This is a genomic window from Rothia mucilaginosa (assembly GCF_001548235.1).
Lineage (GTDB): Bacteria > Actinomycetota > Actinomycetes > Actinomycetales > Micrococcaceae > Rothia > Rothia mucilaginosa_B.
Genome location: NZ_AP014938.1, coordinates 634,387 through 749,729 on the forward strand (window position 1 = coordinate 634,387; position 115,343 = coordinate 749,729).

Genomic DNA, 115,343 nt, shown 5'->3' on the forward strand with positions numbered 1-115,343 from the left:
AATCTCGATATTTCAAAATTCGCTAAAAAATGCGCCATTTCCATTTGAATATGAATTTTTAAATCTATTGACATTCTTCATCCTTTCGATAATTTTTATAATATACATACTAATTCTCCGAAATAATTCAAAATCAAAATCTAAAAAACTCATAAAATACCTATTTGAAGATCTAAAATATCTCATTTTCCCAGTGGGATTTATTTTTGCTTTATTATCAATACTGAATCTAAAATGGTTTAATGATTTTGTCGGATTTATCTCCGCACTTCTCGGAATCTTTGGACTCATACAGAAACCGTCAAGCAACCACATCTCCGTTGTCCAGAACATCTCTTCTGACCCCCAATCTCAGCGCCATGAACGAACCAGGCTTCTTGTGGATAATTTAAGAAGCGAAAATCGTTATTCAAAAATTAACGCCATTCAAGGCCTTGCATCTATTGCGGACGAGTGGCTCAGGGACCCCGACCCCCCAGAAGACCAGGCTCGCAAAAATGGGCAAAATATTATAAATATTTTATGCGAGTATATTCGTTCACCTTTCCCTTTGGCTCGAAAAGCAATAATTCTTAGCGGTGATACACCTCCTGCTGACTACGCAGGAGACTTCTTCGCAGACCAGGCAACCTTTCGCGAAGAACAAGAAGTGCGCCGAAGCATTTTTAATGAGATAAGTGTCCGCCTTCACCCCCTTGACGAGAAAGAAAAACGAGATTACACAACATGGCATGTGTTTGAATTTGACTTTAGTAAATCAACCATATTCTATCCTCTTAATAGACTAAGGTTTTTCAGTCCAAATTTTCGTAATTCAAAATTCTTTGGGCTAGCAGATTTTAGTTTTTCAGACTTCCAAGGAATTCCAATATTTGCTGATACTCATTATTTCGGAGACGTTTCCTTCTCATGCGCATGCTTCCAGGGGACAGCTCTTTTCAGTAATTCGTGTTTTGAAAAAGAATTAAATTTTCAGGCAACAACACTTAAGGCAGGCGCAATATTCGATAGTTCAATTTTCAAAGGACCCACTATAATCACACCAGCTCTACAAGATGGTCAGGTTTCCTTTGATGGTTCTATTTTCAGTTGTTCCTCCGTGCATAAATTCCTTGACCTCAATCATCTTGATATACCCACAATAAATATCAAATCTGTAACTCTCGTGGGTAAAAGAAGATGTAAACGGTATGAGGCGAAGATTCCTGTTAATTCCCATCTCTACGATCCTGATTCGTGGGATGAGAAGCAACAGAAATATACCCGAGTCAGCAAACCTGCAGAGTAACACCGAACATTTCGCCCTCTAGGAGGTAAGTTCTCTAAAAGCCCCGTCTGCACCTCTCATGCAGGCGGGGCTTCTTCTTTAACCAGTGCGAGCGCGAAAGATCGGGGCTCTCCCCTATGCTGGATATAAGCCAGCACCGGAGCAAGAAGGGCACACCACCATGAACCTAAACAAACTCTTCACCGCGCTGTGGCAACGCAAAAACACCCCGGCACACAACCAACAGGCTGAACGGCGCGAACGCTACACGCACGCCCTCGAACAATTCCTCGACGGGCAGCCCGCCGCACGCTTGAGCGGAGCGTACACGCTCGCGAACCTCATAGACGAATGGCTCACCGACGCATCCCTCCCCGAGCAGGTGCGCCGTGAAGAAGCCCAGACCATCATCGACGCGCTGACCGGGTGCATCCGCACGCCCTACTCCCTCGCGCAGAACCGGCAGGTCCTAGAATCAGACGAGGCACCCGAAGGGTACGAAGGCGACTTTACACGCGATCAGGAGGCACTCCGCGAAGAGCAGCTAGTGCGCCGCACGGTCTTCATGGAGTTCAGTCGCCGCCTCGCCGCCGTCGCTGAGAGCAACAAAGAAGGCAACGGAGAAAGCCAGCACGCGGTGCCACCGTCATCACCAATGTGGGCTGGCCTGCGCTTCGACTTTGGTGGCGCGCCCATCTTCTACCCGCTACAGCAGCTGTACTTTCAGAACGCCGATTTCGCCTCCGCAACTTTCTACGGCACGGCGGATTTCTTCGGCGCAACCTTCCACGGTGACGCCAGCTTCTCCGCGGCGCAGTTCACGGCTGACGCATCCTTCCACAGCGCAAATTTCAACGACTGGGTGGGCTTCAGCGCCGCACACTTCGCGGGCGCGGCAGGGTTCAGCGGGGCGCGCTTTGCAGACGCGGCAAGCTTCGCGACCGTAACCTTCACCGGCGAGGCCGACTTCTCAGACGCGGTCTTCTCAGCTGCGGCTGACTTCGCGGTATCCACCTTCAAATCCGATGCCGACTTCTCACGCTTAAACACCGCGGGCATAGCCAGCTTCGCGGCAATCACCTTCGACGGAAAGGCAGTATTCACCGCCTCCACGTTCCACGATGAGGCACACTTCGCCGCGTCGGTCTTCAACCGTCCGGCGGTGTTCTCCAAGTCGCTGTTCGGCGGGGTCGCGCGCTTTGCCGGAATAGCCACCAAGCAGTCCGCAATGTTCAGCAACGTACGCTTTGCGAGCGCGGCGGACTTTAGCGGGGCGTCCTTCACACAGTACGAGGATTTTGGTGGGGCGCGGTTCGACGGCGACGCCACGTTCAGCCGGGCGTCTTTTATTGCGCTTCCGAGGACGCGCTATGAGATGGACTTCCCGCAGAGAGCGAACTTCGGTAACGCGACCTTCGCGCAGGATGCCGACTTTAGTAAGGCGACGTTCACGGCGCATGTCGGCTTCTACAAGGCGACGTTCGCGCGGGAGGTGAGCTTCAACGGGGCGAGCTTTGAGGGCGCCTACTTCGCGGATGCGACGTTCAGTCAGAAGGCTGATTTCAGGCAGACTAGCTTCGCGTACGTTGAGCCGTCCTTTGAGGCTTTGGAGAGGCGGCTGCAGAGGGCACGGTTCTCGGCGCAGGCGGATCCGCAGGATTACCTGTTCGAGGCACGCCCGGAGAGCCCGCACGGTTTCAGCTGTGGCGCAGCGGAGCTTCTTAATAGAACGTTCATTCTCCCTGTCGGTGCGGTGCTGTACGACCCGGATTCCTGGGATGAAGAGCAACAGGAGTACACCCGCGTTAGTGAGCCCGCACAGTAACACATAGCTCTCCCCTACCATCGGGGAAGCTCCCACAGACCCCGCCCGCACATCCAGCGCTGGCGGGGTCTGTGCTAGTGACCAGTGACAGCCCAAGCCCAGCCGCTTTTACACTATGCTGAATATGACCCGTTCCTTTCAACGATGACAGGAGAACCACATGCATCTGGCACCCAGCACCGCGTGGGCTTGGCTGATAGCTTGCGCAGTCGTCATTCTGCTTTTCCCGCTCGCCGCGCAGTTCGGCAACCTCAAGGGGAAGCTGTCTAGCTTCCGCACCTGGGTTTGGGCTATCGCTCTCTTGGGCATTGTCGCGGCGGGTTTTATGCCTTTCATCTTTGATCCTGGCATCACCCATTTTGAGGTTCAGCCGTTCATTTTCTTCATCACCGGTACCCTGCTGGGCGTTCTCTTTCTTGGGGAGTTCCACCGCATGAACGCCCAGAAAAAGCTGAAACACCCCCAGCGGGTGCACACCGAGCGCCGTACCCGTTACAGCAAGGCAGTTGAGCAGCTGGCGTATCCGAACCCGGCAGTCCGTGCGAGTGCCGTCAGCACGCTTGCAGGTCTGGTGGATGAGTGGCTCGCTGACGAGCAGCTCAGCGTTGAGGCGCGGCAGAAGGAGGGGCAGGTCGTCGTCAATGCCCTCTGTGCTTATGTTCGTTCGCCGTTCGCGCGGGCGTTCAAGGCAGAAGCTTTTGAATCCGATACGCCGCCCGCTGACTATGCGGGTGATTTCGCTACGGATCTGGCGGCTTTCCGTGGTGAGCAGGATGTTCGCCGCAGCGTCTTCGTTGAGATGAGCAAGCGCAGCAGCACCCTTGCTGAAAAAGAGAAGGGTGAGGTGGCTGTTGTCCCCGGCGCGTGGAGCGGCTTTGAGTTCGATTTCAGCCGGGCGGTCATCTTCTACCCTCTCGACGGTCTGACTCTTGAGAACGCCGATTTCTCTGCGGCGAGGTTCTGCAACGGTTCAGATTTCAGCGGGGTAGCTTTTGTGGGAGCCGTGGATTTCAGCCGCGCAACTTTTGAATCTATCGCGGGGTTCGGTGACGCAACCTTCGCTGGCGACGCGAATTTCAGTCACGCAACCTTCACTCATAGTGCAGACTTTGGCGGAGCGTCCTTCATACAGAGCGCGCATTTCGACGGGGTAAAGTTCATGCAGAACGCCCATTTTAGCGGAGTGGAATTCGCTCAGGAGGCGAACTTCACCGGGGCAGCTTTCATCCAGAACGCTAGTTTTGGCGGGGTAAATTTTGCTCAGAACGCAGACTTCAGCTGGGCTGTGTTCGCTCAAAACGCACACTTCATCGGGGCAGCTTTCGGTCAGATTGCAGACTTCAATGGGGCAACTTTTACCCAAGATGCCCGCTTCAGTGAGACGGCTTTCGCGCAGGTCGCACGCTTCAAATGGGCGACTTTCACGCAAACCGCTGACTTTAGTGAGGCGGCTTTTACTCAAGGCGCAGATTTCAGTGAGTCTACCTTTGAGGCTGACGCTGAGTTCTACGGAGCGTCTTTTATGGGTGCTGCAGATTTCTGCGATGTGTCTTTCGTGAAGAGCCCGCTGCTCTTCGCAGCTGAGGATGCTGACTCGGGCGAGATGTGCCGGGCGCGATTCGCTACGCCGTCTACCGGTCACGAGGCGCATAACTTCGCGGTGTACGAGGACAGCCAGCCTATTCCGCTGGGCACAGCCGAGCTGAACGGAGCGGGCTACCGTATCCCGGTCGGGGCGGTGCTCTTCGATCCGGCGTCTTGGGATGAACGGCAGAAGGAGTACACGCGCCTGAGTGAGCCCGCGCAGTAATAGCTAGAGGCCCCGCCACGTGAATGTGTGGTGGGGCCTTCGCTTATGGCCAGGTCAGGAGAGTTTGCATTATCCTGAATGATGACCATTCCTCTCAGAGAAGATAGGAGAAAACATTGCCTAGCAACGAACCTTCATCAAAGCAACAGGGCAAAACCCCCAGCTTGTTTCAAAAATGTCTCAGAGAAAAGTTTCCACATGTGTATGGATTTCTCTTCTCCGAAACGCCATTTTATATTCGTCATTTCTTTGGCCTCCTTGTGGGCCTTGGACTTCTTGGAGGGTTCCTCGCCCTCTCAGTCCCTCAGTGGAAATCATGGGACAAGATTCCCTTCATTGGATCATTAGGCTCTTTTATCCCCCCTTCCGACAAAGACAAGTACCCTGAGGGCAAAGTAATTGCAGATCTTCGCCTGCACATTCTCTATATAACTGGCGGCGTCATCGCTATTTTGACTCTTCTACAGACCAATTGGAAGAATTATAACGACAAAATAAAAAATGCACACGACATCGATATTGACATGAAAAAAATGGAAATAGAAGAAACGTTGAGATGGAAAGATACGTCTGAGGATTGGCGAAGAAAGTTTTCCGATTTTAAAGAAAATATCAAAATTTTAAAGAAAGATGACATCAACACCTATATTGACTTTGCAAATACCTGGATAACCAAAACACCAGAAAAGTACAAAGGGGACGCAGTATACGAATCTCAGCGAATTATAGATGCACTCTGCAGCACACTTAAAGAACAAGGAAATAATTCTACAGAAAACATCGTCCATACGCTACAAAAAATTAGCTCATTCTACAATTCTAATTCAGAAAAAGATACCCCATGGAAAGAAATTACTTACGACTTTTCAGATTTATGGATTGGAAAGCCACTGCACGGTTTAAATCTTCACAATGTAATTTTTTCAGAGGCTCGGTTTGCACCGGGCACTGGGTTTACGTCGTGCAATTTTTCGGGAAATTGCAGCTTCTGGGGCGCTAGATCCGCAGGAAGATTCCATATTAAATCATCAAATATTGCAGGAAAAACTTCGTTTATTGACTTTCATGCCGAAGGAGAGTTTATATTCTCTGCAATCAATATGCTCGAAGTCGACCTCCTTGAATTTATGAGTGCACGATTTTTTGACAATGCATCATTTAATAATATGGAATTCCCAGAGGGGGATTCAATAGGACTAAATCACGCCTTCCCAAGGACCTATTTTTCAAATAGGCACGATTACAATTTTAACTCTAATAACGTTAAAACAAATCTAGCCCTCCGGAAGCTCAAAGGAAAAAAGGTTAAAATCCCTATTGAGTCATTATTATTCGACCCAAACACATACGAATATGAATTTCAAAATCTTGAAATTACAGCAGACCACTATGTAATATAATAAATTTTTCCCTTAGAGGCTCCATCTATTCAATTCCAGTAGATGGAGCCTCCGTGGCTTGGCTACCCGAGGCCGACAAAAACAGTTTCACGCTATGATAAAAATTATCTGTTCCTCTCAAAGTAGATAGGAGAACTAGACACATGTATTTAGATTCAACGGGGTCCTACTGGCTACTTAGCATATGCGCAGCATTGGTTGTCGCTTTCTTACTCACTGCACATTTCACCATGCTAAAGAAGAAAGTACCCCTGTTCTACTGCTGGCTTGGTGCAATCGCGGTCTTGGGCGGAGCCGCAGCTTTCTTCCTGCCTATCGCAGTTAACTCAGGTTTTGGGAAAGAGGATGATGGCTCAGCTCTTCGCCAGGCTCTTCTCTACACCACCGGTGGTCTTCTCGGTGTCATTACTCTTGGTGAAACCCACCGAAAGAATAACCAAGAGAAAAAGAAAAACGAGAACGACCATACCCGCCAGGTGTATGCGGAACACCGAAGCCGTTACACCACGGCTGTAGAGCAGCTGGCTAACGAAAAAGCAGCCGTCCGTCTGGGCGGTATCTATACCCTTGTAGGTTTGGTCGATGAATGGCTTGCAGACGATAGCCTCGCCGAAGATAAACAGCAGGAAGAAGGGCAGGTTATTATCAATAACCTCTGTTCTTACATTCGTTCGCCCTTCCCCCTGGCGGCAAAATTTGAAGAATACGAAGCCCGCAAAGAACTAGAAAAGCTCCAGAAATCAGAATCCGAGAAGCTCAGTGAAGAAGAGTCTTCACTGCTTCAGGTTCTACTTAAGCGTTTCGAAGATTCTGATGAATATGAAAAACCTAAAGACATCACCACAGACTATGTAAAGTTCTACGAAGAACAGGACGTACGCCGAGCCATTTTCGAGGAAATGAGCAAACGTAGCAGCACTGTCAGTGTGGATGAGAACAAGAAGGTAACTGTTAAATCCGGCGCGTGGAGCGGCTTCAAGTTCGACTTCAGCCGAGCACCCATTTTCTATCCCCTGAACAACCTCACCATTGAACAAGGTCAATTCAGCTCTGCCTAATTCTACGGAAACACGAACTTCATATTCGCAAAGTTCACCGGAAACGCAGACTTCACGGGCGCAATCTTTACAGGAAACACAGATTTTAGATATACGATCTTCAACGAACGTGCATACTTCGTAGACGTAGCCTTCAGCAGAACGGCAGATTTCTCAAACGCGGTCTTCAACAGATTCGCAGACTTCTTGGACGCGGATTTCAGCGGAGACGCGAACTTCTGGACGGCAACCTTCACCGGAGAGGCACGTTTCCGGAACGCAACCTTCGACAGAAATGCATATTTTACGCGCGCGACCTTCAACAGAGACTCATACGTATACTTTGCGCGCGCGACCTTCACCGGAGATGCATACTTTATAGGCACGACCTTCAATGGAGGTACACGCTTCGAGGGGACAACTTTCAGCAAATACATATACTTCCAGGATGCAACCTTCAGCGGAGAAATGACCCTCCGGGGCTCCTACTTCGAAAAGTATGCACCCACATTTGCAGAGGGTTCTGACTCTGCCCGATTCTCTGACCAAGTCAATTGGATAGAGAGCAACTTCTCTGTTCGTTCCGGAAGCCAGCCTATTGAACTTGGTAGTGCAACGCTCGGGGATAAAACCGTCAGCATCCCCTTCGGGACCGTAGTTTTTGACCCAGGTTCATGGGATGAAAAAACCCAGGAGTACACCCATATGAGTGTCACATGCTGCAGAATTTACCGCTCTCCCCTTCACCAGGAGTAGCCCACCAGCACAGCCCCGCCCGTATTCTCTGATCCAGCGGGGCTGTGCCATGCCCTTTACCCCACCGATACACTAGAACCATGTACCGAATCATGACTGTCTGCACCGGCAACATCTGCCGCTCCCCCGTCGGCGAATACCTCATCCGCCAGCACGCCCAAGAAGCCGGCGTGCCCGTCACCGTCACCTCCAGCGGCATCAGCAACGAAGAGGAAGGCAACCGCATCGACCCGCGCGCCGCCGCGCAGCTCGCCACCCGCGGTATCGACCCGTCCGCGCACCGTGCCAGCGTCTTCACCGTCGAGGACTTCGACCGCAACGACCTCATCCTCGCCATGGACGCACCCCACTACCTGCGCCTCAAAGCCCTCGCCCGCAACGACGAGGACAAAGCCAAAATCCGCATGATGCGCAGCTTCGACCCGAAGGTCACCACCACCCACCTGGACCAGCTCGGCATCTACGACCCCTGGTACGGTAGCGAACGCGACTTCGTGTACACCACCGGCCTCATTGACGCCGCCGCACGCGGCCTCATCAACCACCTCAAGCAGGAAGGCGACGCACAGTGAGTCAGCGTATCCCCCTGAACCAGAACCGCCGCGTCACCGGCACCACCGAAATCCTGGAGCTCTGCAAAGACATGCTGCGTCTGGAGCACGGCATCGGCAACGACTTTGACATGGACACCGCCGAATTCACCGAATTCCGTGCGCAGTTCCTTGCCGACTTCGCGCAGATCCCGCTGATTATCGGCATTGACGGCCGTAGCGGCACCGGCAAAACCAGCCTCGCCGCGCAGCTTGAGCAGGAGCTCACCGCCGCCGGCCACAGCGTGCACGTGCTGCACCTGGACGACTTCTACCCCGGCTGGGACGGCCTCTTCGACGGCGTGGAGGCGTGGGACGCGCTATCCGTGCAGCTGACCGAGGGCATCGCCGGAACCTACACCCCGTGGGATTGGGAGGCGGGCGCCCCCGGTGAGGTGCGCACCGTCGACCCGGCGGCTACGCAGGTCATCATCTGTGAGGGTGTCGGCGCGATTGCGGGCGCCTGCGAGGTGCGTATTCTCGCCACCGCCCCGGACGAGGTGCGTTACGAACGCGCCATGGCTCGTGACGGTGACACGTTCCGCCCGCACTGGGAGCGTTGGGCGGCGCAGGAGGAGGCGCTGCTCGCCGAAATCCCGGAGGACTACGCGACCGTGGACTTTATCTACGACAGCGCGGCGCAGTAGCAGCCACCTACAAGACAGTAGGGCCCAATGCTTGGTGTATCTCGAAGCATTGGGCCCTACGCTATTTAGAGGCTGTTTTACTTAGGCATGGGAGCCGGGCTGGCGGATTCCATGCGGTCTTTATCCCAGTAGGTTGAGGTATTGCTCGGCGCGTGTGTGGAGGCTGTGCCGTCTTTTTCGTTACCCGGGTTGTTGTTAGAAAGCACCGCAAGGATTATGAGCAAGACGCAAGCTATAAGCAGCAGGATGCATAGCAAATATTTGTAATAGTGATTGCGCATCTGAGGTGCTCCCTCCGGTTGTATCGCGTGGTATGACCAACGTAAGTTATGCGGTCGCCCCGAGCAATCCTTCTCAAGAATATTTCTCAAATATTTCTTCAACGGGGCGTGGCTAACACCATCCTTTTACCCCAGCATGCGTTGGGTGCAGCCACGTTTTCCGGAAGCGCCCTCAGGGTGTCGCACAGACGCTCTCCGCAGCGGAGCAAGGAGAGGCGGAGCGTCTGTGCGACGGGTGCCCCTGCGTAGGCGCGGAGGAAATATGTGGCGCACCCTCCCCCCCCCCTACCCCTGTAGGAACGAGGGCGAGCGCCGCCTTCTATGCCAACTAGTAAGCCAACCAAGCACAAAGGAACTAAACGGAGCGTCCCTCCCGAATCGAAAAAATGTCAAACATTTAACTTACGAAGCCACACCCAATTCTGCTACCGTGAAAAGGTTGTGCTTCTAGCCTGCGCAAGCTCATCCCCCGGAGCGGTACCACCGCATCCACGTTGTGTAGAGCCGCAGGCGCCGTTGCACGCGCATCACGCAGAAAGAAAAACTAAGACTAATGTCTTCGAAGTCGATTAAGACCTCTTTTGGGCTATCGCCCCTTTTCGTTGTTGTTTTGGCGCTGCTGACTGCTATCGCACCGCTGGCTACGGACATGTACCTGGCGGCGCTGCCTGCAGTCGCTGAGAACCTGAACACTACCAGCACGAACGCGTCACTGACGTTGAGCGCATTCATGGTTGGTATGGCACTCGGCCAGCTGGTCGTGGGTCCGCTGTCGGATAAGACGGGCCGCCGCAAGCCGCTGCTGTTCGGTGTGGTCATCTGCTTTATTGCGACGGTGGCGTGTGGTTTCGCGCCGAATATTGAGCTGCTGATTTTTGCGCGTTTCATGATGGGTTTCGCCGGTTCGATTGGTGCGGTGCTGGCGCGTTCCATCGTGGCTGATACGACTCAGGGCCTGGCGACGGCTAAGCTCATGGGCGTCATGATGATGATTAACGGCTTCGCGCCGGTGCTTGCGCCACTGTTTGGTGGCTGGGTGCTGTCGTGGGGTAATTGGCGCGATATTTTCCATGTGCTCAGCGTGATTACCGCGGTTATGATGCTCGGCGTGATCTTCGTGATCAAGGAGACCCTGCCGGTGGAGGAACGCTACCAGGGCACTGCCTTGAGCGTGTACTCTGAGCTGCCGAAGGTCTTCAAGATTCGCCGCTACCTGGGTTTCATGCTGACGATGTGCTTCGCGTTTGGTGCGCTGTTCTCGTACATTTCCGGTTCGACGTTTGTGTTGCAGAAGATTCTGGGCTTGTCCGAAACCCAGTTCACGATCGTGTTCGGTGTGAACTCGATCGGCATTGTGCTGTTCAGTGCGATTGCGACGAAGCTGGTGGGTCGTGTGGCGCAGCGCCGCATCGTGAACGTCGGTGTGATTAGTCTGCTCGTGGTTTCTGCGCTGCTGACGGTCAGCTTCCTGGTCGGTATTTCGCTGGTACCGACCCTGATTCTGCTGTTCCTGCTGACCAGCTCGTGCGGTCTGATTTTTGGTAATGCTTCGGCGTTGGCGTTGAACGAGGCGCGCCACATGGCAGGTAGTGCGTCGGCGGTGATGGGCACGGTTCAGGCTCTGCTGGGTGCGTTGGCGGCGCCGCTGGTGTCGATTGCTGGTGAGCATGAGTACCTGCCGATGGGCTTCTCCATCCTGGGTTTCGCGGTCCTGACGGCGCTGGTGCTGTGGACTACGCCGCGTAAGGATTCGGACTACTCGGCGGACGGTCTGAGCCACAAAGCTCCGGCGGCGGGCCACTAGCCGTTCACAAGTACATATCTGTGCGCATGCCCAGGAGGGGCGGTGTTATCCGTAAGCGACATCAGGGTGTCCGAAGCGAAGCGAGGACGGGTGCCCCTGTAGGAGCGTGGATAACACCGTCCTTTTGCGTGCCTCGCGTATCTGCCTCTGCAGGAACAAGGGTGAGTACCGTCTTCCCTCGCCGGTTAGGGATGCGAACGTACAATAAAACTATGTCTAGTACCGTAATTCTTCTGAACGAGCAGAACCCGCAGGGCATCTTCGTTGACCCGTCCGTGCCCCTCATCAGCGTTGATGATCAGGGCTTCACCCGCGGCGACGGCGTCTTCGAGACCATGCTGTCCGTCAACCGTCGCGTGCGTAAGCTCGGCATGCACCTGTCCCGCCTCGAATCCTCGGCGCGCATGCTGGATTTGCCCGACCCGGAACCTGAGATTCTGCGTTCGGCGGTGGAGCGCCTCATGCGTGAGGCGACCGCCGGTGCCGAGACTGCGCTGGGTGAAGAGCACATCGTGAAGATTATTATTTCGCGCGGCCCCACCCAGGCGGTGACTTCCATGCAGCCGGGCCCGTACACGCTGATTATGGCGTCGCCGGTGCCCGCGTCCATTGTGAAGCGCCGTACCGAGGGTGTGAAGGCGATGCTGCTGCCGCGTGGCCACGAGCCGATGGATAACAGCGCCTACCCGTGGCTGCTGGCGGGCGCGAAGACCCTCTCTTACGCGGTGAACATGGCGGTTCTGCGGTATGTGCAGGAGCGCGGTGCGGACGACGCTATCTTCATCACTGATGAGCGTCGCGTGCTTGAGGGCGCCACTTCTTCGGTGCTGGTTGCCAAGATTGAGGACGGCAAGAAGGTGCTGTACACGCCTGAGCCGAGCCACGGCATCCTTCCCGGCACTACGCAGGGCGCGGTGTTCGAGGCGGCACGCCAGGCTGGTTGGGAGCTGGGTTTCGGCCCGCTCTACCCGCAGGATTTGTTCGAGTCGGACGGCGTGTGGCTGGCGTCGTCGGTGCGTCTGATTGCGCCGGTGACTCACCTGAACGGTACGGCGCTGGCGCATGACCCGGAGCTGACCGCTACGCTGCTGAACTACCTGGCGCAGCAGAGCTAAACGCATACGAGAAGGGACGGTATTATCCGAGCGAGGATAATACCGTCCCTTCGTGCTGTCTGAGGTCAAGGACAGGAGGTGCCTGTACCTTCCTGAAGCGACATCAGGGTGCCCGAAGCGAAGCGAGGGCGGGTGCCCCTGTAGGAGCGAAGGAAGAGTACGGGCACCTCCCTACCCACGTCCTAAGTAGAGCTAGGTGCGGAGGAAATATGCGGCACCCCGCCTCCCTGTAGGAGCGAAGGAAGAGTACAAGCGCCTCCCTACTCATGTCCCGAGCGAACTAGCCCCAGAGGAACTGGATTGTACCCGCCGCAATAGATGCACCGTACGCAACAGCAATAATGACGGCGGCGGCAATGCTCACGTGCACGTCACGCGGCGAATAGGACGGCACACGAGCCCAGGTGCGTTCGCCTGCGCCGAAGCCGCGCGCCTCCATGGTGATGGCGAGGCGGGAACCGCGGCGGATAGCCTGCACGAGCAGGGCGAAGCTTTGCCCGCCGAAGGTTTGGGCGCGTCCGGCGAGGGATTGGCCTGCACCGAGTCCGCGGGCGCGTCGTGCCTGGCCGAGGGCGTTCCATTCGGCGAAGAGGATGCCGACGAGGCGCAGGGCGGCGACGGTGGCGAGCACGAACCGGGAGGGTAGTTTGAAGGTTTGTGCGAGGGAGTCGCCGAGGTCGGTCGGGTCGGTGGTGAGCACGAACGCGAGGGTGGGTAGGACCATGGCGAGGGAGCGGATCATCATGGCTGCGCCGACGGCGGCGGAGTCGGTGGTGACGCTGTTGAAGCCGAGGTCGAGGATGGTGGTGCCGGTTTTGGCGCTGAGCATGGCGACGGACCAGCCGGTGGTGATGACGGCGATGAGGATGGGCCAGAAGCGGGCGAGGACGTTGACGGGTCGGAATCCGACGAGGATGAATCCGAGCAGTTCGAGGGCGAAGAGGATTCCGGAGGTGAGGGGGTCGCGCACGATGAGTGCGGCGATGATGAGGGCGAAGGAGACGACGAGCTTGACGCCGGCGTTGAGGTTGCTGAAGTAGCTGGTTCGGTCGATGGTGCCGAAGAAGTCGGTGTTCATGCGTTCTCCTTTCCGGGGGTTGCGATGGCTTCGGAGGGTTCTAGGGCTTCGAGCGTGATGGATTTGCCGCCGAGTGCGGCGGTGTAGTCTTCGTCGTGGGTGATGGAGATGACGGCGGTGCCGCCTGCGAGGAGTTCGCGGATGAGGTCGACGAGTTCTGCCCAGGTTCGTGCGTCTTGGCCGAAGGTGGGTTCGTCGAGAATGAGGATTCGCGGTGCGGTGGCGAGTGCGGAGGCGACGGAGAGCCTGCGTTTTTCGCCGCCGGAGAGGGTGAAGGGGTTGGCGTCGAGCAGGTGGGTGAGGCGCAGGCGGGCCGCCAGCTCGTCGGTGCGTGTGGTGAGCTCGTCTTCGTTGAGGGGTTCGCGGTTGAGTGCGGCGAGTCGGCGGGGGCCGAGTTCGAGTTCTTCGCGTACGGTTCCGCGGATGAATTGGTATTCGGGTTCTTGGAAGACGTAGCCGATGCGGCTGAGCATTTGGGCGGGGGTCCAGGTAGGCACGTCCCAGTGCGCAGTCTGACCGCCGTGATTGCGCAGCGCGTCGGTGGCGGTGAGGGTGCCGTTGGGCGCGGTGAGGAGCCCTGCGAGGGTGAGGGCTAGGGTCGATTTGCCGGCACCGTTGGGGCCGAGCACGCTGAGGTGTTCGCCGGCGTGCAGGGTGAGGTTGATGCCGCCGCGCAGTACGGGCAGGTCGACGGGTGCGGGTGCGGGGGTGTCGCCGAGGCGTTTGATGGTGCGTCGGCGTGCACGTCGCTGCTTGGGGGTGGGTTGTGCGCGGGTGATGCTGAGGTTTTCGGCGCGGAGTAGCGCCTCGCCGTGCTCGCTTTCGCCGCCCACAACATCGCCGGTCTGCGGTGCGCGCGGCACGTAGTTGGGTACCCATACGCCCGCGTCGATGAGTTCTTGGCGTGCTTCGGTGAGTACGGTGTCGGGTGCGCCGTCGTGGGTGATGGTGCCGCCTTCGCCGAGCACGATAATGCGGTCCATGTGCGGCGCCCAGATGCTCACGCGGTGTTCTACGACGAGCAGGGTCGCGCCGGTCGCCTCCGCAGCAGTGAGGATGCTGTCACGCACCTCCTGCACGCCGGAGGGGTCGAGGTTGGCGGTGGGTTCGTCGAGAATCATGGCGCCGGGGTGCATCGAGAGGATGCCCGCCAGGCCGAGGCGCTGTTTCTGTCCGCCGGACAGTGCGCTGCTGGGGTGGTCGAGGGGCAGGTGGTTAAGCCCTACGGCGGTGAGGGCTTCGGTGACGCGGCCCCAGATTTCTTCGCGGGGTACGCGCAGGTTTTCGGGGCCGAACGCTACGTCATTGCCGACGGTTGCCATGACGATGGAGGATTCGGGGTCCTGCTGCATCATGCCTGCGGTACCGCGTGCTTCGGCGGGTGCTTGCCCGTTGATGGTGATGGTGCCGCCGGCGGATTCGCCGTCGTCATCGTGGAGCACACCGGCGATGGCGTGCAGGAGCGTCGATTTGCCGGCGCCGGAGGTGCCCAGTAGCAGGACTTTTTCACCGGGGTTGATGGTGAGGTTGAGTCCGCTGATGACGGGTTCTGGGCGTCCGGGGTGGTGCCAGCTGAAGTTGTTGAGCTCGATGCGCGCCCCGCGCGGTGTTGCTTCCATGATGGTTCCTTAGCCTTTTGTGTGGCTGCTGTTGTGTGCCGAGTGGTGACTCGTGGTGAGTGACTAGCCGGTGGATAGTTGCTGGTGGTTAGCGGCGGGTCTTGCCGGATGCCAGCGAGGAGAGCACACCGGTCTTGGCGAGGTTCTGCACGAGAATCCATGCGAGGAAGCCTGCGATCACTGCGCCGGAGATGACGGCGCACGCTACGTAGATGATTGCCTTGACCGGTTCCATGTCGGGGTAGTAGATGAAGATTTCGTTAACACCCATGAACAGGCCGCTGAGCGCACCGGCGAAGACTGCTACGAATGCGTCCCAGCGACGGTAGCGGAAGATTGCGAAGGCGATTTCAGCGCCAACGCCCTGGAAGAAGCCGGCAATCAGGATTTCACCACTCCACGCGCCGCCGGTGAAGAGCACGGAGATGAATGCTGCGACGATTTCACCGAAGAGTGCCGCACCGGGCTTGCGGATGAGCAGGCCGCTGAGGGTGCCGCCAAGCAGCCATGCGCCGGCGACGATGGGGCGGAATTCGGGTGCTGCTACGAGTGCAGTTTTGGCGGCGGGGCCGACTGCGATGTCCCAGATCCAGAAGATGACGGCGCAGGCTACTGCGATAACTGCGGCGATAACGATTTCGTTGACTCGCCAGCGCAGGTTCGGCTTCTTCGATTCTGCCTGGCTAGATGCCTGGGAGGCGGGGGTTGCGTTCTGTGACATTGGTGATCCTTCCGTCGTTGGAAGGGGAATGTCCTCGCCCTCTGATTGGACGAGGGCATTGAGAAGAAATTCGACTCCCTACGCCGGTACTAACCGGATCAGGTTCGAGGGTCTGCTTAGCACTCTCAGCGCCTCGGTGGCGCTCCCCTGTCGTTTGGGGTTCCTTGTCCGTACCGTTGTGGTGCGGGTGGGAACCCAGGTTCGATTGTAGGCGTGTCTGGCTGTTCGTGCCAATTTGCCGCTTTTTGTTTCGTTCTTCTGCCCACATTACAGAATTGCACGGTGTACAATTTTGGGACGGAGAGGCTCCAAGGCGGCACGAACGCCTTAAACCCTATACGCTAGGGAGTGGCGCTCTTTTCTCACCCAACCCCGAAGGGGTTCCGGGGCGAGACGCCGCATCGTATACAGCTAAGGAGATACACATGAACCCCGTCGCTAAGCTTGCTATTGCGGGTATCAACATGGGCGCAGCAGCCCTGGTCGGTAAGGGTCTGGGCGCAGCCTGGACCAAGGCTACCGGTAACCAGCCTCCCGCCATTTCCCACGACTCTGAAGACACTCTGCGTCAGGTCATCCTCTGGACCGTTCTGACCTCCGTCGTGGGTGCTGTGGTGAGCTTCGGTATTGCTCGCCTGCAGCGTCGTTTCTTCAACTAAGGCTTTGCGCCTTCCGCGCGAAAGTTCATGAACTAGGCGGTACGTATCTCCACTCGGTACGTACCGCCTGGTGTTCCCTCTTCAGCACGCCCGCTCTACTTCAGCAGGTTTCACGCCGCCGCTACGCTGAAGCGCCACCTCGGCATCCGAAAGCACAACTATGACTATTTCTTCTCCCCGCCGTAAGACGAAGGCTCCGCGTAGGGTCGTTGACCACGCGAACAGCCGCCGTTCAGTCGCGTCCTGGGTCATGTGGGATGTTGGTTCGTCGAGCTTCGACTCGATTATGATGACCTTCATCTTCACCGTGTACCTGACCAGTAGCTATTTCGGCACTCCCGAAGAGACCTCCTCGGCGCTGTCTCTGGGTCTGACCATTGCAGGGTTCCTCATTGCGATTCTGGCGCCGGTCACCGGTCAGCGTAACGATAAGTCCGGCAAGGGCATCTTCTGGCTCGGCGTGAACACGCTACTGCTGGTCGCTTCGATGGCGGCGTGCTTCTTCGTGGCTCCCACCCCGCAGTACCTGTGGCTGGGTGTGACCCTGATTTCTGCGGCGAGCGTGTTCAGCGAGTTCGCGTACGTGAACTATAACGCCGTGCTGCCGCGCATCTCTAACCCGGACAATATCGGTAAGATTTCGGGCGCTGGATGGGCTGCCGGCTACATTGGCGGCATCCTGGCGCTGGCTGTGGTGCTGTGGGGTTTTGTGCTTACCCCCGAAGTGCTCGGCCTGACCACCGATAACGCCCTGAACATCCGCGCGGTCGCACTGTTCGCCGCCGCCTGGTGCCTCATCTTCTGCGTGCCTCTGCTGGTGCGTATGCGCACCCGCGAGCGCTTCCTGCCGGAGGTGCTGCCCACCCGCGAATTGCGTTTCCTGGAGCTGGGTCTGGAGCGTTTCTCCCCTGCTCGTCAGGGCGGTCTGCTCGCCTCCTACAAGGCGCTGTGGCGCACCATTAAGCGGCTGAAGATGACGTCCCCGCAGACCCTGTGGTTCCTGATTGCTTCGGCGGTGTTCCGTGATGGTCTGTCCGGTATTTTTACGTTCGGCGGTATTCTTGCGGCGGGCACGTTCGGTTTCAGCACTTCCGAGGTAATCCTGTTCGGTATTGCCGGTAGCGCTGTCGCGGCGGCTGGCGCGATCCTGGGCGGCTACCTGGATGACTACCTGGGACCGAAGGCGATTATTGTTATCTCGCTGGTCGGCATTATCTTGGCGGCTACCCCGCTGATGTTCTTCCCCGAACCGGGCGTGTTCTGGGTATGCGCCCTGCTGTTGTGCCTGTTCGTGGGCCCGGCACAGTCGGCGTCCCGCACCTTCCTGGCGCGTCTGGCGGACCCCGGCACTGAGGGTGAGCTGTTCGGCCTGTACTCGACCACCGGTCGTGCCACCAGCTTCCTGGCGCCGATGCTGTTCGGTCTGTGCGTGAGCATCATGGGCGCGCAGATTTGGGGTGTGCTCGGTATTCTGATCGTTGTGGTGGCGGGTCTGCTCCTGCTGCTGCCGGTGAAGGCGCCCGGTCCGCTGCGTGTGCGTGCGGCTCGCCGCGAGCAGAAGCGTGAGCAGAAGCGCCGCGACAAGGCAGCCCAGTAAGGCGTCGCGGGGCTAAGCGTCCTATAAACCCCCGCAAACGCAACCCTGTAAACGCAAAGGGAGGGGCGGGTAGAAGAATCATCTTCTACCCGCCCCTCCCTTGTGCTTAAGCAGTGCCTATCGAGCAGATCTCAGTAAGCCGCGGTGGCTAGTCCTCCACCACGTCATCCTCATCATCAGAGACAGCGTCCTCAGAAGAATCCAGCGCAATCTGCTGCTCCTCCTCATCCAGAACCTCATCGCCGGTCATCTGAGCCCAGGTCGCGTCATCAATCAGCGGATCATCAATCACACGAACCCACAGCATCGAACCAGCCGCCAGAGCGCTCAGGTTCTCGTCATACGCCTCCGCAGGCAGACCCTCAAAGATCTCAGCCAGACGCGCAAACAGGTCATCGTACGAAATATCGCCCTCAGCCTGCAGCCAGCACTCCGCCGCAAAATCAGACAGCTCATTCAGCTCAGTGTCACACAGCAGCAAGAACGGGCCGTCCTCACCCACACGCACACCCGAAGTACCCGGCATACGAGACACCGCAATCGTACCGTTCAAGAACACACCCGGCAGGTGATCCTCAGCCGTGTACTTCTCCAGCTTCTCAACCTCATCAGCATTCGGCAGCTCACCACCATTCAGCAGATCCTGAACCAGCGGCAGAGTATCCTCAATCTCCGAGTACACCAGGCGCCACACACCACCGCAACGCTCCACCAGCTTAGCCAGCGACACAACACCCTCAGGGTGACGCGCCAAACCCGAGCTCTGCTCACTCAAGAACACCAGAGCCTCATGCAGCGGAACACGCTCAAAATACGGCTCAGAAGCCGACTCATCACGAGAAATGAACACAATACGCGACAGCTCATAGCTGAGGTCATCACGATCAACCACGTTCAAACCCAAATCCACCGGGTTCTGCTGATCCTTCGGCGCATTCGGGTCAACAATCACAGACAGCGGCTTCGGATACGGCGACACAACACCCTCATCCGAAATAATCGCAGTCTCATCCGTCAGGTACGCAAACTTCGAACCCAAGAAACGCGACGCAGTCGTCTTACCGCTACCAGAAACACCCACCAGCGCCACAGCACGCTTCGACTCAGGGTCACCAATAACAGCCGCATGCAGCATCACACCGCGACCAACCAGCTGCTCAATCATCGCCAACGTAATACGGCTCGTCAGATCCTGCATACCCGAATCATCATCAGCCACACGCAGCGTCGAAACCTTATCAAACGAACCCATCAACGGATTCGCCAAATCCATCACCGACTCATCAGTCGGCGCATGAACCAGCATCACCTGATCAAAACGAGACAACGAAGCATACGCCTCATCAGGAGTATCAAAAAACTCCGGAGCAAGAGGCTCCCACGCCTTCTTAAAACGCTCCACAAAAGAGTCCGACATATCAATCAGATACAAAGAAACTTCCGCGCCAGCAACACGCAGAACAACAGGCTTCAGATTCATCAAAAATCCTTAGAGAGTGAGAGATAAAAACCCGCACGCGAGTGAACGCACGAGCACAACAGACGGAAAAACCGCCCAACGCGGGCGCACAAACACACAGCCTGCACACCCGCACCCCAAAAGCGGGAAAGACTAAGACTCCACAGAACCATCCGTCGGAATCATCGTCTGATGAAAATTCAAATAACTACGCGAAGCAGTCGGGCCACGCTGACCCTGGTAACGGTTACCATACGCACCAGAACCATACGGATGCTCAGTCGGGCTACTCAAACGGAAGAAACACAACTGACCAACCTTAGAACCCGGCCACAACATAATCGGCAAAGTCGCCACATTCGACAACTCAAGCGTCACATGCCCAGAAAAACCAGGATCAATAAAACCAGCCGTAGAGTGAGTCAACAAACCCAAACGACCCAACGACGACTTACCCTCCAGACGGGCAGCCACATCATCAGGCAGAGTCACCTTCTCATACGTAGAACCCAACACAAACTCACCCGGATGCAAAATAAACGGCTCATCAGGAGCCACCTCCACCAGGCGCGTCAAATCCTCCTGCGGCTGAGCAGGATCAATATGCGGGTACTTGTGGTTATCGAACAGACGGAAGAAACGATCAATCCTCACGTCCACACTTGCAGGCTGAATCATCGACTCATCGAACGGTTCAAGAACGATGCGCCCATCAGCAATCTCTTGACGAATATCGCGATCTGAAATAAGCACGCTTAAAGGATACCTGGCAAACACCACCCACGTGCAGGCATCCACCAGCCCCAGCACACAGTCCTACATCACATTTCACCTCCGACGCCGGCACACAAACAGCCGCAACACATTTCACCCCCGGCAAGCAAGCGCGATACACTGAAAAAGATGCGGCTGTAGCTCAATGGTAGAGCGCACGCTTCCCAAGCCTGATACGCGGGTTCGATTCCCGTCAGCCGCTCTTCCAGAACCTCTCACTGAATGGTGAGGGGTTTTTATTTTGGGTTGGATGTGGTGGTTAGGCTTGGTTGGACGGGTCGAGGCGGTATGTTCCTTGCTCCTACAGGGAACCCGTCCTCGCTCCGCGTCGGACACCCTGATGTCGCGACGGAACATACCGGCCTCTCCCCTACTAACTCTCTCCCCTTCTCCGGGCAGGTGGAGTAGTGGGTGCGGCTACGCGGTATGGGGGCTAACCGCAGGCGACTCGGCTTGGGAAGAGTGTGCGGGAACGGGGAGGGGGAATACTGGGGTTAGGTACCGCAGACAGCTTGCCGGGGAACAAGATAGGTATTTGGGTGCGGTGGTGAGTCCGTATGGTAGGTCAGGGCCCCTTCCCGAGGGCTCATCGAGACAGGGCTTGTTGTAGCCCCATACGAGCGCGCAGCACAGCTATACCTTCCTGAAGCGACATCAGGGTGCCCGAGCTCTGCGAGGGCGGGTGCCCCTGTAGGAGCGAAGGAAGTGTATAGCGTGCCAAGCGCACACATCAAAAGCGAGCCATCGAACCCGACAGGCTCCCCTACATGAGCGAGGAACGCACCCCGCAAGACATCTCAAAAGTTTGAAGAATGTTCAACTCACTACACAGCTGTGCTAACCTAACCACAGAAATTCAATGAGAGATTTTCTCAAAACATCTACTCGACGACGAATCGTAGACCCGCATGACCCGCGAAACGCACCCCTACACCACCCCCGCACGCCCCCTCGACCTGAACCTCTACCTCGTCACAGGCGACAACCCCCTCGAAACCGTTCGGGCAGCCAAACACGCCACCTGCATCCAAGTCAGGTCCAAGCCCATCAGCGCGCGCGAGCTCTACCAGCTCACCGAAGCTATCGCCGGCATCATCCAGCCGCACCAGACGCTCCTCGTCGACGACCGTGTTGATGTCGCTCTCGCATTGCGTGCCTGCGGCGTGCGCGTTGACGGCGTGCACATCGGTCAAGACGACCTGCCCGTAGCCGACGCCCGCGCCCTCCTCGGCGCCGAGGCAATCATCGGTCTGACCACCGGCACCCGGCAGCTCGTCGAAGAGTCCAACAAGATCGCGCACCTGATCGACTACATCGGCACCGGGCCGTTCCGCCCCAGCCCCACCAAGCAGTCCAACCGCCCGCCCCTCGGCATTGATGGGCTCCGCGAACTTGCCGAACTGTCCGCCGTACCCACCGTAGCTATCGGCGACATCACCCCCGAAGACTGCCCCGCCATCCGCACCACCGGAGTTGCCGGAATCGCCATGGTCCGCGCCTTCGTCGACAATCCCTCGCTGAAGGCATAGCCATGACCATCACCATCATTGGCGGCGGAATCATTGGCCTCACCACCGCGTTTGAGCTCACCGAACGCGGCGAAAGTGTGCACCTCATCGACGCCGAAACCAGCGACTACGGCACCGCCGACGACGGCACGGCGCTCTACCCCGCAGCCAGCCACTACGCCGGCGGTATGCTCGCGCCCATCGCAGAAGTGCAATTCCAGCAGGACGCGCTCTTCCCGCTCATGACCGCCAGCGCCGACGCCTACCCCTCCCTCATGGAGCGGCTGCGCCGCGCCACCGACCTGCCCACCGGCTACGACACCACCGGCACGCTCATTGTCGCAGCCGACCGCGCCGACGCCGAGCACCTGCAACGCACTCGCGCCTACTACCGGGACATGAACCGCCCCGCAGATGCCGTCACCCCCACGCAGGCGCGCGCCCTCGAACCGCTCCTGGCGCCGCGTATTGCCGGTGCCGTGAGCATCCCTAGCGACCATCAGCTGCACCCGCGGCTCATGAGGCGCTCCCTCAAAGACGCCCTCACCCGCCGCGGCGTCACCTTCAGCACCGAACGGGTCACCGACCCGGATGCGGGCGACATTATCTGCACCGGACTAGGGGCAACACTGCACGGGGATTACCCACTACGCCCCGTCTACGGGGACATTCTGCGCCTGCGCGCCCCGCGCCCCATCCTCAAGCACGTGGTGCGCGGCTACGTGAACTCCCGCCCCGTCTACCTCATCCCCCGACCCGACGGGGAGCTGTGCATCGGCGCAACCAGCCGCGAAGACCACCGCACGCTACCCGCCATCGACGGCGTACACCAGCTGCTACGTGACGCGATCCGCCTGGTGCCCGCCGTTGAAGAGTGCGAGCTTCTGGAGGCGAACGTCGGCGCCCGCCCCGGCACCCCGGACGACCTGCCCATCTTCGGGCACCGCACCCGTGCCGACGGCACCCGCCAGCTCGTGTCCACGGGCTATTTCCGCCACGGCATTCTGCTTGCCGCGCTCGCCAGCAAGGTCGGTGCGGAGGTTGCCTGCGGGGCTGAGATTCCGCCCATCATGCAGGCGTGCGACCCGGCACGATTCACCCACTAAACACATTCCCCGCCGGGTGCACCCGGCGCCCTCCCGAAAGGATTCCGCATGATCATCACCTACAACGGCGAGCCGCTCACCACCAACGCCCCCACCGTATTTGACCTTGTCATGGACCAGTTTGGTACCGAAAATGGCGTGGCTGTGGCACTCAACCGCAGTATTGTGCCGCGTTCCACGTGGCTGGATGTGCCGCTGCACGAGGGCGACAGGGTGGATGCCCTCACTGCTGTTCAGGGTGGCTAATACCCCTCCAGAAAAAGAATATACGTTCTACATATTGGGTGGGTGTGTACGCCATACACACCCACCGCATCGTTCCCACAGAGGAGAACTCATGAGCCTCACACCGCTCACCATCGGTGACCGCACCTTCACCTCCCGCCTCATCATGGGTTCCGGAGGCGCAACCAGCATGGACCTGCTCGAGCAGGCACTCATCGCCTCCGGCACCGAAATGACGACCGTTGCCATGCGCCGTCATGCCGCAGGCACCCCCATTTTTCCGCTTCTGCAGAAGCTCAATATTGCGCCGCTGCCCAATACCGCCGGGTGCCGCACCGCAGCTGATGCAGTCATGACCGCGATGCTTGCCCGCGAGGCGCTGGGCACGTCCTGGGTGAAGGTCGAGATTATCCACGACGAAGACACCCTGCTGCCGGACACCGTGGAGCTGTTGAGCGCTTGCGAGCAGCTGGTCGCGGAGGATTTCACGGTGCTCGCGTACACTTCTGACGACCCGGTGGCTGCCGCTCGCCTGGAGGATGCGGGCGTTGCCGCGGTTATGCCGTTGGGTGCGCCGATTGGTACTGGTTTGGGCATTTTGAACCCGCACAATATTGAGCTGATTGCTTCCCGCGCGCAGGTTCCGGTGGTTCTGGATGCCGGCGTGGGTACCGCTTCGGATGCCGCCTTGGCGATGGAGCTGGGTTGTGATGCGGTGTTGTTGGCGTCGGCGGTGAATCGTGCTGAGGATCCGGTGGCGATGGCTCAGGCGATGAAGTTTGCGGTGCAGGCGGGCGCGTTGGCGCGTGAGGCTGGCCGTATTCCGGTGCGTGAGCACGCGAAGGCGTCGTCGCCGTCGGAGGGTTTTGTCTCGTGGATGTAAACCTTGCCCCTACCCCGGTGAATCCGGAGCATGCGCGTCTGGATCGCGAGCGCACGGATCGTCAGCGTCGTCTGCCGGGCTTTGATCAGGATGCGGTGGCGGCTGCACGCGTGTTGGTGATTGGTGCTGGTGGTTTGGGTTGTCCGGTGGTGCAGGCGTTGGCGGCGGCTGGTGTGGGGTATCTGCATATTGTGGATTCTGATTCGGTGGAGTTGTCGAATATTCAGCGTCAGCCGCTTTTTGGTGTGTCTGATGTGGGTGAGTCGAAGGCGGAGGTTGCGGCGCGCCGTGCTTTGGAGTTGTGCCCGTCGTTGACGGTTGAGACGTCGGTGCGGCATGTGGATGCGTCCTGGATTTTGGATCTTTTCGCCGCGTCGGCGCCGGATTGTGTGGTGGATTGTACGGACACCTTTGCGTCGAAGTATCTGATTGCGGATGCGGCGCAGGTTGCGGGTCTGCCGCTGGTGTGGGGCACGGTTTTGCGTTTTGGCGGTTCGGTGAGTCTTTTTGAGCCGGATGGCGCGCATTTGCGTGATATTTTTCCGACGATTCCGCAGACGGTGGAGTCGTGTGCGCTTGCCGGGGTGTTGGGTGCGACGACGGCTGTGGTTGGTTCGCTGATGGCGACGGAGGTGCTCAAGTTTATGAGTGGTTTGCCGACGGCGGCGGGCACTCTGCTGACGTATGATGCCTTGTCGGGTACGTGTACGTCGTTTGGGGCGGTGCCGGATCCGGCGCGTGTGGTGCCGGTGGATTTGTCGGCGCATGAGGTCCCGCAGGTTCTGCTGGATGTGCGTGAGGCGCCCGAGCGTGAGGAGTCGGTGAAGCATGAGGGTTCGCTGCATGTGCCGCTATCGCGGCTGAGCGACGCTGAGGGATCCCTGCTGCCGGCATCCGACGTGCCCGCGGAGCTGCTGAGCCTGTTCGAGTCGGTGCGTGATCAGCGGGTCGGCGTTTTCTGCGCCTCGGGTGCGCGAGCGCAGCGTTTTGTGCAGGCGTATGCGGAGCTGGCGGGCGAGTACGGGGTGCGCCTGACGGCTATCTAGCGCACCCAGGCGCTAAGAGCCTCGATATGAGGAAGGCGGTATCGCCCGTAGTGACATCAGGGTGCCCGAGCTCTGCGAGGGCGGGTTCCCTGTAGGAACGAGGGCGCATACCACGCCCGGTCGCTAAGAGCCCCGATACGAGGAACGAGCGCCTCGACATCTCGACATAAGGAAAGCGGTATCGTCCGTAGTGACATCAGGGTGCCCGAAGCGAAGCGAGGGCGGGTCCCCTGCAGGAACGAGGGCGCATACCGCATTCCGTTTAACTTGTAGAGCATAGCTCGTAGAGACGATTCCCCATGTGCAGGGCGTAAAATCGTGTATAACACGGCGGCACGTCGCGCGGTTTGTTCTGCCTAAAAACTGCCGGTGCCGCCTCCTGTTTTCGCACACTCACTCTAGGAGTTTTATGCTCACCGTCTCTACTGTGCCGCTTGTTTTGTGTACGGCACTTGTTGCGTTGACTTTGTTGATTAGCGGTATTGCTAAGGCGAAGGACCCGCAGAGTACCGTGACCGGTATTCAGAATCTTGGTTTGGAGAAGATTGCGCCGACTCGTGCGGTGTCGCTGGTCCTGCCGTGGTTTGAGATTGTTGTGGCGGCGGTGCTGTTGTTGTCGCCGGTGCGTTTGCCTGTTGTGATTGCTTCGGGTTTGGCGTTGATTCTGATGCTGTTCTACACGGTGGTGATTGCGCGCGCGTTGGCGACGGGTCGTACTGGAAGTTGTAATTGTTTCGGTTCTGAGTCGAATGCGCCGGTGAGCCGTTATACGCTGGTCCGTAATATTGCGTTGCTGTTGGCGGCGGCTGGCGCGCATGCGAGCGCGTTGAGGGGCGGCACGGGTGTTGTGTCGACTCTGCTGGGTCTGGGTAATAGCGGCTGGACTTGGGTTATTGGTGCGGCGCTGATTGCTGTAACGCTGGAGGCTGTTCGCCGCGGTGACGCCCTGGCGCAGCCGGAGCCGCAGGCTCAGGTGATTTTGCCGGAGCCGGTGTACGACGAGAACGGCGAGGAGCAGTATGTTCGTATGCCGATTCCGCATGCCGCGCTGTATTTGGAGAATGGTCGTCACACGAATCTGCGTGCATTGGCTAAGAATCAGGCGCGTGTGCTGGTGTTTGTGTCGGCGACGTGTGTTGGTTGCGTGAAGTTTTTGAAGACGATGGCTTCGTGGCAGGAGCGTCTACCGCAGGTGGCGTTGCATCCGGTGTATTCGAGTCTTGAGTCGTTGCAGACTTCGCGTAATGCGGGTACGTTGCCGGAGGGTTTGACTCCGCTGATTGACCGTGAGGCGGGTGCGCGCGCGAATTTCGGTAACGGTGTGCCGTTGGCTGTGGTGTTGGGTGCTGATGGTCTGCTTGCTGGCGGCCCGGTGGCTGGTAATGAGCAGGTTGAGGCGTTGCTGACCGATATTGAGGAGCAGTTCGCTGAGGCTGCTCGTCTGGCTGAGGAGGAGCGTCAGGAGCAGATGCGTAAGGCGTTTGCTGAGGAGACGTCGAATACTAGCGGCGATCACCTCTAACCGCTCCCCTGTAGCTTCTCTGTGGCGCCCCAGCCTTTCGCGCTGCCCCGGTAGCCCCGTCCTGCTCTTAGTCTGTCCTTACCGGCAGACGCCGGGTGGGGCTATGCTAGAACGTAGCGCACACACCGCTTATATGCCGCAGTCACCGTGCCTGGTGGCTGTTGGCGCATCCTCAACCCTGTCTAAGGAGTTTTTATGGCAATGATGAGTTTCAGCGCTCCTGCTGAGCGTGATAAGTCCCTGTGGCTGATCAAGAAGGAGAGCAACCCGAATCATTCTCAGTGGTACATTGACCGTTTTAAGGCGATGGAGGCTGAGGGTAACGACATTGCGGGTGAGTCTCGTCTGTTGGATGCTATGGCTTCTCGTGGCGCGAAGATCCTTGATGCGGGTTCCGGTCCCGGTCGTGTGGGTAAGCAGCTGCACGCGCTGGGTCACCGTGTGACGGGTGTGGATATTGATCCTGAGCTGATTGAGGAGGCGCGCCGCGTCTGCCCGGATGCTACCTGGATTACCGCCGATTTGGTAGATTTGCCGGAGGTGCTGGGCATTGAGGGCGATGCTACGGCGGAGAACGGTTTTGAGCTGCTGGTGTGTGCGGGTAATGTGATGGGCTTCTTGGCTCGTTCGACTCGTAAGCCGGTGGTTGAGAATTTCCGTCGCGTGTTGGCGCCGGGTGGCCGTGCGGTGGTTGGTTATGGTTCGGGTCCGGGCCGTGATTATGCGTTTGAGCAGTTCCTCGCTGATGCCCGCGAGGTTGGTTTGAACGTGGATAACACGTACTCTTCGTGGCAGCTGCACCCGTTTGTGGAGGGCTCTTCGGAGTATTTGGTGGCGGTCCTGTCGCGCCCGGTGAGCTAGGCTCGCATCTACATCTAGCGCGTAGCGCGTCAACTAGCGCGTAGCACGTCTTGAGTTAGGCATGCAAAAGGCCCGGCGCCTGCCCCGTGTGGGGTAGGTGCCGGGCCTTTGCGCGTTCGGAAGATACGCGTCCGAAAAGAAGCACCGGTGATGATTGGGTGTTCTAGTGGATGAGGTAGATGGTGCGGGCGAGTTCTTCGGGCATGAAGGATGCCGCAAAGAGAATCACCACGACGATGACGGCGAGTGCGGTCATGAGGCTGGAGCGCCAGCCGGGGTGTAGTTCGTTGAAGGTGATGAGTCCCTTGTGTTCTTTGTCCATGTTGACCACGTTGATCTGTTTGTAGATGGTGGTCTGGGCGGAGAGTTTGGAGGAGACTTCTCGCATGGTTTTGCCGTCCCAGACGCGGCCGTCGATGCGCATGAGCTGTTTGCCGTCTTTGTCGACGGCCCACATGGCGGGGAAGCTGCGGTAGCGTAGGCGGCCGGCGACGGTTTTGAGTTTCTGGCCGTAGGCTTTTTTGGGGTAGAGCTTTTCGACGAAGATGGTGTGGTCGATGTTTTCCAGCGGTACGGCGAACCAGCCGAAGGTGCGTGCGCGGAGCACGTGGGTTTTGGTGATGACGATGATGGTAGGTTTGAGGACTGAGTAGAGGTTGACGCCTGCGATGGTGCCGATGAGCAGTACGAGGATGGTGTACGGCAGGGCGGGTCGCTTGTAGAAGATGAAGGCGAGCGCGGCGAGTAGCACGATGGTGCCGGGGAGTGCCGCTTCGATGCGCCTGCCGTAGGAGCGCATGCGGGGGTGGAATAGTTCTTTGACTTCGCCGTATTTGGCGGGGACTTCGTGAGCGCGTTCTGCCATATACACAACTTTAGTGTGTGCGGTGCGTGAAACCTAGCGGACTACCTGCGTTACTCTGGTTCTATGCGTAATTTTTCTCCCGTGGAGCGGGTCCTGGCAATGTGGATGGTCGGTGTTGTGGTGGCGGTTTCTGTGGCTGCTGCGGCGCTGGTTATGACGAATAAGCTGGTGTATGGTCCGACGGGTCAGGTGCGGGAGTATTTTCATGCGTTGCGTACGGGTAATGGTTCGTATGCGCGTGGTTTGTTGGGTGCGCAGATTCCTGAGGGTGACGCGTCGCTGCTGGATGGGGATGCTTTGAGGCGTTCGGTGTCTTCGTTGGGTGAGGTGTCGTATGAGGTGGTGGAGACCAGCGAGGATGGTGAGCATGCGACGGTGCGTGCGTCCTATACGTTGGAGGGTTCGCAGCAGCATACGGATTTTCGTTTGCACCGTTCGGGTACGCATTGGGGATTTTTTGATAAGTGGGCTATTGATGAGGCGTCTTTGCCGTCGGTGAAGGTGAATATTCAGGGTGTGGAGGCTGCGACGATTAATAACCGTAAGGTTGCGGTGGATCGTGGTTCTGCGTCGTTCCCGGTGTTTTACCCTGGCGTGTATGCGGTGTCGTATGATTCGACGGTTTATACGGCGCAGAAGGTGAATGAGGTGGTGACTGCGCAGGATGCGAATCATTCGGTGCGTATGGAGTTAAAGCCGAGTGATAATGCGTTGGCGTCGGTGAAGGAGCAGGTGCAGGATCATTTGAAGAAGTGCACGCAGCAGAGCACTCTTTATCCTGGTGGGTGCCCTTTTGAGTATGCGTTTACGGGCCGTGTGGATTCTGAGGTGAAGTGGTCTGTGGAGAAGGTGGCGGATCCGCAGGTGAGTGTGAGTTCGGCGGGTGTGTGGTCGTTGAAGCCGATGTCGGGTACGGCGAAGGTGTCGTTTACTCAGTTGGATTTGTATACGGGTGCGCGTTCGCAGGTGCAGAAGGAGATTCCGTTTACGTTGAAGGCGTCGGTGGAGGCGGATGCGAAGGCGGTCCGAGTCTCTTTCTAAGGACTAACAACGAGAGCCAGTATGCTCTGAAGGCGACATCAGGGCGCCCGAGCGAAGCGAGGACGGGTGCCCCTGTAGGAGCGAGGATGACCCGGTCCTTTCGCGTCCCACAATCCTCAAAGAGCAAAGGGAACCGGTACTATCCGCAGCGGTATCAGGGCGGCACAACAGAAATAGGGTCAGTATTATCCGTAGCGACATCAGGGTGTCCGAGCGAAGCGAGGACGGGTGCCCCTGTAGGAGCGAGGATAATACTGACCCTTGATTCTTTTATAGATCCCTAGTTGATACCGCGCAGGTCCAGGACGAGTTCGCTTTCGTCTGCCTCATCACCGGTCACAACGACGGGAATACCCCAGTCCTGCTGGTAGAGGTGGCAAGCCGCGTGCTCGGGGATGTCACCGCCGGGGGTGCCGTCGCAGGCGGCGGCACGAGCAGTAATGTGCAGGACTGCCTCGGTCACATCGGGGTTGAGCACGAGGGTTCGGGTCAGTCCGGTGGAGGTGCCGGCGCCTTCCAGGATGAAGTTCTCGGGGGTGGATGAAATCTTCAGCTGGGTGGGGTCGCCCCAGCGGGTGTCGAGCTTCTGGCCGGTGGGCACGGTGAATCGTGAGGTGAATTCGAGGATGCCGCCGGTGAGCTTGGTGGAGGGGCGTGCGGTGGTGATGGCGCCTTCGTCGACGTGCTGTGCCTTGGCGGGGATGGAGGCGCGTACGAGCTGGTGGGCGTTGGTTTCGACGATGATGAGGCGCGGTTCTTCGCCGGGTACTTCTTCGACGAGCAGGTCGGAGGGTTCGTCGAGGCCGCGTTCGAGGGTGCCGAGGGTGCCGGTTGCGGGGTCCCAGCGGCGGATGGCGCCGTTGTAGGTGTCGGCTACGGCGATGGATCCGTCGGGCAGTTCGGTCAGGCCGAGGGGGTGCTGCATGCGGGCGGTGTCGGAGTCGCCGTCGACGAAGCCGAAGTCGAACAGGCCCTTGCCGACGGCGGAGGTGACCTGTACTCCGTCTTCGGTGAAGGTGACGTGGCGCAGGCCGCTGGTTTCGGAGCAGGCGACCCAGAGGCTGCCGTCGCGTACTTCGATGATGCCGGAGGGCTGGGCGAACCATGCGTCGGCGGCGGGGCCGTCGGCGAGGCCTTCCACGCCGGAGCCTGCGAAGATGCTGACGGTGCCGTTGATGGGTTCGTAGCCGAAGAGCTGGTGGGTGCCTGCCATGGCGATGATGAACTGGCCGGCTTCACGGGAGTAGACGGCGTCCCAGGGTGAGGAGAGCGCGATTTCGGTGGCGGGTACGCCAGCGGGGATGTGGTTGGGGTCGCCGGTGATGGCGTTGTCGCCGTCGATGACGCGCTGCACGCCGTTGCCTGCGAGGGTGCGTACTTCGCCGGTGCTCAGGTTGAGGGAGCGCAGGCGGTGGTTGACGGTGTCGGCGACCAGCACGTCGTAGCCGAGCTGTTCGCGCAGGTTTTCGGGTACGAGGGCGAGGCCGGCGGGTTCGTTGAAGCGTGCTTCGGTGCCGGTGCCGTCGACGTGGCCCTTGACGGGGTGGTTGATGGGGTCGTCGCCGCCGCCGTAGGTGTTGATGATGGTGTTGAGGTCGGCTGCTACCTGCAGGATGCGGTGGCGTGCGCTGTCTGCGACGAGGTAGGTGCGTTCGCGGTTGCCGAAGAGGTTTGCGGGGCCGAATTCGGCGGGCAGTTCGATGGCTTTGCCGGGGAAGGCGTAGGTGCCGGCTGCCTTGGGGCGGGGCACGTAGGGGCCGTCGCCGCGGTGCAGGGTGCCTTTCGCTTCGTGTTCTGCGACGAGTTCGCGTACGAGGGAGGTGAGGCCCTGTACATGGCCTTCGCCGGAGAGGTGGGCAACGATGTAGCCTTCGGGGTCGACGACGACGAGGGTGGGCCATGCGCGGGCAGTGTATGCCTGCCAGGTGGTCAGTTCGGGGTCGTCGAGTACGGGGTGGGTGATGTGGTAGCGGTCGACGGCTGCGGCGAGCGCTACGGGGTCTGCTTCGTGTTCGAATTTGGGGCTGTGTACGCCGACGGTGACGAGTACGTCGGAGAATTCTTCTTCGAGGGGGCGTAGTTCGTCGAGGACGTGCAGGCAGTTGATGCAGCAGAGGGTCCAGAAGTCGAGAATAACGATTTTGCCGCGAAGATCCTGCAGGGTGAGGTTTTTGTCGCCGGTGTTGAGCCAGGCTCGGCCTTCGAGTTCGCTGGCGCGCACGCGTACGCTGCGGGTGGTGTTCTCGCTCATGGTTTTCTCTCCTGTTGGGTGCGCCGTGTGTGGGCGCGTTGGTTTGCTGTCCCCATTATGCCAGCGTGGGGTGGGTGGTTCGCTGGGAGTTGAGCATTGTGAACGCGGGAGGTAACGGCTCGTCATATTACGTCATATTTGCGTGAGTTGAGGAGTGCGAAAGTGGTATGCACGGGTTTGGAAATCATTGCATCTCATTCATTCGCCATGCCCTCCGGTACCGATACGCCGGGGCACCCCCGAAATATTTAACTTAATAAGTTAAGCCTTACCTAACTATTGATTAACTCAATCCTTAATTTTTAGACTGGGAGGGTGCGATTTTTCGCACACCCTTCTGCGGGACTCGCCGATGACCCCGCCCCCACCCAAGGCCCGCCCTGCAGGCGGCGCCCCCCCAAGAGAAAGGCCTCCCATGGTGCAACGTCAGCTCCCCAAGCCCAGCGAACTACTTGAATTTATGCAATTCAAGAAGCCCAGCCTCGACTTTGCAGGCAACCGCCTACAGAGCGCACTGACCATCTACGATTTGCGCCGCATCGCAAAGCGCCGCACACCAGCCGCCGCTTTCGACTACACGGACGGCGCCGCGGAAGGTGAACTGTCAATGACCCGCGCCCGCCAGGCCTTCGAGGATATCGAGTTCCACCCGGGCATCCTGACGGATGTTTCCACCGTAGACACCACCACGAAGGTACTGGGTGGCACCTCCGCTCTACCCTTCGGTATCGCTCCCACGGGCTTTACACGCCTCATGCAGACCGAAGGCGAGATTGCCGGATCCGGCGCGGCGGGGGCAGCGGGCATCCCCTTCACCCTCTCAACCCTGGGTACAACCAGCATTGAGGATGTGCGCCGAGTCAACCCAAATGGCCGCCTGTGGTTCCAGCTGTACGTGATGCGTCAGCGTGAGATTTCCTACGGCTTGGTCGAGCGCGCCGCAAAGGCTGGCTACGATACGCTCTTCTTCACTGTAGATACACCCATTGCGGGGGCGCGCCTGCGCGATAAGCGCAACGGCTTCTCCATTCCGCCCCAGCTTTCGCTGAAGACAGTGGCGAACGCGATTCCGCGCCCGTGGTGGTGGTATGACTTCCTCACCACACCCAAATTGGAGTTCGCTTCACTCTCCTCGACAGGCGGCACGGTGGGCGAATTGCTGGACGCCGCCATGGATCCGTCCATCAATTACGAGGATCTTAAGGAAATCCGCGAGTTGTGGCCCGGCAAGATTGTCATTAAGGGCGTGCAAAACGTGGAGGATTCCAAGAAGCTGGCTGATTTAGGCGTGGACGGTATCCTATTGTCGAACCACGGCGGCCGCCAGCTGGACCGCGCTCCGGTTCCCTTCCACCTGCTCCCGGAAGTGGTTCGCGAAGTCGGCAAGGACACCGAAGTTATGGTGGATACCGGCATTATGAACGGCGCGGATGTGGTGGCCTCGCTGGCCTTGGGCGCCAAGTTCACGCTGATTGGCCGCGCCTACCTATACGGACTCATGGCGGGTGGCCGCCGCGGTGTGGATCGCACGATTGAGATCCTCTCGGAAGAGGTGCGCCGCACAATGCGCCTGCTACAGGTCAGTTGCGTTGAGGAACTCGAACCCAAGCATGTGACGCAATTGCGCCGCCTGCAACCCATTCCGAAGATCTAAGCCTCTCCACCCCGGGCAAGAAATAGTTGAAGGCGCCCCGCACGCATCACGAATAGATGCGCACGGGGCGCTGGTGTCCCTGTTCTGGCGGCCTGTTCGGCCCGGGGGCAGGAGCTAGTTTTTACTTGGCGCCTGCAACCTCGGAGAGGTCACCAATCTTGGTGGGCTTGACCGGGGTCTTAGCGGTGCCGCTGAAGCCGTCGATGCGGCCGGGGGCCTTCGGGGTCTCGATGCTGGAGACGTCGGTCGCCTTCTCGAAGGTCTTGGTGTTCAGCACGGATGCGGTGCCGTCTGCCTTGACGACGGTGTAGAGGTTGTCCTTGGGGTTGGTCTTGATCCAGGAGCCGTCCTCGCTCACGACGATGGTCGTACCGTTGGAGTCGATGCTGGTCCATACACCGTTATTCTGGATGCTGACGATAGCACCGTCCTTGGATTCGAATGCAGCGAATTTATCGGTGTAGTAGACGGTGCCGTCGCTGGTCTGAACCTTCTTCACGCCGGACTCGTCCTTGAGCTGCTCCAGGGCTTTCTTGCTGGCAGTGTAGCCTGCGGAGGTTGCCTGCTCGGCGGATTCCTGGCCCTTCTTGAGTGCTTCGGTTGCTTCGCTGGGCAGACCGCTGGGGGCGCTGATGGTGCCCTGGGTGGTCTTGGTTTCTGCCTTGGTGGTTTCAGCTGCTGCGGAGGTGGTGCTCTTGCTGGTTGCTGCTGCGGAGGTGCTTGCGGGTGCCGAGGCAGTTGCGGAAGCGGTTGCAGAAGCAGACGCGCTTGCCGATGCGGAGGAGCCGGAATTGGTGCCGGAGTTGCCGCCGCAGGCTGCGAGGCCAAGGGCACCGGCAATGGTCAGGGACAGAACAGCAATAGACTTCTTCACTGTAGTTTCTCTTTTCTGTATGCGCCGCTCTGCAACGGCGCAGTGCGTAGTGTGGTTGACCTGTACTCCGGTATGCCCGGTGTACGCCTTCATGCTAGCACCGCGACCTGGAAGCTCCCTGAGTTGTTACGGTGTCCCCTCCCCCGCTACTTTCGCTGGTCTTCTCAGCTCTACTGGTCTTCTCAGTGCAGCTTGAAGACGCAAAAGCGCCCCGCACGCATCACGTTCGGATGCGCACGGGGCGTCTTCATACGTCACGGACTGTTACGCTCTGGGAGCGTCACTGGCCGTTGTTAGCTCTTGACAGCTTACTTGGGCTGTGCAGGCTTGACGGGGTTGACCTTAGCCTGTGCGGGCTTTGCGGGAACCTTCGGAGCCTTCAGGTCAGCCTTCTCGCCACCAACGAGGGAGGTTAGTTCACCGGATGCGTCCACGGTTGCCTGCAGACCGCTGTTAGTCTGGATGCTCCAGGAGCCGTCAGCCTTGACTGCAACCTGGCCGTTTGCGTCCTGACGGCTCCAGGAGCCGTCAGCCTGTACAGCTACCTGGCCCTCGTCGCCCTGAATGGACCAGCCGCCCTCTTCAGAGACAAGAACGTCGCCCTCAACGGTGGAGGAGGAGTTACCCTCGGAGTCCTTGGACTCAACCTTGGTGCCCTTTTCGTCGGACTCTACCTTGGAGGAGTTACCCTCGGAGTCCTTAGCGTTAACGGAAGCCTTGCCGTCTGCGCCGACCTTCACGTCTGCGGAGTTGCCTTCGCCGTCGTTAGCCTTGACGGTGACGTTGCCGTCCTTGTCAACCTTCACGTCTGCAGTAGCGGAAGCGGAAGCTGCAGAGGTGGTTGCTGCAGAAGATGCCTTAGCCGATGCGGTTGCGGACGCAGTTGCCGAAGCAGAAGCGGATGCGGATGCAGTGGCGGTGGTGGAAGAGGACTGGGAGCCACATGCGCTCAGGCCCAGTGCGCCTGCGAAAGCGATGGACAGAACCGCGGTGGTCTTCTTCATTGCGGGGGCGATTGCCATTGTTTCTCCTTGTGGTTGTTAGTATGGTGCGGCTAGTTGACGACGTATTCGCGTCGTGCGCAGAATCCTTGTGGGATTCCATAACGATTATCGGTGTAACCAACCGCGTTAATTCTATCGAGTTTGGTGTGATTATCCGGGCGTGTGGGCGTTTATCCGCATTCTAGCGAGTGGGATAGCCTACGTTTTCACCCAGCTTGTCAGCCAGCTTCTTAGCGGCGGGGAGTGACGGGCTTGACGGGGTCAGCGCCAGCACCGGCGGGCTTGACGGGTACGACAGGTACCTGGAAGTCACCATGACCGGTCCGCTCCCAGGAGCCATCAGCCTTCACTTCGACAACACCGGAGGTTCCGACGAGCTCCCAGGAGCCGTCTGCGTTCACCTCTACATTGCCGCTGGGACCGACGCGTTCCCAAGAGCCGTCAGCTTCCACATCAACGATGTCACCGTTGGGGGTGTGGTAGGACCAGCCGCCGTCAGCGTCGAGCTGAATCACGGTGTAGCCGTTGGCGGCGCTGACGGTGACGCTACCGGAGGTGCCGTTCGAGTTGTTCTTGGAGCCGGCGCTCTCCCCTGCCTTCTCGTCGACCTGTGCGGAGGAGCCGGAGTTGTTGGATGCCGAGCCGTTAGCTGCGGTGCCGCCATTGACGGTTGCGTTGCCGCTAGCGTCTGCGGTGACGCCGGTACCGTTTGCACCGTTGACGGTCACGCCGTCTTCGGTGACGGTGACGGTGCCCGGGGAGCTGCTTGCGGTGGCGCTCGGGGAGGCTGCATCGCTTGCCTTGACGGTGACCTTGCCGTTGCCTGCGTTGACTGCTGCGTCGGCAGTGGAGGATGCCTTAGCGGTTGCGGTGGCAGTGGGTGCCGGGCTGGAGGTGTTCTGGGTGCCGCAGGCGCTCAGGCCGAGTGCTGCGATTGCTGCGATGGACAGTGCTGCCGCGCCGGTGCGGAGGCGGTGGTTGGTGGGCGGTGCGGAAGTACGCTGAGCGGGGCGTGCCATGAGGGCTTCTCCTAGTGAGTCCCGGAGGGTCGGTCGTCCGGGGTTTGTATGGTTGATTTGCCGGGTGGGACGGGGCCGTTGTGTATGGTGTGTGGCTTTTCCTTCGCCGGTGATTCCAGCTTAGGGTGTGAGTCTAAGATTGAGCTTTAGTTTGCTGTGTTTAAGCTGTGTCTGGACGGCGATGTATAAGTATTTTTCCCAGCAGGGTTTCATACTCGCGATTTTTCGCTCATCTCATGCATAGCTTTCTATTCAAATGTATAAATTTTCTTTATTTTTTCTGTAGTACATCAGAGTTTCTCCTATGAAACCGGGCTACTTTCTGTGTTTTATAGCTCGAGTTGAAGGTTAGGGTCCTGAAGACCCACCTTGCACGCGTTCACCGCCGCGTGCACCTCCCCAGCCCCCGCCCCGCTATCTTCCCGCCACGTACATCCTTAGACCCACGTACAGCCTTAGACCAAGGGATAAGCATTCGAACATAATAAAAGACCCCCACCGTAAAGGTGAGGGTCTTTTATCAGATTCAAAGTCTCAAGAATTACTTCTTAGCGACTGCTGCCTTCAGCTTGGAGCCTGCGGTCAGCTTCACGCCGTGACCGGCGGGAATCTGGATAGTTTCGCCGGTCTGCGGGTTACGGCCGGTACGAGCTGCACGGTCAGTACGCTCGATTGCCATCCAACCGGGGATGGTGATCTTCTCGCCCTTGGAGACGGAAGACTCGAAAACCTGGAACACTGCGTCGAGGACTGCATTCACGGTTGCCTGGCTCTTGCCAGACTTCTCTGCAACCTCTGCAACGAGTTCGGTACGGTTCTTAGCCATTAGGGTGCCCCTTCCAGAGACTTAAGGTTTGAGTCTAAAGCGAGTGACCGTCGGTGACGACGGAAAACCGTTTAGGAACTAAAATACCAGATTTACCAGCTGGACTTGGTGATACCGGGCAGCTCGCCACGGTGTGCCATCTCGCGGAAGCGCACGCGGGAGATACCGAACTTCTGGAAGGTACCGCGGGGACGGCCGTCGATCTGGTCGCGGTTACGCACGCGAACGGGGGAAGCGTTGCGGGGCAGCTTCTGCAGTGCCACGCGTGCTGCTTCGCGCTCCTCGGGGGTAGCGTTCTCGTCGATCAGGGTCTTCTTCAGCGCGATACGCTTCTCGTTGTAGCGAGCGACGATGACCTTGCGCTGCTCGTTGCGAGCGATCTTGGACTTCTTAGCCATTCTTAGCGCTCCTCTCGGAAGTCAACGTGCTTGCGGACGACGGGGTCGTACTTCTTCAGCACCATGCGGTCGGGGTTGTTGCGGCGGTTCTTACGGGTCACGTAGGTGTAACCGGTGCCAGCAGTGGACTTGAGCTTGATGATAGGACGGAGGTCCTTAGCCTTGGATGCCATTTACTAGATCTTCTCCCCGCGTGCGATGATTTCTGCAACAACGGCATCGATGCCACGAGCATCGATAACCTTGATGCCCTTAGCGGACACGTTCAGGGTTACCTTACGACGCAGCGAAGGAACCCAGTAGGTCTTCTTCTGAACGTTCGGGTCGAATCGACGCTTGTTGCGGCGATGCGAGTGCGAAATGCTGTGTCCAAAGCCGGGAACAGCTCCGGTCACCTGGCAGACTGCTGCCATGTTTCACTCCTTTATTGATTGACTTTTATGACGGTACGCAGTCGATGTTACTCGTGAGCGTCCCGCCACCAATGTAGAAGCACCGGGTTATTCGCCGGGCTAGAGTGTTTGAGATCGTCACGTGGGTGAGAGGCCACGCATCGATCCCCGCCGCGGGAAAAACGGTGAAGCTTATTAGTGTCGAGAGGCGTTTCCACCACTACGAACAGCGTTAAATTCTAGGTAAATACGGGGGTTCGTGCAAGCCTGCACGCCGGATTTTGCCTTAAAAATCCGCGGAATCTCGGTGTTCTGAGCCGATTGCGCCTCGTTTAAGCGAAGTGCTCGATTCGCGGATGCACGCCTGCCTTCGAACGGCAAACATACCTATCCATTCTACCAAAAATGGGTGTTTTTGCAAGTCCAGGTGTTTTTAAGGAATTCTTTAACGCCCCTAGTCAGGCGTTAATGCGCCATTTTAAGAACGACTGTTCTCTATGTGACCGGGGATAAATTACACCGGTGAAATTCATGTTGTGAGATTAACAGCTTAAGCCGGATTTAAGCCGTAAACAGCCCCGTGCCACCGACTTTTGCGGTGTGCGCAGGGCTGTTAAACAGGCTTAAACACGTGTTTAAAGAGCATTTAACTCTCGTTTTAACGCTTCCGCCCCGGTTTTAAAGGGCAGTTTATGGGTTCGCAACGGTACGAGTAACGGCGGATTTGCCGTTCCCGTTACGGCGTAGAGGCGGGCACAAATACGGTACAGATACAACACAAATACAGCACAGGGTACTCCCCCGGCATACAGTTCTACGCCGTACCGTGAGCCTCCGTGACCCTAGTTCTTAAGGCTTGCCGCGGGGACCCACTGCGGGTACTTGGGGCTCACACCATCGCCGGAGCTCGTACCCTTCAAGCGGCGACCGATCCACGGCAGGGCAAACTCGCGAACCCAGCGCGCCTCCTGCTCAACCTTCTCACGAACGGTCAGCTGCACCTCCGGGGGCAGTACCGGTTCGGTGACCACACCGGGCAGGCCGAGCTGTGCCAGCACGCGGGATGCAAAGCGTTCGTGGCCGAGGTCGTTCATGTGCAGGCGATCGTCAGCCCACAGGCGCCAGTCGAGGAAGTCATTCCAGCGCCAGTAGTCGATGATGTGCACGCCGTGGTCTTCGGCGATGCCACGCAGTAGTTCGTTGTAGGTGGCGGTGCGGCCGCGGGTGCGGGCGAAGGGGCCCTGGCCCTGCACGTCCAGGCCGGTTATGGTAAGCACTTCGATTCCTTCGCCGCGCAGGGTGGCGAAGGCTTCGTCTACGTGGGTCATGAGCTGGTCGATATCCACGTTGGGTCGCATGATGTCGTTGCCGCCGCCGTAGAAGGTGACGAGGTTGGGCTTCAGGTCCAGGGCGTGGGGCAGCTGCTCTTCGAGGATGGGAATGAGCAGGCGGCCGCGGATGGCGAGGTTTGCGTACTGTGCCTGCGGGTCTACTGCACCGAGGCCTTCGGCAACGCGGTCAGCCCAGCCGCGCAGGCTGTTGGGGCGGCGGCGGTCAACATCGCCCACACCTTCAGTGAAGGAGTCACCAATTGCCACGTAGCGTACTGATTCACCGTTGAGCTTGCCGTTGGAGTCTAGGAGCGGGGTCGTCATTGTGTTCTTCTTTCCGGGCCTCTGTAGAGAATGCCCCTTCTATGGAAAAAGCCGGTACACCCGCGCGGTGTACCGGCTTCTTCGCTTAGCTTTCGGTGCGTCCTGCTCTCCAGTATCCCACTGTTATGGGCTCTTTATCAGATATGAGCAGGGGTTTCTTAGGATGCAATAGCTGAACCGGCAGCTGCGGGCGCGCTACGCGGGTGCGGTACCACCACCACGCTACCGTCGTTAAACGGATCGGCGACCTCTGCTTTCAGGTTGAAGATGGTGTGCAGGTTCTCGCGGGTGAGCACATCGTGTGCTTCGCCTTGGGCAACGATGGAGCCGTCCTTCATCGCGACGAGATAATCGGCGACTCGGGCGGCGAGGTTCAGTTCGTGCAGCACCATGATCATGGTGGTGCCGCGCTGTTCGTTGAGTTCCGAGAGCAGGTCGAGTAGCTCCACCTGATGTGCCAGGTCGAGGTAGGTGGTCGGTTCGTCCAGCAGTAGGATATCGGTTTCCTGGGCGAGCGCCATGGCGATCCAGACGCGCTGGCGTTGGCCGCCGGAGAGTTCGGTGACCTGGCGTTCTGCAAGGGACATGGTATCGGTGGCTTCGAGAGCCCAAGCAACCGCCTCGTCATCTTCGGCGCTATTGCGTTTGAAGAGGCCTTGGTAGGGGTAGCGTCCTCGGGAGACCAGGTCGGCTACGGTAATGCCTTCGGGAGCGATGGGGTGCTGGGGCATGAGCCCGACCATGCGGGCGAAGCCCTTCATGGAGTATTCGTGGGTTGACTTACCGTCGAGGGTGAAGTCACCGTTGAGGGGCTTGAGCAGTCGGGAGACACCGCGTAGCAGGGTGGACTTGCCGCAGCCGTTAGGGCCGATAATGGCGGTGATTTTGCCCTTGGGGAATTCGAGGGAGAGGTCTTTGACGATGGTGGTTTCGCCGTAGCCGAGGCTGACGTTCTCGACTTTAAGGGTGCGTTCGGTGATTTCTTTCATGGCGTCCTTTCTTCTCCTACGGCTTCTCCCGGAGCCTCATAACTTAGCCTATCCTAATTTTGGGTAAGAAAATAGCGGATCCCCCGCTCTGTTCACATTTCTGGAGAACAGCGCGGGGGATTCACTATATTGGCGAACTTTAGAAGTTCACTTTTCCGCTGACGAGCCAGCCGCCTTCCGCTGCACGCTGGAAGACTTCCTGCGCCATGGTGCGCCCGTAGGTCTTGGAGACATGGTTGTCGTCGAAGTAGACGTAGATATTTCCAACCACGGGGCTGCACATGCCGTTGGGGCAGTACAGGTCCTTCAGGTCCACCATGACGGCGCCCTGGTCGCGGTACTTGTCGAAGATTTCCTTCGCTGGGTTTTCTGCGGCGTACTTGTCACTTGCGGGTCGCGCACAGGAGCTCTTGTCGGTACCGGCCTTCTGAGCACATTCGTAGATGTTGTACTCGAAACGCGGGTTATCGCGCAGGCCGATGACCTGGATTCCTGCCTCGGTGAGGCGGCGGACCGTCTCGTCGAGGCTCGGGTCGGCTCGTTCGTCATTCGAACGTGCCTGGGCAATGGTCGCGATGAAGACCACGGTCTGCGGCTTACGCTTGATAATTTCCTCGGTCATCTTGGTGTTGAATTCCGAGCATTCGTTACCGGCGTTGACGGAGCGGACCGGGTACTGGCAGCCACCGAGCAGGTAGGTCTGCAGGTTGGTCTTGGTCTGCTCTGCAATGGGCTTGAAGATGCTCAGCGCCTGCTCGGCGTGGGAGTTACCGATGACCATGGTCAGCGGTGCGTCCTCGGGGCCGTACTTCTGCACGTTACAGTACTTGGCGAGTGCCGGGTCGGAGGGAGCGAAGACGCCAGTGCAGGGGTCACTCAGTCCCTCGTACTGGGCCTTGACATCACCACCAGAGGGGATGGGGTTGTCAATGAGTCCCTGCTGGGCACCGCCAATAGCCCGGGCGCCGGGGTAGTTTTCGCTGGCGGTCTGTACCTGCAGTTCGGCGTTCTGCTCGGACTGGGTGTTGCGGTAGCCAATCCAGGTCTGTGCGGCGGCCAGGGGCACGCCGGCGACCAGGAAGATTGCAAGGATGAAGGCGAGCTGGTCTGCCCAGGTCTTGACGGAGAAGATGGTCTTGAAGCGCATCTTCATCATGAGCCAGGGTACAAAGGGGTCCTTGCGGTAGCGTAGCGGCTTTTCGACGAAGCGGATGAGTAGCCATGCCAGACCGATGGAGACAAGGATGATGATGGTGCCTTCGATGACGTTCACACGAGAGGTTCCGACGGCGCTGCTGTAGAGAATGAGGATGGGCCAGTGCACCAGGTACAGGGCGTAGGAGATGTTGCCGAGGTTCTGCAGGGGTGCAGAGACCAGCAGTCGGTCGATGCCCCAGCGGCTGTTGGTGCGGCCTGCCATGATGACGAGCGCACCGGAGATGACGGGCCAGAGTGCCAGGTAGCCGGGGAATGCTCGTTCAACGGGCAGGATGGCGCCACAGGTGACCAGGCCAATAATGCCGACCCAACCCATGATGACTCGCGCCTTTTCGGGTGCTTTCCACTTGAGGGTGAGCATTGCCAGCAGGGTGCCGATGGCGAATTCCCAGAGGCGAGTGCGGGTGTCGAAGTAGGCAAATCCCTGGTTGGTGTCGGTTTCGACGATGGAGAAGGTCAGGGATGCGACGAACACCGTGTTGAATATGAATACCGCGGTGGTGAAGAGGTTCCCGCGGAATCGGTGTACGACGTAGGCTACTGCAGCGAAGAGCAGGGGCCAGATGATGAAGATCTGTCCCTGGATGGAGAGCGACCAGAAGTGCTGGAAGGGCGACTTCACGGAGGCATTTTGGGCGTAGTAGTCTACGGAGCTGAACGCGAGGTTCCAGTTCTGGAAGTAGAACAGGGAGCTCTTTGCGTCGGTTACGGTTTGCGCCCAGCGGCTGGGCGCGAGCACGAAGAAGGACGCAATGGTGGTAGCCGCGATAACCACTGTGGCTACGGGTAGCAGTCGCTGGAAGACGTGCAGCCAGTAGTTGAAGAGGTTGAGGGGTTTGCCCTCGTTGATCTTGCGCATGAAGGAGAGCGAGAGCAGGAAGGCAGAGATGAAGAGGAAGACATCCACACCGCCGGAGACTTTGCCGAACCAGACGTGGTAGAGCACCACGAGGAGCACGGCGAAGGCGCGCAGGCCCTGAATTTCAGGGCGGAACCCTCGCGATTCAATGAACTCTTCGAGGGGGTAGTCGCTGGCTTCGCGTGCTTTGATGCTGCGCGGTGCAGTGGTGTAGGTTCCCTGCGAGGCGCGGGCCTGCGGGGTTCCGGGGGTTTCAGACATTCTCGGTTCCTCAGGATGGATCGTCGATGTGCTAGTGCGGGTCCTGTAGACGCTACAGGGCACCCGTACAATAAAATCCTGATCCGCACCTCTGCTATGAGGCTGGTGCGAACCAGGATTTTTCTGAGCCCCCTACCGGATTCGAACCGGTGACCCTCTGTTTACAAGACAGATGCTCTGGCCAACTGAGCTAAGGAGGCAACCTGTCCAGTGTACCTTATTCTCTTGGTTGAGTCTGCTTAGCGTTCCTTTTGCGGTTTGCCCTGAGAATGCTTCTAGATTATGCCTGTTTGATACCTTCGTTTCCTTCGTTTACCCATTAGGAGCGCCACTTCTGCTTGCTGCTAACCCGCCCCTCGTACTCATCACCGCGTATAGAAAAACCGTATAGAAAAACCCGGTAGCCTCGCGTGGAGGTTACCGGGTTTTTCTATCGAAGCGGTTACTTCTTCTTTGCTTCGATCTTCTGCTTCAGGAAGGCGCTGAAGTCGTTGCTGGTGTACTGGTCGCCATCTACGAAGACGGTGGGGGTACCCTGAATGCCGTTCTTTGCGGATTCAGCGTTGACCACGTCCACGAAGGGGCGCCACCTGCCATCGTTCATATCGGAGCCGATGGAGGCGTGGTACTTCGAGGCAATATCGGCGATCTGCTGATTGTTCATGTCGCCGCGGCCCTGGTGAGTAAAGATCTCACGCTGGTAGTTCAGGAAGTCGCTGGTGCTGACCTGGTTTGCCACGGAGTATGCAGCTGCCGCGTTACGTGCGGAGTAAGCGGTGGGCGAGGAGCGGTCCAGGAAGGTCAGGTTGCGGATTTCCAGGGTGATGGTGCCGTCTTCGACGAGCTTCTGGATTTCGTCGCCGTACTTCTTCTCGAACTCTGCACAGTGCACGCAGTTGTAGTCCTGGAAGATGGTCACGCGAACGGGCTGGCCGTTCTTGGATGCCTCTTCAGCGGTCTGCACGCCCGGGGGCAGGGTGTTGACTGCGGCTACGGTTCCGTTGACCATGGGGGTCACGGAGGAGGTCGAGGTTGCGAGCTGCTTGAAGTCGCGGGTCTCCTGGGTGGAGGAGTTCTGGACGATGCCGTCCTTGGTCAGCACAATACCGCCGTATTCGTTGGCGCTGGAGGGCACCGGGCCGCTTTCTGCTACCTTGGTGTTCTTGTTGCCGTTGATTACGACGAAGCCGATGATACCTACGATGACGAGGACCACGGCGAGTACGCCGAGCTGGAGCCAGCGGCGGCTTGCCTGGCTGGGGCTCTTCTTGGCCTGCTGGGCCGCAATCTGGCGGGCTTTTTCGCGGGCGTCGGTCGACATGCCTGCTCCTTTGGTTGGGAATATGGGTGGCGGTTCGTCCACTTCTTCTAGCCTACTCCGGTTAGAGTGAGCGTCTATCCGAGCAAAGCCTCAGATGACCTGACTCTTCCGGCACGGGGTTGTTCTTATCCCCGGCAGGGTGTTCTAGAGCTCTAGCTTCCTGCTGTACATAGCAGCTGAAAGCTATGTCGATCAGTTCCTATCACGCGGATAGGTTCTGCCTTATCTCTCGTGTGGACGTACCGCGCTACCCGTCTAGCCTACCGAATGGGTGCCGTATCGGCTAGTTAATACTCTGAGTGAGATGCTGTGATGTGTATTCTCACGCTCTCAGCTTATTTTCCTTGTAAACTTTTGTGGCATTGAGAGGTTCCCTCCCCCGCCACAAGCTACGCCGAGGCACCCACCCGGTTCAGCTCACCGGCCGTTAGGGAATGTTGTAGACTTCCACTCCACCAATGAAGGGGCGGGTGTTGTAGTTACCCTTCCACTCCACGCTCAGGCCGTGCTTCTCCAGCACGGGAATAACCGTCTCTCGCAGCAACTGCACGGAGAGCTTCTCGTGAAGGGCCCTAATTTCTTCCTTCTGAGCGTCGCTCAGGGCATTCCACTTGTCTTCATCCCTGGGGTAGGCGAGGAAGGAACCGAAACCAACGTAGGTACCGCCGCTCTCAGCGAGGCTTTCGGTGTCCTGCTGGTGGAAGTAGATGTATCCCTTCCATTCACGGCTGTCGTCGATTTCGTCCCAGATCTCTGCGGAGGCGCAGGTACCGCAGCAGGTGAAGTTCTGTCGTGCGATGACGCCTTCTTCTTCCAGGGCAGCGAAGGCACGGTTGAGGTTGGAGTTCTTCTGCATTTCGGGGGTAATGCCCAGTTCTGTTGCAAATGCACGACGACGCTTGATGAGCTCTTCTACGTAGTCCTCTACGCGCTTTTCCCAGAGCTTGCTGTCTTCGTTTTCGCCGTCGTATTCCAGCCCGAGTACGTCCATCACATAATCGGTGATGGTTTCTACGTACTGTTCGGTATCAGATTCACCCATGAACAGCAGGGGCCAGATGGGCCAGAGCAGTTCGGCTTCGTCTTCTTCGTCCAGTCCCCATTCTTTGGGGAAGGGCGGGTCGAGGCGCTCTTCGCTCCAGCGTTCGTAGATGCTCTTCTCATCAGCCATGATGATGCTCCTTTGTTTGCTCTCTACTCGTTGAGGTAGAGATGTGGACTGCTCTTGTTGTTAAGGTATCAAGAGTTTCTCTACCGCGCCCTCTATTTCGTCATTCAGACGGATCTGTGAGCTCCCCCTCTCGTGCCTCTGCCTCCGGCTGTCACGCTGTCTAGCTAGGCTGCATCCCCTGTTCCTCTATCTCTCTGCTGAGTATATGATTCTCTGCGCCTCTGACGAGTTAGGTGTCTTTCGTTCTAAGAGTTTTTGGGTACGCAAAAAGAGGGGAAGACCTATAAGGTCTTCCCCTCTTGAATAAAAAACCCGCGGTGACCTACTCTCCCACACCCACAAAAGTGCAGTACCATCGGCGCAAAGAGTCTTAGCTTCTGGGTTCGGAATGGAACCAGGCGTTTCCCTCTTGCTATAACCACGGAAAATCTTCCGAATAAAAAGCCTCAGCCTCCCGAAGGAAGCCCAGGGTTATTATCCAAAAACCATACAGTGAACGCAAACAACAAAACACTTCTTGAAAAGTAAGCCTTCGGCCTATTAGTACCAGTCAACTCCACGAGTCTTCAGTCCCCGCTTCCATACCCGGCCTATCAACCTCATCATCTATAAGGAGCCTCACACACCAAAAAGTGCCAGGAAATCTCATCTCGAAACAGGCTTCCCGCTTAGATGCTTTCAGCGGTTATCCCTCCCGAACGTAGCCAATCAGCCATGCACCTGGCGGTACAACTGACATACCAGAGGTTCGTCCGTCCCGGTCCTCTCGTACTAAGGACAGCCTTTCTCAAATTTCCAACGCGCGCAGCGGATAGGGACCGAACTGTCTCACGACGTTCTGAACCCAGCTCGCGTACCGCTTTAATGGGCGAACAGCCCAACCCTTGGGACCGACTCCAGCCCCAGGATGCGACGAGCCGACATCGAGGTGCCAAACCATGCCGTCGATATGGACTCTTGGGCAAGATCAGCCTGTTATCCCCGAGGTACCTTTTATCCGTTGAGCGACGGCCGTTCCACAACGTACCGCCGGATCACTAGTCCCGACTTTCGTCCCTGCTCGACCTGCCAGTCTCACAGTCAAGCTCCCTTGTGCACTTACACTCAACACCTGATTGCCAACCAGGCTGAGGGAACCTTTGGGCGCCTCCGTTACACTTTAGGAGGCAACCGCCCCAGTTAAACTACCCATCAGGCACTGTCCCTGAACCAGATCATGGCCCGAAGTTAGACATCCAGATTGACCAGAGTGGTATTTCAACAACGACTCCACACAAACTAGCGTCCATGCTTCACAGTCTCCCACCTATCCTACACAAGCCAAACCAAACACCAATACCAAACTATAGTAAAGGTCACGGGGTCTTTCCGTCCTGCTGCGCGAAACGAGCATCTTTACTCGTACTGCAATTTCGCCGAGTTCATGGTTGAGACAGTAGGGAAGTCGTTACTCCATTCGTGCAGGTCGGAACTTACCCGACAAGGAATTTCGCTACCTTAGGATGGTTATAGTTACCACCGCCGTTTACTGGGGCTTAAATTCTCAGCTTCGCCCAAAAAGGGCTAACCAATCCTCTTAACCTTCCAGCACCGGGCAGGAGTCAGTCCGTATACATCGTCTTACGACTTCGCACGGACCTGTGTTTTTGATAAACAGTCGCTTCCCCCTGGTCTCTGCGACCCATACACGCTCCAGGCAGCAAGTGCCCATCACGCTCAAGGTCCCCCTTCTCCCGAAGTTACGGGGGCATTTTGCCGAGTTCCTTAACCATGATTCTCTCGATCGCCTTAGTATTCTCTACCTGATCACCTGTGTCGGTTTAGGGTACGGGCGGCTAAAACCTCACGCCGATGCTTTTCTCGGCAGCATAGGATCACCAAATCCCCCAAAAACGGGGTCCCATCACGTCTCAGGCACACAGCCGGCGCATTTAACAACCGACAACCCTACACGCTTAGACCACGACAACCATCGCGTGGCTTGGCTACCTTCCTGCGTCACACCTGTTAACACGTTTACCTCCAAAGATCGGGTCCCACAACCCACACAACACACAAACAAAAGCCTGCACATCATGCTTCGCATGGTTAGCATCACAATATCAGTATGGGCGGTTTTTCACCGGTACGGGAATATCAACCCGTTATCCATCGACTACGCCTGTCGGCCTCGCCTTAGGCCCCGACTAACCCAGGGCAGATTAACTTGACCCTGGAACCCTTGATCATCCGGCGGATGAGTTTCTCACTCATCTTTCGCTACTCATGCCTGCATTCTCACTCGCATAGCCTCCACCACTGGTTTACACCGCAGCTTCACCGGCTACACGACGCTCCCCTACCCAACAACCCTCAAAGGGTCATTGCCACAACTTCGGCGGTGTACTTGAGCCCCGCTACATTATCGGCGCAGAATCACTTGACCAGTGAGCTGTTACGCACTCTTTCAAGGATGGCTGCTTCTAAGCCAACCTCCTGGTTGTCTAAGCAACTCCACATCCTTTCCCACTTAGCACACGCTTAGGGGCCTTAGTTGGTGGTCTGGGCTGTTTCCCTCTCGACAATGAAGCTTATCCCCCACTGTCTCACTGCTACGCTCTCACTTACCGGCATTCGGAGTTTAGCTGACGTCAGTAACCCGTGAAGGCCCATCGGCCATCCAGTAGCTCTACCTCCGGCAAGAAACACGTAACGCTGCACCTAAATGCATTTCGGGGAGAACCAGCTATCACAGAGTTTGATTGGCCTTTCACCCCTATCCACAGCTCATCCCCTCCATTTTCAACTGAAGTGGGTTCGGTCCTCCACGACGTCTTACCGTCGCTTCAACCTGGCCATGGATAGATCACTCCGCTTCGGGTCTAGGTCATGCCACTCAAACGCCCTATTCAGACTCGCTTTCGCTACGGATACCCCACACGGGTTAACCTCGCGACATAACACTAACTCGCAGGCTCATTCTTCAAAAGGCACGCTGTCACCCCAAAAGGCTCCAACGGCTTGTAAGCACACGGTTTCAGGTACTATTTCACTCCCCTCCCGGGGTACTTTTCACCATTCCCTCACGGTACTGATTCACTATCGGTCATTAAGAAGTATTTAGACTTACCAGGTGGTCCTGGCAGATTCACACGAGATTCCACGAGCCCCGTGCTACTCGGGTGGCCACACCACGGACAGAACAATTTCGATTACGGGACTCTCACCCTCTACGGCCGACCATTCCAAGTCGTTCACCTACCATCCTGAACATCATGCCGGCAGCCAGTTAGAACTGCCACTGTGACTCCCACAACCCCCATGATGCAACGCCTAACCGCTATCACACACCACAGGTTTAGTCTCTTCCGCTTTCGCTCGCCACTACTCACAGAATCATTACTTTATTTTCTCTTCCTGCGGGTACTGAGATGTTTCACTTCCCCGCGTTCCCCCCAACCAGCCTATACATTCAGCTGGCGGTAACTCACCATGAAGATGAGCCAGGTTTCCCCATTCGGAAATCCTCGGATCACAGCCCAGTTATCGGCTCCCCGAGGCTTATCGCAGATTCACACGTCCTTCATCGGCTCTTAATGCCAAGGCATCCACCGTGTGCCCTTAATAACTTACACACAATCAAGAAAAATAAGAATCTAAAATCAACAATCAAACCAACACCAAAGCATTGATTCAACGCAAATTCCAGAAGATGCTCGCGTCCACTATATAGTTCTCAAACAACAACCCACAACACAACAACAACACAAACAAAAACATTTGCATCATCACCATGCCAGGCAAACAAAGGAACAACACAATGTGTTACCCCAAAACCCAACAATGCGCCTCATCCAACCCAAAACCAACATTCCACCCATGAGCAAAACCACCCACCCGACACTCGCGGACAGCATGGCCAACTAAATGTGCTCCTTAGAAAGGAGGTGATCCAGCCGCACCTTCCGGTACGGCTACCTTGTTACGACTTAGTCCCAATCGCCAATCCCACCTTAGACGGCTCCCTCCCAAAAGGGTTAGGCCACCGGCTTTGGGTGTTACCAACTTTCGTGACTTGACGGGCGGTGTGTACAAGGCCCGGGAACGTATTCACCGCAGCGTTGCTGATCTGCGATTACTAGCGACTCCGACTTCATGGGGTCGAGTTGCAGACCCCAATCCGAACTGAGACCGGCTTTTAGGGATTAGCTCCACCTCACAGTATCGCAACCCTCTGTACCGGCCATTGTAGCATGCGTGAAGCCCAAGACATAAGGGGCATGATGATTTGACGTCATCCCCACCTTCCTCCGAGTTGACCCCGGCAGTCTCCTATGAGTCCCCACCATAACGTGCTGGCAACATAGAACGAGGGTTGCGCTCGTTGCGGGACTTAACCCAACATCTCACGACACGAGCTGACGACAACCATGCACCACCTGTATACCAGCCCCGAAGGGAAACACCATCTCTGATGCGGTCCAGTATATGTCAAGCCTTGGTAAGGTTCTTCGCGTTGCATCGAATTAATCCGCATGCTCCGCCGCTTGTGCGGGCCCCCGTCAATTTCTTTGAGTTTTAGCCTTGCGGCCGTACTCCCCAGGCGGGGCACTTAATGCGTTAGCTACGGCGCGGAAAACGTGGAATGTCCCCCACACCTAGTGCCCAACGTTTACGGCATGGACTACCAGGGTATCTAATCCTGTTCGCTCCCCATGCTTTCGCTTCTCAGCGTCAGTTACAGCCCAGAGACCTGCCTTCGCCATCGGTGTTCCTCCTGATATCTGCGCATTCCACCGCTACACCAGGAATTCCAGTCTCCCCTACTGCACTCTAGTCTGCCCGTACCCACTGCAATACACGGAGTTAAGCCCCGGCCTTTCACAGCAGACGCGACAAACCGCCTACAAGCTCTTTACGCCCAATAATTCCGGACAACGCTCGCGCCCTACGTATTACCGCGGCTGCTGGCACGTAGTTAGCCGGCGCTTTCTCTGCAGGTACCGTCAATCTCTCTTCTTCCCTGCTAACAGAGGTTTACAACCCGAAGGCCGTCATCCCTCACGCGGCGTCGCTGCATCAGGCTTGCGCCCATTGTGCAATATTCCCCACTGCTGCCTCCCGTAGGAGTCTGGGCCGTGTCTCAGTCCCAGTGTGGCCGGTCACCCTCTCAGGCCGGCTACCCGTCGTCGCCTTGGTGAGCCATTACCTCACCAACAAGCTGATAGGCCGTGAGCCCATCTATAACCACTACATAACGCTTTCCACCAACACCCCATGCGGAGATTGGTCGTATCCGGTATTAGACCCAGTTTCCCAGGCTTATCCCAGAGTTAAAGGTAGGTTACTCACGTATTACTCACCCGTTCGCCACTAATCCACCTAGCAAGCTAGGCTTCATCGTTCGACTTGCATGTGTTAAGCACGCCGCCAGCGTTCGTCCTGAGCCAGAATCAAACTCTCCGTTGAAAAATAGAAAAGCTTGATAATCTGATCTCAAACAGCGAATCACACACGGGGGTGCGTGACTCAAGCTGACTAAATTTGAAACCATTTGATGATTATCAAATATCAATAAATATTTGGTATTAGTTTCAGTTTCCATCACCATTCGGTGATTTTATTGAACAAAGCACACTATTGAGTTCTCAAGCAACACACCGATTCAACACCTCAACTTACTCTATTTGAGAAGTCTTACCGTTGAACGGTCATTCATGTTTTTTCATCGCTACCGCGTTCCCGCGGCAACCCAATCAACTATACCAGCGTTTCGTTTGCCATGCAAATCCGTTTTCCGTGATTCACACCACAAAGTTTCTTTCCTAAACTCTTCCATTATCACCAATCAGGCGACCCGGATTTCCTTCAAGCAAGAAACCAAAACACTATACAATTGAAAGTCATTCAACCGCTTCTGACTAGGAGAAACACCGAAGAAATCTCTTCGTTTTTTCCTCCTCGCCGCGGCGACTCATACAACTATACAGACCACCAAACAGCCCTGCAACCCGAAAATGGGTGAAGTAGCACACAAAAAGGACCTTGAAAGGGTCTCAAATACCCTCACAAACATCAAACAGCCTAGTCAGTGCGTTTTATGGGTGCTAAAAAATCTTTAAAAAACTTCCAAAAAACCTTATAAACGCAGAAGAAACCACTCAAACCCTCACAGAATACCCTCCAGTAGCTCCCCAAACAGCCGATATATGGGGCGTGGAAGGTAACAAGAGACAGAAAAGGAGGGCACCCCCTCACGGGGGCGCCCTCCTCACTCAAGCTACAGTCCGCAGCTCGCCAGCTTCAAAACTCTAGTTCGCAGAAGCGCGACGACGAGAAACATCGTACAGAGTAATGCCCACAGCCATCGCCGCGTTCAAAGACTCCATCGCAGAATCAATCGGAATCGACACAATCTGATCGCAGTTCTCAGTCACCAGACGGGACAGGCCCTTACCCTCAGAACCAACCACCACGCACAGCGGCTCATTCGCAAGCTCCAGAGCCGGCAACTCAATATCGCCACCGCCATCCAGACCAATCACGAAAATACCCTGCTCCTTAGCCTGCTGAATCACGCGAGTCAGATTAGTCGCCATCGCAACAGGAATACGAGCAGCCGCACCAGCACTAGTCTTCCACGCACCAGCAGTCACAGCAGCCGAACGACGCTCAGGAATAATCACGCCATCACCGCTAAATGCGGACACGCTACGAATAATTGCACCCAGGTTACGCGGATCAGTGATACCGTCCAACGCGACAAACAGCGGCGGAGTCGACAGCTTACCCGAGTGCCAACGCTCCATAGTATCCAGCACCAGGTCAGTCGCATCCGGGTACTTGTACGGCGGAATCTGCATCGCAACACCCTGGTGCACAGCACCATCAGTCAAACGATCCAGCTCGCTACGCGGAATCTCCAGCATCGGAATGTTGCGCTTATTCGCAATAGTCATGATCTCGCGAACACGGTCATCAACCTCAACACGGCTCATGATATACAAGTGCTTCGAGGGAATCTCAGTACGCAGAGCCTCAAGCACCGCATTACGACCAGTCACCAGCTCATCACTAGCGCGCTTACCGCCCAGACGAGTCTGGAACTTACGGTTCGTACCGGTAGCAGCACGACGCTCAGCCGCACGCTTCATCTTATACGCCTTGTGATAAACGCGGTCCTCAGCCTTCGGAGTAGGGCCCTTACCCTCAAGCGCCTTACGACCGTGACCACCAGTGCCCTTAGTAGCACCCTTCTTCTTGCTGGTAGCGCCCGGGCGCGAACCTGCCTTAGCCATTCTTCTCTTCCTTCGTCAAAGTAATGAATACGAGTCTACGCGAGAGAAACCCGCACGACCTAAGCCTTACGCACAAACGCGGGGCACATCACCCGCTAGCCAACACTCCAGCTCGAACCATTCGCGCCATCCTTCACCTGCACACCAGCAGACGCCAACAGATCACGCATCGCATCAGCCTTCGCCCAATCCTTCTGAGCACGAGCATCAGCACGCTCCGCCAACACAGCCTGAATCAGCGAATCCAGAGCCTCATGCTCAGCATCCGAAGCGCCCTCAGCATTAAAACTCATCAGCTGCGCCAGACCCAGAACCTCAGCCATAGCCATCACGGCGTTAGCGGCATCCGAAGCATCCTCACCAGCAGCAAGCGCAGCATTACCCGCACGAGTCTGCTCATGCAAAACCGCCAGAGCACGCGGAATGTTCACATCATCATCCATAGCCTCAGCAAAAGCCTGCGGAACCTCACGGCTCGGCTTCAGCAGATCCTGAGTTGCAGCAAGGAACGCCTCAACACGCTCAATAGCGGTAGCCGCCTCCTGCAGAGACGACGGACGGTAATCAAGAACCGAACGGTAATGCGCACTACCGAGGTAGTAACGAACCACCAGCGGACGCGCCATTTCAAGCATCTGCGCCGGCGAAATCGTATTACCGATAGACTTCGACATCTTCTCACCCTCATAGGTGACCATGCCGTTATGCATCCAGAAGTTCGCGAAATCATCACCGGCAGCAGTCGACTGCGCCAGCTCATTCTCATGGTGCGGGAAACGCAAATCCAAACCGCCACCGTGAATATCGAAACGCGAACCCAAATACTTACCAGCCATCGCCGAGCACTCCAGATGCCAGCCCGGACGGCCGCGACCCCACGGAGACTCCCACGAAGCAGTCAGCGGCTCACCCTCCTTATAACCCTTCCACAGGGCAAAATCGCGAGGGTCACGCTTACCGCGCGGATCAGCATCCGCAGAATCCTGCATATCCTCAACGCTCTGATTCGTCAGCGCACCATACTTACCCCACGAACGCACATCAAAATACACGTCACCAGAATCATCCAGCGCAGGATACGCGTGGCCACGATCAATCAGACGCTGAATCAAAGCAAACATCTCCGGAATATGACCGGTCGCGCGCGGCTCATAAGTCGGCGGATCAATACCCAACGCCGCATATGCCTGAGCAAAAACCTTCTCAAAACGGTACGCGAGCGCCCACCACTGCTCATTCGGGAACTCACCCTCAAAACCGGGCTCCATAGAATCAGCAGACTTCGCCAAAATCTTGTCATCAATATCAGTGACATTGCGGACCGTCGTCACCTTCAAACCGCGGTAACGCATCCAACGGCTCAACTGGTCAAAAACCAACGCCGAACGGATATGGCCCAGATGCGGTTCACCCTGCACCGTAGCACCACAATAATAGATACGCGCCTCACCGGGCACGACGGGCTCAAACTCGCGAATAGTCGCGGAAGCTGAATCATAAAAACGCATAGTCACACTCTCATTCTACGGGGTCGGCTCAGACGCCGGGGCGGTAAATCAGCGATAGGTTACAGAATGGCTCGAAGCAGCCAAACACCTACGAACGCGGGTACACCAGCGCCGTCGCAATAGCAGCCACACCCTCGCCGCGGCCCGTCAAACCCAAACCATCAGTAGTCGTCGCAATCACCGTCACCGGAGCGCCCGCCGCCTCGCTCAGCACACGGTTCGCCTCATCACGGCGCGGAGAGAACTTCGGGCGGTTACCCACCAGCTGAACACTCACATTACCAATCTCAAAACCAGCAGCACGCACAATCGCCGCAGCCTCAGAAAGAATACGAACACCAGAAGCGCCCTTCATATCCGGGCGGTCCACACCAAAATTAGAGCCCAAATCCCCCGTGCCGGAGGCAGCAAAAAGAGCATCCGCGGCAGCATGAGCCACCACATCACCATCAGAATGGCCGCTCAAACCACGCTCACCCGGCCAATGCAGACCAGCAATATACAAAGGAGTGCCCTCCTCACCAAAAGCGTGGACATCAACACCGGTACCAACACGAGGAATAACAGTCATCACAGGACCCTTCAATCGATCAAACATCTTCTCAGCAACAGTGCCTCAGCACAAGAGGCGTTAGGCGGCAGATTTAGGAAGCAGGTTTAGGCGGCAGAATCACCAAACAGCGCGCGAGCAACCCGCAAATCCATCGGAGTCGTCACCTTAAACGCATCCGCATCACCGGCAACCGTCAACACCGGCTCGCCCGCAGCCTCCATCGCCATCGCATCATCAGTCAGCAGCTCAGCCTCCTCAGCAGGCAGGGAACGGCTACGCTCATGCGCCGCCAACAGGGCAGCCACCTCAAAACCCTGAGGAGTCTGCACCGCACGCATCTGCGCACGCGAAGGAGTACCCGTCACCACACCAGCAGAATCCACAGTCTTCACCGTATCCACCACCGGCAACACAGGAATCACCGCACGCACAACACCCTGCGGGCTCTCAGAGCCCAAACCCTCAAGCACACGGTGATACACCGGCGGCGGAGTAAACGCACGAGCGCAATCATGAATCAGCACATAATCCACCGGAACCTGCGCATCCTTCAAAGCGTCCAACGCCGCAACCACCGAAGCAGTACGCGTATCACCACCGGCAGTAATCAACGCACCGGCACGGCGGGCATCCTCCAAAAGCTCCGGGCAACTCACCGAACAATCAGCAGGAACAGTCACCACCACATGTTCAGCAACACCCGAAGCGAGCGCACCCTCCAACGCATAATCCAGCAAAGTACGACCGTGCACACGCACAGCAGCCTTCGGAATCGGCTCACCCAGACGAGTACCCGAACCAGCCGCCAAAACAATCACAGCAGTATTCGCCGCAGAAGCAGAAGTCATCAGTCTCAAGCCCGCCTACGCCTCGAACTTATAGCCCAAGCCGCGAACCGTCACCACATACTGCGGGGCAGAAGAATCCGGCTCAATCTTCGAACGCAGACGCTTAATATGCACATCCAGAGTCTTCGTATCGCCCACATAGTCGGCGCCCCACACGCGCTCAATCAGCTGGCCACGAGTCATCACACGACCCACATTGCGCAGCAGAATCTCCAGGAGCTCAAACTCCTTCAGCGGCATAGAAATCTCTTCACCATTAACCGTCACCACATGGCGGTCAATATCCATACGCACCGGGCCGCCCTGCAGCACCGACTCAGTAGCAGAATCAGTCTCCGCCGAACGACGACGCAACACCGCACGGATACGAGCAATCAACTCACGCGCAGAATACGGCTTCGTCACATAGTCATCAGCGCCCAGCTCCAGGCCCAGAACCTTATCCAGCTCAGAATCCTTAGCGGTCAGCATGATAATCGGGACCGAAGACACCTCACGCAGCTTGCGGCACACCTCCATACCGGACATGCCCGGAAGCATCACATCCAGCAGCACCAAATCCGCGCCCTCGCGGTCAAACACCGGCAGAGCATCCAGGCCGTTGTCCACAACAATCGTCTGGAAACCCTCACGACCCAGCAAAAACGCAAGGGGATCCGAGAGGGCCTCTTCGTCCTCAACAATCAGAATTTTAGACATCAATAACTTCCTTCGATTCCGTAAAACCTATACCGCTAACACTACACTGCGACCGGAGGCTCATTCAGCGGCAACGCCAACGTAAACGTCGAACCCTCCTGCGGCATCGACCGAACCGTCACGCTACCGCCATGCTGAGTCATCACATGCTTCACAATGCTCAAACCCAAACCGGTGCCGCCCGTCTGACGCGAACGAGCCGGATCAACCCGGTAAAAACGCTCAAAAATACGCTTCTGCTCGTCCTCAGGAATACCCACACCCTGATCAGCAACCTCAACCAGCAGCTGATCAGCCACACGGTGCACCCAAATATCCACCTTCGTATGCTCCGGCGAATAACGCACCGCATTCTCCACCAGGTTCTGCACAGCAATACCGAGCAGCTCGGCATCACCGTAAACCTCGGGGACCTCCTCGATGCGGGTAGAAATCTGAATATCCTTCTCCTCCGCCACAATATGCGAACGATCCACCGCATCAGACACCAAAGAAGGCACCGACACCGGACCACCACGCGCAATCACATCGGTCGACTGCAGACGCGAAAGCTCAATAATGTCACGCACCAGCGCAGACAGGCGGCGAGTCTCCTTATGCAGACGGCCCACAAAATACTCAATCGCCTCCGGATCATCACTCGCCTGCTCAATAGCCTCAGCCAACAGACTCACCGCACCCACCGGAGTCTTCAACTCATGCGACACATTCGCCACAAAATCATTACGCATACGCTGAACACGAGAAATCTCAGTGCGGTCATCAGCGAGCACCAGAATGTACTCATCCCCCAGCGAAGCAACACGCACGTCCAAGACCAGCGCCTCACCCTCACCGCGGTCAATCTCAAAAGTACGCTCCGCAAAAATACCGCGATGACGCACCGTGCGAATCATATCCGCCAACTCATCAGAGGCCACCGTATGACCGCGCACCAGGCCCATCGCATACGCACCCGGAGAAGCCTGAACCACGCCGCCCACCTCATCAATCACCAGGTAGGCGCGACCAATCACAGCAAGCACCTGAGCGGCACCATCACGCAGCGCCGGCGCCGACACCAAGCTACGCTCCTGCTCCCGCTCACTACGCGCCACTGCGTTCATGCTCAGGACGCCCACCAGCAGACCTATCATGCCCGCAATAAAGGCAATCAGACCGGCATCCATGTACTTCCCTTCCATTCGGGTACCCCATAAGTATAAATGTGGCCGATACCCAGCACTTGAGCGAACGCCCGTCTTCTCAGGCAGGCTCCCCATGCAGAAACCGCAGACAGCAGAAACCTCAGACAGGCACCCCCTGCAGAAACCTTGCAGATGCCTTTACCCTGCAGAGAACGCAATGAGCCGCCCACCTCAACGGTGGACGGCTCATCACAATGACAGGGGTGAAACCCTGCCGGAGGTATTACTTACCCTGGTTTGCTACGGCAGCAATAGCGTCCTTAGCAGCCTCGGGGTCCAGGTACTCGCCGGGCTTGACGGGCTGGAAGTTCTCGTCCAGCTCGTAGTACAGCGGGATACCGGTGGGGATGTTCAGGCCAGCAATGTCCTCATCGGAAATACCCTCGAGGTGCTTGACCAGCGAACGCAGGGAGTTACCGTGTGCAGCAACCAGAACGGTCTTGCCTGCTGCGAGGTCGGGCTTGATGTCCGACTCCCAGTAGGGAAGCATACGGCCCAGAACGTCCTTCAGGCACTCGGTGCGAGGAGCGTTCTCAACATCCGCGTAGCGGGGGTCGTGTGCCTGCGAGTAGGGGTCGTTGTCGTCCAGCGGGGGCGGCGGAACGTCGTAGGAACGACGCCAAGTCATGAACTTCTCGTCGCCGTATTCCTCGCGAATCTCGGACTTGTTCTTACCCTGCAGAGCACCGTAGTGACGCTCGTTCAGGCGCCAGGTGCGCTTGACGGGAATCCACAGACGGTCTGCTGCATCCAGTGCAAGGTTTGCGGTGTTGATTGCGCGACGCTGCAGGGAGGTGTGAACAACATCGGGGAGGATGTTGCGCTCTGCCAGCAGCTCGCCGCCGCGCTTAGCCTCAGCGCGGCCCTTATCGGTCAGGTTAACGTCCACCCAGCCGGTGAACAGGTTCTTCTCGTTCCACTCGGACTGGCCGTGGCGCAGGAGTACTAGTTTGTAAGTCATACCTCTATTTTTTCATTTACCCGCCGGTTTGTCATGCCTCAAGGCCTAGAAAATATGCATTCTCCCAAAAATTTATAAGGGTCTTTATTACCAGAACGAAAGGGTCAAAAACCCCGCCAGAAAAGGGCAAAGCCCCGCACACCACCCAACCGGGACAAACCCGTCAGACAGCGCACGAGGCTTCACCATCTATCGCGCAAAGCGAGCGCACAAGCTAACGCTAGAAACGGCGGCGACCAACCGAAGGCCACACACCAGCCAGGAACACGCAGCTAATCACAGCAGCTACCAGCTGAAGAATCAGCACAGTATTACCGCCACCAGTCAGCGCAGCAAAAACGCTAAACAGCGACACCGCAGCAGAACCACCGGTCAAAGCCAGCCACGTGTTCTTCGGGCGCTTACCGGCAAAATCGTACGCGTTCGCCGGAGACATCCACGCACGCACAAAAGCCAGCACACCAACCGCAGCACCAGCGATAGCCAGCAGCGTATCAACAAAAATGGTCACATACCCGACCAGCAGAATAGGAGACATAGTATTCCTTAGAATCAGCAACTTCTCTAGACAACCCTAGCAAAGCGCTTAGCGGACAACCTTAAAGGCCTCAACCAAGTCATTGTAAAGGTCATCCACGTTCTCAATACCCACCGACAGGCGTAGCAGAGACTCCGGAATCGAATCCGGCTCGTTACCGTGGCGACGACGACGCTCCACCAGCGACTCCACACCGCCCAGGGAAGTTGCCGGGGTCCACAGCTTCAACGCCTCCACGACGTTACGGGCACCCGCAGCGTCCGTATCAAGAGTGACGCACAGAATCGCACCGAAACCGTCCATCTGCTTCTTCGCAATCTCATGACCGCGGTGGCTTTCCAGACCCGGGTAACGCACCTCAGTTACGAAGGGGTGCTCGCTCAGACGCTCCGCAAGAACCTGCGCGTTCTGCACCGCACGCTCCACGCGCAGCGCCAGGGTGCGCAGACCGCGCAGGCCGAGCCACGCCTCCACCGGGCCGGGGATTGCACCATTGGTGATGCGGTGGTGCAGCATCGCCTTGTACAGCTCCTCGTTCGAGGTCAGAGCCATGCCCAGCAGAACATCGGAGTGGCCCGCAAGGAACTTCGTAGCGGAGTGAACCACTACGTCTGCACCCAAATCCAGGGGACGTTGCAGAATCGGGGTTGCGAAGGTGTTATCCACCGCGGTCACAATGCCCAAGCGGCGAGCAGCAGAAAGCAGGGCAGGCAGGTCAGCAACCTCAAGCATCGGGTTCGTGGGGCTCTCCAGCCACGCCAGGACCTTCGGTGCCGAGTAGTTCACGTTCTCCGGGGTCACACCGGTGCGCGATGCGGCATCCTCCATAGCGGCGATAACGCTCTCGGTGTCTTCAATATCCACGCGAACGAGCTCAATGATGCCGCGGCGCTCCAAATCCTTGCACAGGGTCACCGACGCCATGTATGCGTGCTTCGGAATCAGCACGATAGAACCAACCGGCACCAAGTCGATGACAGCAGCGACAGCAGCCATACCGGAGGGGAACAGCAGACCGGGCTGGGTGGCGTTCTCCAGCTTCGCGACAACCTCTTCCATGCCCTCCCAGGTGGGGTTCGAAAAGCGGGCGTACACGCGGTCCTGCTCAATGTTGACGGCGTCCACACCGCGGTAGGTGGAAGAAAGAACAATCGGAGGGTTCACCGGCGCGTCATGCTCATGTGCCGGGCGGCCACCAGAGACGACGAAGGTCTCTGCGGAGTAATTCATGTCGTGGTTATCTGCACTCATGTATTTAAGCCTGGCACACCCGCGCCCAGAACGCACGCCCGCACAGGTGAGGGCACACAGGATTTACATGTTTTTTACCTTGATACGCGCTCAATGCCACGCGGAGGTATCACCAAAACCGCACCCGTGCAGCTAAGAGACCCGGTACCCTTGAAGGTGATGGATACTCTCAGCTACACCCCCGATGCACAGAATCTTCCCACCGACCCGACCGGTCGCCGCGGGCTTTTTATCGTGGTCGAAGGAGGCGACGGCGCCGGCAAAACCACCCAGCTCGCCCTGCTGAATGAAGCGCTCAGCGCCCGCGGATACCGTGTCATCACCACCCGCGAACCCGGCGGCACCGAGATCGGCGAGAAGCTGCGCGCCCTCGTCCTGGAAGCCGGTCAGGGCACCATTGACGACCGCACCGAGGCGCTGATTTTTGCGGCGTCCCGCGCGGCTCACGCCTCCCAGCTGATTCGCCCCGCGCTCGCTGAGGGCGCCATCGTGCTCAGTGACCGCTATATTGATTCTTCCGCCGCGTACCAGGGTGTCGGCCGTGATCTGGGTGTTGAAACCATCGTCGATTTGAGCCGTTGGGCTACCGCCGACCTGGTTCCCGACGCGACCCTGTTACTGAGTGTGCCGCTGAGCGCCGAGCAGGAGCGCATGGACCAGCGCGGCACCGTCGACCGTATTGAGGCTGAAGGCGCGGCGTTCAAGGCACGTATTCACGGTGCGTTCGAGCAGATCGCCCGCGAGGACGCTAACGGTTCGCACCGCATCATTGATGGTGTGGGCACGATTGATGAGGTACACGCGCGCGTACTCGAGGTGATTGAGCCTCTGCTTGCCGCCCGCGAACTGGTCCACACCGGTCAGGAGGACTCATGAGCCTCTGGGATACCCTGCTGATTCCTGCCGATAAGCTCCAACAGCTACGCACGGATGCCGCCGCCGACCGTCCCACGCACGCTTGGCTTTTCACGGGTGCGACCGGTGCGCCGCACCGTGAGGCGGCAAAAGTTTTCGCTGCCGCGCTGCTGTGCGAGCAGCCCGACCCGCAGAACCGCGGATGCGGCCAGTGCAAGGGCTGCGTGACCGTCATGAACGGTTCGCACGCAGATTTCACGCACTTTAGTACTGAGGCGACGCACATCAGCATTGATGAGGCACGCGAGCTGGTCATGAAGGCTCAGGACCGCCCGACCGTGGGGCGCTGGCGCGTGATTCTGGTCGAGGACACCGAGCGCATGCCGGAGCGTACCTCCAATGTGTTGTTGAAGGCGATTGAGGAGCCGCCGCCGCATACGATTTGGTTGTTGACGGCGCCCTCCCCCACCGATGTGCTGGTGACGATTCGTTCGCGTTGCCGCCCGGTACAGTTGCCGGTTCCTACCGATGCGCAGGTGCACGAGTATTTGCTGGCGCACGGTGTGGCGGATCCTTTGGCGCAGCGTGCGGCGCGGCTGGCTATGGGTGATGCGCAGGAGGGGTACCGTTTGGCGACCGATGAGCAGGCGATGGCTCGTCGGGAGTTGATTACCTCCCTGATTCTGAATGTTCGTTCTATTTCTTCGGCTTTCAATGCGGCAGAAAAGCTCACCAGCCTTGCCGACCAGGACGCACAGGCCGTCTCCGCTCTCAAGGATGAGCAGGAACGCCAGGAGCTTCTGGCGCTGCTGGGTATTCGCGAGGGTGAGCGTGTTTCGCCGTCCTTGCGAGCGCAGGTTCGCCGCCTGGAGGAGCAGCAGAAGCGCCGCGCTAAGCGCGTTTCATCCGATACGCTGTTGCGTTCCGTGGCGCAGGTTCAGACGGTTCTGCGTGATGCGTTGACGGTGGCACTGTCGGCTCAGGCTCCGCTGATCAATGAGCATCTGCGTGAGCCTCTGGAGGCGTTCTGCACCCGTCGTTCCGCCCAGCAGCTGCTGGAGGATGTGCAGGCGGTCGAGCTGACTCTGCGTCGCCTGCGGACAAACGCGAATGCACGTCTGGCACTTGAGGCGCTGATGAGCCGTTTCGTGTATTAGAAGCTTCTTAGTGGCTCATACAGCAAAAGGGGAGGCACCGAAGAGATGATCTTCGGTGCCTCCCCTTCTATTGGTTCTCAGCACCCCTAGAACTCAGTTACGGAATCAAGCTTAGTTGCGGAACCCGTGAACCGGCGACGGAATACGACCGCAGCGGGCGATGAACGCCTCCGCGCTGGGGGTGTGGGTGGGCATGACGGGTGCGCGACCAAGCAGACCACCAAATTCGACCATGTCGCCTACACCCAGGCCGACCGCCGGGATGACGCGAACCGCGGTGGTCTTGTGGTTCATCACGCCGATTGCCGCCTCGTCGGCAATCATTGCGGCGAGGGTGGCTGCGGGGGTGTCGCCGGGAACCGCAACCATATCCAGGCCGACGGAGCAGATGGCGGTCATTGCTTCGAGCTTATCCAGGGTGATGTGTCCGGCTGCTGCGGATTCAATCATGCCGATATCCTCAGAGATCGGAATGAAGGAGCCGGAGAGGCCACCGACGTTCGAGCACGCCATGAGGCCGCCCTTCTTCACCGCATCATTGAGCAGCGCGAGGGCCGCAACGGTGCCGTGGGTACCGACGGTTTCCAGACCCATCTCTTCGAGGATGTGCGCGACCGAGTCGCCAATCTCTGCGGTGGGCGCCAGGGAGAGGTCAATAATGTTGAAGGGCACGCCCAGACGCTCGGAGGCGAGGGTACCGACCAGCTGACCGACGCGGGTAATCTTGAAGGCTGCCTTCTTGATTTCTTCGGCGCAGGTGTCGAAGGATTCCCCGCGGACCTTCTGCAGGGCGCGGTGTACCACGCCGGGGCCGGAGACACCCACGGAGATGGTGGTGTCTGCCTCCTGCACGCCGTGGAATGCGCCCGCCATGAAGGGGTTGTCGCTGACTGCGTTCGCGAAGACGACGAGCTTGGCGCAGCCGAAGCCGTGTGCATCCGCGGTCAGGTCTGCGGTGGTGCGGATGGTTTCACCCATGAGCTTGACGGCGCTCATATTAATGCCGGCGCGGGAGGATCCGATGTCTACGGAGGAGCAGACCACGTCGGTTTCTGCGAGCGCACGCGGGATGGAGCGGATCAGTTTTTCGTCGGCGGGGGTCATGCCCTTGTCGACGAGGGCGCTGAAGCCGCCGACAAAGTTCACTCCGACTGCCTTAGCTGCCGCGTCGAGGGTGCGGGCGAATTCTATGTAGTCCTCATCGCCGGAGGCGCCTGCCACCAGTGCGATGGGGGTGACGGCGATGCGCTTGTTGACGATCGGGATGCCGAGCTCAGCTTCGATACCTTCGCAGACACTGACGAGGTTTGCGGCGCGGCTGGTGATCTTGTCGTAGATTTTGCGGCGGGCTACTTCGCCGTCGGAGTCGGCGCAGTCGAGCAGGGAGATGCCCATGGTGACGGTGCGAATGTCGAGCTTCTGCTCCTCGATCATTCGGATGGTTTCTAGAATGTTGGTGTTGCGCATCAGTGGAGCCCTAGATGGCGTGCATTGCCTTGAAGATGGATTCTGCCTGGATGCGAATCTGTACCTTCTGTTCGTGTTCGACACCAATCACGGCTTCCTGCAGGTCGATGAGGTTCTGCTGCTTTTCGTCGAAGGAGCAGTGCATGATCATGGTGAAGTACTCGCCCATGATGGTCTGGGAGACGTCGAGAACGTTGACTTTGCGCTCGGCGAGGGTTGCGGTCACGGCGGCGATGATGCCTTCGTGGTCGATGCCTGTGACGGTGAGAATAATCTTCACGGTGTTCTCCTAGTGGTTTGGGGCTGCGTGCCTAAGGAAGAGGTGCATAAAAGCGCATACATACGCATATTTATAAGACTAATTATAGGTTACTCAGAACACATTCTGTAGGGTCAACAGCAGGGTCAACACAAAAAGCCCCTCCCACCACACACCGGGAGAATAAAAAATCCACGTCACCTCACCATTTAAAGGTAAGAAAGAACGTGGATTCTTTATTATGTGTCAGTCTTGAAGCATCCTTCGACACTCCGTATAACTGCCTAGTTATAACTGTCTATAAGTTTTAGTGATCTAGAAGTATTTCCTAAACATAAGAAGCGATGTACAGCTCACCGCTGCCGCTCAGGGTTGCCGCCGAGGGCTCACCCACATGCAGTACCGACTCGGTGGCGCCCAGTACGAACTCTTCGGTGCCGTTGCCGTCTGCTGCGTGAATGGTGATTTCGCCGGATACGCTCAGCGCGGCGCTAATACCCTCGAAGGTGTATTCCTGCGGCTTGCCCTCTTCAACGCGGATGCGGGTCACGCTCATGCGTTCATCCCACATGGCGTAGGTGCCAACGGGTGCGTTCTCGGGGGTGGGGCGCTGAATAACCGGGGCGTCCTGGCTTTCACCGAGAACCTTAATGAGCTCCTCGGTGTCGATGTGCTTTGCGGTCAGACCGGCACGCATCACGTTATCGGAGGGGTTCATCAGCTCGATAGCGGTACCGGAGACGTAGGCGTGCACCTGACCGTCGGGGGTGAAGGCGGATTCGCCCGGTGCCAGGTGTACCAGGTTCATGACGAAGGCGACGAGCAGACCGCGGTCGCCGGGGTACTTGCCGGCAACAATCTGTACGAGCTCGGCAGCGTCAGCGATGACGGGGTTCTCTGCGTCGGTCAGCTGTGCTGCCGCCTCGACAAGCTGCTCAACAGCCGCGGTGGCGGCCTCTTCGGGCATGCGAATAATCTCGGTCAGCAGCTGCTTGGGGGTATGCTCCACGCGCTCTGCCAGCCAGCCAGCCTTGAACGCCTTAGCCAGCTCTGCCAGCTGCGCGGAGGTGCGCACACCGGTGAGCACGCGCATCTGGGTCAGCGCAATGACGGTTTCAGGCTTGGAGTAGCGATCCTTGTAGTTGCGGTGCGGCGCGTCGATCGCGATGCCGCGTGCCTGCTCATCCTCGAAGCCGGCAATAGCCTGCTCGGGGGTGGGGTGCACCTGAATGGACAGGGGCGCATCAATCGCAAGGATCTTAAAGAGGAAGGGGAACCAATCGGAGGTACGGTCCGGGCGCAGGAAGCGGGAGGGGTTCTCCACAATCAGCTCATTGAGCGGGGACTCAGTACCATCAACGGTTGCACGGGAGGGCGCAGCCGGATGCGCGCCAACCCACACCTCAGCCTCGGGCTGTTCGGTGGGCACGGGCACGCCGCGCATGCGTCCAAGAATTTCGCGGGAACCCCACGCATAATTCTGAATCTGGTTTTTTAGGGAAAAAATCTCACCCATGGGGGGAAATACCTCTCGACGTGAGTTGTTTGAAGTAAGTGACGTGATAAAAAACCCATACATTCAGCGGAATTTATAAGGTTTTACCTGCCCATTATAGAGGCTAGTTACACTTCTTTACCGCTAAAATAAAAGGCGTGACTACTATTAATCTACATGACTCATTCAAAGCGTACGACGTGCGTGGCATCGTCGGCGAGACCATTACCGCAGAGACTGTTCGCGCAACTGGCGCGGCTTTCGTAGACGTTCTGGGCCTGGAGGGCCAGACCATTCTGGTCGGTGGCGACATGCGCCCCTCCTCCCCCGAATTCATGGATGCATTCGCCCAGGGTGCAACCGCTCGCGGTGCAAATGTTGAGAAGATTGGCCTGATCTCCACTGACGTTCTGTACTTCGCATGTGGCGTTGAGAACGCTGCCGGTGTTACCTTCACCGCTAGCCACAACCCCGCAGAGTACAACGGCATGAAGATGGCTAAGGCTGGCGCTGTTCCGCTGTCCTCCGAGTCCGGTCTGTTCGATATCCGTGACCTGGCTCAGAAGTACCTGGACGCCGGCGAGATTCCTTCGGTCGAGAAGGTCGGCACCGTTTCTGAGAAGGACATCCTCAAGCCCTACGCAGAGTACCTGCGCAAGCTGGTGGACCTGTCTTCCATCCGCCCCCTGAAGGTTGTTGTTGACGCTGGTAACGGCATGGGTGGTATGACCACTCCCGCTGTTCTGGGCGACACCATCCTGCCGGGCCTGCCCCTGGAAATCGTTCCCCTGTACTTCGAGCTGGACGGCACCTTCCCGAACCACCCGGCTAACCCGCTGGAGCCGGCTAACCTGGTTGACCTGCAGAAGGCTGTTGTTGAGCACGGTGCTGACATTGGTCTGGCATTTGACGGTGACGCTGACCGCTGCTTCGTCATCGATGAGAAGGGTGAACCCGTCACTCCTTCGGCTGTGACCGCTCTGGTTGCTGAGCGCGAGATTGCTCGCGCGAAGGCAGAGGGTAACGAAGAGCCCGTCATCATCTACAACCTGATCACCTCGAAGGCTGTTCCTGAGCTGGTTGAGAAGCTGGGCGGCCGCGCAGTGAAGACCCGCGTGGGCCACTCCTTCATCAAGGCTGTTATGGCCAAGGAGAACGGCGTTTTCGGTGGCGAGCACTCCGCTCACTACTACTTCAAGGACTTCTTCAACGCAGACACCGGCATGCTCGCTGCAATGCACGTGCTGGCTGCTCTGGGTGGCGACGACAAGCCTCTCTCCGAGATCAGCGCGAAGTACTCCCCGTACGTTGCTTCCGGTGAGATTAACTCCGAGATTGAAGACAAGGCTGCCGCTGTGGACCGCGTGCGTGCACACTACGCTAACGCTCCCGTGGTTGTTGAGGACTCCGACGGCACCACCTTCACCAACACCGAAGAGGGTTGGTGGGTTAACCTGCGTCCTTCGAACACTGAGCCTTTCCTGCGCCTGAACCTTGAGGCACCGGATGTTGAGACCATGGAGCGCGTCCGCGATGAGGTTCTGGCTCTGGTTCGCCAGGGCTAAGCACTAGCTAGCTACTAAAATCCCGCCCGCAGATTACTTCTGCGGGCGGGATATTTTTCTTAAGTTCTAAACCCGGCTAGGTTCTTCTGTCTCAGAGAAAGAACCTAGCCGGGTTTAAGAAACCTAGCGGACGAGCCGGCTTACGCGGTTTTTACGCCTCGCGTGCCTGGTCGTGGAGCATCCACTGGTCGGGGCCGAAGATCTCGTAGTTGATGTTCTTGCCGGGGACGCCTGCCTCCACCAGTGCGGAGCGTACGCCCTGCATGAAGGGCAACGGGCCGCAGAGGTAAACGTTAGCGTTGGCGGGAACATCCAGCTTGGATACGTCGACGCGGCCGGTGAAGTCGCCGCCTTCGCCCTCGATGAAGGATACGAGGCGTGCGTTGGGCAGCTTGCCGACGAGCTCGGTGAGCTCTTCGCGCAGGGGCCAGGTGTCCAGGCGGCGGTCTGCGTGGACCACGGTCACGGGACGCTCGGAGCCCTTCTCAACCAGCTCGGAGAGGAAGCTGAGCATGGGGGTGGTGCCGATGCCTGCGGAGAAGAGGTACAGGGGCGCCTCGGGGTCGCCGAAGCCTTCCAGAGTCAGGTCACCGTAGGGGTTGGAGATTTCGACGACTGCGCCAACTTCCAGCTCGTGCAGGATGGAGGTCATCTCGCCGTTGGGGTCGAGCTTCACAGCGATGCGGCGCTGGTTCTTTTCGCTGGGCAGCAGGGTGTACTGGCGTGCCTGGCGCAGGCCGTCACGTGCGGGAACGACGATGGAGATGTACTGGCCGCCCTTGGACTCGGTCATGGGGGTCTCGTCGGCGGGCTCGAAGGTCAGAACTACGACGTTCTCACCGGTCTCCTTGCGGTCAACGAGCTTGAAGGGTGCGAACATGACGTCGTTTGCCTGGGAGGCGTACAGGCCCTTCTCCAGCTTGATGAGGGCGTTGCCCATGAGCCAGTAGACCTCGGTCCATGCCTCAACGATTTCGGGGGTAGCCAGGTCGCCCAGGTTAGCGGCGATTGCCTCGAAGAGGTACTTGTAGACGGTGGGGTACTCTTCTTCCTTCAGGCCCAGGGATGCGTGCTTGTGTGCAACGCGGGAGAGGACCTCGTCCGGGTAGGAGTCCGGGTGCTCGACAATGTAGGAAGCGAATACTGCGATGGAGCCAGCCAGCGCGCGAGGCTGAGTACCTTCAAGCTGGGAGGAGCGGGAGAACATGCCGTCCATCAGGTCGGGGCGGGCGGCGAACATTCGACGGTAGAAGTCGGGGGTGATGTCGTTAATGCGCTCAGCAATGATGGGCAGCGTTGCCTCAATAATGGGGCGGGACTTTTCGGAGAGCATCGGTGCGTGCCTTCTTCCTGTGTGGTCACCTCGGTCATTGTGGCGAGGCCCCTCAAGATCGGTGTTGCGGGGCATTCACTCAGACAGCTTAGTTGGTGACAGAGTGTTTATAAAGCACCCTTACCGTAGCATTTTGCGGGGTGCTTGCGCTGAGTGCAGGTCACTTTCTGAGGGATATTGAGGGGTCTAGGTGAGACTTATGGTTCAGCTTGACTCAAAGAGAGAGCCGAGCGTCACACTATATATTTTCAGCACTGTTTTTGAGTTCACCGCGTGACTAGCCCCGGAGTGTGCATAAAAATTCTGACCTGAAAATATATTTACTACGGAAAGTATGCAGTACAGTGCAAAAATGAATATGGTCACATTTTCTGCATTTGAGAAGCAAATTTGCAATATTCTGCACTTACTGCACAATTTTCGGATTCATGCAGGCGCCGACAACCGCGCACGCAGAGTCAAAAATACCCCCGCGCGGCCCTCAAAGCCCCCACGAAACACCCCCCCGTGCGAACCGCCTAGCAACCCCGGCATCAAGCGCAGAAACGCCCTAAACTCCGCGTTAAAAACTCTATGGAGCCTCCCACCGGAAAGCTCCACAGATATCACGTATCTCTTGAATACTTACGACTAGCGCGCAGGCAGCGCATTCTCCGGAGGCCCAAAGCCCAGCTCGACAAACACCGGGCCAACAGGGCGCGCACCGGCAGTCAACTCGCTAATGATCACCGAATCAACCGATGCATAGAATGCCTCGCGAGCCTTCGCCAGCACATTGCGCAGGCGACAGAACTTATCGAGGGGACAGTGGCCGTTCTCATCCTCGCACTCAATCATGGGGATATCGCCCTCAGTAGCGCGAAGAATAGTGCCGACGGTCGCAGAACGACCCGCATCGGAGAGCATGACGCCACCGGCACGACCACGAGTCGAGTCCAGGTAACCCATGTTCACGAGGAAAGCTACAGCCTTCGCCACGTGGTTGTAGGGGGTGTCCACACCTTCAGAAATCTTCTGGGTGGAAAGCTTCTGACCGGGCTCCAGAGCAGACAGGAGCATCAGAACGCGGAGCGAGACATCCGAGAATGCTGTCAAACGCATGGATACTCCTTCTATCCTTCTCGTGCTACCGTCCCCTCCACGGAGGCGGCAACGGATGCGTGAACCGGGCGGGGTTCGACGCGTTCAAAAATCTTACATTGGCATTGTATAGGGGCGGCAAGAGGGCAAGAAATTATGAGCAGCTACTATTGCCCCCAAACCACCCCGGCGGGGGTTTTAAAGTATTTCTCAAGAGCAAGTGGATTGCATAGCCTTACACTCACACCACTGCAAGAAAACTTGCCGTTCCCCAGGTGATAGGGATTCAAATTCCCCCTCAACGGAAGGAAGGAGCGGAATCTCACCGGGAGATTCCGCTCCTTACAAAGCGCTATACCGTAGGTATTAGCTGGAGTGTCTTAGTCCTCCAGAGCCTTTGCCAGAGCGTCGCGCTGTTCGCGAACCTCGGCAGGCAGCTTGTTGCCGAACTTCTCCAGCCACTCGTCGATGCCGGGCAGCTCAGCAGCCCATTCTTCCTTCGAGACAGCCAGAGCAGCCTTCAGCTCTTCCTCGGAGATTTCCAGACCGGTCAGGTCCAGGTCTTCCTTGGTGGGAACGGTGCCCAGGAAGGTCTCCTGACCGCCAGCCTTGCCGTCAAGGCGGTCGAAGATCCACTTCACAACGCGAGAGTTCTCGCCGAAGCCGGGCCATGCGAAGCCGCCGTCAGGGGTGCGGCGGAACCAGTTGACGTAGTAGACCTTCGGCATGTTCTCTGCGCCGTGCTTCTTGCCCAGATCCAGCCAGTGCTTGAAGTAGTCACCAGCGTTGTAGCCAATGAAGGGCAACATAGCCATCGGGTCGCGGCGAATCACGCCGACAGCGCCCTTAGCAGCCGCGGTGGTCTCGGAGGAGAGGGTAACTGCGCGGAACACGCCCTGCTCCCAGCTCTCGGACTCAGAAACCAGGGGGATGGTGGTCTTGCGGCGACCACCCAGAACGATAGCGCTCAGCGGCACACCCTCGGGGTCGTAGTACTCGGGAGCGAGCATGTCGACCTGGGATGCGGGGGTGCAGAAGCGGGAGTTCGGGTGAGCTGCCGGGCGGCCGGACTCGGGGGTCCAGTCCTTACCGGTCCAGTCAATCAGGTGTGCGGGAGCCTCGTCGGTCTTGCCCTCCCACCAGACGGAGCCGTCGTCGGTCAGTGCAACGTTGGTGAAGATGGTGTTGCCCTTGGCGATAGCCTTCATAGCGTTCGGATTGGTGGAGTAACCGGTGCCCGGTGCCACGCCGAACAGGCCAGCCTCGGGGTTGACCACGCGTGCCTGGTGGTTCTCGTCGAACTCAATCCATGCGATGTCGTCGCCGACCATCTCAGCCTTCCAGCCGTCAATGGTGGGCTCCATCATTGCGAAGTTGGTCTTGCCACATGCGGAGGGGAACGCTGCGGAAATGTAGCGAACCTTGCCCTCGGGGTTGGTGACCTTCAGGATGAGCATGTGCTCTGCCATCCAGCCCTCGTCGCGACCGATAACGGATGCGATACGCAGTGCGTAGCACTTCTTACCGAGCAGTGCGTTACCGCCGTAACCGGAGCCGAAGGACCAGATTTCGCGGGTCTCGGGGAACTGGACGATGTACTTCTCGGGGTTGCAGGGCCAGGGAACATCTTCCTGACCGGGCTCCAGGGGTGCACCGACAGAGTGCAGAGCCTTGACGAAGAAGCCGTTGGTCTCGTTCAGCTTGGCAAGAACGTCCTTACCAATGGTTGCCATGATGCGCATGGAGCAGACAACGTATGCGGAGTCGCTGAGCTCAACAGCAATCTTGGGGTTCTTAGCCTTCAGGGAGCCCATGACGAAGGGAATAACGTACATGGTGCGGCCGCGCATGGAGCCCTCGAACAGACCGGTCAGGGTCTGCTTCATTTCGACGGGGTCGCGCCAGTTGTTGGTCGGGCCTGCGCCTTCTTCAGTCTCGGAGCAGATGAAGGTGCGCTCCTCGACACGTGCAACGTCGTCGGGGTCGGAGAAAGCTGCGTAAGAGTTCGGGAATTCGTGATCGCTGAGGCGAACAAAGGTACCGGCGTCGACCAGTTCCTGTGCCAGGCGGTCGTATTCTTCCTGGGAGCCATCGACCCAGTAGATGTGCGCGGGCTGGGTCAGGGCCGCAACTTCGCGAACCCAATCCAGAAGGCCCTGGTGGGTAGTGGGTGCACTCTGCAGCTCCTTTTCGAGCTCAGCAGAGAGAGTACGAGTTGAGGTGTCAGCCATTGACGTTTTCCCCTTCAATCGGTGGCCCGGATACTACGTTGATCCGGATAGGTCTGCAGTAACAAAGAAGCAGTTAAACACTACAAGCGTGCAAATAATCGTGAATATGCACGCTTGGACAGTCTCCACTTCCTCGTGATGCTTACAGAATAACGCATTAATGCGCGGTAGAGCCTTCTATAACGCCATTTCTTACGTTTTGCGCATCACATTCTTTGGGCGAGAAGATTTTTTGGAGGATTTTGGGGGTGATTCTGCAGGGTCTAGGCGGATGTTTTGGGCGTCCTTGAGGTAGGTTTCGGGGCAGAGTTCGGGGCGGAACAAAAATATTTTAAAAAAATTTTAGGAGCGCAAAACCCCCGGAATCATGCGGTAAAACGGGGTATTTGAGAGTCTTTCGGAGGCGATTTTAGGCAAATTTCGAGTTTTTCGGCTTGCGTGCACTCAAGGACATCCGTATAGTAGTACCTGTTGCCGCGACGGGTTGAAGAAATCCAAAGCGAGGAACATGCGCCTGTAGCTCAACGGATAGAGCATCTGACTACGGATCAGAAGGTTGGGGGTTCGAATCCCTTCGGGCGCACCAATGATCCCCGGTTCTTCGGAACCGGGGATTTTTTGTGTCTCCAGAAATACGCTCAGACAGTGCCCCGTCAAAAGCACCGAGTACAACACAGGCCGCCGCGCTCACGACAGGCTGCGTGTTCACGACAGGCGGCGCGGCGCGTAGAAGCCACAGTGCATGGAGATGCCTATATAGGAGAGCCTGTATAGAGGTGTAGCAAAGACGCTTCAACCGCCTCGTCCGCATCCAATAGCTGAGCCAAAAGTGCGCCTCACCCTGTGAATCCACAGATTTACGCTCCAAGATGACGTGCTCCGGGGCACACCCGCGAAAAAACGCCTAGGATGGAAAGAGGACCCTTCACACATAAGCTGGAGGGCAGACAACGCAAAGGAGCACTATGGCACAGCTATCCATTCCGCAGTCCCTGATAGGTGCGCTCATCGATATTGCTGATTTGGGAACACTCGATTACTTCCCGCCCACCGAACGATGCGCCCACTGGTCCCTCTATGACGCGCAACGCCAGGAGCTCCTCTGCCCCTGCGCACCCGCCGCCAACACCACCACAGAAAAGCTCTTTGAGGCCGCGGCGAAGATTCTCTACGAGAATTTCCCCCGATATATCGACTCACCCGAGGAAATTATTCCTTATACTTCCCGCCAGGAACTCGTTGCCGCCCTACGCCGCGGCGATGAGGAACCCAGCAACAGTACGCCTCGTGAAGAGGAACAGAACGACCTGCAGGCAGCCGAAGCTACCGCAGACTCCACGGCCGAGGCTCCCGTTGCAGAGGCTAACGAGGGTGCAGTTAGCGAGGATGCCGCGGTGAGCGCCACCGCCGTTCCCAAGCCGACTGCCCCGAAGCCTGCGGTGCCCAAGCCTGCAGTACCGAAGCCGACGCCCTCCCCCGCGCTCTTTGCCGCCCGCGCGGCACAGGCACCCGCCCTGACTCCCAGCCCGGCTCCCAGCGTGCCGGCAGAAGCCCCTGTGGAAGCACCCGCAGAGGCAACAGCAGAAAAGACGGTTCCTGTACCTACCCCCGCCACGGTTACCCCCGCGGCGCCCAAGCCTGTTGCGCCCAAGCCCACCGCATCCATGCCCGCTACGCCCAAGCCTGCAGCGCCGACTCCCGGTGCGCCTTCCCCCGGCATGTTCCGCAAGTCCACGCTGACCTACCGCCCGCCGCGCATCGAAGAGTACCTGGAGGGTCTGCGTGCCCGCCAGCAGGCAGCTGAAGAAGCCACGGAAGCCGCGCAGTCGGCAGCAGCTACCGAGCAGGCACCGGCTGACGAGTTGCCCATGATCAGCCAGTCGTTGCCGAGCGCGCCCGTAGCCGAGCCGACCGCTCCAAAGCCTGCCGCGCCGAAACCCGGTGCACCGATGCCTGCCGCGTCCACCCCGAGCGCACCCGTAGCAGAACCGGTAGCCGCCGCACCTCGCGCTATTACCGCCGAGGACCGCGAACGCAGCTACCGCCTGCGCCCGAGCCTGCGCGCCCGCCTCGAACGCGAAAATATCAGCGAAGAGCTCGTACGCACCATCCTGCGCGAAGGCGAAGCGGAACGCATCAACGACTGGACCATTCGCTTCACGCACGACGACTACCGCGTTGACGTGAACACCGCCTCCGCAGAAGTCATCACCGTCATTGACGAATACGACGCCGACTACAACGAAGCGGCACAGGCATCCCTGGCGCAAGGCGAATACACCTCGCTCAACGCCCTGGAACTCGAATTCAGCGAGCGCGCCCGCACCTTCTTGAAGAAGAACCCGCCGTTCGTTTTTGATCTGATGCTTCAGGCGCTGAGCAGCCCCGAAAGCGTGCGCATGGCTGAAGGCTGGACCCGCATCTACGCGGCGCAGGGTCTGGAAATTGCGATTTCACCCGATGAGCGGACCGTTCTGGCTCTGGCGAAGACCCCGGATTTCCATGTTCTGCACGCGGAGAACCTGCGCAAGGCACAGCTGGAAGAGCTCAGTAATACCCTGGCGAAGCAGGCAGAACATCAAGTAGCTCGGGCAGAAAACACCACCGAGGAGGAGAAATAATGTCCGCTAAGCAGATTACCGTTCCTCTTGAGGTGTACGTTCGCCTGCAGGAGCTTGCCTCCCTCGCCGCCTATAGTTACCGCGATGAGCAGGGCTCCGAAGAGAACACTGCATACGATAAGCCCTGGGATTTGCTCTCCAAGGACGGCGCCTCCCTGCTCGATGAGAACGGCGCGCTCAAGCCCGAAGCGGCAGAGCTCTACTTCACCCTCCTGCCGCTCATCGCCCAGGAATTCGTGCAGCAGCAACAGGCACTCGTGGACGCGTACCGTCAGGCACCCAAGCCCGCCGCCGCACGCGCCAAGATTCGCCCCTCCAACCAGCGCCTCATTCCGCTGACCGAGGTGCCGCTGGAGAACCAGCGTATTGCCGCGCGCATCGAGAAGGAATTCTACGGCGACGTGCCACCGCGCCGCCGCGTCTACGGTGTGCTCCCCGGCGTGATGGATTACATGATGCGCCACGGGCTCACCTACGAGCTGCTTCTAGACATCATCGAATCCCCCGCAAGCACCGTGGTTCAAGAAAGCGCGCAAGAGAACCGCTACGGCCGCGAAGTCACCCTCTACACGCATGAAGAGGAAGGCTACCAGGTGGTGCTCAACCCCCTGACCGCCGAAGTGCTCGCGCTACGCCCGCTACAGGCTCTCGCCGGAGGCTACCAGCTCTCCCCCGAGGCTCAGGCTCAGCTCAAGTCGCTCGGCCTAACCGGCGAGTACATTGCCCGCATCCTCGATGAGGCTGAGGACCGCCGCCCGATTCCCGGCAGTAGCCGCACCGTGTACTCACTCAACGGCTACCAGGTCGAGTTCTCGCACTCCGACCAGCAGGTCATTCGTATTAGTCGCGGCACCGCACCCAGCCGCAACCCCTTCGAATCGCAGCCGAGGATGAGCGGCACGAAGAGGCAGCGCGGCCGCAAGATTCCGCACGATGTGGACGCGTTCGTGCAGCTGTTGCAGGAGCACGGCTTCACCATCACCATGGGCGGTAAGCACTACGATATTCGCCACGAGAAGCTGGCTCCGGGTCAGAAGGCGGTCACCTCCGTGACCCCCTCGGATTCGCAGCGCTGGCACCTGAACTCGGCACGCCAGATCCGCAATACCTTCGGTATCGACCTGCGCTACGCTGACCCGCGCGATAGCGTACGCGGTATTGTGCGCGGCCCCGGAGGAAGCGTCCAGAATACCGATCACCACAGCGCAGAAAAGCAGGAGGCCGAGAAGGCTACGGAGAAGGAATCGGAGTAGGTCTTCGTCACCGTTAAAGCGCGCCTGCGTGCCGGTTCTTTATACTGCCCCCAGCATGTCTTTGCATCTGGGGGCAGTATTCATTGGCGCTGATATCCCGCATTGTCAGGGCAATACGGGGTAGACTGGGGGCAATACAGACATGCTATTCAGCATAAAAATTAATATGCGTTCCCGTGATATGCGTGACGGTAGGGTTGGGGATGCGCCACAAAGTACGGTGAATAACAGCCCCTACCTCTACAATAGAAACGCATCACTACAGAAGAAGGAGAACGCATGGGCGTAACGATTAAGGTCACTGACGAAGCAGGCGTAAACTACGACATTCAGTGGGAAGACCACCACACCCTCCTGGAAGCCCTCCAGGCTAACGGCGTGCCGGTCCTCGCAACCTGCGGTGGTAACGCATCCTGCGCTACCTGCCACGGCTTCATCGACCCCGAGCACTTCGAAGCTTCCGGTGAACGCACCGAAGCTGAGCAGGACCTGCTCGACATGGTCGACGATGTCGCCAACGAATACTCTCGCCTGTGCTGCCAGGTCGAGTACGCCCCCGGTATGGACGGAGCAGAAATTCAAATGCAGGCGGCGATGTAATCATGTTTAAATCGGCTCAGGTACTCGCATCAACCACCCTCCTCTGTTGCGTGCTCGCGCTCAGTGGATGCGGCGCGTCCCAGGCCGGTCAGGAAGCTGAAGGCACCTCGGCGCAGCCGAGTGCTTCGGCTTCGGTCAAGCCCGGTACGATTCGAGTAGCCTCCGACGGGGCTACCCCTTCTGTGTCCCCGGGCTCCATTACCGTGGTGAACTCCCCCGATGCGGCGCACCACGATTCTTCCTCTGAGCACTCCGAGTCTTCTTCCCACACCGAGACTCACGAGTCGAAGCAGAACTCTGACTCTCATTCTTCTGATTCCTCCCGCGAGGGTTCCGATCAGAACAAGTCAGACGACTCTGCAGATTCTCAGCAGGATTCCCAGAAGAGCTCAAACTCGTCGTCACAGTCGGGTTCCAACTCTTCGGGTAACTCCTCGAACTCCTCCGGTTCTTCGGGCTCGTCGAATTCTTCCAATTCCTCGAACTCTTCGGAGAAGTCCTCTAGCTCCTCCAGCAATACTGTTGCTGAGGGCCCGACCCAGTGCGATCTGGATGACCTGAACATTTCGGTTGCTGTGGGAGAAGGCTCCCCCGGCGCCCGAAACTACACCCTGTACTTCCAGAACTCCTCAAACTCCTCCTGTACCCTGCGCGGCTACCCGCGTGTGGTGCATGCGGGTCCTTCGGGAACCTGGGTTGGTCGTGAGGCTTCCACCTCCGATGAGTACATGAACTCTGCGGGCGTGACCCTTAACCCCGGCGATAGCACCACCGCGGTACTGCGTTCGGTGTACCCGGCACGCTTCGGCGATGATTGCGGTAGCCGCCCGGTTCAGGGCTTCCTGGTGGGTCTTCCCTCGGGTTCCGGTGGAGTGATTGTTCCGCTGGATACGACCGCGTGTTCCTCGTCTGTTCCGCAGCTGTCGGTGGGCCAGTTTGGTGCCCGCTAAGGCAGCTGCCCGCTAAGGCAGCGTTGCGGATGTAAATAACTCTGGCACGTTGTGTGTACTTATAGTTCACTTGTGCACCTATAGTTCAAGGGCGGTTCCCCGTGCTGGGGGAACCGCCCTTGAACTATTTTTAAGCCTAGTGTTTAGCTATGGTGTTTAGCTATGCCGTATCCGCGTGCTCTTAGAGGGAGCGGGTGACGTCCTCGTGGCTGAAGCGTGCACCGCGCGGGTATGCGGGAGCCTCGCCGTGGCCGAGGTTGACGACCAGGAACGGGATCTCTGCGTTGTCCGCGAAGAATTCCTTCTTGATGCCGTCGAAGTCTGCGCCGGTCATGGGGCCAGCGTCCAGGCCGAGGGCACGGATTGCGGTGATGAAGTAGCCTGCCTGCAGGTGAGCGCTCAGCTCACCTGCAGGGGTGGCAAGCTCCTCGGTGGTGAAGAAACCCTTGATGAAGTCGGCAGCGTAGGGGTTGAAGGTGTCAGCGTGCTCTACCCAGTTTGCGTCCGCGGAGAGAACCGCGGTCACCGGTGCCGCCTGGGTCTTTTCCTGGTTACCGTCTGCCATGTGTGCGACGAGGCGCTCGCGTGCTTCGGGGCTCTTGACCCAGGTGATGCGCAGGGGCTGGCTATTGAAGGCGGTGGGGCCGTAGAAGGTCAGCTCCTGGATGCGGCGCAGCTGCTCGTCAGTGACGGGCTCCTCGGTGAAGGAGGAGACGGTGCGCGGCTCGTGGAAGAGGTTGATGAGCTGTTCTTCGGTCAGGCGGGTCATGGTGAGGCTCCTTTGGGTTGTTCTCTCAGTCAATTACTTTACAAGTAAAATATTACATGCTCTATAGAAGCTCTGTCAAGCACATCTTCCTCCCCGACCCCCAACAATTCAAGAGACGCACACCATAAACCCCGCCATAATAGATACATGACCGACGCACTCTCCCACTTCTCCACCCCCGTACGCGACTGGTTCCGCGCCACCTTCAGCGCACCCACCGCCGCCCAAGAAGGCGCCTGGGAGAGCATCCGCAACGGCAACAACACCCTCATCATCGCCCCCACCGGCTCCGGCAAAACCCTCGCCGCCTTCCTCTGGGCACTCGACGCCCTGCACCGCGAACACGAAGCCGGAACCGCAGGCGGCACGCGCATCCTCTACATCTCACCCCTCAAAGCACTCGGCGCCGACGTCGAACGCAACCTGCGCGCACCACTGACCGGAATCACCCGCCTAAGCGGAAACAACACGGGCGAACCGAACATCAGCGTGGGCGTGCGCAGCGGCGACACCCCCGCACGCGAACGCCGCCAACTCATCAGCAACCCGCCCGACATTCTCATCACCACCCCCGAATCCCTCTACCTCATGCTCACCAGCGCCGCCCGCAACACCCTTACGGGCGTGACCACCGTAATCGTGGACGAGATTCACAACCTCGCCGCCACCAAACGCGGCGCACACCTGGCGGTCTCCCTCGAACGCCTCGACGCGCTCCTCGAAAAGCCCGCACAGCGCATTGGCCTCTCCGCAACCGTCGAAAACCCGGAGGCGGTCGCCCGGTTCCTCGGCGGCATTCAGCCGGTGACCATCATGAGCCGCCCGGTCGCCAAAGAATGGGACCTGCGTCTGAGCGTGCCCGTACCCAATATGGCGGCGCTCGGAGGCGCCAACGACTACGGGCAGGGGCTCTACGCCCCATCAGAATATGCGCCCTCGGAGGTGCCGGGCGGCGGGGGCTCAACTTCTGCCGGCTCGGCGCAGGGCGCGGCACAGCCTGCCCCCAGCGCAGCGAATACCCCGGCAAGCGCTCCCTACACGCTCGAAGATGCCATTGGCGTATTCCCCGGCCAAGAAACCGGTCAAGAAACCGGACAGGCAAACCCGGCGCGACAGGGCAATAACGCCGCGCCTAAAAATACGCTCACCATCCCGGAAAAGGTATTGCGAGAAGGGGAGCTGCGCGAAAAGGCATTGCGAGACACCGCCGATAGCGAGCGCCCCGAGACCTCCATCTGGCCGCGCGTGCAGGAGCGCATCGTCGACCATATTGAGAACAACCGTTCTACGATTGTTTTCGTTAACTCGCGCGGACTAGCGGAAAAACTCACCGCGGCACTCAACGATATTCACCTGCGCCGCGTCCTCGCGAAGCAGGGAATTGATCCCGAAGACTATGCGGCAGGCATCTGCGACATCGCCGAGGTGCCGCCGCTCGCCCGTGCGCACCACGGCTCCGTATCCAAGGAACAGCGCACCCTCATCGAGGAGGCGCTCAAGGGCGGAACCCTGCGCTGCGTGGTCGCCACCAGCTCCCTGGAACTGGGCATCGATATGGGCCACGTGGACCTCGTAATCCAGGTGGCCGCGCCTCCCTCGGTCGCCTCCGCGCTGCAGCGCGTGGGTCGCGCCGGACACCGCGTGGGCGAAATTTCGCGCGGATTCTTCTACCCCAAGCACCGCGGCGACCTGCTCGGTGCAACAGTCACCCTCGCCGGAATGCGCAGCGGAACCCTCGAGCCGCTCACCATCCCCACCAACCCCCTGGACGTACTCGCGCAACAGACCGTCGCCGCCTGCGCGTTGGGCCCCATCAGCGTGGACTCCTGGTACGAGGCGCTACGCCGTAGCGCGCCCTACGCCGAACTGCCGCGCGCCCTCTTCGACTCCGTGCTCGAAATGCTCGCCGGACGCTACCCCTCCGACGAGTTCGCCGAACTGCGCCCGCGCATCATCTGGGACCGCACCCCCACCGAGGAGGCACCCTCCGGCAGTATTGAGGGCCGCCCCGGTGCGCAGCGCCTCGCCGTCACCAGCGGCGGCACGATTCCCGACCGCGGACTCTTCCCCGTCTACCTGGTCAGCGGCGATGAAGAGCGCGGCCCCAAGCGAGTGGGTGAGCTCGACGAGGAAATGGTGTACGAATCCCGCGCTGGCGAGGTCATTACCCTCGGCGCGAGCAGTTGGCGTATTGAAGAAATTACGCACGACGCGGTGCGGGTCTCCCCCGCGCCCGGTCAGCCCGCGCGCCTGCCCTTCTGGCACGGCGACCGCATGGGTCGCCCCTACGCCCTGGGTGTGCAGACGGGTGCGTTCACGCGCGCCCTCTCCAGCCTGGATGCCACCGATAGCGCCGCCGCCCGCCAGCAGCTTGAACAGCTCGGACTGGACACCTGGGCGGTCGATAACCTGCTCGCCTACCTACGTGAGCAGCGCGAATCCACCGGGGCGGTCCCCTCCGACACCCGCATGATTGTGGAGCGGCACCGCGACGAACTGGGCGATTGGCGAGTGGTCCTGCACTCGCCGCTCGGCTACGGAGTGCACGCACCCTGGGCGCTGGCGGTGCGCGCCCGCATCGAGGAGCGGTACGGGGTGGATGCCTCCGTCATGGCGAGCGATGACGGCTTGATTCTGCGCCTGCCCGCCATGGAGGATGTACCGCCCGGCGCTGACCTATTCCTTTTCGACCCGGACGAGCTGGAGGCGATTGTCACCGAACGCGTGGGCGATTCGGCGCTTTTTGCGTCTCGGTTCCGTGAGAATGCGGCGCGTGCCCTGCTGTTGCCGCGCCGTGATCCGGGTAAGCGCACCCCGCTGTGGCAGCAGCGTCAGCGTGCGGCTCAGCTGCTGGATGTGGCGCGTAAGTACCCTGATTTTCCGGTGCTTTTGGAGACGGCGCGCGAGTGTCTGCAGGATGTGTACGATGTTCCGGCGCTGGTTCAGGTGCACCGTTCCCTGCAGTCTCGGGCGGTGTCCATGCTGGAGGTTGAGACGAACGACCCTTCGCCTTTTGCGCGCACCCTGCTCTTTGAGTACGTTGCCGAGCACCTCTACGATGGCGATGCGCCCGCCGCCGAACGCCGCGCCGCCGCGCTGTCGCTGGACCCGGCACTGCTGGCTGAGCTTCTAGGTTCGAGCGGTCTGCGCGACCTGCTGGATCCGGCGGTTCTGGTGCAGACTCAGCAGCGTCTGCAGCGCACGGGTGAGCGTTACCGTGCCTGCGGTGTGGAGGGCGTGGCGGATCTGTTGCGTCAGCTGGGCCCGTTGAGCGCGCGGGAGTTGAGTCTGCGTTTGCGGGCTGAATCTGCGGCGCACGGTTCTCAAGATTTCGGCGAGTCCGAGGGGGCTGAAAACTACGGCGAGGGTTCCGGCGCGCACGCCAGCACGGCTGAGGCTTGCGCCCTGGCGGAGGAGCTGGTGCGCTCGCGCCGCGCGTTCTCGTTCATGGGAGCTGCCGATGGTTCCGCCGAGCCGCAGCTGTACTATGCGGCGGTTGAGGATGCCGCGCGTCTGCGCGATGGACTGGGCATTATGCCCGCTGCGGCGCTTCCTGCTGCCCTCCTGGAGCCGGTCGCGGAGCCTTTAGAGGATTTGGTTTCTCGCTATGCGCGCACCCATATTCCCTTTACGGCGCAGCAGGTGGCGGAGCATTTTTCGCGCCTGACCCCGGTGGGTGTGGGCGTGCTGACTCCGGTGTTGCAGCGTCTTCAGCAGCAGCGCCGCCTGAGCTCTGGCGAGTTCCTGCCCGAGGTGCTGCGCGCCTCCGGGGCGGTCGGCGTTGAGTGGGTGGATGCGCAGGTTTTGCGCACGATTCGCGCCCGTTCCCTGGCGGCGTTGCGTGAGGAGATTGAGCCGGTATCGGCGCAGGTCTATGGCGTTTTCCTGCCCTCATGGCAGAACGTTCGTTCTTTATCCGTGCGGGTTGCGCAGACCCTGCCGGAGGCGAGCGCCTACGGTGCGTTCATGCCCTCCCGCCGCGCCGCCACGGTGGTGGGCGAGAGGGTCGCGCCCCTCGGCACAGCGGAACCCAACCCGATGGCACTCAACCCGATGGCTGAGAACGGCGCAGAAAACGGCACCACTCATGCGGGTCAGGACTCCGCCTCCTCCACGGAGGATCTGCTCACCGCCATCGACCAGTTGGCGGGTGTGCGCGTACCGGCTTCCGCGCTGGAGACGCTGATTCTTCCGGCGCGCGTGCCCGGCTACCAGCCGCACATGCTGGACGAGCTCATGGCGAGCGGCAGGGTGTTCTTCACCGGCGCCGGTCAGCTCGGCGGCGGTAGCGCACAGAAGTCTGACGGCTGGATTCGCCTGCATTTGAGCGAGAGTTCTTCGCTGACCCTGGGCGAGGACTACCCGGAGCAGCTGCTGCGCGCGGAGAACCCGGAGCTCTGGGAGGCGTTGCAGGCTCCGGGCACGCTGGAGCACGCCATCTATGAGGCGCTGGCTCACGGCGGCCTGTTCGTGCCGGCGCTGCGTGAGCGGGTGGCGCAGTTGATGAGCGCGGCGGCACCCGCCGGTCAGGTGGTGACTTTCCCGGAGGCGGCGGAGGTTTCGGCGGCGCTGTGGCGCCTGGTGTGGGCTGGTGCGGTGACGAACGATAGTTTCGCGCCGGTTCGGGCGATGCTTGCGGGTGTCCGCAGTGCGCATCCGACCCCGACCGCCCCTGCGCGCCTGTCGCGGGTGGGTCGCCGCGGGGCGGGCCGTATTGCGGCGGCGCGCGCCTCCATGGGTAACGGCATGGCGGGCGGTTACAGTGCTGACAGCTATAGTTCCGGCGGCTACTCTGCTCCTGTCGCCGGGCGTGGCTTGCGTTCCCTGCGCGGTAGTTCCCTCCGCGGCGGGCTCCATACGACCGCCCCCACTGTTGCCCCGCAGGATAGCGGTCGCTTCTCGCGCGTGGACACCCTGCTGCAGGAGCCGGTGGAGGCGACCGTTGCGGTGCTCGCACGCGCCGACCTGCTACTGGATCGCTACGGTGTGCTGACTCGCGGGTGCCTGCAGGTGGAGGATTCTGCCGGCGGGTTCTCGCAGCTGTACCGGATTTATTCGGCGGCTGAGGATCGTGCGCTGGTGCGTCGCGGCTACTTTATTGAGGGTTTGGGTGCGGCGCAGTTCGCCGCCCCCGCGACGGTGGACCTGCTGCGTTCTACCGCCGATAACCTCAGTATTCCCGCAGGTCCACAGAATTATAGTGCGACACAGGGTTTTGGTGCGAGCGCCTACACCCCGCAGCGTACCGATACGGAACAGGTGTACGGCACGTTCACGGTGACCCTGTTGGCGGCGACCGACCCGGCGAACCCGTACGGTGCGGCGCTGAGCTGGCCCGCGATTCCGTCCTTTGCGGGCGAGGGTGTGGGAGTGGTCAAGCACCGCCCGGCACGCAAGGCGGGCGCCTGCGTGGTGCTGGTGGACGGCGCCCCGGTGCTGTACGTGGAGCGCGGCGCGAAGACCCTGCTGGCTTTCACCACCGACCCGGTGCTTCTGGAGGCGGCGGCCCCCGCCCTGGCGCGCCTGGTATCCGCCGGTGGTGCGGAGAAGATTTCGGTGGAGAAGGTCAACGATGTGGAGCTTTTGAGCACTCACACGCTGGGCACCCACACGCTGAATCCCTCCACCGGCGAGGCTGTGGTGCATCCGGTGGAGGCACTGCGTGCCGCACTGCAGGCACAGGGTTTCTACGCGACGGTTCGTGGCCTGTCGCTACGCCGCTCCATTTAACTTAACGCAAGCAGATCCTCAAGCTTAGCCTCAGATTAAATTATTTCCTCAACCTCAACCTGAGCATCATAATGCCCCGCACCCTCACGGAAGGGGGTACGGGGCATTATGTTTCCCTACTCACGAACCGGGTGGTATTCCCGGAGTCCGCCACGTCGCAAGCGGCGCGACGGAGGAATAACCGCCCGGATGTCCACGTCGCCTTTGCCGTGGAGCACATAACCAAACATCGGAGCGGGAAGTCCTACGTTGACCTGTCACCTCTTAGAGTGGCTAGTAGCCGCCGGTGAGGGTGTCAACGGCACCCAGGCACAGGTCGATAGCTTCTTCGAGCCCGAGCCCGCGGGAGCGAACGGTGCGCTGATCGCGGGGGTTGAGCTGCACGACGTGCAGGGCGAAGTAGTCGACGAGCTGCAACCAGCCTCCGAGGATGACGCGGGTGCGGTCATTAATCGGCATGCCGGTGCGTTGGAGCATCCATTCGAGGTAGTCAGTGGGGTTGTTCGGGAAGTCCTCCCCACCGGGGGTGGGGACACCGGCTACGACGAGGAAGTAGGTGCGCAACGCCCTGCGGAGTGCTTCCTCGGGGTTTTCGTGGTGCTCGCCGAGCGCTTCGAGGACTGCGTTGGCTTCGCGTCGGGTGACGGCTGCCGCCAGGGAGTCCTTGCCGGGGAAGTAGTGGTAGAGCAGGGCGCGGGTAATGCCTGCATCGCGGGCGATAGCGCTCATGGAGGCGCCGAGTACGCCGCGTCGAGCGAAATGTTCTGCAGCAATTTTCAGAATTTGCTCTTCGCGTTCGTGCGGTTCCATGCGCAGGGCACCGGTGCGAGGCTCCGCATTCTTTTGTGAATGTTCCATAACCTCTCCTATCGCATTTTCCGGTGCTTTGGAATTGTCTGATTGCACCGCCGTAATTGGGGGTGTTCCTTTACTCTCTGCGCCCTTGCGCTGTTTCTGTCCCATTTCGACCCCTTCGTTCGAAATATCGAACTTCTGTGTCTTAATCGTACCGCTTTAAGGCTACTTTCAGCCTTTATTAAGGCGTTTATGACGTAGGATGCTCAGGTTAGCAGGTATTTATTTGCTTCACATCTTTTATACTTAGAAAAACCACGGGGGCTAAATTGAGGGTTATTAGTTTCTGATTTGACAGAACTTTCGAAAATACCGCACATAAACGCTGTTTTTTGTAAAATTAATGCAGTTTTTTTAAATTAAATGTCCAATAATTTCAAAAATTTGTGAAGTTTTCGTTTTTTGTTCCACGCATTCACACAAACATTCATGAGTGTCAGACAAAACTGCATTCCGCAACCCCACGCCCAAACCCACGGTAATATTTCCACTCGCAGGCAACTTAGCCTAGCGCACCCGGGTCGTCGCCGAATCAGCCCCTCCTGAAACTCCCAAAAGGTAGAGTAGAGCCATGCCCGCACAGAACATCGCACGCCCCCGCCCTCAGCCCAGCTCACTGCCCAACTCTCAGCCCGATACGCAGCAGGGAATGCAGTCCGGCACCGTCTATCAGGCGAAACCGGCACGCCGCACGCACCGCCGCCTACTGACCCCTCCGCTGGCTCAGAAGAACGGTATCGACCCGATTCAGCTGATCCTGCCGCTTGTGGAGGAGCTCCCCGCCGAGCTCACCCCGAACAACACCGTCCCGGCAACCATTGCGGATTACCTGATTGCGCGTTTCTACCCGAACGACCCGCAGATTATTCACGCCCGCTTCGACACCGGCGAGGTGCGTCTGGATGACGGCACAATTCTGACCGGCGATAGCCCGTATATGCCGGGCGAGCGCATCTGGTACTTCCGTGAGCTTGCCGACGAGCCGCAGCTGCCCTCCGATATGCCGGTGCTCTACGAGGATGAGCACGTGCTGGCGATTGATAAGCCGCATTTTCTGCCGACCACCCCGCGCGGTTCCTATATTGCGCAGACCGCGCTGACCAAGCTGCGGGTGCGTGAGCGGAACCCGTTGCTGATTCCGATTCACCGCCTGGATCGCCCGACCGCGGGCGTGCTGCTCTTTGCTAAGACTGTGGAGGCGCGCCGCCCCTTCCAGATGATGTTTCAGCATCGTCAGGTGTCGAAGACCTACCGCGCCGTGGCGCCGGTTCCCGCCGACACGTCCGCCGCCGAGCAGGCGTTGAGTGCGGAGGGTCTGCAGGTGCGTTCACATATTCAGAAGATTCGTGATCAGCTGCAGGTTCAGCAGCTGTCTGAGGAGCAGTGCGCGGCGCAGGGTGTGGAGCCGAATACGCTGACGACCGTGAAGATTCTGCGAACTTTCACTCCGAGTGCGCAGGCGGTTAAGGGGTGGGGAGCCGAGCCTACACTGAACAAAAAACAAGAATGGGCGCTCTATGATTTGGCGCCCCACACCGGCAAGACGCACCAACTGCGGGCGCACCTGAACCTTTTGGGTTCCCCCATTCTGGGCGATGTTCTCTACCCGCAGGTGTTGCCCGACGCCCCAGACCGCCCGGAGTACCCGCTGCAGCTGCTGGCGTACAGCCTGCACTTTGAGCACCCCATCACCGGCGAGCGGGTGGACCTGTACAGCCAGCGCTCGCTGGCTGCCGCCGCCTAACCGGTTTTTGAGTGGCGTTCACTCCGTTCCCTGCGGTGCATCTTCTTGGCGGGCTCTCGAAAAGGGATCACGCCCGAGAGCCCGCCCACAGCATCCGGGCGCTCAGAGGGCAAAAAGTGGGATAATTTCAGACGTAATACTTCATCGCACACTACAGAGGGTCCATGAAATCCCAGCCGTCTTCCCACAACGAGCAGTCTCTGGAGTCGATTAGCGAGTACGCCCAGCGCACCTCCTCGCACGCCGCTGCCGCAGCCGTCAGCGTCACCGATACCTTTGTGCATCGCATCCTCGGTGTGCCCGGTGCCCTCATCGGTTCAGTGCAGGTGCCCGATCCGCGCCCACTGAGCCAGCGCCTGAACGTTTGGCATTACTGGTGGCAGGCGCACCTGCTGGACTGCGTGATTGACGCCGGTCAGCGTCACCTGCGCGAGGGCGATATTACTGCCGCCCAGGAAGAGCTACACCGCGCCCGCGCGCTGTTGCGCGGCATTAACGTGCGTAACTACGGTCGCTTCGCGAACGATTATTTTGACGATATGGCGTGGCTGACCCTCGCGGTGGGCCGCATGAATTCCTTCTGCATTGAGCTGACCGGCGCTAATGACGTTGCCGCTCAGGATGCTGGCGCGGCTCTCTTCGAGCAACTGGCAAAGGGTATTTCCCCGGTGGGCGGCATGAGTTGGCGTAAGTCCAAGCGTGATTTTGTGAATGCTGCGGCGACCGCGCCGACCGCTCTGGCGTATGTGCGTGCGGGCGACCCGAAGACTGCCGCCGCGCTCATGGACTGGATGAACGAAACCCTCTGGGATGCAGAACGTTCGCTCTATATTGACGGCGTGAACGTGCGCGGCGACGAGTATGAATACGAGCGCGGCGAATTCACCTACAACCAGGGAACCGCCCTGGGCGCCCTGCTGAGCCTCGCCGCATCCGGTGTATCCTGCGAGGTGGACCCCGCAGAACGCGCTGAGCGCCTCATCGTCGGCATCGTCAAGCACATGACCGAGGAGGTGGAGTTCCTCTCCGGTGCGCGCCGCCGCATCCTCATCTCGCACGGCAACGGCGACGGCGGCCTGTTCACCGGCATTCTCGTGCGCTACCTGGGCATGGCGGCATCCTCGCCGCTGCTCAGCGATGAGGCGCGAGCGCTCGCCTCGACCCTGGTGTACTCGACCGCACGCGCCCTGTGGGAGGGTCGCCGCGAGTTCGACCCCGACCTGCCGATGAACGAGTACGGCATTGACCCGAATGAGATTCGCGGTAAGGCGCTCGTGCAGTTCTCCCCGCGGTTCACCGAGCCGATGAGTAAGGTTGTGAAGCCCGGCGCGCCGGTGGAGCTGTCCACTCAGGTGCAGGCGTGGACCATTTTCGAGACGGCGGCACGCCTGGCGCATGCCCGTGACCTCGCCTCCCACGGTTTCTAAAGCACTGTTTCTAAAGCACGGCCTCTAAAACCCTACGATTCTTCACCCCAGCCCTAATCTTCTCCGTTCAGCGCAGAAGATCAGGGCTAGTGCAGAAGGTTAGGGCTGGATTCATTGCAGGGGCATGCACACGGGCGTACGGTGGATTTTATGCTTGCTTCAGAATCACAACAGGTCACTGCCAGCCCGAACGCTAACACCATTTTCATGGTCTGGAAGTTCAAGGAGGGCATCTCGCAGGATGCGCTCGTTGAGGGATTCCAGAACCTCTGCGGGCTCGTCATTAACCTCAACCACACCGCCGCGAACCGCTACTCGCCCGAGAACGCCAGCATTGTGCTGGGTATCAGCCACAGCGCGTGGCTGACCCTGGATCTGCCTATGCCGCTGCCGCAGGAGCTCGTGGAGTTCGAGGAGATTAAGGGCCCCAAGCACACCGCGGTGTCCACTCCCGGTGATCTGCACTTCCACATCCGCGCGACTCAGCCGTCCGTCGCCTACGATATGGCCTCCGCTATTACTGCGGCTCTACGCGATATTGCCGAGACCGTGGATGAGGTGCACGGCTTCCGCTACTGGGACGGCCGCTCCATCATTGGTTTTGTGGACGGCACCGAAAACCCGCAGACCCCCGCGGCACGCGAATACTTCGGCATCATCGGTGACGATGACCCCATGTACAAGGGCGGCAGCTACCAGTTCGTGCAGAAGTACATCCACGACATGACCGCGTGGAACGCCCTGCCCGTCTCCGAGCAGGAGAAGGTCATTGGCCGCTCCAAGCACGAGGACATCGAGATGAGCGAGGACGAGAAGCCCGCCAACTCGCACTCCGCTCTTGCCAATATCGGTGACGACTTCAAGGTTATTCGCGACAACATGCCCTTCGGCACCGTGGGTAACAACGAGCTGGGCACCTACTTCATCTGCTACGCCAGCACCTTCTCGACCGTTCGGAAGATGCTCATGAACATGTTCATGGGAGTGGATGGCGCCAACTACGACCGTCTGCTGGATTTCAGCACCGCGGTGACCGGCACCCTCTTCTTCGTGCCGACCGTGGATATGCTCGGCGACTTCGCCGGCTAACTTCGCTGGCTAACTTCGCCGACTAGGGCTAGCTAAACTCAGCCACCCTGCCTATACCCCAATCTTGCTGTACCCCAACCTGACAGTACCCTAGCCTGACAGTACCCTCGCAAACCCCGCCTCCGGCAAGAGAGGCGGGGTTTTCCGGTAGGCTAGGGTGTAGACATTCAGACGGAAAGCAAACAATCGAGAGAAGAATGAGCGTTCTAGATAACTCTTTCCCCACCGAGGACTTTGGCTTCACCATCACCAGCCGCCTGGCGGACACCGCCTCCCCCAGCGCTGAACGTGTAGAAGCCAACGGCGGACAGTTCCGCGGACGCACCGGTGTCATCACCACCCCGCACGGACAGATCCAGACCCCTGCCTTCACCCCCGTGGGCACCAAGGCAACCGTCAAGGCGGTCCTGCCCGAATCCATGAAGGAGCTCGGCGCTCAGGCTCTGCTCTCCAACGCCTACCACCTGTACCTGCAGCCCGGCCCCGAAATCCTCGACGCGGCAGGCGGCCTGGGCGCCTTCATGAACTGGGACGGCCCGACCTTCACCGACTCCGGCGGCTTCCAGGTCATGAGCCTGGGCTCCGGCTTCAAGAAGGTGATCGACATGGGTACCATCGCGGACGCTAAGGGCGCCGACGGCCGCCCCCTCGGTGACGACGACGTGGCAAAGGGCAAGGAACGCCTCGCCCACATTGACGACGACGGCGTGAACTTCAAGTCGCATATTGACGGCTCGATCCACCGCTTCACCCCCGAGGTGTCCATGCAGGTTCAGCACCAGATCGGTGCCGACGTCATGTTCGCCTTCGACGAGCTGACCACCCTCTACAACTCCCGCGGCTACCAGGAGGAGGCGCTCGAACGCACCCGCCTGTGGGCGCTGCGCTGCATCGCTGAGCACCAGCGCCTGACCGCTGAGCGCGTGGGCAAGCCCTACCAGGCACTGTTCGGCGTCATTCAGGGTGCACAGTACGAGGACCTGCGCCGCAAGGCATGCCAGGACCTCGGTTCCATGCCCTTCGACGGCTTCGGTATCGGCGGTGCGCTTGAGAAGGAAAACCTCGGCACCATCGTGCGCTGGTGCGCCGAAGAGCTGCCCGAGTCCAAGCCCCGCCACCTGCTCGGCATCTCCGAACCCGACGACATCTTCGTCGGCATTGAGAACGGTGTAGACACCTTCGATTGCGTCTCCCCCACCCGCGTGGCACGCAACGCCGCCGTCTACTCCCCCACCGGCCGCTACAACATCACCAACGCGCGCTTCAAGGCGGACTTCTCGCCCATCTACGAGGGCTGCGACTGCTACACCTGCACCCACTACACCCGCGCCTACCTGCGTCACCTGTTCAAGGCGGACGAGCGTCTGGCGGCGACCCTCGCATCCATCCACAATGAGCGTTTCATCGTGCGCATGGTGGACGACGCCCGCGAAGCCATCAAGGACGGCACCTACTTTGAGTACCGTGACGAGTTCCTCGGCAACTACTACTCCGGTAAGAAGCCCTAAACCCGCTCTTCAACCCGTTTAAGGAGAACCCTATGAGCATCACTCATGTTCCCGATGAGGAGCTTCTCGTCTTCGACCACGAGATCGCAGCTCCGGTCGAGGACGTCTTCGGCGCCTACCTGGACCCCGAACTGCTGGTCCGTTGGTACGGCCCTGCCGGCTGGCACGTGCGCCCCACCGACGTTGTCGTGGAGCCCGTCGTCGGCGGTCTGCAGCGCCTATCCATGATCAACGAGGTTGACCCCTCGGTGTCATGCATTTTGCAGAGCCGCTTTTTGAGCATTGAGCCGTTCAAGGAGCTCGAATACGCCGAGCAGCTTCCTGACCACCTGGGCAACCCCGGTAGCGTGCTGGTGTACCAGCGTCACCGTTTCTTCCCCGAAACCGTGATTACCGCCGACGGCGTGGGAGCCGGTACCCGCATCGTCATTGAGATTGGCCCCATGCCCGCCTCGGTTCACGAGGAGGTGCGCACCACCTGGCGTTCGACCTTCGCCCGCCTGGATGACGTGCTCGCCGCCCGCGCACGCGGAGAGCTCTAAAACCCACCGCGCAGCACTCGCTGCCGCGCCAGCGGCCTGAGGTAGCTTCGAAACACACAAGCGCCGCGTTGACGAATGATTCGTCAACGCGGCGCTTGTGTTTAAGACCTGTGCCTGTGGAGTGTGAGCCGTGAACTAGTTGGTCAGCTTCACGGTAATGACGGTGCTGCCACCATCCAGGGACACGCACTCGGGGGTCGCACGATCCGCGCCGTCACCCGGCTTCCAGTAGCAGCGCGCCGACATGACGGTACGCTCACCATTCGCCTTATCGGTCACCTCGGCGGGGTTCTGCACCACAAACTGGCGGATCAGCTCACGCGCAAACAGGCAATCCACCGCGCCGGAGGTCACCTGAACCGTAGCGTTGTGCTTCAGGTAGCCGGTAGCGTCCATGCTGCCGCAGCTACCGCCCGCAGACTGAACATCCGAGCTGGACAGGCTCGCAGTGCTCGACGCCTTCGCCACAGCGCTCGCCGAAGTATTCGCCTTAGCCGATGCGGAGGAGCTCGCCGCCGCGCTCGCCTGAGCAGTCGTTGCCGGGCTTGCGGTGGTGATGGTTCCTGGGCTCACGGTAGCCGCCGCGGTAGGGGTGTGCACAGTACCGGCAGTCGGGGTGCTTTCAGTGACCGTTGCGGTGCGGGTGGGCGAAGGGGTCGCCTTCGCGCTCGTAGCGCTGGGGCTAGGGACTACGGTGGCGCTCGGGGAGGCGGTGGTAGTGCCTCCGGAGCATGCCGACAGCGCCAGCAGCAGCGTGGCACCGAGCGCTACGGGGCTGTAGCGCTTAGCGGTGCGGAGCGTAGAACGAGTCTGGGTAGAAGTCTGGTTAGAATGCTTCTGTGCCGGATGCATGGTGACCTTTCTGCGTCATTGGTTCGGGTTCCTCAACAGTATTCTAAAGACGCTACCTGTGAGCTAGCTATACGGCATCTGAGGAACCCGCAGGGTGCCCCCTCTAGGGCCCAATGGGAAAGGGACACAGCGGGCAGAACCCAATAAGAGGGGCTCCCCGGCATCGCGGGGAGTCCCTCCTTAGCTATTTGCCGCTCAATGACAACTCATTGGCAGCTCATTGCCTCTGGTGCGGGCGCTTAGCCTTCGTGCCTGCCACGCACCGTAATAGTGCGGCCGTTTCCGTCATGGCAGGTAATCGAGCCAGCCTCAATCTCGCCGAAGCAGGTCAGCTGCTTGCCCTCAGCGGCGGGCACCGTCACCACATCCAGGGCGTGCATGATTTTCGTGTTTGCGGTGTTGGTTTCCGCGTGCAGAGCCGAGGACTCATTCACGGTATTCACCTCGCTGGCGCCGGTCAGGAAGTTCATGCGAGTCACCTCCACCGGGCCGGCAAAAGTACGACCGACCGCACCGTTACCGTCGCCGGTCTGCTCGCCGGTGCGGCGCTCGCACACCAGGGTTCCGTCCGCGGGGTTCAGCTCGCAGAGGGTGCGCTCGTCCTCGCTCTTGAAACGGTAGTAGCCGGCGCCGGAATCGTAGTAGGAGGGCTCCATGAGGAAGGGAATCTGAGGAGCATCCGGATTGTCCAGGCGAGCCACAAAGGCGACGTCCTCATCAATGGTGCATTCGGGGGCGGCGCGATCCTCGCGACGGTTCTCAGCCATATCGGACGGCGGGTTCCAGTAGCAGGTGGCGTCCTGAACCTTCGCAACCTTGTGCTGGGTCGTGTTGTCGTCGGCACGCGGGGTGGTGACGTACTCGGTCAGCACATCCAGGGCGTGGGCGCAGTCCACGGTACCGCGCAGCACCATGATTTCCGCACCGGTCTTCAGGTAGCCCTTGCGGCCAATGTGTCCACAACGCTCACCGGCGGAGGCGCGCTCAGCCTCCACCTTTTCGGGTGCGCGGGGTGTCGCAGCGGCAGTGGGGTTTGCGACCGCCGCCGTTTCCTTCGCTTCAGCGGGTGCCGAGGATTCGGATGCCTTCGCCTCGGCGCTCTCTGCGGGGGCTGACACCCGGGTCTCGGTGACGGTCGGCTCGGTCTTCTTCGTTGGCGACGCCGTGGAGGAAGGGAGCGGGTACTTCGAGTGGTTAGCCGTGTTGGAGGGGCTGGGGGTCGACGAGGAGTTTTCGCTCTGAGAACCGCCAAAGCAGCCGGTCAGGGCGAGGAGAAGGGCGGCGGCGCATCCGGTGGCGCGCATCGTGCGGCGACCCCAGCCGACGGAGCCTGCCTGAGTGTGGTGAAACGGCATTGTTATCTCTCCCGGGAATGAACCTTTTGCACCCTTTGCAGAAGGTATTTAAAGCATACGCTTACCCCCGTTCAATACCGTTTTATTACAGCGGAGCGCCCCTACTTCTGCGGCAGGTAGGAGCTCAGCAGATCACGCTGCTCGGGGGTCAGTCGAGTCAGTCGCCCCGCAACCGAGTCCCAGAACGCCAGCACGGTAAAGGCACGCACGCATTCACGATGGTCCACCGGGGAGAGAATCGAGTAGCCAATACGCACGGATGCGGCGCTGACCTTCTCCACGCTCAAGCGCACCGGCACGGGCTCGCCGGTGTAGGGCAGCTGAGCCAGGTAGCGGATGCCGTGCTCGGCAATGAGCGCCTGCACGCCCTCGGCAACCAGGTCGAACAGCGGAATCGGAGGCTGCGGTGCCACGGTCGGCTTCTGCCCGGAGGACGGCGGTGGGCCGAAGAGCGCTACACGGGCTTCTTCCATGACCGAGAGGATAGCAACGTTGTTGACGTGCCCGTAGGCGTCCATATCACCCCAGCGGGCGGGCACGTGCACCAGCAGTTCGGTGGTACCGGCCTCAGAGGCGGGGTTCTGTTCGCGGTTCTTTTCATGGTTTTGCATGGTTTTAACTCTACTCGCCCCGCACCACGAGTCGGCCATTCGCACAGACTCGCAACATAAAACAAATGAACACATTATCTAGGATTAATGCTCTAAAAATATGTTCAGAAATTAAAGCGATGAGGCTCGAAAGCTACGATGCTTTCGAGCCTCATCCAACACACAGACATTTGAACGCATACAAGATCATACGGTTCACTGTCTATGATAGACCCGCCCTGAGGACCAATGGTATTTTTACGGTTTTATTACGGGGAATTCCAGAAATTTTCCGTATTTTTCGTTTATTACCTTCTTGGAGTTTGGAGTCTCTGCAGGCCCCAACACAGCCCTCCGAGGAGCTACAGAATCCGAGGAGCCACAGAACCTTAACGGCCCAGCTTTGCCGCGGTCTCCAAGGCATGATCAGCCTCGTACTTCATGGCGTCATACTCGGCAGTTGCCTGCTGAGCCTCCACGAAGGTCTGTTCGTCAATCACGTGAGTGTGTCGAATACGAGCAAAGTACAGCAGGCTCAGCACCACAAAGTAGCCCACGCCCACAATTGCCGGAACCATGGAACCGCGCACCATGAAGAGCGCAACCCACACCGCGAAGAGCAGCAGAACGCCGACCGCGGCGGTGAACTGGCCACCCCACAGGCGGAAACCGCCCGTTGCCGGCTCAACACGCTTGTACACGATGTAGGCGAACAGAATCAGAACCCACACGGTCAACGCGCACACCATAATCACGAAAATCATGGAGAGGAACGCTTCCTTCGGGCTGTACAGCGCCAGCAGAATAGCGATTACCATGCCGCTGGTCGACAGCCATACCGCACGAGCCGGAACGCCAGCGCGGTTCACCTGAGCCAGCTGGCGAGGCGCCATGCCGTCAGCCGCCAGGGAGTGCAACAGACGCGCACCCGCGTACAGGTTCGCGTTCGCACTCGACAGCGCCGCAATCAGCACCACAAAGTTCACGAAGTGCGCCACGCCGTGCACGCCCAGCTGCTCAAAGACCAGAACGAACGGGGACGCCTCCACAGCGTCGCCCAGACCGGACGCCGAACGCCACGGAATAACAGCTACAACAATCAGAACCGCCAGCACGTAGAAGGTCGCCAGGCGAATCATCATCGCCTTCGCCGAGGAACGCACCGAACGGGAGGGGTCCTTCGCCTCCGCAGCGGAAATCGAGATCATCTCAATACCGCCGAAGGAGAACATCACAACAGCCAGCGACAGCCACACAGACTGCGGGCCGTTCGGCATGAAACCGCCGTCGTTGAAGAGGTTTGCGGTACCCACCGCAGCGTGACCGGGCAGACCGAAGAAAATCAGGCACAGGCCCACCAGCAGGAAGGCAACAATCGAAATGACCTTAATCGAAGACAGGAAGAACTCCAGCATGCCGAAAGACTTCACACTCGTCAGGTTCAGCACAATCAGCGCCACACCAAACACGGCGATACCGACCCACAGGGGCAGCTGCGGCCACCAATAATTCAGGTAGGTCGCCACCGACACCAGCTCAACACCGGCAATCAGAACGGTCGCCGTCCAGTAGGCGATGCGAGTCAAAAAGCCCGCGAAGGGGCCCAGGTAGCGGGTAGCGATAGTACCGAAACCGCCACGGACAGGGTAGCGAACCGCCATTTCGCCGGTTGCCGCACCAATCACCGAAGCGAGCGCAGAACCAATAGCGTAGGTAAGAATGACCGCAGGACCAGCCATCGCAATGGCGGTGCCCGAACCCAAGAAGAGGCCCGTACCGAGCGCGGAACCCATCACGATCATGGTCATCTGTCCGTGGGACAGGGAACGCTTCAGGGTGCGCGATCCGGCGGTCCCCGCTGCAGCGTGGCTGCGGGTATCGTCGTTGTGGGACACGAAGGTGCCTTCCGTCAGTACGCCTTAGGGGCGTGATGTGCAATGTGTGCTCGCACCCGGCTGCTGCGGCTTCTAGCCTTGTTGACGGGTACGAATAGTTAACTATTCTACGGGCACACTCACGCCGCTCAGAACGGCGTCATCTAGGGCACAAAAGCGAAAGGCACCGAACGGGGTGCTCCCCCATCCGGTGCCTTGTATGTTTTAGCCTTGTGAGGCTTTCACGCTATTTAGTGCTGTGCCGCGCTGGTGTCTTCGTCGGCGTGCATAGCGTCCAGGTCGGGGCGCTCATAGCCGCCCTGAACCTTCGAGGAGATGGCGTAGCCGATAGAAATCAGCACGAAGAAGACGATGCCGACCATGATGGATTCCTGAACACCCGAGCCGGGCAGCATGAACATTGCCGCCAGGGTCGCCAGAACACCCGCCAGAGCCAGGCCTGCGGTGACGCGGCCACCCAGCACGGTGAAGGAGGAGGCGTTCTTCTGGTCCTTCTTGTACGCCTGGTAGGTCAGCAGAATCATGACCCACACAATCAGGATGCACAGGGTCACCAGTGCCATGAGCAGGGCAAAGATGTCGCCAATCTTGGCAACGGCCATCACGGTCGCCACGACAACGCCGGTGAAGGAGATGAGCAGAGCCACGACCGGCACGCCGCGCGAGGAGGTGCGTGCAGCCACTGCGGGAGCCATGCGGTCAGAGCCCAGGGCGTGCAGCAGGCGGGTTGCCGCGTACAGGGAGGCGTTAGCGCCCGAGAGCGCAGCAACGAGCACGACGAAGTTCATGATGTCCGCTGCGAAGGGGATGCCCAGTTCAGAGAAGACGAGCACGAACGGCGACTCGGTCAGCTCCGAGTTCTGTGCGGCGGTCTGCCAGGGCACCAGGCACAGAATAATTGCCATGGACACCACGTAGAAGGTGGACAGGCGCCAAATCATTGCCTTCACGCTGGTTGCCACCGAGCGTGCCGGGTCTTTCGCCTCCGCTGCGGAGAGAGAAATCATTTCCACACCGCCGAAGGAGAACATGACAACAGCCATCGAAATCCAGATGGATGCCGGGCCGTTGGGCAGGAAGCCGCCGTCGTTCACGAGGTTTGCGGTACCCGCCGCGGCGTGACCGGGCAGACCCACGAACACCAGCAGTACACCAATCACCATGAACACGATGACGGCAGAAACCTTAATCGAAGAGAGCAGGAACTCCAGGGCGCCGAAGGACTTCACGCTCACCAGGTTCAGCGCCAGAATAATTGCGCCGAAGAGAGCGACGAACACAGCCAGGGGAACGTCCGGGAACCAGTACGCCATGTAGTGACCAACCGCCACCAGCTCAGCGCCAGCCAGCGGCACGGTGCATGCCCAATACGCCCAGCGAGTCAGGTAGCCGCTAAAGGGGTTCAGGTATCGGCTCGCAATGGTGCCGAAACCGCCCTGGACGGGGTGACGCACGGACATTTCGCCCGCGCACGCAGCAATGGTTGCCGCAATCATCGCACCAATAGCGTAAGAGATGATTGCGCCGGGGCCCGCAATTTTAATGGCGGAGGAGGAGCCCAGGAACAGGCCCGTACCCAGCGCCAAGCCCATTGCAATCATGGTCAACTGGCCGTGGGAGAGGGAACGATTCAACGAGTCGTTCTTCGACTGCTCGGGGGTGTTCCCCTGCAGTTTAGACATAACGTATCTCTTTCTTAGACATGCTGTGTATTGAACAAAGCTGAAATGGCAACGCCGCCCAGGCGTTAGGCCGGGCGGCTGTGCACATCAGCTGTAAGGAGGTTAGCTTATGCCACGTACTCGAGTTCGTGACGCTTGAACCAACCAATAATCGGGTAGCTGATCGGCATGAGGAGCACCTCGACCAGGCACTTGTAGATATAGCCGATCAGTACGTAGTTGATGAATGCTTCCACGGTGTCGATACCGAGCACCGGTGCCGCAATGGAGCAGAAGATGAGGGTATCAAGCAGCTCACCGACCAGGGTGGAGACAATCATGCGCAGCCACAGGAAACGGCCCTTGCTTGCCTTCTTCATCGCGACCATGACCCAGGCGTTCAGGGTCTGGCCGAAGAGGTAACCGAGCAGGGAGCCCACAAAAATCTGCCAGACCGGGCCGAGAACCTGCGCGAATGCCTCCTGGCCGGTGTAGAAGCTCGCAGCGGGCAGGTGCACAATCAGCAGGAAGCACAGGGCCGCAAAAGCAGCCGAGCCGAAGGACGCCACAATGGCGCGGCGGGCACGCTTGAAGCCGTACACCTCAGAAAGAAGGTCGCCAATCACGTAGGCGAGCGGGAAGAGGAAGAAACCACCGTCGGTGACGATGGTCGAGCCAATCAGGGGCAACTCGAAGGGTAGCGGACCGAACTCCACACCCTTGGTTGCACCAATATTCGAAATGATCAGGATGACGCAGGATGCGCCCAGCAGCAGATCAAAGTAGCCGCGGCGACCAGCCCAGGGCACCTTGACGGTGCTCGTCTGAGCTTTAGATTCGCTAACGGGTTTAGCCATTACTTTCCCCAAGTCTTTCTTCATGCGATGTGTTTCTTCACGTCAGGTACGAGCCCTCACGCGTGGTGGTGAGCCTGCAATGCAGGGCAGGGTTCACCGGCTCGTCTGCCACCCGAGCCTATCTAATAGTACCTATACGCCGTACCGGCGGCAGGTTTATGGGCTCCGTTCAAGAGTGTGGACGCTCATGACCATCCCGCCAGCCTTCCTGACCGCACATTTACAATAAATGTATGAAGAATCTGGGCCGCGGAGTTCACCATACCGGGCAGGTGGCGTCCCCGCTGGATGCGGGGCATGCTTCACGCGCCTCGGTTCGCGGCTCGGTGCAGCGCTCGGTTCGTGGCTCTCTACGGCGAGCGCGGAGGCGGCGGTACCGTAACCAGCGGCGGCTGAGCGCGCATATTCCGCGTCTGCATCCGCTGTTGACCTATACAGCGCAGGCTGTGCGCACCGGTCTTTCTCTGCTGGAGCCGATGCTTCTGGCGTCCTCTGAGCTGCTCGGTTACCGGTCGTTTACGCATCGGGGTCGCAATATCTACTACCGGGTCGATAATCTGCATCTTCTGTCGGAGTCTGAGTCTGCGCCCGGTGTGCTGTTCTATTTTGATGGTGATCATCTTTCGCGTGCCGGTAGTCGCCTGTTGCGCCGTACTTCTCCCCTGCGTGCCGAGTTGGCGCAGGTGGCGGCTGAGTTCAATATGCTGTCGGTGCCGGTGCTGTCGCCGGGTAGCCTACGGGAGCCTCGCCTGAAGGATGCCGGTTCCTATGCGCCTCCTCTGACCTATAACTGGTGGGTTCGTGCCCGCTCGAACGGCAGGATGGTGCGTGCTCTGATTGAGGAGATTGCCCTGGCGTACGGGGTGGATATGAGCCGCGTCTGGCTTGCGGGCTATTCGGGGGGCGCGGAGTTCCTCAGCTACGAGCTGCTCTCGCACGATATTGACTGGATCCGTGGAGGCGGTGCGACCTTCATCGGTGGCGGCGGTGCCGACGGTGTGCCGGAACGGGTGCGTGAGCGGGCGGCGTTGAATCCTTCCTCGCATGAGCACCTGTTGATGAGTTGGCATGTGGGTGTGTTGGATGGGCGTTCGCCGTCGGGTCGTCGGCGTATGGCGACCAGTGCGGAGGGTAGCTGGTCGGCGCGTATTGCGGTGCAGGAGGGTAGCGCTTTCTACGAAGGTTTGGGGGCGCGGACTTTGTTGCAGGTGACTCCGGGGCGCGGCCATACGGGGTATCCGATTGCGTCGTTGGTGGGTGCTGATTTGGCGGCGGCTACTCGTTTGGGGTTCTTGTAGGGGGCGGTTATTTCGTCATAAACGCGAAAATTCGCATGGATTGGGCAAATTTCTTGGTGACACATTCAATAAATTCGTCATTTGATGACGATTTGGGGTAGAGTGTCACTATGCCTCGTATTTCTGCAGCAACCAACGCCGCCCAGCGCGAGAACACCAAGCGTGCCATTCTCAACTCCTTCGGCGAGATCCTCTACACCCGCGGCCTGCCCGGCCTGACCATGACCGACGTCGCCAAGAACGCCGGCATCGGCCGCACCGCGGTCTACAACTACTTCGCCGACATGGGCGAACTGTTGGTCGCCTACGCCCTGGATGAGACCGAACGCTTCCTCAACGAACTGCGCGTCGGTCTGGAGGGCATCGAGAACCCGATTGACCAGCTCGCGGTCTACATTCGCCTGCAGATCAACGATTTGGCGCGCCGCCACCTGCCTCCGGGCCCGGCGATGCGCTCCATGCTTTCCCCCGAGTCCTACGCGAAGCTCGGCAAGCACGTGCACGAACTGCAGATGGTGCTGGCGCATATTCTCTCTGCCGCCATTGCTGAAAACTACATTCCGAAGAACGACATTCGCGAGCTGGCGATGCTCGTACACGGTTCCCTCTCCTCAAGTGCGGGTCGCGCGGAGGATGCACCGGATGAGGAGACTCGCGAGCGCCAGATTCTGAATACTATCCGTTTTATTCAGATGGGCCTGGGCGCACGTTTTGACGCCGCAGGCAACCCTGTTCGCCTGGACTCCGAGGAGTCTCTGCCGGAGCAGTCGCCCGTGCAGGAGGCGAACTTGAAGGTCGCATCCTAAGTGTGGCGCTCCAGGCAGTAATACGCAGAGCAGTTATGCGTCAATAAAAATGCCGCGGACCTGATGCTTCTTTGCATCGGTCCGCGGTATTTTCTGTATTCGGGTGGTGTATTCGGGCAGGTTTTTACGCGCCGGGCAGCAGTGCCGGGGAGATGGAGTCCAGGTCCAGTACGCGCGCGTACATGACGGCGCGGCGGTGCAGGGCGTTGCGCAGTGCGCGGTGCACGCCGTCTTCGAGGTAGAGTTCGCCGCCCCATTTGACGACGTGCGGGAAGAGGTCGCCGTAGTAGGTGGAGTCTTCGGCGAGTAGGGTCTCGAGGTTGAGGGTTTTTTGGGTGGTGATGAGCGTGTCGAGGCGTACCTGCTGCGGCGGGATTCCTCCCCAGTCGGCGTGGGTCATGCCGTGTTGGGGGTAGGGGCGGCTGTCGCCTACTTTTTTGAAGATCATGGTGGTGCTTTCTGCAGGTGTGGGGCGCTTCGGCGGCACGTGGAACCGTGGGGTTCTGAAGAAATAGTACCAAGGGGCATAAAAAATCCCCGGTCTTAGAATCTAAGACCGGGGATCGGTGGCGGAGGATGGGGGATTTGAACCCCCGAGGGCTGTTAACCCAACACGCGTTCCAGGCGTGCGCCATAGGCCGCTAGGCGAATCCTCCAGCTATGTTTTCTACGCATTGCGTAGGCAACGAATAAAACTTTACTACGCTTTTGTGAAACATGCAAGCCCCGAATGGGAAAAGTAACAGAAAGCACATTTGTGGGTGCTTGTGCCCGTTTTTGGGTAAAGAAAAACCTCCTACGCACCCGCTGAAACCCAGGATTCCGAGCGAGCGAGGATATAAATCCTGGGTTGAAGCCGTCGAACGACAGTGAGACGGATAAGACGGGGGCGAACTACCCAGGTGCCTGATTTTGGGCATGAAAAAACCTCCTACGCACCCGTCATAGCTCGAATACCCTTGCTACCTTCCGGTCCTGGGGGAGTTTTCCAAGATAACGCCACGTAAGAGGCAAGAACCAGTGTACCGGATTTTTGGGTTCTTGGGAATTCGGCGCCTCCGCGGTATTTCTGTGGGCGTACATGACGCCGGGGTGAGCGTCCGGGCGGCGGTGTTGTGCTGGGGTGCTGTAGCAGCGTGTTCGCCGGTGACTGTCGGCCACTCGGGCCGGGGGGGGTAAAGCGTCTAAAATGGTAGGGATCGTCCTATCCGCACCCCGAGTTGAAGAGGTTGCCGTGAGCACTGCCCTTTATCGTCGTTATCGCCCCGAGACCTTTGCTGAGGTTATCGGGCAGGAGCACGTGACCGAACCTCTTATGGTCGCTCTGGAGAAGAACCGCGTGAATCACGCGTACCTGTTCTCGGGTCCGCGTGGTTGCGGTAAGACCACGTCGGCGCGTATTTTGGCGCGCTGTTTGAACTGTGCGCAGGGTCCGACTCCTACTCCGTGTGGTGTGTGCGATTCGTGCCGTGAGCTGTCGCGTGATGGTGGCGGTTCCCTTGACGTGATTGAGATGGACGCGGCGAGCCACGGTGGTGTGGATCATGCCCGTGACTTGCGTGAGCGCGCTACTTTGGCGCCGGTGCGTGACCGTTACAAGATCTTCATTATTGATGAGGCGCATATGGTGACCCGTGAGGGTTTCAATGCGCTGCTGAAGATTGTGGAGGAGCCGCCGGAGCACGTGAAGTTTATCTTCGCGACGACTGAGCCGAATAAGGTGCTGGGTACGATTCGTTCGCGTACTCACCATTACCCGTTCCGTCTGGTCCCGCCGGAGGTTCTTCTGCCGTTCCTGCAGGGTCTGTGCGATCAGGAGCAGGTGGCTGTGGAGCCTGGTGTGTTGCAGCTGGTGATTCGTGCTGGTGGCGGTTCGGTGCGTGATTCGCTGTCGATTCTTGATCAGCTGATGGCTGGTGCGTCTTCGCAGAACGGTATTGAGTATGACCGTGCGGTGGCGCTGCTGGGTTATACGCACGCGCAGCTTCTGGATGAGGTTATTGAGGCGTTGGGTGCGAAGGATGCGCCGACTCTCTTTGGTGCGGTTTCTCGTGTGGTCGCGACCGGTCAGGATCCTCGCCGTTTTGTGGAGGATCTGCTGGAGCGTCTGCGTGATTTGATTGTGGTGAAGGCTGTTCCGCAGGCTGCCGGCCAGATTTTGCAGGGTGTTCCGCAAGATCAGTTGGAGCGCCTGGCTCAGCAGGCTCAGGCTCTGGGTGAGCGTGAGTTGACGGTTGCCGCGGGTACGGTCAATGAGACTCTGAATGGTATGACGGGTGCGGCGAATCCGCAGCTTCAGCTGGAGTTGCTGTGTGCTCGTCTGCTTCTGCCTGCGGCGGAGGGTTCTGCCGGTGGTGCTGAGGTTGCGGCGTTGGCTTCTCGCCTGCAGGTTTTGGAGCGTCGCGTGGCTTCTGGTGCTACTGGTTCGGTTCCGGTGCAGGGTGGCATGTCTGCTGCTCGTGCGGCGGGTATGGCGGCGGCCGGCCTGGCGCCTAAGGCTCAGGCACCTAACGCCCCGGTTCAGGAAGCAGTTCAGGAGGCGGCTCAGCCCGCGCAGCAGCCTACCTCTCAGCAGGCTAGTGCTGGTGCTCCCCCGCTGGCGGGCGCGCCCCTGAGCGCTACACCCCTGAGCAGTGCACCTCTGGCACCGACCGCGCAGGCCCCTGCACCTCCGACTGGTGCTCCCTTGGCGGGTAACACCCCGGCGGCACCTGATGCTCCGGAGGCACCGAATGCCCCGGCATCCCCCGCAGCTAATGCCGCTGCGGCGGGCACCCCCTCCGCGCCTCTGAAGCTTAACCCGAACGATCCGCTGGCGGCAGTTCAGGGTAATTGGCGTGCCATCCTTAACCGAATGAGCGTTCCGGGTGCGGCGGAGCAGCTGATGAAGGTGCATCCCGCCCGCATGGACGGCGCGACCCTGTACGTGAGCGCCGACATTGCGACTCTGCGCGCGGTCAAGGGCTTTGTGCCCGAGCTGACCGCCCGCGTGAGTGAGTTCCTGCGCCGTCAGGTGACTATTCACGCTCAGGTGGCGAAGCCCGGTGAGCAGGTCAAGCCTGCAGTTCAGCCTGCCCCGGCAGCTCAGCCCGCGGAACCCAGTGCCCCGCCTGCGCCCAGTACTCCTCCAGCGCCCAGTGCTCCCGCAGCCCAGTCCGTAGCTCCGGCGGCTCCTGCCCCGCAGGTGTCTCAGCCGCCTGTTCAGCAGACTCCCCCGCAGCCCGTTCAGCCGGCGCCTCTGGCTGATGGTCCGCGCGGCGGTGAGGATGCGTGGCGTCGCCACGGTCAGCCGCTGACCGGCGCAAACACCTCCGAGTCCACGAGCGTGGATGCGCCCCTGGGTGCGTGGGAGGTTGCCCCGATTCCGCAGAGCGCCCCCGAGGAGGCGCCTCAGCAGACTGCCCCGGCTGCACCGCAGGTACCGGCTGGTCCGCTTGCGCCTGAGCCTCCGCTTCCTCAGCAGGTTTCGGCTGTTCAGCAGGTTCCGACTGCTCCGGCGGGCGGTTTTGGTGAGCGTGATTCCTTTGCAGCCTCCGGTAGTGGAGTCCCGCAGCAGGAGAGCACTGCTGAACCCCAGCATGTACAGGAACCTCCCTATGAGGAGGAGCCCCCTTTTGAGGATGAGCCTGCCTACTCTGAACCGGTTGAGGCGCCCACTGCACCCCCGATGCCCACTGCGCCCGCACAGCCTGCTGAGCCTGTAGCACTGGCTGGTCCGCTCGCCACTCCGGTTGAGCCTGCAGATCCGCTTGCCCCGGCGGCGGCACCGGTAGCTCCGGCAGGCCCGCTCTCTACTCCGGTTGCCCCGGCAGGCCCGCTGGCAACTCCCCCGCAGGCGGCTCCGGCCGATAACGCTCCGGCAAGCGATGAGAAGCCCGCAGCGCCGGCTCCTAGCGCACCGGCGGCACCGGCTCGCCCGGCACGCGCCGCATCCGATGAGGACTACGTCTCTGAGGATGACGAGAAGGTCGAAAACAGCACCTTCATCGGTCTGCGCGCTATCGAAAAAATTATTGGTGGCACCGTCATTGACGAACGCCCCCTGCACCAGCCCTAATACGGGGTCGTAGGTGCCGCGCCCGCCATCGCACCGATGGCGGGCGCACTCATTCTGGCCGCATACTCGCTACGCGAAACGCCCCTAAACTGTCAGGGGTTGGGTGCATACTCATAACGTCGCCCAAACAACACACCAGCACAACACACCGCATTTGAAGGAGAAGCCATGTACGAGGGAGCAGTTCAAAACCTCATTGACGAGCTCGGCCGCCTGCCGGGTGTGGGCCCCAAGTCGGCTCAGCGCATCGCTTTTCACATCCTGAATGCGGATGCGGCAGATATGGCGCGCCTAGCCAACGCCATTTCCACGGTGAAGACCAGCGTGAGCTTCTGCGAGGAGTGCGGTAACGTCTCCGAGACGAAGCTGTGCACCATCTGCCGTGATGAGCGCCGCGACCCGTCCGTGCTGTGTGTGGTCGAAGAGTCAAAGGACGTGGTGGCGATTGAGCGCACCCGTTCCTTTACCGGCCGCTACCATGTGCTCGGCGGCGCTATTAACCCGCTGGCTGGTGTGGGTCCGGAGCAGCTGCGTATCCGTGAGCTGGTGTCCCGCCTGGCGGATGAGCGCATCCAGGAGATTATTCTGGCGATGGACCCGAACCTTGAGGGTGAGGCAACCGCAACCTACCTCTCGCGCATGCTCGTGCCGCTGGGTGTACGCCTGTCGCGTCTGGCGTCGGGTCTGCCGGTCGGTGGCGATCTGGAGTATGCGGACGAGATTACCCTGGGCCGCGCATTGGAGGGCCGCCGCGTCATTAGCGAGGGCACGGCGGTGGCTCATACTGCCGCCGAGGATTTTGAGCGCGTAAACCGCGAGGAGGAGCAGGAGCGTGAGCAGGCGGCTCAGGTTCAGGCTCAGGAGGCGAAGCAGAGTCGTCGCCGCTGGAATTCGAGCATGTTTGATGACCTGGATTCTGAGGATTCTGCCGTTTCCCACGTGGAGGCGTCCGCCGTCGAGGGTGTGCAGGGCACGGTGGATGAGCAGCTGATTGAGCGGGTTCTGCAGGAGGCTGAGGAGTCCAAAAACGAGGGCTCACCCACCGATTCTGCTGAGGCTGAAACCACCGCAGAATCCACCCCTGACCTGGGCAAAGACTCCGGCGAGGACGCCCCAGTTGAGGAAGCTCCGGCGAGCGCCGCCTCCGAACCGGCTGAAGCACCCGTAGCTGAGCAGGCGGAAGATGCGCCGGAGGTGTTCCGCACCCCCGACTATGAGGAGAAGATCCGCTCGATTCAGAACGCCCCGTTGCGCACTCCGAAGCCGGATGTTCCGCCGCTGCCGGGTGTCACGTACGTGAACCCGTGGACCTAGAAACTCGCCTCCGCGGGCGTGCTGTACCCGCCTGCGCACCCCGCATCACCGCCCCGTAACACTACGTAATATTTCACGAGGCAATACACACGGGCACCCAGTTAGCCGCTTGTGCTGAACGCCGTCTACTATAAATGAGGAGCCGGTGTCTGCCGGCAGCACACAAGTAACTGACCTGGAGATATCAATGAGCCTGATCGTCCAAAAGTTCGGCGGTTCCTCCGTAGCGGATGCGGAGGGCGTCAAGCGCGTTGCCCGCCGCGTCGTGGACACTCAGAAGGCAGGTAACGATGTGGTCGTCGTGGTGTCCGCTATGGGTGACACCACCGATGAGCTGCTCGACCTTGCCGCAGAGGTCACCAGCAATGTCACTCCTTCGCGTGAGCTGGACATGCTGCTGACTGCCGGTGAACGCATTTCGACCGCCATCCTGTCGATGGCTATTAACGACCTGGGTGCTAAGGCCCAGTCTTTCACTGGTTCTCAGGCTGGCATGATTACCGACGGCGTGCACGGTTCTGCACGTCTGGTGGAGGTCAACCCGGATCGCATCCGTGAGTCGATTGAGGCTGGCAACATTGCGATTGTTGCTGGTTTCCAGGGTATGAACCGTCAGAGCGGCGATATTACGACTCTGGGCCGTGGCGGTTCTGATACGACTGCTGTTGCTCTGGCTGCTGCTCTGAACGCTGATGTGTGCGAGATTTACTCGGATGTTGACGGCGTTTTCACTGCCGACCCGCGCATCGTGCCGACCGCGCATAAGCTGGACACCATCACCAGTGAAGAGATGCTGGAGATGGCTGCTAATGGTGCGAAGATTCTGCACCTGCGCAGTGTTGAGTATGCTCGTCGTTTTAATTTGAAGCTTCACGTGCGTTCTTCGTTCTCTAACCTTGAAGGCACTATTGTGGTTCCGGAGGAGTCCGCGGAACTGACCCCCACCCATCTGAAGGAGATTCCCTTGGAGCAGCCCCTGATTTCTGGTGTCGCGCACGATCGCACCCGCGCAAAGATTACTGTTGTTGGTGTTCCGGATGTTCCCGGTTCGGCAGCTAAGGTGTTCGGCCTGATCAACGAGGCGAAGGTTAACCTGGACATGATTGTTCAGAACGTTCCGACTGACCGCCCCGGCGTGACTGATATTTCCTTCACTCTGGATCAGGCTCAGGGCCCCACCGCGCTGAAGGCGCTGGAGGCTGCTAAGGCTGAGCTGGGTTTCCAGGAGGTTATTTACAACGAGTCGGTTGGTAAGCTGTCGCTGGTTGGCGCGGGCATGAAGACTAACACGGGTGTTTCGTTCACTTTCTTTGAGGCCCTGTCTAACGCTGGCGTGAACATTGACATGATTTCGACTTCTGAGATTCGTATTTCGGTGATTACTGAGCTGAACAAGCTGGATGAGGCTGTTCGCGCGGTGCACACTGCGTTCGGTCTGGACGCTGAGGGCGAGGCTACTGTTTACGGTGGTACTGGCCGCTAGAGTTTAGCTCGTTTGTGAGCTGCACGCTTCGGGAGGGGCGGTGCTGGTTTGGTCCGGCACCGCCCCTCCCCTTTTGTTGGTGTATTTGTGGGCGTGCGGGTGCTCTACTCTAGAAGCATGAGTAGTGTTGTGTTTTCCCAGGTGATGGATGCCCGCGAATGGCGTGCCGCAGAGGCGGCGCATGAGGCGCGTGCCGGCCGCTACGCCGACCCGTTTGCGCAGCGTCGCGCCCGCCACGAAGTGCACCCCGTGGAGGATTTCCTCTTCACCTACTACACGCTCAAGCCCGGCCAGTTTAAGCGCTGGCACCCCGGCGCCGGCATCATCCTGCTGGATGCGCCCGAACGCGCCTCCTGGCGTTTTTACCGGCGCGCAACCGAGCAGGAACTCCTTGAGACTGGTTGCACTCCTGAGGTGGCGCGCGCCCAGGCGGATGCCGCCTCCGCCGTCACCGTGGACGTCACCGATTTTGTGGAGCGCCGCGCTACCGCCCTCGCCTTTACCCACGAGATCCTGCGCAACACCGCCGCTAAGAAGGGTCAGTTCGGTTGCTTCGGCATGCACGAGTGGGCGATGGCGTACAAGTCGGTGGAGAACAATATTCGCCACGACTACCTGAAGCTGCGCCTGGGTGCGGAGGGTACGGACCAGGTGGTGGAGAGCCACCGCATCCGCTGCTCGCACTTTGACGCGTTCCGTTTCTTCATGCCGCAGGCGGCGCCGATGAACGAGCTGCAGCCCACCCGTGAGACGCAGCGCGTGCTGGAGCAGCCGGCGTGCCTGCACGCGAACATGGACGTGTACAAGTGGGCGTACAAGCTGCTGCCGCTGGTTGATTCGACCCTGGTCATGGATTGTTTCAACCTGGCGTGGGATGCGCGCGAACTAGATATGCGCGCCGCCCCCTACGATATTCGTGACTGGGGCTATGAGCCGATTCCGGTGGAGACGACCGAGGGTAAGGCTGAGTACGTGCGGATTCAGCGTGGGCTGTCGGAGCGTTCGATTGAGCTGCGTGAGCGTCTGCTGCGGGTGTGCGAGCGCTATCTTCCACCCCTCGAGGCGTAAAAGACGTGATTCGAGCCTCTTAGGGTATCCACCAACCGAACACATACCCCCGTTACGGTCGTTAGTACGGTAAGATGAGATACGGCTCATACAGAACCCACGCACCCAAGGAGTGCCCACACATGGCCCGTATTGTTGTTGATGTTATGCTCAAGCCCGAAATTCTTGACCCGCAGGGTAAGGCTATTTCTCACGAGCTGCCCCGTATCGGCGTTGATTCTTTCGTTGATGTTCGCCAGGGTAAGCGCTTCGAGCTGACCGTCGAGGGTGAGGCAACCGAGGAGCACCTCGCAGCTGCCCGCAAGGCTGCTGAAGAGCTGCTCTCGAACCCCGTCATCGAAGATGTTGTGAACGTTTCGGTTCTGGAGGACTAACACCTATGGCAGAGTCCCTCGCACCTACTGAAGTCCCCCTGGTTGGCGACTTTTCTACTTACTCCCCGAACCCCGCTTTCGCTGATGCACGCGTTGGCGTGGTGACTTTCCCCGGCACCCTGGATGACCGTGACGCTGCGCGTGCTGTCCGTCTGGCTGGCGGTACCGTCGTTGAGCTGTGGCACGACGACGCTGATTTGAAGAACGTTGATGCCGTCATTATTCCTGGCGGTTTCTCCTATGGTGACTACCTGCGTGCTGGCGCTATTGCGGCGAAGGCTCCCGTGATGCGTTCGGTGATTGATGCCGCTAACGCTGCTGGTACCTCCGGTTCCGCACCCCTGCCTGTTCTGGGTATTTGCAATGGTTTCCAGATTCTGACTGAGTCTCACCTGCTGCCCGGTTCGATGATTAAGAACAATCACCGCAAGTTCATTTGCCGTGACCAGGTTCTGCGCATTGAGAATAACTCCACCTCCTGGACGAGCTACTACGCTGCTGGCCAGGAGATTGTTGTCCCGCTGAAGAACCAGGACGGTCAGTATGTTGCTGACCAGAAGACTCTGGAGGCGCTGGAGGCTGAGGGTCGCGTGGTGTTCCGCTACGTTGGTTTCAACCCGAACGGTTCCCGTAATGACATTGCTGGTATCAGCAATGAGCGCGGTAACGTGGTCGGTCTGATGCCGCACCCGGAGCACGCTGTGGAGCCTGGCTTCGGTCCTTCCTCTTCTGGTTTTGGTGAGGTTTCTCTGCGTGGTGGCGCCGATGGTCTCGGCGTGTTCACCTCCGTTCTTGCCAACCTGATTAACGCCCGCTAACGCACGACAAGGATTCTAAGAAGTTATGAGCGAAAAGCAGTTTAACCTCGACACCGTCGAGCACGCGGCGGCAACCCCGGACACTGAACTCCCCTGGGCTGAGCTGGGCCTGAAGGAGAACGAGTTCGAGGATATTAAGGAGATTCTTGGTCGCCGTCCTACCGCGGCTGAGCTGGCAATGTACTCGGTCATGTGGTCCGAGCACTGCTCCTACAAGTCTTCTAAGGTTCATCTGAAGCAGTTCGGTGCGAAGGTCACCGATGAGATGAAGAAGGACCTGATGGTCGGTATCGGTGAGAACGCCGGTGTGACCGATATTGGTGACGGCTGGGCTGTTACCTTCAAGATTGAGTCCCACAACCACCCCTCGTACGTGGAGCCCTACCAGGGTGCTGCGACCGGTGTGGGCGGTATTGTGCGTGACATTATTTCCATGGGTGCACGCCCGATTGCTGTGATGGATCCGCTGCGTTTCGGCGCGATTGATCACCCGGACACCGCCCGCGTTATTGGCGGCGTGGTTGCCGGTATTGGTGGTTACGGTAACTCCCTGGGCCTGCCGAACATCGGCGGCGAGGTTGAGTTCGACTCCTGCTACCAGGCAAACCCGCTGGTCAACGCACTGGCTGTGGGCATTATGCGCCACGAGGATATCCGCCTGGCGAACGCATCGGGCGTGGGCAACAAGGTTGTTCTGTTCGGTGCGCGCACCGGTGGCGACGGCATCGGCGGTGCGTCGGTGCTGGCGTCCGAGTCTTTCGATGACACCAAGCCTTCGAAGCGTCCTGCCGTTCAGGTGGGCGACCCCTTCGCTGAGAAGGTTCTGATTGAGTGCTGCCTGGAGCTGTTCAAGGGCTCCGTGGTGGAGGGTATTCAGGACCTGGGTGCTGCGGGTATTTCCTGTGCAACCAGCGAGCTGGCTTCTAACGGTGAGGGCGGCATGCACGTGGACCTGACCAAGGTTCTGCTGCGTGACCCCACCCTGACCCCGGGCGAGATTCTGATGTCTGAGTCTCAGGAACGCATGATGGCTGTTGTCTCCCCCGAGAACGTGGAGCGCTTCGAAGCGATCATGAACAAGTGGGGCGTGGAGTACTCCTTCCTCGGTGAGGTCACCAACTCTGGCCGCCTGGTCATCGAGTGGGACGGCGAGGTCATCGTGGATGTTGACCCCCGCACCGTTGCACACGACGGCCCGACCTACGAGCGTCCTTACGCACGCCCCGAGTGGCAGGATGACGTTCAGGCTAACCACTTCACCGGTTCGGCTGCTGACGATTCCCGCCCGCGCGGTAAGGAGCTGGGCGAGGCAATCAAGGCGTTCATGGCGTCCCCGAACATGTGCTCCAAGTCCTGGATCACTAACCAGTACGACCGCTACGTTCAGGGCAACACCGCCCTGTCCATGCCGGACGACGGCGGTGTGGTGCGCGTGGACGAGAACACCAACCTCGGTGTTGCTCTGGCGACCGACGCCTCTCCGCGTTTCACCTACCTGGATCCGTACGAGGGTGCTCGCGCGTCCTTGGCTGAGGCGTACCGTAACGTTGCGACCGTTGGTGCACGCCCCGTGGCTGTGTCTGACTGCCTGAACTTCGGTTCTCCCGAGGATCCGGACGTCATGTGGCAGTTCGCTGAGGCTGTTCGCGGCCTGGCTGATGGTTGCATGGAGCTGGGTGTTCCGGTGACCGGCGGTAACGTGTCCCTGTACAACCAGACCGGTGGCAAGGCTATTAACCCGACCCCCGTGGTGGCGATGATGGGCGTGATGGATGACGTCACTCGCCGCACCCCTTCGGGTTGGGCTCCTGAGCATGACGGTCAGGCTATCTACCTGCTGGGTACCACTCGCGATGAGCTGGACGGCTCCGAGTGGGCTCGTTTCAAGGGTCACCTGGGCGGTCAGCCGCCGAAGGTTGATTTGGCCCTGGAGCGTCAGCTGGGTGACATGCTGGTGAACATGTCTCGTGACGGCATGATTGATGCCGCGCACGACGTGTCTGCTGGTGGTCTGGCTGCGGCTCTGTCGGAGGCTTGCCTGCGTTTCAACACCGGTGCCCGCATTGGTCTGGGTGAGGTTGCTGAGCGTGACGGTCTGGACCTGTTCACCCTGCTGTTCTCGGAGTCCCTGGGCCGCGTTGTGGTTTCGGTTCCGCGTTCTGAGGAGGTGCGCTTCAAGGATATGTGCACCGCTCGCCAGTTCCCCTTCGCACGTATTGGCGTGGTGGATGCTGAGTCGAACGCTCTGGACTTCCAGGATGAGGTTTCTATTGACCTAGATGAGCTGCGTGCAGCTCACGAGGGTACTCTCGCTTCTTACTTCGGTGAGGTTGCGAAGGGCTAGTCTTCGACTAGTTTGAGACAAACGCCGAAAGGGGCGGATGCTTGTGAAAGCATCCGCCCCTTTTGTTATGCCCGTGTTATGCCCGCAGGCTTGTGCCCGCGAACTTGTGTACTAGGCGTTTAGGCGTTTAGGTTTATGCCTCGGCGACCTTGCGGCCCAGCTGCGCGAACAGGGAGGCGTTGATGCGGAAGCCTTCGATGCATTCGTCGATAAGGGCTTCGCGCTGTTCGTCGGTCATGGGTGCGTTGTCGAGCAGTTCGCGGTAGCCGTCCTTGAAAACCTTGGGCTTGGGCAGTTCGGTGAAGCGGTACATGCTCAGTGCTTCGGCGGGGATGCCGTAGTGGCGGGTGACGAGCGCTGCGACTGCCTGGCCGCCGGAGAGGTCGCCGAGGTAGCGCAGGTAGTGGTGTGCGAGGTAGCGTTCGGGGGAGTTGATGGTGGCGCGGATGCGCTCTACGTATTCTGCGGTTGCGGGCAGGGGCGCGTCGATGTCGCCTTCCTGGCCGAGTGCGCGGATGTCTGCGCGGATGTATTCTGCGCGGTCGAGGCCCGGGTGGGTGAAGGGTTCGGTGATGGGGCTGGGTTCTGCGCGGTAGTGTTCGGAGACTGCTTCGAGTGCTTCGTAGATGTGCACGTACTGGTTGATGAGGCGCAGGTATGCCTCGGTGTTGAGGGAACCGCCCATGAGGTCTTCCATGAAGGTGGAGTGTTCGGCGTTGTCGTGGACGTGCTTGGTGCTTTCCTTCAGACGTGCGGAGAAGCGTTCCTGGGTGGTTTCGGGGGCGATCACGGTCATTGTGAGTTCCTCAAGTGGCTTGTGGGTGAACAATAAATGTTTTAGTGACATGATGTCACCAAAACCTGACAATGACATATTGTCACCAAAAATCGGTTTTGGCAATAGTTTTCAAAAACTTTTGCTAAGGTATACCTCATGCACAAGTCACCCTAGGCATTAAGTTACACAAACATAAGCTAATAAGGCTAGACTTGATACGAACACCACAATCACAAAATTCAAGGAGACACCGAATGTCTACCCCCTCTCTCCCCAAGCGCACCTGGGCGTTCTTGGCTTCAGCAACCATTGGTCTCAGCGGCGTCGCCGGCGTACCCGCAGCCTTCGCAGCTGAAACCAACTCCCACATCAGCGCCGGTGAGGTAACCGCAGCCTCAGAGCAGAGCCTGCAGGACGTCACCGTCAATTGGGGCCTGAAGAAGTCCTTCCGCTCTTACATCAACGGCGCCTTCTCCCAGGGCTCCCAGGAACTGACCGGCGTCACCACCAACGAAGACGGCTCCTACCACTTCACCTCCGCCGAAGGCACCGTAGCCAACGGCGAATACTCGGTCACCTTCACCGGCTCCTCGATTCACTACACCGCACACCACGGTCTGCTGGAAGTCATCATCTCGGACCTCTCCGTCACCATTAAGGACGGCGTGGGCACCGTGCGCGCCAACGTTCAGTCGCGCCCCTACAACGGCAACACCGCCCCGAACGACCTGGTCGAGACCAAGAACATGACCATTGGTACTTTCAACGCCTCCGGTCTGAAGGTTGAGGGCAACACCATCACCCTGCCCAGCGTGGACGAGGAAAACGGCACCCGCGTCAAGCTTGCCGAAGAGGCAACCGGCGCCTTCGCGGGCTTCTACAAGGCAGGCCAGGAGCTGGATGCGCTCAGCTTCTCCGCAACCATCGTGACCAAGGAAGCACCCGCACCGACTGCAAAGCCGAGCCCTGAGCCCAGCAGCGAGCCGACCGCAGAGCCCAGCAGCGAGCCCTCCTCCGCACCGACCAGCGAGGCACCCAAGCCCGCAGAGCCTAAGCCCGCAGAGCCCACTTCTGCAGCGCCGAGCGCAGCCCCCACCTCCGCGGCACCTTCCTCCCCCGCCGCAACCACCGAACCCAAGCGTGAAGAAAAGGTCACCGGCAACGTCGTCGAGTCCGGCACCCTCAGCTGGGATATCCGCGAGTCCTTCCTGAAGTACCTGACCAGCTTCGCGCACGGCTCCGTGAACGTTGAGGGCATGGAGAAGACCGCGGCTGGCGGCTTCAAGTACACTCAGGCATCCGGCGTGTACAACCCCGAGACCAAGACCGGTCAGATCAACTTCGCGGGCACCGCAGAGTTCACCGGCCACAACGGTCAGCTCAAGAGCACCATCAAGAACATGCGCCTGGTCGTCGTCAACGGCAAGGGCACCCTGGTCGCTGACGTTGACGCGCTGACCCGCGACGGTAAGTCCGTTTCTAAGACCGGCCTGGCTATCGCCGAGGTGGACCTCTCCGGCGCGAGCGTGAAGGACGGCGTTTTCTCGGCGCAGAACGCAGCAGTCGCGCTCACCGCTGAAGGCTCCGACGTGCTCTTCGCGGGCCAGTACCGCGGTGCCGACAACGCCATGGCACCGCTGAGCTTCTCCGTAAAGCTCAGCGAACAGACCGCGGAGAACACCGTTGAGGTTCCCCGCGTCTCTGAGAACAAGTCCTCCGATAACAAGGGTTCTGAGAACGGCTCCTCCGATAACAGCTCCTCGAACTCCTCCGGTAACTCCGGCGCTAACGGCTCCGGTTCTAACGGTTCGGCAGGCACCTCCGGCAGCGTTTCTAACGGCGGTTCCTCCTCGAACGGTTCTGTCAGCAACAACCCGGCACAGCCGGTCTGCGTACCCGTCACCCGCACCCGCGAGGTGCAGGAGCAGGGCGCATCCGACGGCACCATTAAGAGCGCAAACCTTGGCTGGGGCGTGCGTGATTCATTCCGCAACTACGTGCGCGGCGGCATCGCGAACGGTAGCTGGGAGCTGAACGGCACCTCCTACTCTTCGGATGCGTTCAACTGGTCTAACGGCACCGGCACCTTCAAGGGCGGTAAGGGTTCCATCTCCTTCAGCGGTTCGGTTCGTTTCACCGGTCACCACGGCATTCTGGACACCACCATTGCGAACCCGCGCCTTGAGATTAACGGCAATTCCGGCACTCTCTACGCGACCATGAACAGCAATGACCCCTCCGGCAAGGCAACTAACTACGGTGAGGTGGCACTGCTGAAGGTGGATCTTTCGGGTCTGCAGAGCTCCGCTGACGCTGTGAGCGTCAACGGTGCGGCAACCACCCTGACCGCTGAGGGCGCGAAGGCGTTCGCTGGCTTCTACGACGCCGGTAAGGACATGGCTCCGCTGAGCTTCTCCGCGGCGATTAACGGCGCGAAGACCACCACCAAGACCGTGTCCGAGACCGTCTACGAGGGTGAGGGTTGCGACCCGGTCACCGGCAAGCCTCTGGCTTCCACCGGTGCCTCCGGTGTTGAGGGCACCCTGGTTGCAGGCTTCATCGCTGTTGCAGCCGGTGCGGGTACCGTCGTGTACACTCGCCGCCGCAAGAAGGCATAACGGCACCTCACGAGGATGCCCACACTGTGGGCTCGCCTGTGAGACTCAACCATGAGGTTCACCGGTGAGCCGACACGGCCCGTGCGGGGGTGCAGATTTTCACTGCACCCCCGCTTCAGGTGCCAGGTTTTGCCCCGACGCCTACCCTAGTTTTTCTAACTCCCTTTTTTCTGTGAGACGACGATGTTTTCTTCCCTTTCTTCTTCTGCCCTGAACCGCCGCGATGCAGTGAAGTATGCGGCGTTCTCCATCACTTCCGCTTTTCTACTGAGCTCTTGCGGTGTGGGTACTCAGAACCCGGCCGCTTCTTCAAGCACTTCGCAGGCTGTGGTGGATGAGCAGAGCACCCGCACCGTTTTGGAGAACCTGGCGGATCAGCTGCGTTCTTCTATTGCCCCTAATCAGAAGGCTCTGCGCGGCCCCAATAGCGCTGCG

88 protein-coding genes, 4 tRNA genes, 3 rRNA genes, 1 other RNA gene, 1 pseudogene and 1 riboswitch (2 of these 98 only partly in view) are annotated in these 115,343 nt (G+C 59.2%); of the genes and pseudogenes, 47 read left to right on the forward strand and 50 right to left on the reverse strand.

Translation table 11 applies throughout. The annotated features are described in order from the left end of the window. From RM6536_RS08985 to RM6536_RS02445, 10 genes and pseudogenes are all read left to right on the forward strand, one after another. Positions 1-1,288 carry the 3' portion of a pentapeptide repeat-containing protein gene (locus RM6536_RS08985; protein WP_145974233.1) on the forward strand. 113 nt of this gene lie to the left of the window's left edge, so the window shows 1,288 of its 1,401 coding nt (coding positions 114-1,401); its start codon lies beyond the left edge, outside the window; the stop codon is at positions 1,286-1,288. Between the two features lie 160 nt (positions 1,289-1,448). Further along, positions 1,449-3,092, forward strand: coding sequence for a pentapeptide repeat-containing protein (locus RM6536_RS02400; RefSeq protein ID WP_060823891.1), 1,644 nt, complete (start codon positions 1,449-1,451; stop codon positions 3,090-3,092). 160 nt (positions 3,093-3,252) lie between these two features. After that, positions 3,253-4,902: a pentapeptide repeat-containing protein gene (locus RM6536_RS02405; protein WP_060823892.1), complete on the forward strand. Its 1,650-nt coding sequence runs from the start codon at positions 3,253-3,255 to the stop codon at positions 4,900-4,902. A 116-nt stretch (positions 4,903-5,018) separates the two neighbouring features. Then, entirely contained in the window at positions 5,019-6,302 is a 1,284-nt protein-coding gene (locus RM6536_RS02410) for a hypothetical protein (RefSeq protein WP_145974234.1), read from the forward strand. A gap of 143 nt (positions 6,303-6,445) precedes the next feature. Further along, positions 6,446-7,360 (forward strand): hypothetical protein, encoded by a 915-nt coding sequence (locus tag RM6536_RS02415; RefSeq protein ID WP_060823894.1) that lies wholly within the window; start codon positions 6,446-6,448, stop codon positions 7,358-7,360. 12 nt (positions 7,361-7,372) lie between these two features. Then, positions 7,373-8,095: pseudogene (locus tag RM6536_RS08920) on the forward strand (pentapeptide repeat-containing protein); the annotation flags it as partial. A 92-nt stretch (positions 8,096-8,187) separates the two neighbouring features. Next, complete coding sequence (locus tag RM6536_RS02425) at positions 8,188-8,667, forward strand: low molecular weight protein-tyrosine-phosphatase (RefSeq protein WP_231917985.1); 480 nt, start codon at positions 8,188-8,190, stop codon at positions 8,665-8,667. Next, positions 8,664-9,332, forward strand: coding sequence for an aminobenzoate synthetase (locus RM6536_RS02430; protein WP_060823897.1), 669 nt, complete (start codon positions 8,664-8,666; stop codon positions 9,330-9,332). The genes RM6536_RS02425 and RM6536_RS02430 overlap by 4 nt, the downstream gene beginning before the upstream one ends. An 834-nt stretch (positions 9,333-10,166) precedes the next feature. Further along, positions 10,167-11,417: a multidrug effflux MFS transporter gene (locus RM6536_RS02440; RefSeq protein WP_060823899.1), complete on the forward strand. Its 1,251-nt coding sequence runs from the start codon at positions 10,167-10,169 to the stop codon at positions 11,415-11,417. 212 nt (positions 11,418-11,629) lie between these two features. Beyond that, a complete protein-coding gene (locus RM6536_RS02445) occupies positions 11,630-12,532 on the forward strand; it encodes an aminotransferase class IV (RefSeq protein WP_005509006.1) in 903 nt (300 codons plus the stop codon). Between the two features lie 280 nt (positions 12,533-12,812). On the opposite strand, the gene RM6536_RS02450 is transcribed toward RM6536_RS02445, so the two are convergent. The 3 genes from RM6536_RS02450 to RM6536_RS02460 form a co-directional block, all read right to left on the reverse strand. After that, entirely contained in the window at positions 12,813-13,610 is a 798-nt protein-coding gene (locus RM6536_RS02450) for an energy-coupling factor transporter transmembrane component T family protein (RefSeq protein ID WP_060823900.1), read from the reverse strand. Then, positions 13,607-15,229, reverse strand: coding sequence for an ABC transporter ATP-binding protein (locus RM6536_RS02455; RefSeq protein WP_060823901.1), 1,623 nt, complete (start codon positions 15,227-15,229; stop codon positions 13,607-13,609). Before RM6536_RS02455 ends, RM6536_RS02450 begins: the two co-directional genes overlap by 4 nt. 88 nt (positions 15,230-15,317) lie before the next feature. After that, positions 15,318-15,950 (reverse strand): ECF transporter S component, encoded by a 633-nt coding sequence (locus tag RM6536_RS02460; RefSeq protein ID WP_049350529.1) that lies wholly within the window; start codon positions 15,948-15,950, stop codon positions 15,318-15,320. Positions 15,951-16,008: 58 nt separating this feature from the next. Further along, a riboswitch (TPP riboswitch) is annotated at positions 16,009-16,109 on the reverse strand. Between the two features lie 266 nt (positions 16,110-16,375). Between RM6536_RS02460 and RM6536_RS02465 the strand changes: the two genes are divergently transcribed. Both RM6536_RS02465 and RM6536_RS02470 read left to right on the forward strand, forming a co-directional pair. Continuing rightward, on the forward strand, positions 16,376-16,609 hold the full coding sequence (locus tag RM6536_RS02465) for a DUF4235 domain-containing protein (RefSeq protein WP_049340557.1): 234 nt from the start codon (positions 16,376-16,378) through the stop codon (positions 16,607-16,609). A gap of 160 nt (positions 16,610-16,769) precedes the next feature. Continuing rightward, the gene (locus tag RM6536_RS02470) at positions 16,770-18,206 is read left to right on the forward strand and encodes an MFS transporter (protein WP_060823902.1); all 1,437 of its coding nucleotides are present in this window, start codon (positions 16,770-16,772) and stop codon (positions 18,204-18,206) included. Between the two features lie 148 nt (positions 18,207-18,354). Here the strand turns inward: RM6536_RS02470 and RM6536_RS02475 are convergent, their stop codons facing one another. Both RM6536_RS02475 and dcd read right to left on the reverse strand, forming a co-directional pair. Beyond that, positions 18,355-19,686 (reverse strand): septin family protein, encoded by a 1,332-nt coding sequence (locus tag RM6536_RS02475; RefSeq protein WP_060823903.1) that lies wholly within the window; start codon positions 19,684-19,686, stop codon positions 18,355-18,357. Between the two features lie 132 nt (positions 19,687-19,818). Next, positions 19,819-20,418: a dCTP deaminase gene (dcd, locus tag RM6536_RS02480; RefSeq protein ID WP_049359310.1), complete on the reverse strand. Its 600-nt coding sequence runs from the start codon at positions 20,416-20,418 to the stop codon at positions 19,819-19,821. A gap of 152 nt (positions 20,419-20,570) precedes the next feature. Between dcd and RM6536_RS02485 the strand changes: the two genes are divergently transcribed. The 8 genes from RM6536_RS02485 (at position 20,571) to RM6536_RS02520 (ending at position 27,590) form a co-directional block, all read left to right on the forward strand. Next, a tRNA-Gly gene (locus RM6536_RS02485) sits at positions 20,571-20,641 on the forward strand. Positions 20,642-21,347: 706 nt separating this feature from the next. Beyond that, entirely contained in the window at positions 21,348-21,968 is a 621-nt protein-coding gene (locus tag RM6536_RS02490) for a thiamine phosphate synthase (protein WP_060823904.1), read from the forward strand. 2 nt (positions 21,969-21,970) lie between these two features. Continuing rightward, the gene (thiO, locus tag RM6536_RS02495; protein WP_060823905.1) at positions 21,971-23,053 is read left to right on the forward strand and encodes a glycine oxidase ThiO; all 1,083 of its coding nucleotides are present in this window, start codon (positions 21,971-21,973) and stop codon (positions 23,051-23,053) included. A 48-nt stretch (positions 23,054-23,101) separates the two neighbouring features. Next, the gene (thiS, locus tag RM6536_RS02500; protein ID WP_060823906.1) at positions 23,102-23,299 is read left to right on the forward strand and encodes a sulfur carrier protein ThiS; all 198 of its coding nucleotides are present in this window, start codon (positions 23,102-23,104) and stop codon (positions 23,297-23,299) included. 91 nt (positions 23,300-23,390) lie between these two features. Further along, a complete protein-coding gene (locus RM6536_RS02505) occupies positions 23,391-24,161 on the forward strand; it encodes a thiazole synthase (RefSeq protein WP_060823907.1) in 771 nt (256 codons plus the stop codon). Continuing rightward, positions 24,152-25,207, forward strand: coding sequence for a ThiF family adenylyltransferase (locus RM6536_RS02510; protein ID WP_060823908.1), 1,056 nt, complete (start codon positions 24,152-24,154; stop codon positions 25,205-25,207). The genes RM6536_RS02505 and RM6536_RS02510 overlap by 10 nt, the downstream gene beginning before the upstream one ends. Before the next feature lie 409 nt (positions 25,208-25,616). Beyond that, on the forward strand, positions 25,617-26,729 hold the full coding sequence (locus RM6536_RS02515) for a MauE/DoxX family redox-associated membrane protein (RefSeq protein WP_060823909.1): 1,113 nt from the start codon (positions 25,617-25,619) through the stop codon (positions 26,727-26,729). Between the two features lie 195 nt (positions 26,730-26,924). Further along, positions 26,925-27,590 (forward strand): class I SAM-dependent methyltransferase, encoded by a 666-nt coding sequence (locus RM6536_RS02520; protein WP_060823910.1) that lies wholly within the window; start codon positions 26,925-26,927, stop codon positions 27,588-27,590. 163 nt (positions 27,591-27,753) lie between these two features. On the opposite strand, the gene RM6536_RS02525 is transcribed toward RM6536_RS02520, so the two are convergent. After that, positions 27,754-28,455: a hypothetical protein gene (locus RM6536_RS02525; RefSeq protein WP_060823911.1), complete on the reverse strand. Its 702-nt coding sequence runs from the start codon at positions 28,453-28,455 to the stop codon at positions 27,754-27,756. A 63-nt stretch (positions 28,456-28,518) separates the two neighbouring features. Here RM6536_RS02525 and RM6536_RS02530 point away from each other — a divergent pair, with 63 nt between their 5' ends. After that, on the forward strand, positions 28,519-29,496 hold the full coding sequence (locus RM6536_RS02530; RefSeq protein WP_060823912.1) for a hypothetical protein: 978 nt from the start codon (positions 28,519-28,521) through the stop codon (positions 29,494-29,496). A 280-nt stretch (positions 29,497-29,776) separates the two neighbouring features. Here RM6536_RS02530 and RM6536_RS02535 read toward each other — a convergent pair whose 3' ends face one another. Then, positions 29,777-31,747 carry an NHL domain-containing thioredoxin family protein gene (locus RM6536_RS02535; RefSeq protein WP_060823913.1) on the reverse strand — a complete coding sequence of 657 codons (1,971 nt, stop codon included), beginning with the start codon at positions 31,745-31,747 and terminating at the stop codon, positions 29,777-29,779. Between the two features lie 415 nt (positions 31,748-32,162). On the opposite strand from RM6536_RS02535, the gene RM6536_RS02540 reads away from it, so the two are divergent. Further along, entirely contained in the window at positions 32,163-33,401 is a 1,239-nt protein-coding gene (locus tag RM6536_RS02540) for an alpha-hydroxy acid oxidase (protein WP_060823914.1), read from the forward strand. Between the two features lie 121 nt (positions 33,402-33,522). On the opposite strand, the gene RM6536_RS02545 is transcribed toward RM6536_RS02540, so the two are convergent. From RM6536_RS02545 to RM6536_RS02665, 25 genes are all read right to left on the reverse strand, one after another. Further along, the gene (locus tag RM6536_RS02545; RefSeq protein WP_060823915.1) at positions 33,523-34,275 is read right to left on the reverse strand and encodes a hypothetical protein; all 753 of its coding nucleotides are present in this window, start codon (positions 34,273-34,275) and stop codon (positions 33,523-33,525) included. A gap of 308 nt (positions 34,276-34,583) precedes the next feature. Next, on the reverse strand, positions 34,584-35,297 hold the full coding sequence (locus RM6536_RS02550; protein WP_060823916.1) for a hypothetical protein: 714 nt from the start codon (positions 35,295-35,297) through the stop codon (positions 34,584-34,586). Positions 35,298-35,509: 212 nt separating this feature from the next. After that, on the reverse strand, positions 35,510-36,298 hold the full coding sequence (locus tag RM6536_RS02555; protein ID WP_060823917.1) for a hypothetical protein: 789 nt from the start codon (positions 36,296-36,298) through the stop codon (positions 35,510-35,512). A gap of 541 nt (positions 36,299-36,839) precedes the next feature. Beyond that, positions 36,840-37,124, reverse strand: coding sequence for an HU family DNA-binding protein (locus RM6536_RS02560; protein WP_005509029.1), 285 nt, complete (start codon positions 37,122-37,124; stop codon positions 36,840-36,842). A 92-nt stretch (positions 37,125-37,216) separates the two neighbouring features. Next, the gene (gene rpsN, locus RM6536_RS02565; RefSeq protein ID WP_005506731.1) at positions 37,217-37,522 is read right to left on the reverse strand and encodes a 30S ribosomal protein S14; all 306 of its coding nucleotides are present in this window, start codon (positions 37,520-37,522) and stop codon (positions 37,217-37,219) included. Between the two features lie 2 nt (positions 37,523-37,524). Then, the gene (rpmG, locus tag RM6536_RS02570; RefSeq protein ID WP_004005967.1) at positions 37,525-37,695 is read right to left on the reverse strand and encodes a 50S ribosomal protein L33; all 171 of its coding nucleotides are present in this window, start codon (positions 37,693-37,695) and stop codon (positions 37,525-37,527) included. A 3-nt stretch (positions 37,696-37,698) separates the two neighbouring features. Continuing rightward, entirely contained in the window at positions 37,699-37,935 is a 237-nt protein-coding gene (gene rpmB, locus RM6536_RS02575; RefSeq protein ID WP_004005966.1) for a 50S ribosomal protein L28, read from the reverse strand. Positions 37,936-38,756: 821 nt separating this feature from the next. Continuing rightward, positions 38,757-39,569 (reverse strand): SGNH/GDSL hydrolase family protein, encoded by an 813-nt coding sequence (locus tag RM6536_RS02580; RefSeq protein ID WP_060823918.1) that lies wholly within the window; start codon positions 39,567-39,569, stop codon positions 38,757-38,759. A 158-nt stretch (positions 39,570-39,727) separates the two neighbouring features. Next, positions 39,728-40,558: an ABC transporter ATP-binding protein gene (locus RM6536_RS02585; RefSeq protein ID WP_060823919.1), complete on the reverse strand. Its 831-nt coding sequence runs from the start codon at positions 40,556-40,558 to the stop codon at positions 39,728-39,730. Positions 40,559-40,697: 139 nt separating this feature from the next. Then, on the reverse strand, positions 40,698-42,896 hold the full coding sequence (locus tag RM6536_RS02590) for an acyltransferase family protein (protein ID WP_060823920.1): 2,199 nt from the start codon (positions 42,894-42,896) through the stop codon (positions 40,698-40,700). Positions 42,897-43,022: 126 nt separating this feature from the next. Beyond that, positions 43,023-43,096, reverse strand: a tRNA-Thr gene (locus RM6536_RS02595). 242 nt (positions 43,097-43,338) lie between these two features. Beyond that, a complete protein-coding gene (locus RM6536_RS02600) occupies positions 43,339-44,217 on the reverse strand; it encodes a DsbA family protein (protein ID WP_060823921.1) in 879 nt (292 codons plus the stop codon). 427 nt (positions 44,218-44,644) lie between these two features. Beyond that, complete coding sequence (locus tag RM6536_RS02605; protein WP_060823922.1) at positions 44,645-45,388, reverse strand: DUF6891 domain-containing protein; 744 nt, start codon at positions 45,386-45,388, stop codon at positions 44,645-44,647. Positions 45,389-45,697: 309 nt separating this feature from the next. Continuing rightward, positions 45,698-45,814, reverse strand: a 5S ribosomal RNA gene (gene rrf, locus RM6536_RS02610). 94 nt (positions 45,815-45,908) lie between these two features. Further along, a 23S ribosomal RNA gene (locus RM6536_RS02615) occupies positions 45,909-49,002 on the reverse strand. A gap of 305 nt (positions 49,003-49,307) precedes the next feature. Further along, positions 49,308-50,836, reverse strand: a 16S ribosomal RNA gene (locus tag RM6536_RS02620). Together the 16S, 23S and 5S rRNA genes form the textbook arrangement of a ribosomal RNA operon. A gap of 842 nt (positions 50,837-51,678) precedes the next feature. Continuing rightward, on the reverse strand, positions 51,679-52,665 hold the full coding sequence (rlmB, locus tag RM6536_RS02625; protein ID WP_049358238.1) for a 23S rRNA (guanosine(2251)-2'-O)-methyltransferase RlmB: 987 nt from the start codon (positions 52,663-52,665) through the stop codon (positions 51,679-51,681). Between the two features lie 95 nt (positions 52,666-52,760). After that, on the reverse strand, positions 52,761-54,179 hold the full coding sequence (cysS, locus tag RM6536_RS02630; RefSeq protein ID WP_060823923.1) for a cysteine--tRNA ligase: 1,419 nt from the start codon (positions 54,177-54,179) through the stop codon (positions 52,761-52,763). Positions 54,180-54,261: 82 nt separating this feature from the next. Continuing rightward, positions 54,262-54,744, reverse strand: coding sequence for a 2-C-methyl-D-erythritol 2,4-cyclodiphosphate synthase (ispF, locus tag RM6536_RS02635; RefSeq protein WP_005509302.1), 483 nt, complete (start codon positions 54,742-54,744; stop codon positions 54,262-54,264). A gap of 86 nt (positions 54,745-54,830) precedes the next feature. Next, positions 54,831-55,574 carry a 2-C-methyl-D-erythritol 4-phosphate cytidylyltransferase gene (ispD, locus tag RM6536_RS02640; RefSeq protein WP_060823924.1) on the reverse strand — a complete coding sequence of 248 codons (744 nt, stop codon included), beginning with the start codon at positions 55,572-55,574 and terminating at the stop codon, positions 54,831-54,833. Between the two features lie 15 nt (positions 55,575-55,589). Then, positions 55,590-56,273 carry a response regulator transcription factor gene (locus RM6536_RS02645; protein WP_005507150.1) on the reverse strand — a complete coding sequence of 228 codons (684 nt, stop codon included), beginning with the start codon at positions 56,271-56,273 and terminating at the stop codon, positions 55,590-55,592. Positions 56,274-56,314: 41 nt separating this feature from the next. Beyond that, positions 56,315-57,457: a sensor histidine kinase gene (locus RM6536_RS02650; RefSeq protein WP_231917986.1), complete on the reverse strand. Its 1,143-nt coding sequence runs from the start codon at positions 57,455-57,457 to the stop codon at positions 56,315-56,317. A gap of 226 nt (positions 57,458-57,683) precedes the next feature. Then, positions 57,684-58,421, reverse strand: a complete 738-nt coding sequence (locus tag RM6536_RS02655; RefSeq protein WP_005507152.1) for a phosphoglyceromutase — start codon at positions 58,419-58,421, stop codon at positions 57,684-57,686. 220 nt (positions 58,422-58,641) lie between these two features. Further along, positions 58,642-58,959 carry a DUF2516 family protein gene (locus tag RM6536_RS02660; RefSeq protein ID WP_060823926.1) on the reverse strand — a complete coding sequence of 106 codons (318 nt, stop codon included), beginning with the start codon at positions 58,957-58,959 and terminating at the stop codon, positions 58,642-58,644. Between the two features lie 48 nt (positions 58,960-59,007). Continuing rightward, a complete protein-coding gene (locus RM6536_RS02665; protein ID WP_060823927.1) occupies positions 59,008-60,210 on the reverse strand; it encodes a trans-sulfuration enzyme family protein in 1,203 nt (400 codons plus the stop codon). 159 nt (positions 60,211-60,369) lie between these two features. Between RM6536_RS02665 and tmk the strand changes: the two genes are divergently transcribed. Together tmk and RM6536_RS02675 are read left to right on the forward strand one after the other, a co-directional pair. Further along, positions 60,370-61,086, forward strand: coding sequence for a dTMP kinase (tmk, locus tag RM6536_RS02670; RefSeq protein WP_081094643.1), 717 nt, complete (start codon positions 60,370-60,372; stop codon positions 61,084-61,086). Further along, positions 61,083-62,222: a DNA polymerase III subunit delta' gene (locus RM6536_RS02675; protein ID WP_060823928.1), complete on the forward strand. Its 1,140-nt coding sequence runs from the start codon at positions 61,083-61,085 to the stop codon at positions 62,220-62,222. Before tmk ends, RM6536_RS02675 begins: the two co-directional genes overlap by 4 nt. A gap of 111 nt (positions 62,223-62,333) precedes the next feature. On the opposite strand, the gene RM6536_RS02680 is transcribed toward RM6536_RS02675, so the two are convergent. The 3 genes from RM6536_RS02680 to manA all read right to left on the reverse strand — a co-directional run bounded on the left by RM6536_RS02680 (position 62,334) and on the right by manA (position 65,464). After that, positions 62,334-63,689 (reverse strand): PFL family protein, encoded by a 1,356-nt coding sequence (locus RM6536_RS02680; RefSeq protein WP_060823929.1) that lies wholly within the window; start codon positions 63,687-63,689, stop codon positions 62,334-62,336. A gap of 10 nt (positions 63,690-63,699) precedes the next feature. Further along, on the reverse strand, positions 63,700-63,969 hold the full coding sequence (locus RM6536_RS02685) for an ACT domain-containing protein (RefSeq protein ID WP_060823930.1): 270 nt from the start codon (positions 63,967-63,969) through the stop codon (positions 63,700-63,702). 307 nt (positions 63,970-64,276) lie between these two features. Then, complete coding sequence (gene manA, locus RM6536_RS02690) at positions 64,277-65,464, reverse strand: mannose-6-phosphate isomerase, class I (RefSeq protein WP_060823931.1); 1,188 nt, start codon at positions 65,462-65,464, stop codon at positions 64,277-64,279. A 137-nt stretch (positions 65,465-65,601) separates the two neighbouring features. Between manA and RM6536_RS02695 the strand changes: the two genes are divergently transcribed. Further along, entirely contained in the window at positions 65,602-67,008 is a 1,407-nt protein-coding gene (locus RM6536_RS02695) for a phosphomannomutase/phosphoglucomutase (protein ID WP_060823932.1), read from the forward strand. Between the two features lie 151 nt (positions 67,009-67,159). On the opposite strand, the gene RM6536_RS02700 is transcribed toward RM6536_RS02695, so the two are convergent. The 3 genes from RM6536_RS02700 to RM6536_RS02710 all read right to left on the reverse strand — a co-directional run bounded on the left by RM6536_RS02700 (position 67,160) and on the right by RM6536_RS02710 (position 71,652). Then, positions 67,160-68,341 (reverse strand): FAD-binding oxidoreductase, encoded by a 1,182-nt coding sequence (locus tag RM6536_RS02700; RefSeq protein WP_049346694.1) that lies wholly within the window; start codon positions 68,339-68,341, stop codon positions 67,160-67,162. 630 nt (positions 68,342-68,971) lie between these two features. Next, positions 68,972-69,442, reverse strand: a complete 471-nt coding sequence (locus tag RM6536_RS02705; protein WP_060823933.1) for an RrF2 family transcriptional regulator — start codon at positions 69,440-69,442, stop codon at positions 68,972-68,974. Between the two features lie 359 nt (positions 69,443-69,801). Further along, the gene (locus RM6536_RS02710; protein WP_060823934.1) at positions 69,802-71,652 is read right to left on the reverse strand and encodes a phosphoenolpyruvate carboxykinase (GTP); all 1,851 of its coding nucleotides are present in this window, start codon (positions 71,650-71,652) and stop codon (positions 69,802-69,804) included. Between the two features lie 510 nt (positions 71,653-72,162). Between RM6536_RS02710 and RM6536_RS02715 the strand changes: the two genes are divergently transcribed. The 5 genes from RM6536_RS02715 (at position 72,163) to RM6536_RS02735 (ending at position 77,076) form a co-directional block, all read left to right on the forward strand. Beyond that, a tRNA-Arg gene (locus RM6536_RS02715) sits at positions 72,163-72,238 on the forward strand. 379 nt (positions 72,239-72,617) lie between these two features. Further along, positions 72,618-74,273 (forward strand): DNA repair protein, encoded by a 1,656-nt coding sequence (locus RM6536_RS02720; protein WP_060823935.1) that lies wholly within the window; start codon positions 72,618-72,620, stop codon positions 74,271-74,273. Next, on the forward strand, positions 74,273-75,526 hold the full coding sequence (locus RM6536_RS02725; RefSeq protein WP_060823936.1) for a hypothetical protein: 1,254 nt from the start codon (positions 74,273-74,275) through the stop codon (positions 75,524-75,526). Before RM6536_RS02720 ends, RM6536_RS02725 begins: the two co-directional genes overlap by 1 nt. Positions 75,527-75,805: 279 nt before the next feature. After that, complete coding sequence (locus RM6536_RS02730) at positions 75,806-76,126, forward strand: 2Fe-2S iron-sulfur cluster-binding protein (protein WP_005507166.1); 321 nt, start codon at positions 75,806-75,808, stop codon at positions 76,124-76,126. 2 nt (positions 76,127-76,128) lie between these two features. Continuing rightward, complete coding sequence (locus RM6536_RS02735) at positions 76,129-77,076, forward strand: DUF4232 domain-containing protein (protein WP_060823937.1); 948 nt, start codon at positions 76,129-76,131, stop codon at positions 77,074-77,076. 181 nt (positions 77,077-77,257) lie between these two features. On the opposite strand, the gene RM6536_RS02740 is transcribed toward RM6536_RS02735, so the two are convergent. Next, positions 77,258-77,845 carry a malonic semialdehyde reductase gene (locus RM6536_RS02740; RefSeq protein WP_060823938.1) on the reverse strand — a complete coding sequence of 196 codons (588 nt, stop codon included), beginning with the start codon at positions 77,843-77,845 and terminating at the stop codon, positions 77,258-77,260. A gap of 147 nt (positions 77,846-77,992) precedes the next feature. Here RM6536_RS02740 and RM6536_RS02745 point away from each other — a divergent pair, with 147 nt between their 5' ends. Beyond that, complete coding sequence (locus tag RM6536_RS02745) at positions 77,993-83,575, forward strand: DEAD/DEAH box helicase (RefSeq protein WP_060823939.1); 5,583 nt, start codon at positions 77,993-77,995, stop codon at positions 83,573-83,575. Positions 83,576-83,848: 273 nt separating this feature from the next. Here the strand turns inward: RM6536_RS02745 and RM6536_RS02750 are convergent, their stop codons facing one another. Next, positions 83,849-84,433 (reverse strand): TetR/AcrR family transcriptional regulator, encoded by a 585-nt coding sequence (locus RM6536_RS02750; RefSeq protein ID WP_060823940.1) that lies wholly within the window; start codon positions 84,431-84,433, stop codon positions 83,849-83,851. A gap of 568 nt (positions 84,434-85,001) precedes the next feature. Between RM6536_RS02750 and RM6536_RS02755 the strand changes: the two genes are divergently transcribed. From RM6536_RS02755 to RM6536_RS02775, 5 genes are all read left to right on the forward strand, one after another. Beyond that, positions 85,002-86,174 carry a pseudouridine synthase gene (locus RM6536_RS02755; RefSeq protein ID WP_060823941.1) on the forward strand — a complete coding sequence of 391 codons (1,173 nt, stop codon included), beginning with the start codon at positions 85,002-85,004 and terminating at the stop codon, positions 86,172-86,174. A gap of 164 nt (positions 86,175-86,338) precedes the next feature. Continuing rightward, a complete protein-coding gene (locus RM6536_RS02760) occupies positions 86,339-87,601 on the forward strand; it encodes a glycoside hydrolase family 76 protein (RefSeq protein WP_060823942.1) in 1,263 nt (420 codons plus the stop codon). 150 nt (positions 87,602-87,751) lie between these two features. Next, positions 87,752-88,690 carry a Dyp-type peroxidase gene (locus RM6536_RS02765; RefSeq protein ID WP_060823943.1) on the forward strand — a complete coding sequence of 313 codons (939 nt, stop codon included), beginning with the start codon at positions 87,752-87,754 and terminating at the stop codon, positions 88,688-88,690. Between the two features lie 197 nt (positions 88,691-88,887). Next, positions 88,888-90,198, forward strand: a complete 1,311-nt coding sequence (gene tgt, locus RM6536_RS02770; RefSeq protein WP_060823944.1) for a tRNA guanosine(34) transglycosylase Tgt — start codon at positions 88,888-88,890, stop codon at positions 90,196-90,198. Between the two features lie 32 nt (positions 90,199-90,230). Then, complete coding sequence (locus tag RM6536_RS02775) at positions 90,231-90,740, forward strand: SRPBCC family protein (protein ID WP_060823945.1); 510 nt, start codon at positions 90,231-90,233, stop codon at positions 90,738-90,740. 135 nt (positions 90,741-90,875) lie between these two features. On the opposite strand, the gene RM6536_RS02780 is transcribed toward RM6536_RS02775, so the two are convergent. The 6 genes from RM6536_RS02780 to RM6536_RS02805 all read right to left on the reverse strand — a co-directional run bounded on the left by RM6536_RS02780 (position 90,876) and on the right by RM6536_RS02805 (position 97,950). After that, positions 90,876-91,592, reverse strand: coding sequence for a hypothetical protein (locus tag RM6536_RS02780; protein ID WP_060823946.1), 717 nt, complete (start codon positions 91,590-91,592; stop codon positions 90,876-90,878). 239 nt (positions 91,593-91,831) lie between these two features. Beyond that, entirely contained in the window at positions 91,832-92,947 is a 1,116-nt protein-coding gene (locus RM6536_RS02785; protein ID WP_060823947.1) for a hypothetical protein, read from the reverse strand. A 101-nt stretch (positions 92,948-93,048) separates the two neighbouring features. Beyond that, positions 93,049-93,558, reverse strand: coding sequence for an acyl-CoA thioesterase (locus tag RM6536_RS02790; protein WP_060823948.1), 510 nt, complete (start codon positions 93,556-93,558; stop codon positions 93,049-93,051). A 368-nt stretch (positions 93,559-93,926) separates the two neighbouring features. Further along, entirely contained in the window at positions 93,927-95,432 is a 1,506-nt protein-coding gene (locus RM6536_RS02795; protein WP_060823949.1) for an amino acid permease, read from the reverse strand. Positions 95,433-95,662: 230 nt separating this feature from the next. Next, positions 95,663-97,114, reverse strand: coding sequence for an amino acid permease (locus tag RM6536_RS02800; protein WP_060823950.1), 1,452 nt, complete (start codon positions 97,112-97,114; stop codon positions 95,663-95,665). A gap of 107 nt (positions 97,115-97,221) precedes the next feature. After that, positions 97,222-97,950 (reverse strand): queuosine precursor transporter, encoded by a 729-nt coding sequence (locus RM6536_RS02805; protein ID WP_060823951.1) that lies wholly within the window; start codon positions 97,948-97,950, stop codon positions 97,222-97,224. Positions 97,951-98,183: 233 nt separating this feature from the next. Here RM6536_RS02805 and RM6536_RS02810 point away from each other — a divergent pair, with 233 nt between their 5' ends. After that, entirely contained in the window at positions 98,184-99,248 is a 1,065-nt protein-coding gene (locus RM6536_RS02810; protein WP_060823952.1) for a hypothetical protein, read from the forward strand. A gap of 110 nt (positions 99,249-99,358) precedes the next feature. Then, positions 99,359-100,054 carry a TetR/AcrR family transcriptional regulator gene (locus RM6536_RS02815; protein ID WP_060823953.1) on the forward strand — a complete coding sequence of 232 codons (696 nt, stop codon included), beginning with the start codon at positions 99,359-99,361 and terminating at the stop codon, positions 100,052-100,054. A 124-nt stretch (positions 100,055-100,178) separates the two neighbouring features. On the opposite strand, the gene RM6536_RS02820 is transcribed toward RM6536_RS02815, so the two are convergent. The 3 genes from RM6536_RS02820 to ffs form a co-directional block, all read right to left on the reverse strand. After that, positions 100,179-100,502: a type II toxin-antitoxin system VapB family antitoxin gene (locus RM6536_RS02820; protein ID WP_060823954.1), complete on the reverse strand. Its 324-nt coding sequence runs from the start codon at positions 100,500-100,502 to the stop codon at positions 100,179-100,181. 119 nt (positions 100,503-100,621) lie between these two features. Then, a tRNA-Ser gene (locus RM6536_RS02825) sits at positions 100,622-100,710 on the reverse strand. A gap of 263 nt (positions 100,711-100,973) precedes the next feature. Next, positions 100,974-101,070, reverse strand: an RNA gene (ffs, locus tag RM6536_RS02830) — signal recognition particle sRNA small type. Positions 101,071-101,288: 218 nt separating this feature from the next. Between ffs and RM6536_RS02835 the strand changes: the two genes are divergently transcribed. From RM6536_RS02835 to purL, 7 genes are all read left to right on the forward strand, one after another. Then, a complete protein-coding gene (locus tag RM6536_RS02835; RefSeq protein WP_060823955.1) occupies positions 101,289-104,111 on the forward strand; it encodes a DNA polymerase III subunit gamma and tau in 2,823 nt (940 codons plus the stop codon). A gap of 168 nt (positions 104,112-104,279) precedes the next feature. After that, complete coding sequence (gene recR / locus RM6536_RS02840; protein ID WP_060823956.1) at positions 104,280-105,425, forward strand: recombination mediator RecR; 1,146 nt, start codon at positions 104,280-104,282, stop codon at positions 105,423-105,425. Positions 105,426-105,612: 187 nt separating this feature from the next. After that, the gene (locus tag RM6536_RS02845) at positions 105,613-106,908 is read left to right on the forward strand and encodes an aspartate kinase (RefSeq protein WP_060823957.1); all 1,296 of its coding nucleotides are present in this window, start codon (positions 105,613-105,615) and stop codon (positions 106,906-106,908) included. A gap of 117 nt (positions 106,909-107,025) precedes the next feature. Then, positions 107,026-107,976 carry a hypothetical protein gene (locus RM6536_RS02850; RefSeq protein WP_060823958.1) on the forward strand — a complete coding sequence of 317 codons (951 nt, stop codon included), beginning with the start codon at positions 107,026-107,028 and terminating at the stop codon, positions 107,974-107,976. A 122-nt stretch (positions 107,977-108,098) separates the two neighbouring features. Next, positions 108,099-108,350 (forward strand): phosphoribosylformylglycinamidine synthase subunit PurS, encoded by a 252-nt coding sequence (gene purS / locus RM6536_RS02855; RefSeq protein WP_005507194.1) that lies wholly within the window; start codon positions 108,099-108,101, stop codon positions 108,348-108,350. Between the two features lie 5 nt (positions 108,351-108,355). Continuing rightward, complete coding sequence (gene purQ / locus RM6536_RS02860; RefSeq protein ID WP_060823959.1) at positions 108,356-109,168, forward strand: phosphoribosylformylglycinamidine synthase subunit PurQ; 813 nt, start codon at positions 108,356-108,358, stop codon at positions 109,166-109,168. Positions 109,169-109,193: 25 nt separating this feature from the next. Then, positions 109,194-111,512 carry a phosphoribosylformylglycinamidine synthase subunit PurL gene (gene purL, locus RM6536_RS02865; protein WP_060823960.1) on the forward strand — a complete coding sequence of 773 codons (2,319 nt, stop codon included), beginning with the start codon at positions 109,194-109,196 and terminating at the stop codon, positions 111,510-111,512. A 133-nt stretch (positions 111,513-111,645) separates the two neighbouring features. Here purL and RM6536_RS02870 read toward each other — a convergent pair whose 3' ends face one another. Then, a complete protein-coding gene (locus RM6536_RS02870) occupies positions 111,646-112,308 on the reverse strand; it encodes a heme oxygenase (biliverdin-producing) (protein WP_060823961.1) in 663 nt (220 codons plus the stop codon). A gap of 236 nt (positions 112,309-112,544) precedes the next feature. Between RM6536_RS02870 and RM6536_RS02875 the strand changes: the two genes are divergently transcribed. Both RM6536_RS02875 and RM6536_RS02880 read left to right on the forward strand, forming a co-directional pair. Continuing rightward, positions 112,545-114,908, forward strand: coding sequence for an HtaA domain-containing protein (locus RM6536_RS02875; RefSeq protein ID WP_060823962.1), 2,364 nt, complete (start codon positions 112,545-112,547; stop codon positions 114,906-114,908). 183 nt (positions 114,909-115,091) lie between these two features. Next, positions 115,092-115,343: the start of a heme/hemin ABC transporter substrate-binding protein gene (locus RM6536_RS02880; protein WP_060823963.1), read on the forward strand. Its footprint extends 912 nt past the window's final position; the window shows 252 of its 1,164 coding nt (coding positions 1-252); its start codon is at positions 115,092-115,094; its stop codon lies off the right edge, out of view.

Coding starts and splice junctions, on each gene's coding strand:
- RM6536_RS02425 (WP_231917985.1), top strand. CDS start 8,188: ATGACTGTCTGCACCGGCAACATCTGCCGCTCCCCCGTCGGCGAATAC.
- RM6536_RS02445 (WP_005509006.1), top strand. CDS start 11,630: ATGTCTAGTACCGTAATTCTTCTGAACGAGCAGAACCCGCAGGGCATC.
- RM6536_RS02440 (WP_060823899.1), top strand. CDS start 10,167: ATGTCTTCGAAGTCGATTAAGACCTCTTTTGGGCTATCGCCCCTTTTC.
- RM6536_RS02515 (WP_060823909.1), top strand. CDS start 25,617: ATGCTCACCGTCTCTACTGTGCCGCTTGTTTTGTGTACGGCACTTGTT.
- rpmG (WP_004005967.1), bottom strand. CDS start 37,695: ATGGCATCCAAGGCTAAGGACCTCCGTCCTATCATCAAGCTCAAGTCC.
- rpsN (WP_005506731.1), bottom strand. CDS start 37,522: ATGGCTAAGAAGTCCAAGATCGCTCGCAACGAGCAGCGCAAGGTCATC.
- RM6536_RS02745 (WP_060823939.1), top strand. CDS start 77,993: ATGACCGACGCACTCTCCCACTTCTCCACCCCCGTACGCGACTGGTTC.
- RM6536_RS02780 (WP_060823946.1), bottom strand. CDS start 91,592: ATGCATCCGGCACAGAAGCATTCTAACCAGACTTCTACCCAGACTCGT.
- purQ (WP_060823959.1), top strand. CDS start 108,356: ATGGCAGAGTCCCTCGCACCTACTGAAGTCCCCCTGGTTGGCGACTTT.
- RM6536_RS02705 (WP_060823933.1), bottom strand. CDS start 69,442: ATGCGTTTGACAGCATTCTCGGATGTCTCGCTCCGCGTTCTGATGCTC.
- RM6536_RS02735 (WP_060823937.1), top strand. CDS start 76,129: ATGTTTAAATCGGCTCAGGTACTCGCATCAACCACCCTCCTCTGTTGC.
- RM6536_RS02540 (WP_060823914.1), top strand. CDS start 32,163: ATGGTGCAACGTCAGCTCCCCAAGCCCAGCGAACTACTTGAATTTATG.
- RM6536_RS02525 (WP_060823911.1), bottom strand. CDS start 28,455: ATGGCAGAACGCGCTCACGAAGTCCCCGCCAAATACGGCGAAGTCAAA.
- RM6536_RS02585 (WP_060823919.1), bottom strand. CDS start 40,558: ATGAAAGAAATCACCGAACGCACCCTTAAAGTCGAGAACGTCAGCCTC.
- ispD (WP_060823924.1), bottom strand. CDS start 55,574: ATGACTTCTGCTTCTGCGGCGAATACTGCTGTGATTGTTTTGGCGGCT.
- manA (WP_060823931.1), bottom strand. CDS start 65,464: ATGGGTGAGATTTTTTCCCTAAAAAACCAGATTCAGAATTATGCGTGG.
- RM6536_RS02675 (WP_060823928.1), top strand. CDS start 61,083: ATGAGCCTCTGGGATACCCTGCTGATTCCTGCCGATAAGCTCCAACAG.
- purS (WP_005507194.1), top strand. CDS start 108,099: ATGGCCCGTATTGTTGTTGATGTTATGCTCAAGCCCGAAATTCTTGAC.
- RM6536_RS02755 (WP_060823941.1), top strand. CDS start 85,002: ATGCCCGCACAGAACATCGCACGCCCCCGCCCTCAGCCCAGCTCACTG.
- RM6536_RS02605 (WP_060823922.1), bottom strand. CDS start 45,388: ATGGCTGATGAGAAGAGCATCTACGAACGCTGGAGCGAAGAGCGCCTC.
- purL (WP_060823960.1), top strand. CDS start 109,194: ATGAGCGAAAAGCAGTTTAACCTCGACACCGTCGAGCACGCGGCGGCA.
- RM6536_RS02730 (WP_005507166.1), top strand. CDS start 75,806: ATGGGCGTAACGATTAAGGTCACTGACGAAGCAGGCGTAAACTACGAC.
- RM6536_RS02530 (WP_060823912.1), top strand. CDS start 28,519: ATGCGTAATTTTTCTCCCGTGGAGCGGGTCCTGGCAATGTGGATGGTC.
- RM6536_RS02645 (WP_005507150.1), bottom strand. CDS start 56,273: ATGTCTAAAATTCTGATTGTTGAGGACGAAGAGGCCCTCTCGGATCCC.
- RM6536_RS02505 (WP_060823907.1), top strand. CDS start 23,391: ATGAGCCTCACACCGCTCACCATCGGTGACCGCACCTTCACCTCCCGC.
- RM6536_RS02660 (WP_060823926.1), bottom strand. CDS start 58,959: ATGTCTCCTATTCTGCTGGTCGGGTATGTGACCATTTTTGTTGATACG.
- recR (WP_060823956.1), top strand. CDS start 104,280: ATGTACGAGGGAGCAGTTCAAAACCTCATTGACGAGCTCGGCCGCCTG.
- RM6536_RS02850 (WP_060823958.1), top strand. CDS start 107,026: ATGAGTAGTGTTGTGTTTTCCCAGGTGATGGATGCCCGCGAATGGCGT.
- RM6536_RS02805 (WP_060823951.1), bottom strand. CDS start 97,950: ATGGCTAAACCCGTTAGCGAATCTAAAGCTCAGACGAGCACCGTCAAG.
- RM6536_RS02555 (WP_060823917.1), bottom strand. CDS start 36,298: ATGGCACGCCCCGCTCAGCGTACTTCCGCACCGCCCACCAACCACCGC.
- rlmB (WP_049358238.1), bottom strand. CDS start 52,665: ATGGCTAAGGCAGGTTCGCGCCCGGGCGCTACCAGCAAGAAGAAGGGT.
- RM6536_RS02475 (WP_060823903.1), bottom strand. CDS start 19,686: ATGAATCTGAAGCCTGTTGTTCTGCGTGTTGCTGGCGCGGAAGTTTCT.
- RM6536_RS02600 (WP_060823921.1), bottom strand. CDS start 44,217: ATGTCGACCGACGCCCGCGAAAAAGCCCGCCAGATTGCGGCCCAGCAG.
- ispF (WP_005509302.1), bottom strand. CDS start 54,744: ATGACTGTTATTCCTCGTGTTGGTACCGGTGTTGATGTCCACGCTTTT.
- RM6536_RS02460 (WP_049350529.1), bottom strand. CDS start 15,950: ATGTCACAGAACGCAACCCCCGCCTCCCAGGCATCTAGCCAGGCAGAA.
- RM6536_RS02665 (WP_060823927.1), bottom strand. CDS start 60,210: ATGAGTGCAGATAACCACGACATGAATTACTCCGCAGAGACCTTCGTC.
- RM6536_RS02580 (WP_060823918.1), bottom strand. CDS start 39,569: ATGACGACCCCGCTCCTAGACTCCAACGGCAAGCTCAACGGTGAATCA.
- RM6536_RS02760 (WP_060823942.1), top strand. CDS start 86,339: ATGAAATCCCAGCCGTCTTCCCACAACGAGCAGTCTCTGGAGTCGATT.
- RM6536_RS02845 (WP_060823957.1), top strand. CDS start 105,613: ATGAGCCTGATCGTCCAAAAGTTCGGCGGTTCCTCCGTAGCGGATGCG.
- tgt (WP_060823944.1), top strand. CDS start 88,888: ATGAGCGTTCTAGATAACTCTTTCCCCACCGAGGACTTTGGCTTCACC.
- RM6536_RS02790 (WP_060823948.1), bottom strand. CDS start 93,558: ATGCAAAACCATGAAAAGAACCGCGAACAGAACCCCGCCTCTGAGGCC.
- RM6536_RS02740 (WP_060823938.1), bottom strand. CDS start 77,845: ATGACCCGCCTGACCGAAGAACAGCTCATCAACCTCTTCCACGAGCCG.
- RM6536_RS02560 (WP_005509029.1), bottom strand. CDS start 37,124: ATGGCTAAGAACCGTACCGAACTCGTTGCAGAGGTTGCAGAGAAGTCT.
- RM6536_RS02470 (WP_060823902.1), top strand. CDS start 16,770: ATGACTATTTCTTCTCCCCGCCGTAAGACGAAGGCTCCGCGTAGGGTC.
- RM6536_RS02815 (WP_060823953.1), top strand. CDS start 99,359: ATGCCTCGTATTTCTGCAGCAACCAACGCCGCCCAGCGCGAGAACACC.
- RM6536_RS02590 (WP_060823920.1), bottom strand. CDS start 42,896: ATGTCTGAAACCCCCGGAACCCCGCAGGCCCGCGCCTCGCAGGGAACC.
- RM6536_RS02725 (WP_060823936.1), top strand. CDS start 74,273: ATGTCCGCTAAGCAGATTACCGTTCCTCTTGAGGTGTACGTTCGCCTG.
- RM6536_RS02750 (WP_060823940.1), bottom strand. CDS start 84,433: ATGGAACATTCACAAAAGAATGCGGAGCCTCGCACCGGTGCCCTGCGC.
- RM6536_RS02800 (WP_060823950.1), bottom strand. CDS start 97,114: ATGTCTAAACTGCAGGGGAACACCCCCGAGCAGTCGAAGAACGACTCG.
- rpmB (WP_004005966.1), bottom strand. CDS start 37,935: ATGGCAGCAGTCTGCCAGGTGACCGGAGCTGTTCCCGGCTTTGGACAC.
- RM6536_RS02450 (WP_060823900.1), bottom strand. CDS start 13,610: ATGAACACCGACTTCTTCGGCACCATCGACCGAACCAGCTACTTCAGC.
- RM6536_RS02650 (WP_231917986.1), bottom strand. CDS start 57,457: ATGGAAGGGAAGTACATGGATGCCGGTCTGATTGCCTTTATTGCGGGC.
- RM6536_RS02415 (WP_060823894.1), top strand. CDS start 6,446: ATGTATTTAGATTCAACGGGGTCCTACTGGCTACTTAGCATATGCGCA.
- RM6536_RS02465 (WP_049340557.1), top strand. CDS start 16,376: ATGAACCCCGTCGCTAAGCTTGCTATTGCGGGTATCAACATGGGCGCA.
- RM6536_RS02405 (WP_060823892.1), top strand. CDS start 3,253: ATGCATCTGGCACCCAGCACCGCGTGGGCTTGGCTGATAGCTTGCGCA.
- RM6536_RS02810 (WP_060823952.1), top strand. CDS start 98,184: ATGAAGAATCTGGGCCGCGGAGTTCACCATACCGGGCAGGTGGCGTCC.
- RM6536_RS02875 (WP_060823962.1), top strand. CDS start 112,545: ATGTCTACCCCCTCTCTCCCCAAGCGCACCTGGGCGTTCTTGGCTTCA.
- RM6536_RS02520 (WP_060823910.1), top strand. CDS start 26,925: ATGGCAATGATGAGTTTCAGCGCTCCTGCTGAGCGTGATAAGTCCCTG.
- RM6536_RS02455 (WP_060823901.1), bottom strand. CDS start 15,229: ATGGAAGCAACACCGCGCGGGGCGCGCATCGAGCTCAACAACTTCAGC.
- RM6536_RS02765 (WP_060823943.1), top strand. CDS start 87,752: ATGCTTGCTTCAGAATCACAACAGGTCACTGCCAGCCCGAACGCTAAC.
- RM6536_RS02820 (WP_060823954.1), bottom strand. CDS start 100,502: ATGATCTTCAAAAAAGTAGGCGACAGCCGCCCCTACCCCCAACACGGC.
- RM6536_RS02710 (WP_060823934.1), bottom strand. CDS start 71,652: ATGGCTGACACCTCAACTCGTACTCTCTCTGCTGAGCTCGAAAAGGAG.
- RM6536_RS02550 (WP_060823916.1), bottom strand. CDS start 35,297: ATGGCAATCGCCCCCGCAATGAAGAAGACCACCGCGGTTCTGTCCATC.
- RM6536_RS02535 (WP_060823913.1), bottom strand. CDS start 31,747: ATGAGCGAGAACACCACCCGCAGCGTACGCGTGCGCGCCAGCGAACTC.
- RM6536_RS02655 (WP_005507152.1), bottom strand. CDS start 58,421: ATGACTTACAAACTAGTACTCCTGCGCCACGGCCAGTCCGAGTGGAAC.
- RM6536_RS02775 (WP_060823945.1), top strand. CDS start 90,231: ATGAGCATCACTCATGTTCCCGATGAGGAGCTTCTCGTCTTCGACCAC.
- RM6536_RS02785 (WP_060823947.1), bottom strand. CDS start 92,947: ATGCCGTTTCACCACACTCAGGCAGGCTCCGTCGGCTGGGGTCGCCGC.
- RM6536_RS02680 (WP_060823929.1), bottom strand. CDS start 63,689: ATGCGCAACACCAACATTCTAGAAACCATCCGAATGATCGAGGAGCAG.
- RM6536_RS02720 (WP_060823935.1), top strand. CDS start 72,618: ATGGCACAGCTATCCATTCCGCAGTCCCTGATAGGTGCGCTCATCGAT.
- RM6536_RS02700 (WP_049346694.1), bottom strand. CDS start 68,341: ATGCTCTCCGAAAAGTCCCGCCCCATTATTGAGGCAACGCTGCCCATC.
- RM6536_RS02870 (WP_060823961.1), bottom strand. CDS start 112,308: ATGACCGTGATCGCCCCCGAAACCACCCAGGAACGCTTCTCCGCACGT.
- RM6536_RS02400 (WP_060823891.1), top strand. CDS start 1,449: ATGAACCTAAACAAACTCTTCACCGCGCTGTGGCAACGCAAAAACACC.
- thiS (WP_060823906.1), top strand. CDS start 23,102: ATGATCATCACCTACAACGGCGAGCCGCTCACCACCAACGCCCCCACC.
- RM6536_RS02490 (WP_060823904.1), top strand. CDS start 21,348: ATGACCCGCGAAACGCACCCCTACACCACCCCCGCACGCCCCCTCGAC.
- tmk (WP_081094643.1), top strand. CDS start 60,370: ATGGATACTCTCAGCTACACCCCCGATGCACAGAATCTTCCCACCGAC.
- thiO (WP_060823905.1), top strand. CDS start 21,971: ATGACCATCACCATCATTGGCGGCGGAATCATTGGCCTCACCACCGCG.